Origin of the sequence: Pseudomonas sp. Irchel 3F3, assembly GCF_900187545.1 — a bacterium.
Classification (GTDB): Bacteria; Pseudomonadota; Gammaproteobacteria; order Pseudomonadales; family Pseudomonadaceae; genus Aquipseudomonas; species Aquipseudomonas fortuita.
In genome coordinates, this window is record NZ_FYDS01000001.1 from 224039 (window position 1) to 339381 (window position 115343).

Here is a 115343-nt window from a genome sequence, read left to right on the forward strand (position 1 = left end):
TTGGCGCCGGTTACATCGAGCGCAATGGCGAGCAGTTGCTGATCCGGGCACCGGGCCAGGTGGCCTCGGCCGAAGACATCGCCAACATCGTCATCGCCAGCGTCGATGGCACGCCGATCCGCGTCAGCCATGTTGCCGAGGTTGGCCTGGGCCTAGAACTGCGCTCGGGTGCAGCCACCGAAAACGGCCGGGAAGTGGTGCTGGGTACGGTGTTCATGCTGATTGGAGAGAACAGCCGCACGGTATCCCAGGCCGTTGCCGCCAAACTGGTCGAGATCAACCGCAACCTGCCCAAGGGTGTGGTGGCAGTGACCGTGTACGACCGCACAAACCTGGTGGAAAAAGCCATCGCCACGGTGAAGAAGAACCTGGTCGAAGGCGCCATTCTGGTCATCGCTGTGCTGTTCCTGTTCCTGGGCAACATCCGCGCCGCACTGATCACCGCCATGGTCATTCCGCTGTCGATGCTGTTCACCTTCACTGGCATGTTCAGCAACAAGGTCAGCGCCAACCTGATGAGCCTGGGGGCACTGGACTTCGGCATCATCGTCGACGGCGCAGTCGTGATCGTGGAAAACGCCATCCGCCGCCTGGCCCATGCCCAGCAACGCCATGGCCGCATGCTGACGCGCAGCGAGCGCTTCCATGAAGTGTTCGCTGCCGCCCGCGAGGCGCGCCGGCCACTGATCTACGGGCAGTTGATCATCATGGTGGTGTACCTGCCGATCTTTGCCCTGACCGGGGTCGAGGGCAAGATGTTCCACCCCATGGCCTTTACCGTGGTCATGGCCCTGCTCGGCGCCATGATCCTGTCGGTCACGTTCGTGCCGGCAGCCATCGCCCTGTTCGTCACCGGCAAGGTCAAGGAAGAGGAAGGCCTGGTGATGCGCACGGCGCGTCAGCGCTATGCCCCGGTGCTGGCCTGGGTGCTGGGGCGACGCAAGTTGGCGTTTGCCGTCGCGGCCACTCTGGTGGTGCTGTCCGGGGTCATGGCCAGCCGCATGGGCAGCGAGTTCATCCCCAGCCTCAGCGAGGGCGACTTTGCCTTGCAGGCCCTGCGTGTGCCGGGCACCAGCCTGTCGCAGTCGGTAGACATGCAGCAGCGCCTGGAGCAGGCGATCATCGCCCAGGTGCCGGAAGTGGAGCGGGTGTTCGCCCGTACCGGTACCGCCGAGATCGCCTCCGACCCGATGCCACCGAACATCTCCGACGCCTATGTGATGTTGCGCCCGCGCGAGCAGTGGGTAGACCCTGGCAAGCCGCGTGACGAACTGATCGCCGAGGTACAACGTGCTGCCGCCAGCGTACCGGGCAGCAACTACGAGCTGTCGCAGCCGATCCAGTTGCGTTTCAATGAGCTGATTTCCGGGGTGCGCAGCGATGTGGCGGTGAAGTTGTTCGGTGATGACATGGATGTGCTCAACCGCACCGCCACACAGATCGCCAGCAGCCTGCAGGGGGTAGCGGGTGCGTCCGAGGTCAAGGTCGAGCAGACCACCGGCCTGCCGGTGCTGACCATCGACATCGACCGCGACAAGGCGGCCCGCCATGGCCTGAACGTGGGTGACGTGCAGGACGCCATCGCAATTGCTGTGGGTGGCCGCACGGCAGGCACGCTGTATGAAGGCGACCGGCGCTTCGACATGGTGGTGCGCCTGCCCGAAACCTTGCGCACCGATGTGGACGGGCTGTCCAGCCTGCTGATTCCGGTACCGGCCAGTGCCGCTGCGGGCGCTGCGCAAATCGGCTTCATCCCGCTGTCCCAAGTGGCCAGTTTGAACCTGCAACTGGGGCCTAACCAGGTCAGCCGCGAGGATGGCAAGCGGGTGGTGGTGGTCAGTGCCAACGTACGTGGGCGTGACCTGGGCTCGTTTGTGGCGGATGCCGAACAGGCCCTGATCCGGCAGGTGCAGATTCCGCCGGGTTACTGGACGCGCTGGGGGGGCCAGTTCGAACAGTTGCAATCGGCAACCGAGCGCCTGCAGGTGGTGGTGCCGGTGGCTTTGCTACTGGTCATGGCGCTGCTGCTGATGATGTTCAACAACCTCAGGGATGGCTTGCTGGTGTTCACCGGCATTCCGTTTGCCCTGACCGGCGGGGTGCTGGCGCTGTGGTTGCGGGACATCCCGTTGTCCATTTCAGCTGGCGTAGGGTTCATTGCCCTGTCGGGAGTGGCGGTGCTCAACGGGCTGGTGATGATCGCCTTTATCCGTGCCCTGCGCGAAGAGGGGCGGCCATTGCGGGCGGCGGTTGAAGAGGGCGCGTTGACGCGGTTGCGCCCGGTGCTGATGACCGCGCTGGTGGCTTCGCTGGGGTTCATTCCGATGGCCCTGGCTACGGGGACCGGGGCTGAGGTGCAGCGGCCGTTGGCGACGGTGGTGATTGGCGGGATCCTGTCTTCTACTGCACTGACATTGCTGGTGCTGCCGGCTTTGTATCAGTGGGCGTATCGGCGCGAAGAGCAGCAGGAGGGTTGAGATTCTGGGGCCGCAAAGCGGCCCCAATAATCTCAGACGGTACGACGGACTCCAGGCCGTACAGCATCCGATCCCACCTCATCATGCAACGAAATCCGCGAAGTCTCCGGCAACGCCAACCCCCCCACCAACGCTACCAGCGCAATCACCACCAGGTAAAACGCCGGTGCCAGGCTGCTGCCGGTCTGCCCGATCAGCCAGGTCGCCACCAGCGGCGCGGTACCGCCAAACAGGGTATAGGCCACGTTGTAGGTAATCGCCGAAGCGGTATAGCGGGTGCGGGTGGGGAAGCTCTCCGACAGCAATGCTGCGGTCACCACACCACTGCACAAGGCCCCCACCGCCAGCAGGATCACCCCCAGCAGCGCACCGGACATCGAGCCCGAACTGGCCAGCCAGTACGCCGGGAACACGCACAGCATCACCCACAGGCAGGTAAAGCCAATGGTCTTGCGCCGCCCCACGCGGTCCGAGAACGCCCCGGCCAGCGGGCAGCCGACGGCGGCGAACAGCAGCGCCACGGTGGTCACCAGCAGTGACTGCGCGCGGGTCAGGTTGCCCACCAGTTGCAGGTACGTGGCGAAGTAGGTGGTGAACATATAGAACGACAGGGCAGTCAGCGAGATGAAGGCCCCCAGGTTGCGAATGACCCGGCCATGGTGACGCAGGGTGTCTTTGAGCGGTGAATGCTCATGTTCCTTGCCCTGGGCGACGGCTTCGCGGAATGCCGGGGTTTCTTCCATACGCCAGCGCAGGTACAGGCCGACCAGCCCCAGCGGTGCGGCAATCAGGAAGGGAACGCGCCAGCCCCAGGCACCCATCGCCTCGGCCGACAGGCTGGCTTCCAGCCCATAGGCGATCACGGCGGCGCAGGCGAAGGCGGAAAAAGTCGAGACCGGCACGAAGCTGCCGTAGAAGGCACGCCTGTCATTGGGTGCATGCTCCATCAAGTAGGCGCAGGCCCCCGCGTATTCGCCACCGGCAGAAAAACCCTGCAGGCAGCGCGCCAGGGTAAGCAGCACTGGGGCTGCCAGACCGATGCTGGCGTAGGTCGGCAGCAGGCCGATCAGGGTGGTGGAGCCTGCCATCAAGAGGATGGTCAGCGACAGGATGCGCTTGCGTCCCAGGCGGTCGCCCAGCGCGCCAAACACGATCCCGCCCAGCGGGCGAAGGGCAAAGGCCACGGCAAACACCGCGAACGTCTTGAGCAACGCCGCGCTGGGGTCTTCACTGGCAAAGAACTGGCTGGCGATCAGGGTGGCGAGAAAGCCATACACGGCGAAGTCGAACCATTCGACGAAATTGCCGATGGCCGAGGCGGCGATCACCCTGCGCAGGGTGGCGGGGGATACCTCATGAGGTGCGGACATGCGGGTGCTCTCCGGTTCCATTGGCAGCCATGATGAAAAGTGGCGCGGTCGGGCCGCGCCATCATTATTGTGCTTGCCAGTAGATAACCGGGCGCTGGACGATGCTTTGTCGAGTGCGACCTCGGGATACCTGATTTAACCGCCATTGCGGTTAACAGCCAACCTGCCAGAGCAATGAATACGGCAACCTGGCTTGCGTCAGAAGCGCATGTCCAGCGCCAGCTCGAAGGTGCGTGGCGGCCCCATGTAGTACTGGCTGTTATAGGCCTGCTTGGCATACACCTCATCGGTGAGGTTGCGCACCCGCCCGGTCAGCGTGGTGTGTTCATCCAGCCGGTAGCGGGCGAAAGCGCCGAACAGGGTGTAGGCCGGGGCCTTCAGGCTGTTGGCGTTGTCGGCATACACCGAGCCCACGTAGCGCCCATCGGCGCCCACCGACCATGCCGGCGACAGGCTGTAGGTCAGCCACAGGTTGGCGACATTGGCCGGCACGTTGGTCGGCGCATTGCCCTTGCGTGAAACCGATTTGCCGCTGACTGCCTCGTTGAACTCATCGTACCGCGCATCGACATAGGCATAGTTGGCCTCGGCCTGCAGTTTCGGCGTTACCTGCAGGCGCCCGGACAGTTCGACACCACGTGAGGTCTGCTGCCCGGCCTGGACCGTGAGGTTTGCGTCGTTCGAATCGCGCACGGCAAAGTCCTTGCGCACGATCTGGTACAGCGCCAGCGTGGCCGCACCGCGACCATCGAGGAAGTCGAACTTGCTGCCCACTTCCCACTGCTCGCCCTTGGACAGGTCGAACAGCCCGACGTTGGAATAGGTCGCTGCCGCCAGCGAGCCGGCGGGCAGGTCGGCGGAGGTGCTGTACTGCGCATACAGGCTGGCCGAAGGCGTCAGCGCATAGGTCAGGCCGATGCGCCCGGACAGCGGTTCCCAGCGGCGTTCGAAATAGGCCGGCGAGGTGGGAGAGACTGCGCCGTAGTTGGTGACCTCCATGTCCAGGTAGTCGTAGCGCAGGGCGGTCAGCAGGGCCAGGCGCTCGGTCAGCTGCAAGCGGTTTTCGGCAAACACGGCGCGGTTGATGACCTCGTGGTGACGTTGCTTGGTCAGGCCGGCATTCACCCCGGGGATGTCATCGAAGCTGCCGGGGTTGAAGTGGTCGGCATCGACCACGTCACTCCAGCTGCCGGAGGTGGGGTAGAGGGTCTGGCGCATGCGCGAGTACTCCAGCCCCAGCGACCACTGGCTGGTCAGGCCCAGCAGCTGGTTGTCATGGCGCAGTTCGATGCGGTCGCCCAGCAGGTTCTGGTCGTGGCGCTGCAGGTAGGGGCTGCTGCGCTGCACCTTGCCATCGCGGGTGTAGGCGTAGCGTTCGAGGTTGCGGTAATCGCGCTGGGCATTGTAGTGGTACAGCGTGTTCTGCACGCTGGTGCTGTCGCTGATCTGGTAGTCGAGGATCGAACGCAGCCAGCGCACCCGCTGCTCATAGCGGCCGTCAGCGACGTTGTAGTTTTCGAAGCGGCGGCTGTTGTCGATCTTCATCGTGCTGCGCCCGGGCAGAATCGGTGAGCCCCAGTAGGGGCTTTGTTCGCGGTCTTCCTGGTACTCGACCGCCAGGGTGTGCGTGAGGTTGGGGGCCAGGTCGCTGAGCAGCGAAAAGGCCAGGCTGTCGGTATCCCGTTCGTTGCGGTCGACGTAGCCGTTGCCATGCCCGCGGCTGAAGTCCAGGCGCATGAAATGGCGGGCATCGGCGGGGTTGCTGGCCAGCGCCTGGTTGATACCGAACGCCACCTCGCTGTCGTCGAAACTGCCATAGCGGATACGCCCATCGATTGTCTGTTGGTCGCGGCTGGCGAGCTTGGTGATGTAGTTGATCGAGCCGCCCACCGCACCCGCGCCGTGCAGGAACGAAGACGGCCCACCAATCAGCTCGACACGGTCGAGAACCCAGGCGTCCACTGGGCGGGTGGCGCTGCTGTAGCCCAGGTTGATGCCGTTGTACAACTGGGTGACCTGGTTCTGGGTAAAGCCGCGGTAGGCAACGAAGCCGCCAAAGCCGGGGTTGGCCGAGGCGTTGACGCCGGTCATGGCGTTGACCACGTCCTGGCTGTCCTTGGCGTCGCGTTCTTCGATCAGGCGACGGTCCGAGACGCTGACCGAGGCGGGTGTTTCCCGCGCGGTCAGGCCTAGGCGCGAACCGGTACGGATCGGCTCGTCCAGTTGCACGCCGCTGGCGGCGTCGCGTTCGCCGTCAATGGTGGTGGCGCCGAGTTCCACAGGGGCTGTTTCAGCGCAGGCAAAGCTGCAGGTGCCCATGAGGAGCACCAGGGAGGTCTTGCGAAGCATGTTGGTATGTCTTCCACGCAAAGGTCATGGCTGACGGCGAGCGCACACGCAGGCGCGCCCGGCTGATGTCAGGCGAAATGAAGTACGGCTGCGGGGAAGGCGGCGGGGGAGGCACGTGGGTTGAGGGCGGGGCGTTGGTAGCGTGGCGGCGGTTGTGCCCAGCTGCGCACGACGATGGGCGAGGTGGCCACGGCTTGCGCCGGGGTGAATGACCAGCCGCCGCTGCTGAGCGGTACGGCCAGGCCAAACGAGGAGCACACCGGGCAGTCGAGCTGGGCCATGTGCTGGTCACCGCCGGCACCGTCCAGGTCAATGGCCACGCCGTGTTCGCTGTTGACCGAGCAGAAGCCGCCTTCCAGCCCGGCCAGGCGCAGGCCACCCATCTGGCCATGGTGCAGGCCGCACAGCAACAGGCTGAACAGGACGCTGGCATAGAGCGTCCAGGCAGTCAGCGTGCGAGTGTGCCGGGTGATTTTCATGGCGGCGAATCTACCATCCGGATGAACGGTCGGGTAGTGCTTTTACTGCAAGTTTTTGGGGCTGCGTTGCAGCCCTATCGCGACACAAGGCCGCTCCCACAGGCAACCTCGATCTCCTGTGGGAGCGGCCTTGTGTCGCGATAGGGGCGCAGAGCGCCCCCAGGGTCTATCAGGCCGCCCGCTCCAGCACATCCAGCAAGTCTACAAACTCCAGCGCCAGCTTGTGCCGTGGCGCCAGGTGCACCAACGGCACTGACGCCTGGTGCGATTCACGCATCTTGATCGAACTGCTCAGGTACACCGGCAGCACGGGCATGCCTTCGCTGCGCAACTGGTCGACCAGGGTCCGGTGCAGGGCGGTGCGCCCGGCGAACTGGTTGACCACCACACCTTCTACCTGCAACGCCGGGTTGTGGTCCTGGCGCAGTTCCTCGACCTCGGCCATGACACTGTGCAGGGCCTGGCGCGAGAAGCTGTCGCAGTCGAACGGGATCAGCAGGCGCTCTGCTGCCACCAGTGCACTGAAGGTGTAGAAATTGAGCGCTGGCGGGGTGTCGATGTAGATCCGCTCGTAGTCCTCGCTCAGTTCCACCAGCAGCTTGCGCAGCTTGTTGATCTTGAACTTGCTCTCCAGCTTGCTTTGCAGGTCGCTGAGATCGGGGCTTGCGGTGACCAGGTGCAGGTTGCTGTAACGGGTTTCGGTGATCGCCACCCGGTGCTTCTTGCCGGCGGCAGTGGCCGCTGACAGGGTCTGGCGAAAGAAGTCGGCGATGCCGGCAGGTATGGCGTCATTGACCAGGCCGGTGAGGTAATAGGTGGCATTGGCTTGCGGGTCGAGGTCGACCAGCAACGTTCGGTAACCCTCGGCAGCACTGGCAGCGGCGAGGTTGCAGGCGATGCTGGACTTGCCGACGCCACCTTTCTGATTGAAGACCACACGACGCATGAGACGCTCATCCATGAAGTGAAAATGTCAGGTTGGGGTCAATCCTATGACTGTAACGCGACAGTTTTATGACAAAGATTGTTACAGCTGCTGGTTTCAACTTCTCCTGTGCCGGGCTCTTCGCGGGTAAAGGTGCAACAGGAGGCTCAGGCCACACACATCCGATTGCGCCCGCTCTGCTTTGCCAGGTAGAGCGCCCGATCAGCCTTGCTCAATGCTTCCACAGGCTCGCTGCCCGCCTCGCCATCCCAGCGTGCCACCCCCAGCGAAACCGTCACCGCGCCCACCGGCGGCACGGGCGTATCCTGCACCGTCACCCGCAGCCGCTCGGCCACCACTGTCGCCACGTCCAGGCTGGCCCCCGGCAGCAGCATCAGGAATTCCTCGCCCCCGGTGCGGCACAGCAGGTCGCCCTCGCGGCAGCAGCGGCGCATCAACTCTGCCAGTCGGCGCAGCACCTGGTCGCCGACCTCATGCCCATGCTTGTCATTGACCTGTTTGAAATGGTCGATGTCCAGCACAATGGCGGCAAAGGCCCGGCCTTCGGCTTCCAGCAATGACAGGCTGAACTCCAGGCTGCGGCGGTTGCCCAGGCCGGTCAGCGGATCGGTCTGGGCGTCGCGGTTGAGCCGGCCGATGCGCTCCTGCAGCAGGTTCAGCCCGATCAACAGGGCACGCTTGAGCTCGGCCGCCTCGAAGTACCAGGCCCGCACGCGGTGCAAGCGCTCGGCGGTGCCTGCACGGTCCATCGAGCGGGCACCGGCAGCCAGTTGCCACAGCGGCCGGGCGATGGTCATGGCCAGCCACCACAGCAACAGGCAGCCCACCAGCGCCAGAGGCGCAGAAGTGCCCACCACGTTGAGGATCAGGTGGTTCAGTGGCGTCACCGTCTGCGCCAGCGGTTGCTGCGCCACTACCCCCCAGCCGGCGCTGGGTACGGTGGCGAACCCGGCGAGCATTTCCACGCCCAGGCTGTTGGTGATTTGCCGAGTACCGTTGTCCAGCGTCGCCAACTGGTCGATCAGGGCGTTGCCCTCTACCACCGTGCCTACCCGTTCGTGATTGGGGTGGTACAGCAGGCGACGGTTGCGGTCGACCACATACAGGTACGAACCGTCCTTGTAGAAGTGTTCGCCCAGCAGGCTGTTGAGGATGTTGCGTTCACGCAGGTACAGGCTGCCGCCGACATAGCCCAGGTAGCGACCGTCGCTGTCGAACATGGGGTGTGAAAGCGCCACCACCAGGTTATCGGCCGCCGAAAGGTAGGGTGTGGAAACCAGCGGGCGGCGTTCGTGCAGTGCTTCCTGAGCGCCGGGCGACTGGACAAGGGTGCCAATCAGATGCCGCAGCGGGGCGGGGGATACGGCCCGCAGCACGCCGTTGGCATCGATGACGAAAGTGGAGTTGAAGGCCATGCTCTGGCCCAGTACACGGTCGGTTTCCCCCAGCAGCGCCGCGGCATCGCTTAGCTGCCGGCCTTGTACGCCGGCGCTGAACCTCAGCTGCTGCTGGGCGTTGCCGATGAATGTCTCGGTGATGCTGGCCAGCTTCATCGCATACACCCGGTTGGCTTCCAGGGCGTGGTCGATCAGCAGTTGGCGCTGCACCCGGTAGCTGGCGAAATAGCTGGCGCACAGCATGACCAGGGCGGTAAGGGCGCAGAGCACCAGAATGAGTGTGCGTAGATCCAGGCGCAATCCGTGCTTGGCGTGTGGCAATCCTGACCTCGATTGATTGAAAGTAGCGACGACCTTTCGCGCTAGGGGAAGTGGGGAACCGCGTTCAGGAACCAGCCCTGTCCAGCGCATTCAGCTCGTCTTCTACCTGCTGCATGCGTCGCTCGACCAGTGCCTGCACCTTGACGTCGCGGGCGGTCTCACGCATCAGGGCGGTGAGTTTTTCGCTCAGGCGCTTGCCCGCTTCGGTGTCTTCCAGCGCTCTGGCCTTGGCCGGGTCCTGGGTGGCAGCAACGATGGTGGCAAATTCGGCGTCGCTGAAGTTCTTTTCGCTGTACAGCCGGAACAGGTCCTGGCGCTGGTCCTCGACGGTCAGGTACTTGCGCAGTACACCCTGGATGGTGGCTTGCGACAGCTGCGGGTGAGTGCGGCCGAGCAGCGCGGCCATGCGCTCGATGTTATGGGTATAGGCCTCTTGCAGCGGCAACTGAGCGAGGATCTGGTCTTCACGAGAGGGTTTCTGGTCGCAGGCGGTGAGGGCGGCAGTCAGCAGCAGGGGCAACAGCAACGTCTGGAAGCGAGGCATGGCGTGGCCTGGTCGGGCAGTGAAGACGGCCGATTATACCGATGTCCGCCCGGCCACGACGAGCTTTGTGATTTGCCTTGAACGGCACACTGGGGTAGAACCTTGCCCTCCCACCACTGCCAACAGCCCCATGCCGAACTGGACCCTGCAACCTGTGGCGCGCGTCGCCATTGCCGAAGTCGTGGCGTTTGTCGATAGCGCACGCCGCGAGTTGTTCCCGATGCTTGCAAAAGCGCCATTGCCGCACGACCTTGCGCATTTTGCCGAGACTTACCTGGACGGTGCGGGGTGCTTCCTTGAGGCGCGTGATGCCGGGCGGCTGGTTGCGGTGATCGGCTACTTGCCCTATGACCACCGCTTCCCTCAGCTTGATTATCACGCTGAGCGGGTGGTCGAGGTGGTGCGCCTGTTCGTGTTGCCGGCCTACCGCAGGCATGGCCTGGCTGCCGCGTTGTTCGGCGCGTTGCGCGAGCGGGCGGAGCAGGCAGGTATCGACTGCCTGTACCTGCATACGCATCCGTTTCTGCCGGGTGCGATTGCGTTCTGGGAGCGGCAAGGGTTTGCCGTGGTGAATGTGGAGCAAGACCCGGTCTGGCAGACCACGCACATGCACTTGCGATTGCCCTGATCTGTGGGAAATTGCCTACAACGGCGCTTTGGGTGTGATCGACGCGTTCATATCCAGGCCGGTCCTGCTTGCTTACCTTCCCCTGTGCACGGCTTATTCACTGCACACGAGGGAGGCTCACGATGCCACACATGGCCCTGTACAAACTCAAACTGCTTGACGAATTCGAAGACCGCACTGGCCTGTGGACCTTCGGTGATTTCGAGAACAGGTTGATGGAACTGTGGCGTGGGGCGACGCGCCATGATGCCAAAGGTATTATCAACGCGGCGCACAACGAGCGGCGCTGGCCCAGGACGGTGAAGCGCTACTTGCTTACCCATTACCGGGCGTTTGGCAATGTCAGTTCGGAGCTGCAGCGCACGTTTGCCGAGGTGCTGGCCGCGATGAGTGAGCAGGAGCAAGCGCAGTGGGGGTTGCTGCCTGCGGGTAGCGCTGTTGCCTGATGGATCCTGGGGCCGCAAACCGCCGCCAGTCCAGGCAACCCGGTCTATCAGCCCCCCCCAGACAACGGCCACTCCACCGCCAAGCGTATCTGGTCGCCGTCCAGCTCCGCCTGCGCCGTGTTCCCCCGGTGCACGTTATGCCTCACCGAGAACGTCGTCCCCTTGGCCTTGCCACTTTGCACCACATACCTCGCCTCGAGGTCGCGTTCCCAATGCTTGCCACCCTTGCCATACCCCAGGTATGCATACCCGCCATTGGGGTCGACATGCGTGCCGTCGATATCGAACCCCCGCACATACAACGCCGTCAGGTTCAACCCCGGCACCCCATAGGCCCCCATGTTCAGGTCATAGCGTGCCTGCCACGACTTCTCGTTCGGGGCGTTGAAGTCCGACATCTGCACGGCGTTGGCAATGAAGATTGCCCCTCGCGTCACGTAGTCGAACGGGGTGTTGCCGTCGACCTGTTGCCAGCCAAGGCTGAAGCCGTGCGGCCCCTGGTTGTAGCGTGAGACCAGGCTCCAGGTGGTGTTGTCGATGCGCCCGGACAGCGCCTTGCCGGTGTCTGTGGTGCGGTACAGGTTGAGGTCCAGGCTGATGCTGCGTCGGTCATCCAGCGCGTGGCTGAGGGTGCTACCCAGGTAGTGCTGGTTCCAGCTGTCCTCGTAGCGCGAGGTGTACAGGCTGCCGGTGAAGGCTGCACCGGGGTTCCAGACCACGCCCGCCAAGTCAAAACTGTTGCCCTGCTTGCCGTTGGAGTAATTCACCACGAAGCCCTGGTCGTGGCTGGAGGCATTGCGGTCGGCGCTTTCGTTGAAGTGCCCGGCCACCAGCGTTAGCGTGTCGAAATCGTTGCTGGTGAGGAAGAACCCTGTGGCGGTTTCGGGCAGCAGGCGGCTGTCGGAAGAGCTGAACACCGGGGTTTTGACGCGTTGTTCGCCATAGGACAGTACAGTATTGGATACCCGCAACTTCAGCGCCGCGCCTGCGCGGCTGTATTCGTTTTTTGGATGCCCGTCGTTATCCATCCCCAGCAGGCGTGCTTTGCCCGCGCGCCCGCCGCCACTGTCGAGTTGTACGCCCAGATAGGCATGGGCATCGACGCCGACACCGATCAGGCCCTGAGTGAAGCCGGACTGAAATGTCCCCATCAAACCGTAGGCCCATTCCTCAGCCTTGCCATCACGTTCGCTGCGCGGTTTGTAGGCATTGCGCGCGGCACTGTTACGCCCGCCGTGCCGGTAGTTGCGTTGGTCGAATACGCTGCGGTTGAGGATGCTCCAGCTGCTGTCTTCGACAAAACCGTTGCTTTGCGACTGAGCGGAGTCGGCCAGGGCAAAGGGCGACAACCCCAACAGTGGCAGCGCCAACAACAGCCGGTTCATCGCGCTGCCTCAAGCTTCTGCAACTGGGCTGCGAAGCGGGCTTGCGCCCGCGCAGGCAAGCTGGCTGGCAACTCGGTAGCCGGCGCGTCACCGACCTGAATCACCATCACCATGCCCATCGCCAGGTGCGGAATGCATTGGATGCCGTATACCCCCGGCACGCTGAAGGTCTGCTCGAACGGCTGGTTCAACTTGCTCTTGAAGGCCTCGGACCCCGCCGGTAGCAGGCCGGTCACGCTGGCCGCATTGTGCCCGTTCTGGGTGGGCAGAAAGCGCACCGTGTCGCCGGGGGCAATGCGCAGGTGGTCCGGCTCGTACACCATGGCGCCCTCGCTGCCGCGGTTGAGCATTTTCACTTCATGCACCTCGGCCAGTGCGGCCGGGGCAAGCAGGGCGCTGGCAAGCAGCAGGGCGACAGGGCGCAACAGCATCAGTGGAACTTCCTGGTTCAGGGGGCGCGAAAACGCAGGATGCGCGCGCCATCGAAGGGATCGGTGAGGTAGCGGGCATGCACGCCAAAGGTGCACAGCAGGCGCTCGGGGGTGAGGACTTCGAACGGTTTGCCAAGGGCGACCAGGCGGCCCTTGTCCAGTACCGCGACGCGGTCGCAGGTGAGTGCCTGGTTGAGATCGTGCAAGGCCACCAGCGTGGTCACGGGCAGGGCTTGAACCTGTTGCAGCAGGCTTAGCTGGTGCTGAATGTCCAGGTGGTTGGTCGGCTCGTCCAGCAACAGTACCTGTGGCCGTTGTGCCAGGGCGCGGGCGATGTGCACGCGCTGGCGCTCGCCACCCGACAGCGACCCCCACAGGCGTGCGCGCAGGTGCAGGGCGTCGAGGTCAGCCAGGGCCTGTTCGACGATGGCACGGTCCTCTCGAGAGAAGGGTGCCAATGCCGACAGCCAAGGTGTGCGGCCCAAGGCAACGGCGTCGAACACACGGATTGCGTCGAGGGTGTCGGCCTGTTGCTCGACCAGTGCCAGGGCCTGCGCAACCCGGCGGCGTGGCAGTTGTGCCAGCGGTTCGCCCAGCAGTTGCACGTTGCCACTGGCCGGCTTGCGCAGCCCGGCCAGCAACTTGAGCAGTGAGGACTTGCCGGAGCCGTTGGGGCCTACGATGCCCAGGGTTTCACCTGCTACAACGCTCAGCTCGATATCGCGCAGCACGACAGTGCCGGCCAGTTGCAGCCCTAGGCCCTGGCAACTCAGCGGCGCAAGCTGTACAGCTGTCATGACCGTCATGAGTGCCCTCGGCGGCTGACCAGAATAAGCGCGAAGACGGGCGCCCCGATCAGTGCGGTGACCACGCCCACGGGAATCACCTGGCCCGTGATCAAGGTGCGTGAGAGGACGTCGGCGGCAATCAGGAACAGTGCACCGCCCAGTGCGCTGGCGGGCAACAGGCGGCTGTGGCCTGGGCCGAGCAGCAGGCGCAGGGCATGCGGAATCACCAGCCCGACAAAACCGATGGCGCCGACGATCGACACCATCACGGCCGTCACCAGCGCTGTGCAACTGATCAGCAGTAGCTGGGTGCGCCGCACCGGGATGCCCAGCGATGCAGCCGAATCGGCGCCGAAGGTGAAGGCATCCAGTGCGCGGCGGTGCCACAGGCACACTACCAGGCCAAACAGCGCCACCGGTACGGCCAGCCACACCGATGGCCAGCGCACGCCGCTGAGATTGCCCAACAGCCAGAACAGGATGCCGCGTGCCTGTTCGGCGGTGGCCGACTTGGTGATGAGAAAAGCGGTGAGAGCGGTGAACAGTTGCGAGCCGGCGATACCGGCGAGGATCACCTGCGCGTTGTTGCTGCCAGGGCCGGCCGCGCGGGCCAGTACCAGCACCAGGGCGAACGCAGCCAGCGCCCCCAGGAAGGCGCCCCCGGACATGCTCAGCGTCAGGCTACCCAGGCCCAGCAGGCCGACCAGCACTGCACCGGTCGAGGCGCCGGCCGACAGCCCCAGCAGGTACGGCTCGGCCAGCGGGTTGCGCAACAGCGCCTGCAGAACCACACCGCAGGTGGCCAGGCCGGCACCGCAGGCTGCCGCGACCAGGGTGCGGGTCAGGCGGTAGTTCCAGACGATGCCGGCGTCGATCGGGTCAACCGGGTAGCCGGCCTGCCACAGCTGGTTGGCCAGCACCTGGCCGACCATGCTTGGCGACAGGTTGGTCTCACCAATGGCGGTGCCGGCCAGCAAGGCGGTCAGCAGTGCCGCCAGGGCAACGGCGATACAAGGTAGCAGGCGGCTCATCACTGGGGTGCTTTACCGCTGGCAAAGGCGGCGGACAGCGTCTGCAGGCCACGGAACAGGCGGATGCCGGCCTGCATGGCGTCGGCGTCGAGGACGATGATGCGGTCGTGTTTCACCGCGTCCATGTTGCGGGTTACCGGGTCGTTGCGCAGAAACTCCAGCTTCTTCTGGTAGTCGTCGGCGGGGAAGCGGCGGCGGTCCATGCGGGCGATGATCAGCCAGGTGGGGTTGGCCTTGGCCAGGGTTTCCCAGCCTACGGTCGGCCACTCCTCGGTGGATTCGACCACGTTGCGAACGCCCAACGTGCGTAGCATGAAGTCCGCGACCCCTTGACGGCCCGCCACGTAAGGGTCGATGTCGAGGTCGGCGCTGGAGAACCAGAACAGTGCCGAGGTGGCAGACAGGTCCTTGCCGGCCAGTTGCGCCTTGGCGCTGTCCAGGCGGCCTTTCAGCTCGGCGTTCAACGCAGTGCCGCGGTCCTGCACATCGAAGATCTCGGCCAGCTGGCTGACGCTCTTGTAGATGCTGTTTACCTGAAACGCCTGCAGGCGGGTGCCGTCGGCGCCGACCAGGTTGTCTTTGCCTTCGCAGTCCGACGGCAGCAGGTAGGTGGGGATCTTCAGCTCATCGAACTGCTCGCGGGTGCCGACCACACCCTGGGCGCCGACCATCCATTCGAACTGCACGGTCACCAGCTGCGGGCGCTTGCCGACCACGGCCTCGAAGCTGGGGTCATTGTCGGCCAGGCGCGGCACCTTGTCGTTCTGCGCCTGGTACTCGGGCAGCACGTTGTTGAACCACAGCGAAGTGCCCGCCAGCTTGTCGCCAAGCCCGAGTGCGTAGAGTATCTCGGTGCCGGCCTGGCCGATGGTGACGGCGCGCTGCGGGGCCTGGGCGAAGGTCTGCGGTTTGCCGCAGTTCTCGACCGTGAGCGGGTAGTGGGTGGCGGCGGCCTGGGCCAGGCCAGTGAGGCCGAGGCCGGCGAGCAGGGTGGCGAAACGGGGCAGCATGCTGGGCGATCTCCTATCGGACAGTTCGGGTGAGGAACGCACGGACAGGCATCGCCGAGCCCCCGCCGAGGGCAGGGGCAACACTGATGGCCAATCCCGGACACCCCGCCGGTTGGTAAATGTAGGCCGGCAGGTCTCCTGACTGGTGCGTCATGGCCCGGCTCCGGCCTTCCCGGGTTGTGGCCCAGTGGCATCAATGGAGCAGGCTCGGCACCTACAGTTGCGGGGGCAGTTCCGTTTGGCCCGTATTGGCGGGCCTGGGATTCCCTATTAATTCCGTGGTGGAAACCGGCGGCCCGCATGGTAGACCATCGTGCCGCCGGGTGAAAACGCTTTTCAGAAGTACTTCAGCCAGGTGATGTCGCGGCGGCGCGCTTTCAGGCGAGCGAACCCGCGCACCGGCAGGTACAGCGAAACCGCCAGCACCACTGCACCCAGCCACACCGCCGCGATGCCGTCGAAGCCGAAGTAGTCGCCATGGTTGAGGCCGAACAGCGCCACGCAGGCCAGGTACAACAGCTTCAGCACGTACAGGTGCAACAGGTAGAAAAACATCGGTGCTGCGCCAAACACTGCCAGCGCGCTGATCCAGCGGGCCTGGCCGGCGCGCTCGAAGGCGCGCAGCAAAAGCAGGCCGCAGCCCAGGGTCAAGGCCAGGAACAGCAGTGAAGGCGGGTACTTGGTGATGTTGAAGAAGCTCATCACGGTTTGTGTGAAGGTGGGGTAACCGCTCCACGGCGCCTCGCCATAGCCGTTGAACATGCGCAACGCGACAAATCCCAGCAACGCGATCAAACCCGCCAGCAGCAGGCGCTGCTGGCGTTGGCCAGCCGCACTGCCCCGGGCAAACCAGGGGCCCAGGCCATAACCCAGCGCGATGACGCCGATCCATGGCAGCACCGGGTAAGACGTGCGCAGGCGCAGGTTTTCGGAAAACTCAAGCCAGCCCCGGTCGTGCAGGATTGCCCATGGCACGTGCAGGGCTGACTCCACGCGAAAGTGCAGGCCGTCGAGCAGGTTGTGGCCGGCAACGATGGCTGCGCCCAGGGCGAGCAGGGCAGCACGTGGCAGCCATACCAGCAGCGACAGGGCGATCATGCTGACGCCGATGGCCCAGATGACTTGCAGGTAGATGACGCTTGGGGGCAACTGAAAGGTCCAGGCGAAGTTGACCAGGGTGAATTCCAGCACCACCAGGAACAACCCGCGCTTGAACAGAAACGCCGAGACATCGCCGCGGCCTTGGTGCTTTTCGCCGTACAGCCAGGCCGACAGCCCGGTTAGCAGGACAAACACTGGCGCGCACAGGTGGGCCAGGGTCCGGCTGAAGAACAGCGACGGCTCTGTGGCTTCGATGGTCATCGGGTCGCTGACCTGTCGGTGCAGGAAGAACGTTTCGCGGACGTGGTCCAGAAGCATGAACAGGATCACCAGGCCGCGCAGGGCATCGATGCTTTGCAGGCGCTGGGTGATCAAGGAGGGCGTGGCGCTGGCGCTTGTCATGGAAGGTCGCTGATAGGAATTAATGTCATGTGAAACGTTATCTTATAACTAATCGATGAGAGGTTGGTAGAGGTTTTTGTGTTGCCTGTGCCGGTCTCTTCGCAGCGCAAGGCTGCTCCTACCGGTCGGTGGTGACTGGTAGGAGCAGCCTGGTGCTGCGAAGAGGCCGTTACAGGCAACTCAGGTCAGAAGGTGTAATCAACCGTCGCAAAGTACGATCGTGGCATCCCCATCAACCACTGCTGCCCACTGAACGCCGACTGCACATATTCACGATCAGACAGGTTGTTCAACTGCAACCCCAACTTCACATCCGGCAGCACCTGCCAGGCGATGTTGGCATCGACCACGGCGTAGCCGGGGGCACGTTGGGAATTGGCAGTATCGGCATAACGCTCATCCACGTAGCGCACACCCACGCCGGCCTCTACCTGCTGGCCGAAGCCTTTGCTCAGCCACAGGTTGGCGGTACGCCGTGGCACGTTGGCCGGCCGGTTGCCGGCACGGTCCTTCGCTACACCGCCGACCATCTCGTCGAAATCGTCATACCTGGCGCGTACCAGCGACGCATTGGCCGACACCTGCCACTGATGCGCCAGTGCCAGTTCCAGGGTTGCCTCAAGGCCATCTGACGTCTGCTGCCCAGCCTGTTGTTTCTCGTGGGTGATCGGGTCGTCCACCAGCAGCTTCTTTTTGACGATGTGGTAGGCGGCCAGCGTCCATTCGCCACGGCCGTCCCAGAAGCGCTGCTTGAGGCCAACCTCGGTCTGTTTCGCCTCGGTCAGGTCATAGTGCATCTGGGTGGGGCTGAGGCTGATGAGGTTGTTGACCCCCTCCTGGCTGGTGGAGTACTGCCCGTACAGCGCCAAGTCATCGGTGACTGCGAACACCAGCCCGGCGCGCCAGTTGCCACCTTGCAGGCTGCGGTCGCTGCGGCTGTCGTTGGTCAGGTTGGTGCGGTCGATGTGGTTCTGGTCGCGGCGCACCCCAGTGACCAGCGACAGCCTGTCGCTCAGCTGCAAGCGGTTCTCGGCGAACAGAGCGAAGGTGTGGGTGCTGGACAAGGTTTGCGGGCGCAGTGGCGAGGCGCTGTGGAACCCGCCCGGTTCTGGCTGCCATGGGTCGATGTAGTCACCGCCCACATCGTTGTAGGGCGCATTGCTGTCGACGTTGAAGCGGACCTTGTTGTATTCCGCGCCGACCACGGTCTTGCTGGCCAGGCTGAACAGCCTGTGGTCAAAGGTGAAGGTCTGGCGGTCGCCGAACTGTTCCTGGTTGTGCTTGATCTCCAGGTAGCTGCCGCGCTGCAATTGCTGGCGCTCGGCGTCCCAGCTGTAGTCTTCGGCATTGCGCCAGTGGCGGCGGCTTTTGATGTAGTACAGCTGGTTGCTGGCGCTGACGTGGTCGTTCAGCGTCCAGTCCGTGGTCAGCCGGGTCCACTCATCGACGTAGTGCTGCACGTCGTTCTGCACGTTGTAGTTTTTATTGCGCAGGCTGCTGCGGTAGTGGCCGTCGATCAGCGGGGTGCCGTAGTAGTTGGCAGGCTCTGCATCACCACGGTCGTGGGCAAGGGTGAAACTGAGGTCGTCACTGGCATCGAAACGCAGCGCGGCACTCAGGGCCAGGCTGCGCGATGTGGTGCGGTCGACCCAGCCGTTGCCGGCCTGCTGGTTAAGGGTCAGGCGATAGCTAAGGCGCTCGCTGAGGCTGCCGCCGCTGTCCAGGCCGAGCTGCTGGCGGTCCCACGAGCCGTAGCCCAGGCGCAGGTGGTTGCGCACCTCGCCGGCAAACGGTTTTTTCGGGATCACGTTGATCACCGCGCCGGTGGCGCCTTCGCCATGCAGAACCGAAGCCGGGCCGCGAATGACATCGATACGCTCGACCATCCACGGGTCGACCGGGAACGTCTGGGTGCCGGCACCGGTGTACAGGCGTGCGCCGTCGAACAGGGTCATCACCGAACTGTGACCGGCAAAGCCGCGGGCGGACAGGCCTGTGCCACCGTCGCCGGGGGAGCCGACGAAGGTGATGCCCGGCGACCGCGTCACCGCATCCTGCACGGTGAGGTTGTTGCGCTGCTGAATCTGCTCGGCGCTGATGCTGCTGGTGCTGGCCGGTGTTTCCAGGGCACTGAGGCCGAGGCGCGAGCCTGCCTGGGTCGGCGTGGCCAGGTCGAGGGTGCGGCTGTCGAGGGTGTCGGTGATGGCCGTGGAAGGCAAGGCCAAGGGCTGCTGGTCATGGCCATCGGCCAGGGCCGGGAGGGCGACGGCCAGGCAGGCCGCCAGGGGGTGAAGCTTGAACATACGGGACATGTCGTTCCACTGCTGCAGGAATGAATGGATCCCGGTGGAAAACACGCAAAGGCGAACCATGCAGGCAGGCGCGCGCACGGATTCCGGCCTGCGCCCGCCCACCGCGGGTTGCCAAGTGAAGCTCCAGGCCGGTCTCCGGGCTTGCGAGGGGCATGAAACCTTCACCTTCCCATGCACGTGCACAGTGGTATCTCGAAGGGTTCACTCGCTTACCGTTGCGGGGGCAGCGCCGGACTTGTCATGGGTAACATGACGCACCGGCTTCCCGTTTCACCCTGCGCGCGGCGGCGAAGGGCACCTGAAACTGGCGCGCATCTGACCACTGAAAGGCTAAGGCGTCAAATGTTGGCGTGCCATGAATACGCCGATAAAACACAGGGTTGCGTGTTTTTACTGATTTTTTTTCGAACTTTTCGTGTGGCGTTTGTCTCGAACCGCACGTTCGTCTTTCGTTACCAAGTCATGGAGACTTTACGCATGCCTGCTCGTCATCTGTTGCGCCACACCTGCCTGCTCGCCCTGATCGCCGCACCGCTGGCCGCCACCGCCGCACCCAGCACCGACCCGCTGTTCACCATCGGTCTGCAGGGCGCCTACGACAAGTTCAAGTTCGAAGGTGGCAGTGAAAGCGACAAGGAACACATGGGCCAGGGCGGTGTGTTCGCCACCTTCGGCAACAAGCTGACAGCCGAATCCGGTTTCATCTACCAAATCGGCGCCGAAGCCAAATACGGCAAGAAGAACGACAACAAGCTCAAGGAAGCCCAGGCTGACCTGGACCTTGGCTGGCGTGCGGCGCTGGACGCTCGCAACTTCGTCGATGTGACCGTGGGCGGCGGCTACAGCTGGTCGCGCTTCGAGCCGGAAATCAACGACCTTGATACCAAGCTCACCGTGAAGTCGCCCTTTGCCAAGGCGGCGCTGGGCTACAACCACCAGTTCGACGCCTCGACCCTGCGGGTTGAAGTGGGCGCGCGCCACACCCTGGACGGCCGTGCGCGGCTGAAAGTGGACGACTTTGGCAGCGACACGGTCGACCTCAAAGACCGCACCAACCCGTACGCCGAAGTGACGTTGCTGATGAACCAGCAGGGCGCTTTGCCGGTGCAGGCCGGGGTGTACTACACCCGCACCGAATACAAGCTGGACGAAGATTCGCCAGTGGCAGACAACACCAAGCTCAAGCGTGACGAGTTTGGTGTAAAGGTGGGCTTGGCGTTCTGAAGCTGAGCGTTTAGCAGGCCCGGCCTCTTCGCGGGTGAACCCGCTCCCACAGGGACCGCACAGCCTTTAGGTGCTGCGCAGTACTTGTGGGAGCGGGCAAGCCCGCGAAGGGGCCGAACCTGCGAGAGAAGGTTAGCGCCCGCGACGCCGCGACACCCGTGCCTCGATGTTCTTGCGCCCGATCAGCAGCGGTGGTTTCTCCACCACCGGCTCCTCTGCCAGCCACTTGTACATCACCAGGCAGTCCACCAGCCCCAGGCGGGCATGGCGATAAGCCTTGGGCAAGCGGCCGACCGTTTCAAATCCCAGCCTGTGCCACAGTGCCACCGCAACTTCATTGCTGGCCACTACCGAGTTGAACTGCAGGGCCAGAAAGCCCTCCTGGCGCGCCAGCTTCTGCGAGTGCTCGCACATCAGGCGTGCCACACCTCGGCCGCGTGCCTGTTCGCACACCATATAGCCGCAATTGCCCACGTGCGCGCCAGGCCCGGCGGCATTGGCCTTAAGATAATAAGAACCCAGCAGCTCGCCATCTTCTTCGGCCAGCAGCGTGTGCAATGGCAGCTCCAGCCACAGCTGGCGGGCCTGATCGATGCTCAGCTCGGGGTCAAAGGCGTAGGTTTCACGGGCCTGGACAATGGCCTGGAAGGTGGGCCAGAAGCGCTCGAAGTCTTCGGCTGTCATAGGGCGAACGTGGATCATGCGGGCTCCTGCAAGGGCTGGGCCGCTAAGTCTGTGGGGCGCGGCGCCGTCGCGCAAGGGCGGCGACGCCGTTTGGGCCTAGCCGTTGGCCTTGCCCACCGCATCCATGGCTCGCGCCGAGTACACCAGCGCAGCACCGGCGTTCATCGCCACGGCCACGCCGAGGGCTTCGGCAATTTCCTCGCGGCTGGCCCCGTGCTTGACCGCCTGCTGCGAATGCACGGCGATGCAGCCGTCGCAACGGGTGGTCACGGCCACGGCCAGTGAGATCAACTCACGCGTCTTGGCGTCGAGGTGGTTGGTCTTGGCTCCCGCACCGCTGGCGGTCATGTAACCGGCCACGGTGTCGGGGGAGAGTTGCTTGAGATCGCCGATGCCGGCCATCAACTGCTTACGGTAGGCGTCCCAGTCCATCATGCTCATCGTCTTCACCTTGTGGTGGTTGCGAGTGGAGCTTTCAGGCTAGTCGAAGAGTGACACCTGCGAGGCTTGTACTTTGGTGGGTGTGCAGCAGCACTTGTGGGCGCGTTGAGCCTTCAAATGTAGATGAACACCAGCACCAGCGCTGCAACCACCGCCCACTTTTCCACGTAGTAGCGCAGGCGGTTGCGCTTCTTCAGCGCTTTGCCGCGTTCACGGATCTTGTAGATGCGGGTGAACAACCGGTTGATACCGCCGGTCTTGTCGCCGGCACCGTTGGGCGCGGCGGCGGCGGCCATGACGTTGCGGCTGAACCAGCGGTTGAACGCAGTGGCCCAGCGGTACTTGAGCGGGCGCTCGACGTCACAGAACAGGATGATGCGGTTGTGCTCGGTCGTGTTCGCCGCGTAGTGGATGTAGGTCTCGTCGAAGATCACGCCCTCGCCATCGCGCCATGAGTATTTCTCGCCGTCCACGTCGATGTAGCAACCGTCATCGTTCGGCGTGTCCAGGCCCAGGTGATAGCGGTACGAGCCGGCATATGGGTCACGGTGGCGCACCAGCTTGGCGCCCGGCGGCAGGGTAGCGAACATGGCAGCCTTGACCGTGCCGATGCTTTGCAGCAGTTCGGTGGTGCGTGGGCAGAGGGCCATCGCCGAAGGGTGGCTTTCGCCGTACCACTTCAGGTAGAAGCGCTTCCAGCCAGTCTTGAAAAACGAGTTGAAACCGACGTCATCGTAGTTGTCGGACTTCTTGATTTCGCCCACGTGCAGCAACTGGCGGCCTTCCTCGCGGATTTCCTGCCAGTGGTCTTGCAGCGGCTTCAGTTCGGGGAAGGCTTCGACCGGCAAGTATGGCTTGGCCGGGAGCTTGGAAAACAGGTACAGGAAACTGTTGACCGGGGCGAGGAAGCTGGAGTGGTCGCCCAGCTGGCGAGTCAATTTGTGGCGAACCCGACCGCGCAGGTGCACGTAGGCAATCGAGAGGGCGAAGATAAGTACGAGTGCAATTTTCATGGACGTTTACTTGTCGAAAAATGGCCATGCGTCATGGCATAAGCTCGCCAGCATAAACAATCATGGGGGTAGTTTGTACTTATTGTTACGAAACACCGGGGCGACATTGGTGTAATGCCCTACAGTCTTGCGCAAACGTTTCATGTCAGGGAGTTGGTATGGTTCAGGATATACGCCCCAGCGGTAGCCCGTTCAAACGGCTGTTCTTCGCCTTGCCGGTCAGCGATGCCCAGCGCCATGCCTTGGCTCAGTGGCGCCGGGCGCTGAACCTGCGCAGCGGCAAACCCGTGCCCGCGGCCAACTTCCATGTCACGCTGTTGTTCCTCGGCGATGTGGATACCGCACAGGTGCCGGCGATCTGTGCGGCAGTCGATCAACTGACGTTGCCAACTCTGGCACCGCGGCTGTTGCTTGACCGTTTGCAGGTGTGGCAGCGGGCCGGCGCGTTGGTGCTGGAGGCACAGCAGACACCGCCGGCCCTGTTGCAACTGGTGTACGGCTTGCAGCAGGCACTGCTGCCGTTGGGGGTGGAGGCGGCCAACCGTGAGTATCGGCCGCACTTGACCCTGTCCAGGGATTACCACGGGCAACCACCCGAGGCCAGCAGCGCGCCGGAGTTCTACCTCAGCGCGCGCCACTTCACGCTCTACGAGTCGCGCAAGGGCGCCTACTGGCCCTTGGCGCAGTGGCCGCTGGCAGACTGACCCGGGGTCAGAGTTGCGGGGTGTACTTGACCGTCAGCATGAAATTGCGTGGCTCGCCATAGTTGTTGCTGCCATTGAGCTGGTTGAAGCCTGCAACCCAGTACTTCTTGTCGAACAGGTTGTTGGCGTTCACGGCAAGGTTCACTTCGGAGGTTAGCTGGTAGGCCAGGCGTGCGCTCCAGACGGTATAGCCAGGCACGGTGTAGGTACGCTCGTAGCCGAGGGTGTGGCTCTGGGTGGTGAAGCCCAGGCCGGTGCTCCAGCGCTGGCCGTCCAGTGGCAGGGTGTAATCGGCCCATGCGCGCAGCATGTGCTTGGGTGTCCACTGGCTGAAGGTGCGGCCTTTGTCGTCAGGGTCATCGAGGAACTTGGTGGTGTTGTAGGTGTAGCCTGCGAACAGTTGCAGGCCACTCAGCACTTCGCCGCTGATTTCGGCTTCAACGCCTTGGCTGCGCACCTTGCCCGCTGCGGTGGAGCAGTACCAGTCATCGCAAGCGAAGCCCGAGGCTACGTCGGTGACGGCGCGGTTTTCCTGGTCGTAGCGGAACAGTGCGATCGAGGCATTGACCCGGCCGTCGAGCAGTTCGCCTTTCAAGCCCGTTTCGTAGTTGCTGCCGATCACCGGTTTGAGCGGCGTATTGCCCACAGCGCGTTCGGTTTGCGGTACGAACACGTCGGTGTAGCTGGCGTACCAGGCCCATTCGCGGGTCAGGTCGTAGACAAAGCCGGCATAAGGGGTGACTTGGCCCGTTTCGGTCATGCGACTGGTCGGGTAGCGGGTACCAGGGTCGGTCAGGCTGTCAAAGTCGATCGAATCCCAGCTGTAGTCGAACCAGCTGACACGCGTGCCGAGGATCAATGTCAGATCCTGGGTAGGCTTGATGCGCCAGGCGCCGTACAGGCCTTTCTGGCGGATGTCGTAGCTGGCCCTGTTGGCACGTGCCAGTTCGCCCTCGAAGACGCTGTCGCGGCTGGGTTCCGGGCGGTCATGGTCGATGTCGAAGATGTTGCCGCCTGCGTCGAAGTTGCGCCAGTAGGCATCATCCGAGGTCAGCTTGGAATAGTTGCCACCCACGGTGATCTCATGGGCCAGCGAACCTGTGTCGAAGTGGCCCACCACGTTCATGTCCAGGCCCAGTTTGGTCGAGTGAAAATCGGTGAGCCAGTCGGCGTAGGTGATGCCGCTGCCGTCAGGCGCAACGCCTTGGCGGGTGCTCTGCACGCGCTGGTGGGTGGATGTGTTGGTTTCATCCATGCGCACGGCAGCGGCCTTGAAGGTCCAGTCATCGTTGAAGCGGTGTTCAAGGTCCAGGTAGTACGTGGTGACGTCGGTTTCTGCGCGGCTCCAGCGGGCGCCGGTGTAAGTCGAACGCGGTAGTTCGACCGGTTTACCATTGGCGTAGCGTGGGAGGCCGCGCAGCATCGGCCGGGACTGCTGACGGTTGTAACTTATGCCGCCGCCCACTGTCGTCGCATCGGTCAGGTCGATGTCCAGCGCACCGTACAGCGAATGGTTTTTGCTCCAGACATAGTCGATGAAGCTGTCGCTTTGGTCTTCGTCAGCGACAAGCCGCCCGCGCACACGGCCGTCGGTCGTCAGCGGGCCGCCGGCATCCAGTTGCAGGCCATAGTGGTCCCACGAGCCGGCTTTGCCTGTCAGCGTAACGGTCGGCGCCGCTTGGCCCCGCTTGCGCACCAGGTTGATCGCACCACCTGGGCTGCCTGTACCTTGCAACAGGCCCGAAGCACCACGCAGCACTTCCACGCGGTCGAAGAACACCAGGTCCTGGGTTGCCCAGTTGCCCAGCGAATAGTTGTTTCGCGGAATCGGCACACCGTCGTACTGCCAGTCATCAATCTGAAAGCCACGCGAGGTCACGACCACGCCAGGGCCAATGCCCTGCGCGCCTACAATGCCCGTGGTGTGGTTAAGCGCGTCCTGCAAGTCGGTGATGCCCTGGTCATCCAGTTGCTTGCGCGTGATGACAGTGACAGATTGGGGAATCTCTTTGAGGGTATGCGTGCCTTTGCCCAGGGTCACCGCGCGGGCAGCATACGACCCGGTGCCTTCGCTGGTTGCATCCACATAGTTGTCGGTGATGCTGGTGCTGCCCAGCTCCATGACGTCGCTGCCCAGGTTGCCGGGCGCCACACTGAAATGGCCCTCGGCGGAAACCCGCAACTGCAAGCCGCTGCCGGCCAGCGCAGCTTGCATGGCCTGCTCGGCACTCATCTGGCCGACCACGGCAGGTGCCTGCTTGCCGCGCACCAGTGCTGGCTCCAGCGCGATGATGTGGCCGCTCTGGCTGGCGATGCGGTTGAGCGTGTGAGCCAGGCTGGCGGGTGGCAGGTCGAACACTTGGGTTTGCGCCTGGGCAAGCACGTTGTAGCTGACCAGGGCAGCGACCAGGGGCAGAGCGCGGGGCAAGGGGTTGTACACGGATTACTCCCGAATAAAGTGGCTGTCAGGAGGTATGTGGGATGAGCAAAGAGAACTTGCCACGATTGCGAATGATTTCGATAAATATTTTTATCAAGCGGTTTTCACGTCGATCAACATCAGCCACGGGCCATAGCGCGCCACGCTGATTGGCAGGGCCTCGGCCAACGCTTTGAACGCCTGGTGTGGCTGGTCCAGAGGAAATACGCCCTGTACCCGCAGATCGCGTGCCGCTGGGGCGAGCCGGATGTAGCCGCGCAGGTAGGGGCGCAGCGCGTCAACCACTACATGCAGGGGCTGGTCGAGGACCTCAAGGCGGCCCTCAAGCCATGCAGCCCGTTGCTGTTGCTCGCCCGTCAGCCGTTCTATGGTGTTGCTGCGCAGCAGGGCAGCCTGCCCTTGGTGCAGCTCCGCCCACTGTCCATCGGCCAGACTGGCGCGGACACTGTGCTGCAGCACCACGACCCGGGTGGCGTCTTGTTCCTGGCTGACCAGAAACCGTGTCCCCAAAGCCTGTACTTGCCCTTGTGCGGTACGCACGCGCAAAGGCCGCAATGGATCGCGTGCAACCTGAATCAGCAACTCGCCGTGACGCAGCATCAGAAGACGCTGCCCGGCATCGAACTGTACGTCTACCGCACTGGCGCTGTTCAGGCTCAGGCGGCTGCCGTCTGCCAAGGTGAAGCTGCGCCGCTCGCCACGGCCTGTGTGCAGGTCGGCCAGCCAGCCTTGGGCGGTGTCGCTGCGCCATCCACCCCACAGCGCCGCGCCGAACAGCCCCAGACTGGCCATGGCGCCAAGTACCTCACGCCGTGAGCGAGTAGGCTGCATCAGCAATCGGCGTGCCTCTGCTGCTTGGCCAGGGGCACGTTGATCCAGGGCGAGCAACGCGGCGAATGGATGGCCAAGGCGTTGCTCCAGGCGGTTCCAGGCTTGTTGGTGAGCGGGGTCTTGCTGCAGCCACAGCCTGACTCGTTGCAGCAGCGCCGGGTCAGGCGTAGCGGCCCTGAGCTCGACCATCCAGTCGATGGCTTGCTCGCTGACCCGGTCCAGGGCAGGCCTGCTCATGCCTGCACCTCACACAGGTAACATTGGCGCAACGCCTGTTTCATGTAGCGGCTGACAGAGCGTTCGCTGATCTGCAGCTTTGTCGCGATGTCGGCGTAGTGCATGCCATCGAGCTGGCTAAAGAGGAAGGTGGCTTTGACGAGTGCCGGCAAGCCGTCCAGTGCCTGATCGATGCTCACCAGGGCCTCGATCAGCAGCAGTTGCTCCTCGGCCGATGGCGCTACGGCCTCCGGCAGCCGCGCCAGGTGTTCCAGGTAGGCCTGCTCGAGCTGGCGACGGCGATGGCGGTCGAAGATCAGCCGACGGGCGATGACGGTTAGGTAGGCGCGAGGCTGCTGGATGCTGTCTGGATCGACGCGTGCACCGAGCATCTGGCAGAACGCTTCGGCGGCGGTGTCCTCGGCGTCGGCGTGGTTGCGCAGGCGTTTGTGGATGTGCTGGAGCAACCAGCGATGGTGGTCGCTGAAGAAAAAGCCCAGTTTACGGGTCGATGTGCTGTCCAACGCCTGGCTTCCGGTTGTGAGTGTGAATCGTTCTCAATGGTAGCCGGGTCATCTGATTTCCTGCAATGGGCCGGTGTGCAGAACCGAGCTGCCGCTACTTGAGTAGCGGCACTGCGCACAGTTCAGGCTGCGGCCTGGCAATCTGCAAACAGTTTTTTGCCCAAGGCGTGTGCATGGTGCAAGTGGGGAAGCTGGTCAGGCCCTTCGCTGTCATCCAGCAAGGTGGAACTGAGTACCTCGGCGCCGCAATAGTCGAAGATGCCGTGCTCGATCTGCACGCGCATCGCCTCGCCATAGCCGTGCCGTTCGAAGGTGCCTGTATCGGCACCCGCAACGCCGATCAGGTGAACCTTCATGCCACGCAATTTCTTCACCGTGGCGCCTTCTTCATAGTCGAACGCCCAGCCATTGCTGAATACCCGTTCGACCCAGCCCTTGAGCAGGGCCGGCAGTGACCACCAGTAGACCGGATAGACCAGCACCAGGGCATCGGCGCGCTCGATGCGTGCCTGCTCGTTGAGTACATCAGCCGGCGGTGCTGCCAGCCGGCGGTGCACGGCATGGTCTGCCAGGCTGAAGCGGGGGTCGAAGCCTTCGCTGGCCAGGTCGGCGATTTCGCTGCTGTGGCCGACGCTGGCCAGGCCGTCGGCAACCTGCCGGGCCAGCGCGTGGGTGAGGGATTGCGGGTCATGGTGACCGACGACGATCAGAGCGTGCATGGTGGCTCTCCATTCAACGGTGCAGGGTAGCCTGAAGCGTTATATACTCCAGGTAAGTTACGTTTAGTAAGTTGCTTTTGGTAGGTAATCGATGTCAAGCAACGATCAAGCCCGTTCCCGCAAGCGCCTGAGCCGCGACGACCGACGCAGGCAGTTGCTGGACATGGCCTGGCAATTGGTTCGGGAGGAGGGTACCGATGCCTTGAGCCTGGGCCGCCTGGCTGAACAGGCGGGGGTAACCAAGCCGGTGGTCTATGACCATTTCGAGACCCGCAACGGGCTGCTGGTGGCGCTGTACCAGGAATACGATGCGCGTCAGTCGCAGATGCTGGCGCAAGCCTTGGCCAGCTGTGAAGCCAGCTTGGCCAGCCGCGCCCGGGTGATTGCCGAGGCCTACGTGGACTGCGTGATGAGCCAGGGCCGGGAGATACCCGGGGTGTCGGCAGCGCTGGCCGGGTCGCCGGAACTGGAGGCGCTGAAACGGGCGTACGAGCAGCCGTTCCTGGACAAGTGCCGCGAAGCCTTGGCCGGGTTTTCGCCCAGCGGCAATGTAGGGGTTGCCGGCATGCGCCTGCTGGTCGGGGCAGCGGATGCGCTGTCCCAGGCGGCTGCAGCGGGAGAGCTGGAAGCCGGGCAGGCCAAGGCTGAGCTCAAGGCCGCCATTATCGCCATGGTCGAACGGCAAACATGAAGCGCATGCGACCATTGTGTGTGGGCGCACCCGCGAACACCGGCATAGCCGGTGCCATCCACCGCGTTGTCTGCTTCGCGGGCGCGCCCGCTCCCACAGTGATCGAGCATGCTTGATAACTGGCTTCGCTACACAGGCAAGCTCTGATAGGGCTGTTCATCCCCCGGGCTGCGCTCGAACTGGCGCTTGTACTCGCGGCTGAACTGCGAGGTGCTCTGGTAACCCACCCGGTGCGCTGTTTGCGCCACCCCCAGGCCTTCACCGATCAGCATCTGCTGCGCCTTGAGTAGCCGCAAGCGCTTGAGGTACTGCATCGGTGCCATGTCGGTGCAGCGCTTGAAGTGTTCATGGAAGGTCGAAACGCTCATGTTGGCCCGCGCGGCCAGTGCCTCCACGCTCAGCGGCTCGGCGTAGTGCTCGCGCAGGTGGGCGAGGGCGGCGCCGATGCGGGCAAAATGCCCCTGTTGCTCCACCAGTGCTCGCAACACACCGGCCTGCGGGCCGCGCAGCGCGGTATACAGCACCTCACGTACGCGCGCCGGGCCCAGCACCTTGGCATCAAGCGGGTCCTGCAGGCAGTGCAGCAGCCGTTCCACACTGTCACGCATTGGCGCATCCAGTGCCGCCGAGGTCATCGATTGCGGTGTTTGCGCCTGTACTGCAGCGTCCGGCACCAGGCCCATGCTCTGCACCAGTTCACCCAGCACGCCACGGTCGATGTCCACCGCCACGCCCAGCAATGGCGCGTCAGGGGTGGCGAAAGTTTCGCACATGAACGGCACCGACAACGCCTGCACCAGGTAATGCCCGGCGCCGTACTCCAGGGTGCGCGGCCCCAGGCGCGCCAGCTTGCTGCCCTGGGCCAGGATCATCAGGCTGGGTTCGTAGATCTGCGGGCTGCTGGCCACATAGTGGTCCCAGCTCAGCACCTGTACCTGGGGCAGGTGCGTGGGCACAAAGCCCGGGCGCGTGGCGAGGCTGCGGATCAGCGTACAGAGTGGCGAATTGGCGTCGACGTGGCGGGTCAGTTGCATGTTAAACCAAGGGCAGAGGATCAGACAGCTTAATCATCGCAGATTAAGGGGATGGCGCGAGTTATCAGATGGCATCTTCGGATAATCAGGCATGGATGCCGGAGAATCTGCCGTGGGCGTGACGCGGTTGGACGCGCAAAATGCGTCGCCTGAATCGTTTCACTTCCCTGCGAGGACCTGCATGTATACCGCCATCGGTTACGCCGCCCAAACCCCTTCCAGCCCTCTGGCCCCCATGACCTTCGAGCGCCGCAGCCCGCGCCCGGACGACGTCGCCATCGACATCCTGTACTGCGGCGTATGCCACTCCGACATCCACCAGGCACGCAACGAATGGGGCATTGCCGTGTACCCGCTGATGCCTGGCCACGAGATCATTGGCCGGGTCACGGCGGTGGGCGCCAAGGTCACCGCGCACAAGGTGGGTGACTTGGTTGGCGTCGGCTGCATGGTCGACGCGTGCCGCCATTGCGAAGCCTGCGCCAAGGACCTGGAGCAATACTGCTCGGAAGGCCCGACCATGACCTACGCCACCCCGGACCGGGTCGACGGCAGCAACACCATGGGCGGTTACTCCAGCAGCATCGTGGTCAGCGAGCACTTCGTGCTGCGCATCCCGGCCGGCATGGACCTGCCCAGCGCCGCACCTATCCTGTGCGCCGGCATTACCACCTATTCGCCGCTCAAGCATCACGGCGTCGGTCCGGGCCACAAGGTCGGCATCCTCGGCATGGGCGGGCTGGGCCACATGGGCATCAAGCTGGCCAAGGCTCTGGGTGCGGAAGTGACCCTGTTCACTCGCTCCCAGGCCAAGGCTGAGGAAGCCCGTCGCCAGGGTGCCGACCATGTGATCGTGTCCACCGACCCCGAGCAGATGCAGGCTGCAGCTGGTCGTTTCGATTTCCTGCTCGATACCATTCCGGTGCAACACGACCTCAACCCGTACCTGGAAACGCTGAAGTTCGATGGTGTGCACATCCTGGTTGGCCTGATCGAACCGATCGACCCGCCCGTGCATGCGGCCAACCTGGTGTTGAAGCGCCGGGTGCTGGCGGGGTCGTTGATCGGTGGCATCGCCGAGACCCAGGAAGTGCTGGACTTCTGCGCCGAGCACGACATCCGCTGCGATATCGAGATGCTGGATATCCGTAATATCAACCAGGCGTATGAGCGGATGATCGCCGGTGATGTCAAGTACCGGTTCGTGATCGACATGGCCACGTTGCAAGGCTGATTGATCGGCTGCCTGTCCTGGCCTCTTCGCGGGGAAACCCGCTCCCACAGTTGCACCACGGCATTCACGCTATGTGCGGTCCCGTGGGAGCGGGTTCACCCGCGAAGGGGCCAGTACAGGCTGCAACAAATCCTGGTTCTGTTACCAGACCATCGCCTTGTCCCACCCCCGCCAGAACAACCACCGCCGCACCTCGCCATGTGCCCCGGTGCCGATCTGCCATTCAGGCCGCCCGTTATCCAGCGCAATCACCGACACCACCCCCGCGTGGCTAGCCGCCACCAGCGTTTGCCCGTCGGCGCTGATATCCATCGCACTGATGGTCGAGCCCAGGTAATGCTGCCAGTGTTCCGTAGCGTCCTCGCCAAACGCCCGCAGGTAGCCATAGGCATCGCCCACAATGTACTCGCCATTACGCGCTACGCCGGCGTATACCCGCGCGCCATCCTGCAGCAGTGGGGTACGTGGGTCCTGGCTGTAGTAGTCGGTTTCCAGCCCCGGCAAATCGGCGACGTTTACCCCCAACGTGGCGCCGCTGTAGAAATGACAGGCATTGAGGGCCAGGTGGTCACCCGCGCGGTTGAACAACGCGAAGTGCGGGTACTCGCTGCCAGGGCCGATGTCCGCCAGCAGCCTGAGTTGCGCGTCCAGCACCAGGTGCCGGCTGCCTTGCTCACCCACCACGATCAGCCGGCCATCCGCCGACACCGCGCCATGCTCCATGCTCAGCCCCAGGCTGATGTCGTCCGGGTCGGTGCCGTCGGCCAATTCATCGAGCACGCGTGTCTGCTGTGGCAGCAGGCGAGTCGCACCCTCGGTGGACAGCACGAAGATACCTTCGGCACTCACCAGCAGCACGCGTTGGCCATCCGGGAAGGGGATCAGCGCGGTCGGGGTGGGCGGCAGGTCGAACGGTTCGAACGGGTAACCTGGCGGCAACCCCTCCAGCCCGGTTGGCCAGGCCAGGCGCTGCACGTGTGGGCCGCCCCAGCCATCGGTCACACGCACGCCTTCGGCGTTGGCCAGGGCGAAGTAGCGACGGGCCGGGCAGCGGCCAAAGTGTTCGATACCGATGACCGGGGTTACCTCTTGGTGGCCGATACGCACCACATGGCCCTTCTCGTAAGGCATGCCGATGCGTGCCAGCAGGCTGCCATCCTCCAGCAGGAGGACATTGCTGATGCCTTGGCCGTGGTCTTCGAGCAACGGTACCAGGGGGTGGTGCGCAGGTGGCCAGGCTTCGCGGAAGGCTCGACGCTGTTGTTCGTCGGCGCCAGGGTGATTGGCTGCCTGCAGGGCTGTCAGCCAGGCGTCCAGCAGGTGCCCGGTGGCTGGCGCCTGCGGCTCTTCAAGATTGTCCCAGCCTTGCGCACGGCCCTGCGCGACGTAGTCATTGACGGCCTGGGCATAGGCAATGACTGCCTGCTGCCACTGCTGCTGGGGGTGCTGCTTGTCCATGAGCGGATCGGGCTCCTTGTTGCACACGCGTTTCACACAAAGCGCGCATGGTACTCCTTCTGCCTGCCTTGCGGTTGTGAGGCCCCGGGTTGACGCGTACCATGCCGTGCATTCCTATCAATAACAGCGCGTACGTCGGCACCCCTGCAAGCGGGTGGCTGGCGTGCGAACTGTTGCCTTGTCTGCGGAGAAGCGTTTTCCACCCATGAACGGACCCATACCCACCCACATGCCGCCCGCGGCCGGCAGCGGCAGCTGGCTGAGCGTCATCGCCCTGGCCCTGGCGGCCTTCATCTTCAACACCACCGAGTTCGTCCCGGTGGCGTTGCTCAGTGACATTGGCCGCAGCTTCGACATGAGCACCGCCCAGGTCGGGCTGATGCTGACCATCTATGCCTGGGTGGTGGCGCTGGCCTCGCTGCCGATGATGCTGCTGACCCGCAACATCGAACGGCGGCGCCTGCTGTTGTTCGTGTTCCTGGTGTTCATCGTCAGCCACTTGCTGTCGTGGCTGTCGCAGAGCTTTGCCATGCTGCTGGTCAGCCGTATCGGCATCGCCCTGTCGCATGCGGTGTTCTGGGCCATTACCGCCTCGTTGGCAGTACGCGTGGCGCCACCTGGCCAGCAGGCCAAGGCGCTGGGCCTGCTGGCCACCGGTACCACCCTGGCCATGGTTTTGGGCATTCCGTTGGGTCGCGTGGTGGGCGAGGCGCTGGGCTGGCGTGTGACCTTCCTCAGCATTGCCGGGGTCGCGCTGGCCACCATGCTGTGCCTGATGAAGTCGCTGCCGCTGCTGCCCAGCCAGAACTCGGGCTCGTTGCGCAGCCTGCCAATCCTGTTCAAGCGCCCGGCGCTGGTGATTACCTACCTGCTGGTGACGCTGGTGATTACCGCTCAGTTCACCGCCTATAGCTATATCGAACCGTTTGCCCTGCACGTGGCGCAGATTGGCGGTGAGCGCACCACGCTGTTGTTGTTGCTGTTCGGCGGTGCCGGGGTATTCGGTTCATTGCTGTTCAGCCGCTACAGTGACCGTTTCCCCCATGGCTTCCTGGTAGGCTCGATCGGCTTGCTCGCCGCATGCCTGCTGCTGATGTTGCCGCTGTCGGGCAATTTCTACGCGTTCGCGGCGCTGAGCATGTTCTGGGGTGTGGCGATCCTCAGCTTCAGCCTGTCGCTGCAGTCCAAGACGTTGAAGCTGGCATCCGATGCCACCGATGTGGCCATGGCGCTGTTCTCGGGTATCTACAACATCGGGATTGGGGGCGGTGCTCTGCTGGGCAGTATTGTCAGCAGCCAGATGGATGTGGCGGATATCGGCCTGGTGGGCGGTAGCGTGGCGGTGGTCGGGCTGGTAATGGCTGTTGCCAGCACCCGGCGCTACCGCGAGGCGCTGACGCACTGACCCAATGGCCAGCGGGCTTTTTGTAGGAGCGGCCTTGTGCCGCGATGGGCCGCAAAGCGGCCCCGGCAATGTCTGCGGCGAAGCTGACATTGCCGGGGCCGCTGCGCGCCCCGATCGCGACACAAGGCCGCTCCTGCAGGTGCCCCGTAGACCCGAGGGGGTACCGCTTGATCTTCAAGCCAGTACGGCAGCCCAGGCAGAAATCAACAGCACCCCCGCCAACACCTGGTTGAACAGCTGCAACCGCCGCGGTGCCTGCAACCACCTGGCGCTCCCCACCCCCAGCACCGCCCAGGCTGCCATGCACGGCAGGGCGATCAGCAAAAATACCAGCGCCAGTTGCCACACCGGCAATGACGGCGCTGCAAATACCCCGACCACCGCCACAGCCATCAGCCACACCTTGGGGTTCACCACCTGCAACGATGCGGCGCTGAAAGCACTGAGCCCTTGCGCGGTGGCCGCTTGCAAGGGGGTGGCGGCACTGCGCAGCATCTTCCACGCCAGCCAGCTTAGCCACAACACGCCGGCCCAGCTCATCAGCTGTTGGGCCAAGGGGTGACGCAGGAGCAGCTCACCCAGCCCTAGACCGACCATCAACACGATTGCCGCTGCCGCGCCACAGGCCGCCACGATTGGCACCAGGCTCGCGCGCAAACCCGCGCGCGCGCCATGGGCCAGGATCAGCAGGTTGGTCGGCCCCGGGCTGATGCTGGCCACCAGGGCGAACAGAATGAAAGGCAACAACGACTGCGACATGGTTCATGGCTCCGGAAAATCGAAGCACCATGCTCGCTGCCTTCAGGGGTTCAGTCTGGAAGGTTTGAGCAGCGCCTGCGGTAGTCGGCAGGGGTCAGCCGGTAGGCCCGACGGAACCAGCGCCCCAGGTGGCTCTGGTCGGCGAAGCCCAAGGCCACGGCCACATCGGCAGGCGTCTGGCCCTGGGCGAGCAGGCGCCGTGCCCGGGCCAGGCGCAGCTGGATCAGGTAGGCATGCGGTGCAATGCCGAACGCGGCCTTGAATGCACGGGTCAGGCGAAAACGGTCGATGCCACAGGCCTGGGCCAGGTCTTCCAGGCCGACGTCGCGCTCCAGGTGGGCGTGCAGGTAATCACGCGCGCGCTGCGCGCTCAGCGGCAGGCGCGGGTCGGGGTTGATGCGTCGGCGCCAGTGCATGTGGCGGGTCAGACAGGCCAGCAGGTCGTCCATGGCCGTTTGCCGCACGATGCGCAAGTCCCGGTCGTGCACGGTGCAGAAGGCGAGGGCGGTGGCCCGCGCCAGGCGCTCATCGTGGCACAGGGTATCGGCAAAACTGGGCAGGCTGTCGCCCGGTGTGTGCTCGAACAGCGACCGCAGCTGTTGGTCTAGCCAAGCGGGCTGCAGGTACAGCGTCGAATAGGTGAAGCCTTCTTCGGTGGGCGCCAGCCCATCGTGGATGTCGCCAGGCTCGAGCAAGAATACCTGCCCCGGCGTGCTGCGATGGCGCACCCGACGGCAGTTGAACTGCTGCACGCCCTGCTCGGTCACGCCGACCAGAAAGCTGTCGTGCCAGTGCGGGTCGTAGGCATGTCCGACGAAATGCGCCCGGACCGATTCGATGCCGGTATCGGCGTCTTGCTTGAGGTCGATCCAGTTGCTCATGAACGTGTGCCGTTGGGGTAAATGGCTACCTTAGCGCAACCCCCCCGGCTCAGTCTGGAACGATTGTGCAGCCGTTGGTCAGTGCCCGATCACGCAGGGCCTCGAAGCGCTCGCGCAGCCACAGGTGCAATTGCGAAACTGCCGGTGTGAGCTGCTTGCGATGCGGGCAGACCAAGGTGACCGGGGTAGGTTCGCCGAGCAGTTCGGGCAGGACGATTTCCAGTTCACCGGCCGCAATGTTGGCGCTGACATCCAGCCACGACTTGTAGACGATGCCTTCGCCTTGAATGGCCAGGCGACGGATGACGTCGGCATCGTCACTGACCAGCGGCCCGCGCACCTGCACGGTACGGTTGCCCAGCTGCCACTTGTCGTATACCCGGTTGTGCTGCATGTACAGCAGGCAGGCGTGTTGCTGCAGGGCGTCGGGGCTGAGCGGGCGGCCGTGGCGGGCCAGGTAGTCGGGCGATGCGACCAGCACTCTGCGGTTCCAGTCGGCCAATGGCAGAGCGATGTAGTTGGCATCCTGGTTCAGGCCATAGCGGATGGCCACATCCACCGGGTCGCGGTTGAGGTCGGCAATCTGGTCGGACAGGAAGAAACGCAGTTGCAATGCCGGGTGCTCGCGGCGAAAAGCGCTGAGCCAGGGCAGCAACATGTTGCGGCCCATGTCGGAAGGTGCCGACACCTGCAGGGTGCCGCGCAGGGTATTGGGGTTGCCATGCAGGTCTTCATGGCCCTGGCGCAAGCTCTCCAGCACATTCAGCGCGGTGGGCAGGTAGCGCTCGCCCTCGGCGGTCAGGCGCAGGCTGCGCGTGGTGCGCGCGAACAGGCGTACATCCAGGTCGCGCTCCAGGCGCTTGATTGCTGCGGCCACCTGGCCCGGCAGCAGGCCGGCTTCATGGGCGGCGGCTGTGAAGCTGCCCAGTACGCTGCTGCGGGCAAACAGTTCGAGGTCGGCAATACGCAGCATGTTGCATTTTCACTCCGTGGATGAAAGTGTTGCTGCATTGTGCCGGTTTTTCTTTTGTACTGGAAAGATAAGATACACGCCACATACACCGTTGATTCCCGGAGTTGTTGCATGGATACCGTCTCGCTGGCCAAGCGCCGCTACACCACCAAAGCCTACGATGCCTCGCGCCGTATTCCCCAGGCCACTGTCGATGCCTTGCTTGAACAGCTGCGCCACAGCCCGTCCTCGGTCAACTCACAGCCGTGGCACTTCATCGTTGCTGATACCGCCGAAGGCAAGGCCCGCCTGGCAAAGAGTACCAACGAGGGTTTTGCCTACAACACACCCAAGCTCCTCGATGCGTCGCACGTGATCGTATTCTGCACCCGCACCGAAATGACCGAAGCGCACCTCAATGCGGTGCTTGATCAAGAGGCTGCCGATGGCCGTTTCCGTGACGAGCAAGCCCGCGCCGGGCAAAACCAGAGCCGCCGCCATTACGTCAACCTGCACCGCTATGACCAGAAGGACGTGCAGCACTGGATGGAAAAGCAGACTTACCTGGCCTTGGGTACGGCGCTGCTGGGGGCAGCGGCGCATGGTCTGGATGCAACCCCGATCGAAGGCTTCGACAGCAAGGTGCTCGATGCTGAGCTGGGCTTGCGTGAGCGTGGCTTTACCAGTGTGGTGATCCTCAGCCTGGGTTATCGCAGCGAGTCGGACTTCAACGCCGGGCTGAACAAATCACGCTTGCCGGCTTCGCAAGTGTTCACTTTCTTGTGAGATTACCGGGGCCACAGACGGCCCCGCCCGACAATGAATTTTTGCTTGCCAGTCAATAACTGCCATCGTGCAGTGCCAGGCTCTGGCGCAGCTGTTCGAGCATGGCCACACGCAGCGCCAGCGGGGCCTGGATGCGGATAGAACCTGCTTGGGACAGCAGCCAGCCCATCAGCGCCCGGTTGTCGGCCACGGTAGCGACCAGCACGGCGCCGCCGCTCGCTTGCGGTGTCAGTTGCATGTCTGCTGACAGGGGTGATTGTTCCAGGCGGCGGGCCAGCGCGTCATCGACCCAGGCATGCAGTTCAACGTGGTCCGGGGGGGTAAGCACGTCGGGTTGCAGCTGCTGCGCTTCGCTCAGGCTCAGGCCCGGTTGCCAGTACCAGCCGTAAGGCATGCCTTTACTGTTGCACTGCAACGGGAACAACGCGGCAAGCTCGACCAGGTCGCGTTCGACGGTGCGTTTGCTGGTGGTATGGCCCACGGTTGTCAGGGCGGCCTGCAACTGGGTAGAGCTCATCCCGGGGTGGCGGCCGGGCAGCAACTTGAGCAGCTGCCACTGTCGGGCGATGGTATGGCGGGTTGGGTGGCTGGGCAAAGGCTTCGTCCTTGAAGGCAGGCGTCAAACCTGCCTGGATAGTGGCGTATAGCTATTGCGCAGCATACCCTCTCATAGAATGGGATCCAAGTTTTCCCCGAATGCCGCCAGTTGAATTCAGATAGCGAGGCTGTCGACCACGCCGCCGTCGACCCGCAGGGCCGCGCCGGTGGTGGCGGAGGAATAAGGGGAGGCGAGGTATACCACCAGGTGGGCAACCTCATCGACATCGGCGACGCGCTGGATGATCGAGCTTGGCCGCGCGGTGCGGACGAAGTTGTCCGCCTCTTCACGAATGCTGCGCCCGGAAGCCTTGGCTGCATCGGCCACCATCGCGGTCACGCCATCGGTCAGGGTCGGGCCCGGCAGCACTGCGTTCACGGTAACCCCGGTGCCGGCCAGACGCTTGGCCAAGCCATGGGAAACGGCCAGGTTGGCGGCCTTGGTCACGCCGTAGTTGATCATGTCGGCAGGAATGGCGACACCCGATTCCGAGGAAATGAACAGGATCCGCCCCCAGCCGTTCTCGATCATGCCCGGGGCATAATGGCGGGCCAGGCGCACACCGCTGAGCACGTTGGTTTCGTAGAAGCGCGCCCACTCGCTGTCGTCTACATCGAAGAAGTCGACGTCGTCGTAGATGCCCAGGTTGTTGACCAGGATGTCGGCCCGTGGGTGGGCAGCGAACAGGGTTTCGGCACCGGCGGCGGTACCCAGGTCGGCGACCACGCCTTGCACCTGGCCACGCCCACCTTGCTTGCGCACTTCGGCGAGGGCGGCGTCCAGCGACTTCTGGCTGCGGCCGGCAATGACCACGTCGGCATTGGCGCGGGCCAGGCCACGGGCGATGGCCAGACCAATACCGCCGGTCGAGCCGCTGATGATGGCGGTGCGTCCGCCGAGGTCGATGTTCATGGGATGGCTCCTGTAAGTGAGTTGCAGTGATGCAAGCCATTCTAGTGAAGCACGCAGGTTGGCAAGCGCGAGCGCGCGAGGTCTATGGAGCCGCTCAGAAGCGCTAGGTTATGACACGCTGCAACGCCTCGATAAACACCTCTTCCGCCCGGCTGAACCGCTGTTCCCTGTTCCACAACAGGTGAATATCCACATCGGCAATCCCTTCCTGCGGCGCCAGCTTCCACAGCAACCCCGCTTCGACATCCGGTGCCACCACATGCTCGGGCAGGCAGCCGATGCCAAACCCGGCGATCACCAGCCGGCGGACTTCTTCAAGGCTTGGCGATGAGGCCACGATCCGCCCGGCGAACCCTTGCAGGTCTCGGAAAATGGTCAGCGGCGACAACATGCCGCCAATCTGATCGCTGGTGAAACTGACGAAGTTCTCCCGTTGCAGGTCGCCTTCGGCCTGGCCAAACAGGGCATGGTGCTTGCCACAGAAAAACGCATAGCGTTGGCGCAGGAACAGCCGCTGTTCCAGCCGTGGCTGTGCACGCCGGGTGAGGCTAAGGCCCGCCGTGGCGGTTTTTTCCTGCAGGGCGGCGACGATGTCGGAGCTGCGCATCACGTCGATTTCCAGTTCCACTCGCGGGCGCTGGCGGTGGAAGTCGGCGAGGAAGTTGTCGAAGCGTTCGCTGACGATGCGGCTGATCATCAGCAGGCGCACTTTGCCCACCACTTCGTCCGCCGGTTGCTCCAGCAAGCCGCCGATCTGCGACATTTGCCCATACACCTCGCCGGCCAGCTGGAACAGCTGCTCGCCCATTTCTGTCAGCACGAAGCGCGGCCCACGGCGGGCAATGAGCTGGCGGCCGAGCTGCTCTTCAAGGCGCTTGAGCGCCTGGCTTACCGCCGGTTGGGTGAGGTGCAGGCGGGCGGCGGCGCGGCTGATGGACAGCTCCTGGCCGATGACCCGGAAGGTGCGCAGCAGGTTCCAGTCGAGGCGGTCGTTGAGCAGGCGGTCAGACATGGCGGGGGCTCGATAATAAGCGTGGCTAATAGTTCGAATAATAAATAGAAAATTGACTAATCATAGCCCCGGGCCGATAAATCGCATGCATTGAAGCCTGGTTCGTCGGCGTCGGCTTTTTCGCGGGCTTGCCCCGTCCCACAGGTACTGCACTGTTGCAGACAGGGTGCGACCCCTGTGGGAGCGGGCGAGCCCGCGAACAAGCCAGCACCGAACCAGCAGGCCAAGCGCCACCAGAGCGCCACCGTGTCCCAGCAACTCCTGCCAGAACAACAAGCAAAGGAGCCCCCATGAACCCCACCGCTTCCGCCCAGCCCCGCCGTGCAGCCGCCGCCGCGTTCATCGGTACCATGATCGAGTGGTACGACTTCTACATTTACGCCACCGCCGCCGCCCTGGTGTTCGGTGCCTTGTTCTTCCCCTCTGACGACAGCCTGTTCAGCACCATGGCCGCGTTCGGCACCTTCGCCGTGGGCTTCTTCGCCCGGCCGCTGGGCGGCATCGTCTTCGGCCACGTGGGCGACCGAATCGGCCGCAAGAAGTCGCTGGTCATCACCCTGCTGATGATGGGCATCGTTACCGTGTGCATCGGCCTGCTGCCGACTTACGCGCAGATCGGCGCCACCGCGCCGGTGCTGTTGATCCTGCTACGCATCGTCCAGGGCATTGCCGTGGGCGGCGAGTGGGGCGGGGCGGTATTGATGGCCGGCGAGCATGCGCCCAAAGGTCGGCGCAACTTCTTCGCCTCGTTCGCCCAGCTGGGCAGCCCGGCTGGCCTGATTCTGTCGCTTCTGGCCTTTGGCGCGGTTACCCGCCTGCCTGAAGAGGAACTGATGAGCTGGGGCTGGCGCGTGCCGTTCCTGGCCAGCGCTTTGCTGCTGCTGGTGGGCCTGGCGATTCGCCTGGGGGTGAATGAGTCACCCGAGTTCATCGCCAGCCGCGAGCAGGCGCAAAAGGCTCGGCGCAAGGAGCAGGCGCCAGTGCTTGAAGTGCTGCGCACCGCCTGGCGCCCGCTGTTGCTGTGCATCGGCGCCAACACCCTGGGCATTGCCGGGGTCTACTTCACCAACACTTTCATGATCAGCTACACCACCCAGCAGTTGCACCTGGAGCGCTCGTTGATCCTTGAATGCCTGTTCTTTGTGGCGATCATCCAGTTCTGTGTGCAGCCGCTTGCGGCGTGGCTGTCGGAAAAGGTCGGCGCGACGCGCTTCCTGGCGCTGGTTGCACTGCTGGCGATGGCCTCGCCCTACCCGATGTTCGTGCTGGTCAGCTCGGGCCAGGGCCCGTTGATCGTGCTTGGCATCGCCCTGGCCGCAGCCTGCATGGCTTCCTTCTACGCGGTGATTGCCGGCTATGTCAGCGGCATGTTCGCAACCCGCGTGCGCTACACCGCCATTTCTCTGGCCTATCAGATCTGCGGCGCGATCGCTGGCGGCCTGACCCCGCTGATTGGCACCTGGCTGGCCCATACCTTCAGCGGCCAATGGTGGCCGATGGCAGCCTTCTACACCCTGATCGCCACCATTTCGCTGGTTTGCGTGCTCGCCTTGGCGCGCCAGTACGCCCGTAGCCAGCGCCTGGAACTGGCCTGATCGAACCCCCACTATTCTGGAGTACCCGCATATGTTGAAAAGCAATGGCGAACGCCTGTGGGCGAGCCTGATGGCCATGGCCGAAGTCGGCGCCACCGCCCGCGGCGGCAACTGCCGCCTGGCCCTCAGCGAGGAGGACAAAGCCGGCCGTGAACTGTTCAGCCACTGGTGCCGCGAAGCGGGCCTTAGCCTGTCGGTAGATGCCATCGGCAACCTGTTCGCCCGCCGTGCCGGCAGTGACCCGCATGCCGCCCCGGTCATGATGGGCAGCCACCTCGACACCCAGCCCGAAGGAGGCCGTTTCGATGGCGTCTATGGCGTGCTGGCCGGCCTGGAGGTGGTGCGCCGCCTGAACGACTTGAACATCCAGACCCGCAAGCCACTGGAAATTGCCGTATGGACCAACGAGGAGGGCGCGCGCTTCACCCCAGCCATGTTTGGCTCGGCGGTGTTCACCGGCAGCCTCGCGCTGGCCGAGGCGCTGGCCATTCGCGATGCCGATGGCGTCAGCGTCGCCGATGAACTGCACCGCACCGGGTACGCCGGCCAACGCCCGCTGGGCGGCGAGGTGGATGCCTATTTCGAGGCGCATATCGAACAAGGCCCGATCCTTGAAGACAACGCCAAGGCCATTGGCGTGGTCAGTGGTGGCCAGGCTATCCGCTGGCTGGACGTGACGGTCGAGGGCATGGCGGCACACGCCGGCACCACGCCGATGCTGCTGCGCAAGGATGCGCTGTACGGCACTGCGCGGATGATCCAGGCGGTCGAGCAACTGGCAGCGGACTTTGCCCCCCAAGGCCTGACCACCGTAGGTGAGCTCTCCATTGCCAAGTCTTCGCGCAACACCATTCCCGGCCTGCTGCAGTTCACGGTCGACCTGCGCCATCACCGCGACGAGGCCATCGAAGCCATGGAGCGCGAGCTGACCCTGAAGCTGCAAGCCATCGCCAGCCAGCGCGGCCTGCAAGTGCGTATCGAGCGCCACTGGGTGAGCCCGGCGACCCCGTTCGATGCCGACTGCGTGGCTGCCGTGCAGCAAGCGGTGGATGGCCTTGGGTATGCGCAGCAATCGATTGTCAGCGGGGCGGGTCACGATGCCATTCTGTTGGCGCGGTACTGCCCGACGGCGATGGTGTTCATCCCCTGCGTCGGTGGCCTGAGCCACAACGAGGCTGAGGACGTGCTGCCTGATGATGCCCGACAGGGCGCGGATGTACTGCTGAACGCTGTGCTGGCACGTGCAGGCCGTGTCGACATAACTCATTGAATAGGGGGACCCTGTGGGAGCGGGCTTGCCCCGCGAACACCGGCAAAGCCGGTGCCATGCATCGCCAGGCCCCCTTCGCGGGACAAGCCCGCTCCCACAAGTTCCTGCAAACCTTACCCACGCTGAGGATGTCGTGGCGAACTACATCCCACCCCTTCGCACATGCTTGACGAACACCTTCTCCAGCAACTCCCACATCGCCGGGTCCGTACTGAACGCCACATTGAAGCGCATCCACCCGGTCGCTTTGGCATCGACCATGAACAACTGCCCAGGCCCAAGCATGATGCCTTTCTCCAGCGCATCATCCAGCAATGCGGCACTGTCCGGAATCGCCGGGTGGCGTGTCCAGATGTACATGCCTTCATCCGATTCGGTGAACAGTTCGAAGCCCAGTCGATGCAGATGCCGGCCAACTTCCTGGTGCGCCTCGGCCAGCCGCTGGCGCAGGCGCTTGAGGTGCTTGCGCCAGCGGCCGTCGATGATCGCGGCGTACACCACACGCTCCATCACCTGCGAGGTGGTCAGGCCTGAGCGCATCTTCAGGTGCAGCAGCTTCTGCATCAGTTCGGGGTTGGCCAGCATGTAGCCGACCCGCACATTGGGCGAGATGCTCTTGGAGTAGCTGCCCACGTACACCACCTGCTGCAGGTGGTCGAGGCTGGCCAGGCATGGCTGCGGTTCGGTGACCATGTCGGCGTACAGGTTGTTTTCCACCAGGCGGAAGCCGTGCTGGCTGGCCAGTTGCAGCAGGCGGTGCAACTGCGGCAGCGGTGTGCGTGAGCAGGTCGGGCTGTGCAGGTGCGGCTGGGTGAAGAACGCCGTCGGGCGGTGGTGGGTGAGCAACTGCTCCAGCTGGTTCAGGTCGTAACCGGCCGGGGTGCGTGGCACGCCTACCAGGGTTGCGCCCTGGGTACGGAGGATGCTCATCAGGTTGGGGTAGCCAGGGTCGTCGACCAGCACCACATCGCCTGGGCGCACCAGCGTGCGGGCGGCCAGGTCCAGGGCCTGGCTGGCACCGTGGGTGAGCATCAGCTGTGCCGGGTTGGCGACGATGGAAAGCTCTTGCTGCAAATTCTGCGCTGTCAGCGTACGCAGTTCCATCAGGCCCATGGGGTCGCCGTAACCCGACAGTTCCAGTGGGCTGCCGGCCACCTGGCGCAGCCCGCGACGCAGGCCGTCTTCGTACATCCAGTCGTTGGGCAGCCAGCCGCACCCCGGTTTGTAGGGCAACTGACGGATCTCGAAGATCTGCTGCAGGTACCACTCGGAGTTGAACATTGGTCGACTGGCGTCGGCCTCGGTAGTGTGCCGGTCCAGCATTTCGCCCGCCGCACGGTTGACGAAGAACCCCGCATTGCCACGGCTCACCAGCAGCCCCTGGGCGACCAGGCGGTCGTAGGCCTCGACCACGGTGAAGGTGCTCACCGAATAGCTCGCGGCAAAGGCGCGTATAGACGGGACCTTGGCGCCCGGCTTGAGGGTCTGGTTGTCGATCAACTCACGCAACCCGTCGATGATCTGGTTGACCAGCGGGGTGGGGGAGTCTGGATGTAATTCGAACATTCGGGGCCTTCAGGGTGCGTATCGCCTGGCGTTTGCAGGGTGTACTGCATGGGCGACCTGTACAGTGCAGTGCGAGATTCATGCCACTGTGCATGGCTCTCTGCGTCGGACATTTTTACATTAGGTGTCGGATATCGCCACATAAAGCATGTTCAGTTCGCTTCAGGCAGTCGTCCTGGGGCGCGTCAGCAGGCCGCCATGGAGGGCCTGCGTGTGTTCGCTCACACCATCCTGCCCGCATTAGCACTGATGTACAGGTGAAACCGCCAGCCATCGGGGTTTCACGGTTTTCCTTGGATAAAAAGAAGCACGGGGTACACAACTGATGGACGCAACATCCACAACCACCACCGCGAAAGGCGGGCACGAGAGCAAGCTCAGTGCCTCGCTGAAGTCGCGCCACCTGACGATGATGTCGATCGCCGGGGTTATTGGCGGCGCCTTGTTCGTCGGCTCCGGCAGCGTGATCCACAGCGCCGGCCCAGCCGCTGTCCTGGCCTACCTGGCGGGCGGCATCCTGGTGGTACTGATCATGCGCATGCTGGGTGAAATGGCGACGTCCTCGCCAGACACCGGCTCGTTCTCCACCTACGCCGACCGCGCCATTGGCCGCTGGGCCGGTTTCACCATCGGCTGGCTGTACTGGTGGTACTGGGTCATCCTCATGGCCTGGGAAGCCTATGTGGCGGGCAAGATCCTGCATGGCTTCTTCCCGGATGTCAGCGTCAACGTGTTCGTGCTGGCCACGACCCTGTTGCTGATTACCGTCAACTTCTTCAACGTCAAGCACTACGGTGAGTTCGAGTTCTGGTTCGCCTTGATCAAGGTGATCGCGATCGTCTGCTTCCTGATCGTGTGTACCGCTGCCGTGATGAACGTCTGGCAGTTTGGTGAAGTGCGTGGCATCAGCCACCTCACCGCCGAAGGCTTCATGCCCAATGGCATCACCACCGTGATCGGTGCATTGCTTGGGGTGATGTTCGCCTTCCTGGGCGCCGAAATCGTCACCATCGCCGCTTCCGAAGCCAAGGACCCGGCCGCGCAGATCGTCAAGGCCACCAACTCGGTGGTATGGCGTGTGTGCCTGTTCTACGTCGGTTCGATCTTCCTGATCGTCTGCCTGGTACCGTGGAACGACCCGCACCTGGGTGTTTCCGGCTATGGCGCTTATCGCCGTACCCTGGAACTGCTGGGCGTGCCTTATGCCGAGCTGCTGATGAACTTCGTGGTGCTGACCTCGGTGAGCAGCTGCCTGATCTCGGGCCACTACACCGCTTCGCGCATGCTGTTCTCCCTGGCCCAACGGGGTGATGCGCCGTCGTTCTTCAAGATCACCCGCGCCGGCACCGGTGTACCGGTATACGCGATCATGGGCTCGTGCGCCGTGGCCGTGGTGTGTGCGCTGATCAACTTCAGCGAAACCCTGCGCCCGAAAGACGTGCTGGATACCCTGATGAACACCACCGGCATGATCGCCCTGCTGGTGTACCTGGTCATTGCCTTCTCGCAGCTGCGCATGCGCCGCAAGCTGATTGCCGAAGGCAAGGAAGTGCGCCTGAAGATGTGGCTGTTCCCGTGGCTGACCTACCTGGTGATCGCGTTCATCGTGGCCGCACTGGTCACCATGGCCTTCATGCCTGACTACCAGATCCTGGTGATTTCCACCGGTATTGCGGCGGCAGTCGTGGTGGCAATGGGCGTGGTGCACCAGATCCGCTCTGGCAGCAGCAAGCAGCACTAAGCGTCACTCGTGCCTGGAAACGGCCGGCTCCCTTGGGGACCCGGCCGTTTCGCGTTGTTGGGCCTGGGTTTTTTCTGCGGGCATGTGGAAGCGCTGGTTCATCCACGGCGAGCCGAGCAGGGCGGCGGCGGCGATCAGGGCCAGGATGGCGAGGGCGATGTAGGTCTTCATGGGCAGGCGCATACATGGACTGACTTCACGCATAGGCGGTCAGTTCCGGCGATAGGGCCCTCACAGTCGACAGATGGCATATGCTAGGCACATTGCCCGCCCAAAAGGAGCCCCACATGGCTTGGTCCGCCAACCAGTATTCCCTGTTCGAAGACGAACGCACCCGTGCCGTACGCGACCTGCTCGCCGCCATCCCGCCACGGCCGGTGCGCCACGCCACCGACCTGGGCTGCGGCCCGGGCAACTCCACCGAGGTGCTGCTGCAGCGCTACCCCGATGCCCAGGTGACGGCACTGGACAGCGACCCGGACATGATCGACAAGGCCCGCGAACGCAAACGGCTGTGCATCCCGCGGGTACGCACGGTCATTGCCGACATTGCCGGCTGGTCCGCCCCAGAGCCGCAAGACCTGATCCTGGCCAATGCCTCGCTGCAATGGGTACCTGACCACGCCTCGCTGTACCCGCACCTGGTGCGTCAGTTGAGTGAAGGCGCCAGCCTGGCCGTGCAGACCCCCGACAACCTCGACGAACCAGCCCATCGGCAGTTGCGCGAGATTGCCAGCCAAGGCCCTTGGGCGGCGAAATTCGCCGATTTCCAGTTGCCGCCACGGCACGGTGCGGCGTTCTACTACGACCTGCTCAGCCCGCTGTGTGCGCGGGTGGATGTGTGGCGCACCACCTATCACCACCCTTTGGTGGGTGGCGCCGAAGCGGTGGTGGAGTGGTTCAAGGGTTCGGCCTTGCGGCCTTACCTGGCCAGGCTTGACGAGCAGGAGCAGGGCGACTTTCTGCAGATGTACCTGCAGGCCATGCAGCGCGACTACCCGCCGGCCACCGATGGCAAGGTGCTGCTGCCGTTCCCGCGGTTGTTCTTGATCGCTACCCGCTAGGGCGGTGCCATTGCCAGGCCACGTAGCTGTAGACGCCGAGGTTGAGCAGCAGCACAACGCTGCCCAGTAACAGCTGGATGTGCGGTGTCAGCCCGGCGGGGTAGATCAGTGGCCAGATGTAGTGCTCCACAAAGCCGCCCTGGTAGCCTGCGCCCCCGGCTGCGCTGCGCATGCGGTTTTCCCAGGTGGTGAGCGGGCAGCCCAGGTGCAGGCATTCCACCGCCACGCCCCAGGCCAGGGCCGGCAAGTGGATGAACAGGGCAGGGCGCCACTTGAGTACCAGCAGGCCGCCGAACAGCACCAGCAGGATGAAGGCCAGGTGCAGCAGGACCAGGGTGTCGGCGGCCAGGCGGTAGAGCATGGTTAGTGTGCCCGGGGGTTGAAGTTATCCCAGCATAGTCGGGTGGCCTGCACTGGCCTCTTCGCAGCACAAGGCTGCTCCTACAGGTTATCGCATTCCTCTGTAGGAGCAGCCTTGCGCTGCGAAAGGGCCGGTACAGGCTTACAACCCTTCCTCAACCATCTGCAAAAAGGTCGCCACTACCCGGCGCGTACGCTGTTCGCTCAGGCACACCAGCGTCTCGGTCAAATGCCGCTGACAATCCACAATCGGTAACGCGCACACCCGCGCATCGGCGCCAAACTCGGCCGCCGAGACCACCCCCACGCCTATCCCCACCACCACCGCCTCACGCGCCGCTTCCCGGCCTTCCACCTGGATCGCCGGGCGAATCCGCAAACCCGCTCGTTGCATCTCCTCTTCCAGCGTCTGGCGCGTCACCGAGCCGGGCTCGCGCAGCACCAGGGGTGTGTCGTCGAGGTCGGCGAGGCTGATCGAGCCACGGCTGGACCACGGGTGGTTATGCGAAACAAACGCCACCATCGGGTCGCGGCGCAGTGGCAGGCAATGCAGGCGCTCATCATCGACATCCCGCCCGAGCAGGGCCAGGTCAGCCTGGTAGCTGAACAAGCGGGCCAGCGACTCATCGGTGTTGCCGGTCTCGATTTTCACCTGGATGCCCGGGTAGCGCTGGCAGAAGCGAGCGATCTGCGGCAGCACGTGTACCGGCGCATCCACCGCCAGCACCAGGCTGCCGGTGTGCAGCGCACGCGAATCGTGCAGCAGCTCTTGAGCTTCGACCTCGCAGGCGAACAGGCGCTGGCTGATGCCCAGCAAGCGCTCGCCAAGATCAGTGAGCTGCACCGAACGCTTGTTGCGGTGGAACAGCAAGACGCCGAAGCGCTCCTCCAGTTTGCGCACTTGGTCCGACACCGCTGGCTGGGTAAGGAACAGCTTTTCTGCGGCGCGGGTAAAGCTGCCGTGCACGGCCACCGCATGGAAGGCCTTCAGTTGTGCGTGGGAAAGCGACATGACAGACCTCAGTAACAAGCTGGGCTTATGTGTGTAATACGATAAATCGATTTTATTTATCTTAGCGCAACTGTTTCCATGAATGTCAGCCCGATGCGGGTACCACGAGTACCGCCTGGGCCATGGCACCCACACGGCGCCATCTGACCCGATGACAGCCTCGTCATCGCTGTGCGTAACACAAGAACAAGACAGGCGTTTCTTCACATTCTGCCGGCACACTTGAGCAAGAGGTCAGACTTACATGAATCAGTCCCTAGCCGCGTTGAAACGTTGGCGCATCCAGATTTTCGCCATCACCTGGCTGGCTTACGCCGCCTTCTACTTCACCCGTAAAGCCTTCTCGGTAGCCAAGCTGGGCATTGCCGAAGACCCAGGCTTCATGCTCGACAAGGCCGCCATGGCCAACCTCGACGCCATCTACCTGGCCGCCTACGCTGTGGGCCAGTTCACCTGGGGCATGCTCGCCGACCGCTTCGGCCCGCGTGTGGTGGTGCTTGGCGGGTTGCTGATTTCTGCAGTGGCGGCAGTGGTGATGGGCAGTTACGCCACCTTCCCGATCTTTGCCACCTGCATGCTGGTGCAGGGCCTGGCGCAGTCCACCGGCTGGGCCGGCTTGTGCAAGAACATCGGCAGCTTCTTCCCGGCTTCGCAGCGCGGGCGGGTATTGGGCCTGTGGAGTTCCTGCTATGCCTTCGGCGGCCTGGTGGCCTCACCGTTCGCGGGGTGGTGGGCCTATACCCTGGTGGGCACCTGGCACGCAGCGTTCTTCTCCAGTGCCGCGGTGGTGGCCCTGGTGGCCGTGCTGTTTTTCTTCCTGCAGCGCAACAAGCCTGAAGATGTCGGCCTGCCGGCCGTGGAGCCCGAGCCGCAGAGCATGGCCCCGGCGGACAACCTGTGCAGCGTGTGGGCACCGCTGAGGGAGATCCTGCGCAACCGCACGGTGCTGACCCTGGGGCTTGCGTACTTTCTGCTGAAGCCGGCGCGCTACGCCATCCTGTTGTGGGGGCCGGTGATTGTCTTCGAACAGATGCCATCGGTGGGCAAGGTGGGGGCGGCAATCATCCCGACCGCCTTCGAACTGGCGGGGTTGCTAGGCCCGATCATGATCGGCCTGGCCTCCGACAAACTGTTCGGCGCCCGGCGCATGCCGGCCTGCGTGATCAGCCTGGTGCTGCTGACCATGACCCTGGCGGCGTTCATGGCGGCCATGCATACCGGTAGCGTGATGCTGGTGGTGGCCTTGCTGTTCGTCATGGGCCTGACCCTGTACGGGCCGGACTCAATGATCAGTGGTGCTGCAGCCATCGACTTCGGCACCGCCAAGGCCGGCGCCACCGCCGCAGGTTTCGTCAACGGCTGTGGCTCGGTGGGGGCGGTGCTGGGCGGGCTGCTACCCGGTTACTTCGATGGCGTCACGGTGTTCATCGTGTTCGCTGGCTGCGCGCTGTTCTCGGCGCTGGTGCTGTTACCGCACTGGAACAGCCGCCCGGCCAGCAATGCACAAAGTACCGACGTAGCACCGAATACCAGCATGGCAATCAAGCCACTGCGTACCTGAAAGGAAAGCGAGCAAATGAGACCCTTCTGGCTGCAACAGGCCCTGGATTCCACGCAGGAGGCGGTGTGCCCGCCGCTGCAAGGCGATACCCGTTGCGATGTGTGCATTGTCGGTGGCGGTTATACCGGCCTGTGGACGGCACTGATGCTCAAGGAGGCCGTACCGGCCCTGAAGGTGGTGCTGATCGAAGCCGACATCTGCGGCGCCGGTGCCAGTGGCCGCAATGGTGGTTGCGCGTTGTCCTGGTCGGCCAAGTACTTCACCCTCGAACGCCTGTTCGGCGTGGCCGAGGCGGTGCGCCTGGTGCGCGAGTCGGAGCGCAGCATCGCCGGCATCGGCGAGTTTTGCGCGGCCAATGGCATCGACTGCGACTTTCGGCTGGACGGCACGTTGTACACTGCCACCAACCCGGCCCAGGTAGGCGCCACCGATGCGGTGATCGCCGCGCTGGAGCACAAGGGGATCAACTCGTTCCGCCGCCTGCCACTGGAGCAGGTGCAGCGCCTGGCGGGTTCGGCGCGGCACCTGGAGGGCTGGTTCTCGCCGGCCGCCGCCACGGTGCAGCCGGGCAAGCTGGTGCGCGGCTTGCGTCGGGTGGCCTTGCAACGCGGCGTGCGCATTCATGAAGGCACAGCCATGACTGGCCTGGAGCACGGTGCCCCGGTGCAGGTACGCACCGCTCATGGCACCGTGCGCGCCGACCGCGTGGTGCTGGGCCTCAATGCCTGGATGGCACGCGCCTTCCCGCAGTTCGAGCGCAGTGTGGCGATTGTTTCCAGCGACATGGTGATCACCGAGCCGTGCCCCGAACTGCTCGGCCAGAGTGGCCTGGACAGCGGAATCAGCGTGCTCGACTCGCGTATTTTCGTGCATTACTACCACAACACCTCTGATGGTCGGCTGATGCTCGGCAAGGGCGGCAACACCTTCGCGTATGGCGGGCGCATGCTGCCGGTATTCGACCAGCCTTCGCCGTACCGGCCCTTGCTGCGCGAAACCCTTGGCGAGTTTTTCCCGGCCTTGGCCGAGGTGCCACTGGCGGCCAGCTGGAACGGGCCGTCGGACCGTTCGGTGACCGGCTTGCCGTTCTTTGGTCGCCTGGACGGTCAGGGCAACGTGTTCTACGGCTTTGGTTACTCCGGCAGCGGCGTTGGCCCGTGTCATATGGGCGGGCAGATTCTATCGTCGCTGGCGCTGGGGCTGGATAACCCGTGGACCCGTTCGCCGCTGGTCAAGGGGCCGCTGGGGCTGTTCCCGCCCGAACCGATCCGCTACCTGGGCTCGCTGATGGTGCGCAATGCCATCCGTCGCAAGGAGCGCGCCGAGGATCACGGCTTGCGGCCGCGTCGCCTGGATGTGCGCCTGGCGCGGTTTGCGGCGGCGGCGGGTAAAGCCGATAAAGGCTGATGAGATTTCTTGTCGATCCCATGCTCGAGGGCGTATAAAATGCCCCCACTTTTGGCCGGTCGCTTCCTGAACCGGCCGCTGAAACAAGAGAGTCGACATGGGCGCACAGTGGAAAGCCAAACATAGAGAAACAGCGGCCAATGCCAAAGGCAAGGTCATGGGCAAGCTGTCCAAGGAAATCCAGATCGCTGCCAAATCGGGCGCCGATCCCGACATGAACCCACGCCTGCGCCTGGCCATCGTGCAAGCCAAGAAGGCTTCGATGACCCGTGAAACCCTGGAGCGGGCGATTCGCAAGGGCGCTGGTCTGGACGGTGATGCCGTGCAGTACTCGGCAGTAACCTACGAAGGGTTCGCGCCGCACCAGGTGCCGTTGATCGTCGAGTGCCTGACCGACAACGTCAACCGCACCGTCGCGCAAATCCGTGTGCTGTTCCGCAAGGGCCAGCTGGGTGCCAGCGGCTCGGTGGCCTGGGACTTCAACCACGTCGGCCTGATCGAAGCCACCCCGGAAGGTGACGCCGACCCGGAAATGGCGGCCATCGAAGCCGGCGCTCAGGACTTCGAAGAAGGTGAAGAAGAGGGCTCGACCCTGTTCATTACCGACACCACTGACCTGGATGCCGTGCAGAAGGCCCTGCCGGAGCACGGCTTCACCGTGACCGCGGCGAAAATCGGCTATACCCCGAAGAACCCGGTGAGCGCAGCCAGCCTGAGTGCTGAAGCACTGGCTGAGGTTGAAGCGTTCCTCGAAGCGATCGACGAGAACGATGACGTGCAGAACGTCTACGTCGGCCTCACTGACTAATGTGTGTATCCGGGGCCGCTTTGCGGCCCTTCGCGGGCTTGCCCGCTCCCACAGGTTCACCGCAGCTTCCGGCACAGCAGTGAACCTGTGGGAGCGGGCGAGCCCGCGAATAGGCCCTTGAATGCCACCGCAGGCAGCCTGCATGAACCCCACCTTCGCCTCCCTCAGCCTCGCCCACCTGCGCACCCTCGACCATTTGCTGCAGTTGAAAAACCTCAGCCACGCCGCCGAGCGCCTGGGCGTCAGCCAGTCGGCCCTCAGCCGCCAGTTGGCCCACCTGCGCGAAGCCTTCGACGACCCGTTGCTGGTTCGCCAAGGCCGCGGCTACGTACTCAGCGAATACGCCGAAGCCCTGGTTGAACCGCTACGCCAGGTCCTCGAAGAACTGCACGCCCTGCGCCAGCCCGCCGTATTCGATCCAGCGCGCTGTGAGCGCCGTTTCTGCCTGGCCGCTTCGGACTACGTGGCCGAGCACATGCTGCCGTTACTGGTGGCCGCGCTGGAACGCGAAGCGCCCGGCGTATCGCTGGAGTACCGTACCTGGCAGGCCGGCCAGTATGCGTTGCTGGCCAGCGGCGAAATCGACCTGGCAACCACTTTGTTCGACGAGTCGCCACCCAACCTGCACGGGCGCTTGCTGGGTGAGGACCGCGCGGTGTGCCTGATGCGCCACGATCACCCGCTGGCCGCCCACACCTCGCTCAGCCAGGCCGATTACCTGGCGCACAAGCATGTGCGGATTTCTGGCGGTGGCGACAAGGACAGTTTCATCGACCGTCACCTTCGCGCCCAAGGCCTGCAGCGGCGTGTCAGCCTGGAAGTGCCGTTTTTTTCCGCCACCGTAAAGGTCGTTGCCAACAGCCAGGCCGTGGCCACCGTGCCCGAGCACATCGCCCGGCAACTGTGCCGCTTGCATGACCTGGCCTGGCGGCCGTTGGGCTTTATCGAGCATAGCCAGCGCTACTGGGTGGTGTGGCACCAGCGGCTGCAGGCTTCGGCCGAGCATCGCTGGTTGCGCAACCGGGTGTTCGAGCTGTGGCGTCAGTCGCAGTTTGGCGTGCAGGGCGGGCATGCGGGTTTGCCATAGCAGGTATGCGCAAGGCGGGGTTATTCGCCGGGGGATAGGTGCCTAGACTGGGGGCATAGTGTTGCCTGTTCCGGCCTCTTCGCGGGTAAACCCGCTCCACAAGTACTGCACCGTTCTCGAACTTGGTGCAGTACCTGTGGGAGCGGGTTTACCCGCGAAGAGGCCAGTACAGGCAGTGGATTACCCACAGGAGAGCCCACGTGACCCCCGAACAATTCCGCCAGTACGGCCACCAACTGATCGACCTGATCGCCGACTACCGCCAGACCGTTGGCGAGCGCCCGGTCATGGCCCAGGTCGAGCCCGGCTACCTCAAGGCCGCCTTGCCCGACACCGCTCCCCGGCAAGGTGAACCCTTCGAAGCCATCCTCGACGACGTCAACCGGTTGGTCATGCCCGGCCTGTCCCATTGGCAGCATCCGGACTTCTACGGCTACTTCCCCTCCAACGGTACTCTGTCCTCGGTACTCGGCGACTTCCTCAGCACCGGCCTGGGTGTGCTAGGCCTGTCGTGGCAGTCCAGCCCCGCACTCAGCGAACTGGAGGAAACCACCCTCGACTGGCTGCGCCAGTTGCTCGGCCTGTCGGGCCAATGGAGCGGGGTGATCCAGGACACCGCCTCTACCAGCACCCTGGTGGCGCTGATCAGCGCCCGCGAGCGCGCCAGCGACTACGCACTGGTGCGCGGTGGCCTGCAAGCCCAGGCCAAACCCCTGATCGTCTACGTCAGCGCCCACGCCCACAGCTCGGTGGACAAGGCCGCGTTGCTGGCGGGTTTTGGTCGCGACAATATTCGCCTGATCCCCACCGACGAACGCTACGCCCTGCGCCCGCAGGCGCTGCAGGCAGCCATTGAGCAAGACCTGGCAGCGGGTAACCAGCCATGCGCCGTAGTGGCTACTACCGGTACCACCACCACCACTGCGCTGGACCCGTTGCGCCCGATTGGCGAGATCGCCCAGGCCCATGGCCTGTGGCTGCATGTGGATTCGGCCATGGCCGGTTCGGCGATGATCCTGCCCGAATGCCGCTGGATGTGGGACGGCATCGAGCTGGCCGATTCGGTAGTGGTCAATGCGCACAAGTGGCTGGGTGTGGCCTTTGACTGCTCGATCTACTACGTGCGTGATCCGCAGCACCTGATCCGGGTGATGAGCACCAACCCCAGCTACCTGCAATCGGCGGTGGATGGCGAGGTGAAAAACCTGCGTGACTGGGGCATCCCGCTGGGCCGCCGGTTCCGCGCGTTGAAGCTGTGGTTCATGTTGCGCAGCGAGGGTGTTGAAGCGTTGCAGGCGCGGTTGCGGCGTGACCTGGACAATGCCCGGTGGCTGGCGGAGCAGGTTGGGGCTGCGGCGCACTGGGAAGTGCTGGCACCGGTGCAATTGCAGACCTTGTGCATTCGCCATCGGCCGGCGGGGCTGGAAGGGGAGGCGCTGGATGCGCATACCAAGGGGTGGGCCGAGCGGTTGAATGCCTCCGGGGATGCGTATGTGACGCCGGCGACGCTGGACGGACGATGGATGGTGCGGGTGTCGGTGGGGGCGCTGCCGACTGAGCGGGAGCATGTCGAGACGCTTTGGAAGCGACTGCAAGAAGTGGTTGAAGGCTGAGATTGCCGGGGCCGCGTTGCGGCCCATTCGCGGCACAAGGCCGCTCCCACAGGTATGGCGCATGGCTTGAAGGCGATGCGGTCAATGTGGGAGCGGCCTTGTGCCGCGAATGGGGCGCGAAGCGCCCCGGCGGTCTATCAGTGGCTCACCGCCTGAAAGCTACCCTTGCGGCTCGCCTCATACGCTGCCTTTTCCATCGGCTTGGCGTTCGGGTTACCCAGGTCTTCCATCGCCAGGCGGTGGGTTTCCGGGGCAATGTAAGCGGCCAGGGCGCACACGCAGGTGATGAAGAACGCCAGGCTACCGACCACCAGCGGGATGTTGTCCGAGCCAGGCGGTGCAACCAGGGCGAACAGCGCGGGCAGCATAGCGGTCAGCATGGTGCCGATGTTTTGCGCGATGGCCATGGCCGAAACGCGGTAGCGGGTGTGGAACAGTTCTGGGTAGAAGCTTGGGAACACCGCGTTGTAACCCTGATACACCATGCCCCACATCACGATCGAGGCGGCGAATGCCATTGGCACGTTCTGGATGCTGATCGCATACAGGTAAACGAAGGCCAGCAGGCCAGAGCCCAGGCAGCCGGCGATCATGGTCGGGCGACGGCCGATCTTGTCCGACAGGTTGCCGATAAACGGAATCACCAGTACCGCGACGATGTTGCCGACCACCGGGATCCACAGGTACACGCTCTTGTCGAAGCCGATGCCATAGGCCGGCTGCACCGCGTAGGCTGCGCCGAAGATGGTGGCCACCACCGGAATCACGTTCATCAAGGCCATGAACATCACCAGCACCATGTGCTTCCAGCTGTGACGGAAGGCTTCGCTGATGGGCGACTTGGCAACCTTTTCCTGCTTCTCTTCCTTCACGAATGCCGGGGTTTCATGCACTTCCTTGCGGATGATGAAGCCTGCGATCAGCACGATGGCGCTCATCAGGAACGGAATGCGCCAGCCCCATTCGGTAAAGGCTTCGCTAGGCATGAAGTAAGCCAGTGGCAGGAACACTGCCGCCGCCAGCACCTGGCCGGCCTGTACGCCTTGCAGGGTGAAACTGGCGTAGTAGCCTCTTCGACCGAACGGCGCATGCTCCATGATCATGGAACTGGCCCCGGAGATTTCGCCGGCCACGGCAAAGCCCTGGATCAGGCGCAGCACCACCAGCAAGGCTGGCGCGAGGTAACCGATGTCGTGGTAGGTGGGCAGCAGGCCTACCGCCATGGTCGACAAGCCCATCAGGAACATGCACAGCAGCAGTACGTTCTTGCGCCCGCGGGTGTCACCCCAGTGGCCCAGCACGAAGGCACCGACCGGACGCGCCAGATAGCCCACACCGTAGGTGGCCAGCGAGGCGATGATGGCCATTTTCGGGTCGGTATTGGGGAAGAAGATCTGTGGGAAGATCAGTGCAGCGGCCTGGGCGTAGATGAAGAAGTCGTAGTACTCGAGTGCCGAGCCTATCCATCCACTGGCGGTCGCTTTTTTGGCTTGCGAGCTGGAGTGAGCCATCGTTGTCTCCGTTGTTATTGTTGTTTGCGCAGGTTCCGCCGTTGGTTAGCCAGGGCAGGAGGCAGTGGTCGGTATGCCTGCGTCTGTGGTCCATGTTGACCAGGGGCCAGCGGTCTAGCAATTCGTTAAAACGGGTTTTGTGCGATAATCGAACGCAAAACTAACCATTCCGTACAAAGGGATTGAAGCGACGACTTTACCTGCGAATAATTGATCGTGCCATAAACTGTGACAGTGGTTTTTTTACCCGACTGGCACCGTCATTTTCTAACAACAAGGAACTCCCGCCATGCAGCGTTCGATCGCTACCGTGTCCTTGAGCGGCACCCTGCCGGAAAAGCTCGAAGCCATCGCCGCCGCCGGTTTTGACGGCGTCGAGATCTTCGAAAACGACTTGCTCTATTACGCTGGCAGCCCGCGCCAGGTGCGCCAGATGTGCGCCGATCTGGGCATCGCCATCACCCTGTTCCAGCCGTTCCGCGACTTTGAAGGCTGCCGCCGCGACCGCCTGCAAAAAAACCTCGACCGCGCCGAGCGCAAGTTCGACCTGATGCAAGAGCTGGGTACCGACCTGGTGCTGGTGTGCAGCAACGTTCAGGCCGATGCCCTGGGTGACGAACAGCTGCTGGTCGACGACCTGCGCCTTTTAGCCGAGCATGCCGGCAAACGTGGCCTGCGCATTGGCTATGAAGCCCTGGCCTGGGGCCGCCACGTCAACACTTACCAGCAAGTCTGGAACCTGGTACGCCAGGCGGACCACCCGGCCCTCGGGGTGATCCTCGACAGCTTCCACACCTTGTCGCTCAAGGGCGACCCGAGCGCGATCCGCGACATCCCAGGCGACAAGATCTTCTTCGTGCAAATGGCCGACGCGCCGATCCTGGCCATGGATGTGCTGGAATGGAGCCGTCACTTCCGCTGCTTCCCGGGGCAGGGCGAAATGGACATGGCCGGTTTCCTGGCGCCGATTCTTGCCACTGGCTACCGCGGCCCGCTGTCGCTGGAAATCTTCAACGATGGCTTCCGCGCCGCGCCCACCCGGCAGAATGCCGCCGATGGTCTGCGGTCGCTGTTGTACCTCGAAGAACAGACCCGCTTGCGCCTGGAGCAGGAAAACACGCCGATCGAACCTGGCGTGCTGTTCACTCCACCAGCGGCCAGTACCTATGACGGCGTGGAGTTCCTTGAGTTTGCAGTCGACGAAGCCGTTGGGGCGCGCCTGGGCAGCTGGCTCAAGCGCCTGGGTTTTGCCGAAGCCGGCAAGCACCGTAGCAAGGAAGTGCAACTGCTGCGCCAGGGCGATATCAACATTGTCCTGAACGCCGAACCGTACTCCTTCGGCCACAACTTCTTCGAGGCCCATGGCCCGTCGCTGTGCGCCACCGCGCTGCGGGTCAACGACCAGCAAGCCGCCCTGAAGCGTGCCACGGCCTTCCGCGGGCAGCCGTTCCGCGGCCTGGTCGGCCCCAACGAGTGCGAAGTGCCGGCGGTGCGTGCGCCGGATGGCAGCCTGCTGTACCTGGTAGAGCAGGGCACCGCTGGCCACACCCTGTACGACACCGATTTCAGCCTGGACAAGGATGCAGCGGCCACTGGCGGCCTGCGCCGCATCGACCATATGGCCCTGGCCCTGCCAGCCGAATCGCTGGACAGCTGGGTGCTGTTCTACAAGAGCCTGTTCGGCTTCGCCGCCGACGACGAAGTGGTGCTGCCCGACCCGTATGGCCTGGTCAAGAGCCGCGCCCTGCGCAGCCAGTGCGGCACTTTGCGCCTACCGCTGAACATCTCGGAAAACCGCAATACCGCCATCGCTCATGCATTGTCCAGCTACCGTGGCTCGGGGGTTCATCACATCGCCTTCGATTGTGCAGATATCTTCCGTGAAGTGGCGCGTGCCAAGCTGGCAGGTGTACCGCTGCTGGAAATCCCGCTGAACTACTACGACGACCTGGCGGCGCGCTTCGATTTTGATGACGAGTTCCTCAGCGAACTGGCGTACTACAACGTGTTGTACGACCGCGATGCTCAGGGCGGCGAGCTGTTCCACGTGTACACCGAGCCGTTCGAGGACCGTTTCTTCTTCGAGATCATTCAGCGCAAGGGCGGCTATGCCGGTTACGGTGCGGCCAACGTCCCGGTGCGCCTGGCGGCCATGGCCAAGGCCCGCAGCGGCGCGGCGCGCAAGCCGGTCCTCTGACCCCGACGCGGTCGGTGCAGGAGTGGCGCAAGGCTGCTCCTGCACCGAGCGTGTATGCCTCAGGGGCGCTCAGCCACCATCAACAGCGACTGCGGCACCGCACTTTGCGGGTGCTGTGGTTCCTGCAAACTGACCAGCCGCAAGCCGGCCATGTCCAGTGCATTCAGCCAGCTGGCCAAAGTCCGGAAGTACCACGGCATCGGTTGCCAGTCCCCGGCAAAGCCGGCAAAAGACTCCTCTCGCCAGCCATCCTGATAGTCACCGCCCGCCACGCTCCAGGGGTGCAGGGTCTGGATCACCAGCGCCCCTCCTTGCACAAGCAACTCATTCATCGCCGCCAACAGCGGGATGATGTCCTGGTGCAACAGCGCAAAGTTGGCACAGACCAGGTCATAGCCCTTGCCCACATAAACCTGCGTATCGGCAAGCTGCGCATAGCTGGCCAGGTGCACTTCGGCCGAGCCCGCAGCGCGCGCGGCCTCTACCAGTGCCCGGTCGCCATCGACGCCCACGCTTTCGATACCGCGGTCGTCCAGTGCACGCAGCAGCCAGCCCTCACCACAGCCCAGGTCCAGCACCCGTCCGGGCTGGCGGCCAAGGATGGTCAGCAAAATGGCCTGGTCGGTAACTTGCCGACGGCTCTCGATGGCGCCACTGCGCACGGCGTCGATCCAGGCCCGGGCGTTGTGTTGCCAACTGTCGAGCAGGGTGCTTTCAGGGTCATGCATGGTGGTGCCCCTGTGGGTGAATTTGCGTGTATTCACTGATGGGCAGGCATCGCTGATGAAGACGATCTGGTTGTCCCTGTCGACCACGAACACGGTGTCCAGCCTCAGGTGGATGAGCCTGGGGTACAAGGCTTGAAGGTCTACGCGCATGGGCAGGACGTCCGAGGCATAGGGCCCGATCATAGCCTGAACTTCAAGGACGCAGCTATTGCTTGAGGATACGCTGGTCGACGTGTTTGGTGCGTGTGCGAAGCTCCTTGTTGAGGTCCAGGCACAGTACCGTTCGCGCTCAATGCCCCACCAGCTCGCCCAGTAACCGCTGCTTGTACCCCTGCAACACCTGGCTGTCCCGCTGGCGCGGGTGCGGCAGGTCGATACGCAAATCCTCGCGAATGCGCCCCGGGTGCGCATCCATGACGAGTACCCGGTCACCCAGGTACAGTGCTTCCTCGATGTCATGGGTCACCATGATGACCGTGCAGCGTTCCTGCACCCAGATGCGCTGCAGCTCCTGCTGCAACCGTACCCGGGTCAAGGCATCCAGTGCGCCGAGCGGTTCGTCCAGCAACAGCACCTTGGGCTTGTTCACCAACGCCCGGGCAATTGCCGCGCGCTGGGCCATGCCCCCGGACAGCTGGTGTGGGTAGGCCTGCTCGTAACCACTCAGCCCCACCAGTTCGATGTGCTCGGCTACCAGGCGGTTTTTCTCCTCTGCGGGGAGCGCATGGTTTTTCAAGGCCAGGGCAATGTTCTGCTGCAGGGTCATCCACGGGAACAGGCGGTGGTCCTGGAACACGATACCGCGCTCCAGGCCCGGCCCGCGCACGGGTTGCCGGTCTAGCAGGATCTGCCCTTGGTAGTCCTGGTCGAGGCCGACGATCAGCCGCAGCAGGGTTGATTTGCCACAGCCGCTGGCGCCGACAATGCTGACGAATTCGCCAGGACGGATGTCCAGGTCGATGCCTTCGAGCACCGGTACATGCTTGCCTTTGAGCGGGTACGCCTTGTTCAGGCCGCGAATGGTCAGCGCGCCAGTGCTGGCGGTGGTGGGTAAAGCGTGAGCGATGGCGTTCATGGTCGGGCCTTTCAATGGTTGGTGCGCCAGCGCAGCAGGCGGCGGGTGAGCAGGGTGCACAGCCAGGACATCAGGTAGCCACTCAGGCCGATGCACAGCACACAGACCACAATGATCTCCATGCGCGCCGCAGCTTCGGCGTTCATCATCAGGCTGCCCAGGCCGGCCCCGGCAGACAGGAACAGCTCGCTGCCCACTGAGGTAACCCAGGCGAAGGCCAAGGCTTGCAGCACCCCGGCGGCAATGCCTGGCAGTGCGGCGGGCAACAGGATCAGCCAAAGCTGCTGCCAGCGGCCGAGCATCAGCACCCGTGCCGCTTCGCGGTGCTGGCCTGCAACCTGGCGCAGGCTCTCGAAGGTGTTGAGCACCATCGGGTACAACGCTGCCAGGCTTACGATGAGCAGCTTGGCGCCTTCGCCGTTACCCAGCCACAAGGCGATCAGCGGGATCCAGCCCAGCATCGGCACCTGGCGCAAGGCATGGAACAGCGGCGCGATCAGGCGGTTGGCGGGTGTGGACAGGGCCATCAACGCACCCAGACCGACACCGCCGACCATGCCGATGGCCAGGCCGCTGCAGGTGCGCAACAGGCTGGCCCACAGGTTGACCAGCAATTCGCCGCTGCCCAGCAGTTCGGCCAGTGCCGTACCCACCTGCGCCAGTGGCACGAACGCATAGGCCCCGGCCGCCCCTTGGCGCGAGGCGTACTCCCAGGCGCCGAGCAGCAACAGTGGCAGTACCAGGCCACGCAAATCAGCTCGTTTCATCACAGCCTCCTCAACGGCTTTGCCAGGCGGACAAGTGTCGTTCCACGCGGCGCAGGGTGTAGTCCAGGGTGAAACCGATCAGCCCCGTCAGCACCACGCCAACCATCACTACGTCGATGCGCAGCATCTGCCGGCCCATCTCGATCATCTGCCCCAGGCCACTGTCGGCTGCCAGCAGCTCGCACGCCACCAGCACCACCCAGGCGCGGGTCAGGGCCACGCGTATGCCGGTGACGATCGCCGGCACCGCAGCGGGCAGGGCGATCCGGCCTACCAGCGTGGGCCAGCGCAGGCGGTACACCGCCGCCACTTCGAAATGGCTGCGTGGGATGGCGCGGATACCTTCGCAGGTAGCCAGTGCCACCGGGAAAAACGCAGTCTTGGCGACGATGACCACCTTGAAGGTTTCATCCACGCCAAACAGCAGAACGAACATCGGGATCAGCGCAATGCTGGGCACTTGGCGCAGGGTGTGGAACAGCGGTGCGCAGTAGGCCTCCACGGTCTTCGACAAGGCCAGCGCTGCGCCGAAACCAAGGCCTGCCAGTGCGCCGCCGGTAAAGCCCAGGGCCAGTCGCGACAGGCTGCCAGCCAAGTGCTCTTGCAACTCGCCGGTGGCCAGCAGGTCGGTGAGGCTGTGCCACACCTCCAGCGGCGGGATCAGCAGGTTGGCCGGAAACAGCCCGGCATTGGCCACCACCGCCCAGCAGGTAAGCAGGGCCAAGGGGGAGATGAACCAGGAAAGATGAGGGAGCACGCGCATGGCTGGCCTTGGGAAAGCAGAAGGTACAGGTGTATCGCAAGAGCTGTGCCAGGGGGCGGGAGCCCCGTATTGCGGGGCTGGAGGGCGAGGGTGATGCTTGAGCAGCAGCGAGGTGCTGCTACAGCAGCAGTCAGTCAGCAGCATCGGTGCTGGATTCTTCGCGGGCGAGCCCGCGAAGAAGACAACCTGGTTTCAGCTAGAAGTCGTAACTCACGCTGGTGTAGTAGAACGCTCCCTGCGCCCCTTCCGGGCTGGTGATGGAATACTTGGGCACGCCATACAGCTGCGCACCTTCCAGCTTGTCCGGGTGGCTGTCGAACAGGTTGATCGCGCCCGCCGACAAGGTCAGGCCCAGGTCGAAGCGGTACGACACGTCCAGGTCGGTCACCCACTGCGGGCTGAAGGTCTGGTCCAGCGTGGGGTTGGCAGCGTTGCGGTTCTTCCATTCACCATAACGGCGCTGGGCCACGGTGACGCTCCAGCCGTCATACAGCCAGTTGGCACTGAGGGTCAGCTTGTCCTCGGGCGTGCCATCCTCGATCAGCCCCTGGGTGTTGCGGCCAATGATCTGGTTGCCGGGGATGCTGCCCACATCGTCCAGCCCGGTAATGCGGGTGTTGTTGCGCGCGTAACCGCCGTTGAAATCCACGCGCCCCCAGCGGCCCGCATCCAGCTGGTAATGGCCTGCCAGCTCGAAACCGTCGGTGCGGGTGTCGGCAATGTTGGTATAGAACGCCGCGCTCTGGATGTTGGCGTAGGGCGTACCGGCGAAGATCGGGCCTACCACCGATGCAGGCAACTGGTCGGACAGGGTGATGCGGTTGTCGATGTCAATACGGTAGGCGTCGAGTGTGACCGAGGCGTTAGGCAATGGCCGCCAGACCAGGCCCACGGAGAAGTTGGTCGACTCTTCCGGTTTCAGCGCCTTGCCTCCGAGCAAGGCTGCCTCTGGGCTGTCGGCGCGCAGGGTGCGTTGCTGCACCTCGACCCAGTTGCCACTGCCCGGTGGCTGTTCCACAACCTGCACACTGAACGACGACAGCCCGCTCTGCACCAGCGAAGGCGCACGGTAGCCGGTGCTGGCGCTGGCGCGTGCGGCGATCTGCGGGGTGAAGTCGTAGCGCAGCGACAGCTTGCCGTTGGTGGTATCGCCAAAGTCCGAATAATGCTCGCTGCGCACGGCCACGCCGGCCTGGAATTTTTCGGTCAGCTGGGCTTCGACATCGAAGTAGGCACCGATCACGCGGCGGTCCAGTGACACGGCATCGACCTGGGTGATGCCCGAGTAGTAGCCAGGGATGCGTCGGCCGGTGATGGGGTCGATCGTATTGAACAGCGGCCCGTTGGACCAACCGGCGGCGTCGCCTTCGCTGAGGTCGTAGTGTTCCTGGCGCCAGGCCAGCCCGGCGGAAACGGTCAACGGCTTGAACAGCCAGTCGTTGGCGAAGTCACGGGTCCAGTCCAGGGTGAGGTTGGTCTGGTCGGCTTCGCGGCGGCCGGTGTAGATGGTCGAGGGGCTTGCGCTGCCCCAGCTGGGGTTGATGGCGTCGCGGTCGGTGGAGTCGACCCGGTTGTCGCCGTAGTTGAGCGCCAGGTCGAATTTGCCCAGGGCCTGGTCCTCGAAGCGCAAGCCCCCGGTGACGGCAACGTCTTCCAGGCCGTAGCGGGTGACCGGCAGGCGGCCGTCCGGGTAGCGCGCCAGGGCTACGCTGCCGTAGTTGTTGCGCAGTGTGGTGGGCGGGTCGAAGAAGTTCTCTGCATCGGTATTCTTGTGCGCATAGGTGGCGAAACCGTAGGCGCTCAGCCCCTCGCTCAAACCCATTTCGGCGTTGGCAGTGAAGTTGTACTGGTCCGAGACATTGCCCGAACCCCAGCGCCAGTTGCGGTGGCGGTTGTTCTGCTCGCGCGGGGTATCGATGCGGGTGGAACCGGGGTAGAACAGGCGGTTGTCGTCGCGGGTGTCGCTGGCAGGGTCTTGGCTGCCGGCGTCGAAGGCCAGGGTCAGGAAGCCGTCGTTGGGCAAGGCAAAGCCCTTCCAGCCGCTGAGCTTGCGCTGCAGGCCGTCGCCTTTTTTGTAGCCGCCGAAGCGGTAGCCGGCGTTACCGCCTTCGTCGCGCTCCTTGAGGACAATGTTGATCACCCCGGCAATAGCGTCCGAGCCGTACTGGGCGGCCGCACCATCGCGCAGGATTTCTACCCGTTCGATGGCCGACAGCGGGATCAGGCTGAGGTCCACGGCTGCCGCGCCACGGGCGTTGACCAGGCCCTGACGGGTGACGTTGGCACTGGTGTGGCGGCGCTTGCCGTTGACCAGCACCAGCACCTGATCCGAAGCCAGGCCGCGCAGCGAGGCGCCCTGCGCGATGGAACCGGCAAAGGCGCCCTGGGGCGACTGCGGGAAGCTGAACGAGGGCGAAAGCGCGGTGAGTGCTGCGGACAGGTCGCTGGCGCCGGTTTCCTGGAGTTTTTCACCGCTCAGCACATCGACCGGGGCGGCGCTTTGCAGGGCGGTGACGTCGCTGCGATGGGTGCCGACCACGACCACGGTGTCGAGGCGGTCGGCGGGTTCGGCGGCGAATGCGGGCACGGCGAGGCCGGCGATGGCCAGGGCGATGGCGCTGGCCAAGGGGTTGTGGTGGGGCATGGGGTGTTCCTGCTGAATGATGTATTGGCAGTGCTGGCCTTATCGCCGGCAAGCCAGCTCCCACAGGTCCCCACACATTTCAGGCCCTGTGCTGTACCTGTGGGCGCTGGCTTGCCGGCGCTAAGGCCGGAAAGGGCAACCTAGAACCGGCTGGTAACGCTGAGCCCGACGGTGCGCGGGTCGCCGTAGGTGATCACGTACTGCCCGGCAGTGCCGTTGGGCCGGCCGTGCACCTGGTAGCGGCGGTCGGTGAGGTTGTTGACGAAACCGGTCACGCTCAGCTTGTCGTCGTGGCTGAACCAGCTCAGGCGGGCGTTGGCCAACGTGTAGTGCGGCTGGCTGAGGGTTTCGTCGGCGCTGCTCTGGCGGTCGGCCAGGAAGTACTCCTTGTCACGGAAGCTCACGTCGCCCCCTGCCACCAGTTTGCCGCCCACTTCCAATGGAATGGTGTAGTCGGCGCCAAGCGACACCACGTTGCGCGGCGAACGCACGAAGCTGTTGCCGCTGTAGTCGCCGGTGACCGCGCCAGTGGTGGGGTTGGTGTTCTTGAAGTCGGTGTATTCGGTGTCGAGGAACGACACCGCCGCGCGCAGGTGCAGGCGCTCGGTCGGCTGGCCTTCGATCTCCAGCTCCGCACCCTTGACCTTGCCCTTGGCGCCGTTGGTCAGCGCGGTGGTGAGCACGCCGTTGTTCACCGTCAGCAGGTTCACCTGGATGTCGGAGTAGTCGTAGTAGAAGAGGTTGGCGTTGACGGTCAGGCGGCGGTCGAACCACTCCGACTTCAGCCCCAGCTCGTAGGCATCCAGCTCTTCCGGGTCGACCGTGGTCAGCTGCGCCAGGCTGGTCGACAGCCCGGTGTTGAAGCCGCCCGACCGGAAGCCGTGGGCGTAGCGGAAGAACACCCGCAGGTTGTCATTGATGCGGTACTCGGGCGTCAGGTCGTAGGTCCAGGCTTCCCAGGTCTTGTCTTCCTGGCGATTGCCGTTGGTGCCCACGCCCGCCAGCGGGATCAGCGGGCCGTTGGCGGTGGCGCGGGTCAGCTGCACCAGGTCCAGGTCGATGTCCTTTTTCTCCTGGGTCCAGCGCAGGCCGCCCGTGACGCTGAAGTCATCGGTGAAGTCGTAGGTCAGGTTGCCGAACAGCGCGTAGCTGTCGGTGCGGTGATCGAAGCCCATATCGCGCAACGCCGTGGTGCCCACCTGGTTCGAGCCGGTACCGTTTGGCGTCGGCCCGGGGGTTACCACCCGCTGTGCCGCGCTGTCGAGGTCTTCGTGGAAGTAGTGCGCACCCAGCAGCCAGTGCAGCGGGCGGTCTTCCGGCGAGGCCAGGCGCAGCTCCTGCGACCATTGGCGATAGCTGTTGTCGGTAATCGACGCGCCGTTGACCTCGTAGGGGGTGTAGTCGGCGTCGCTGGTGGAGCGGTTGCGGATGTAGTCGTAGGCGCTGATCGAGGTCAGCGTGTAGTCGCCCAGGTAGTAGTTGAACGTCAGCGAGGCGCCATCGTGGTCCAGGCGGTAGTCTTCGTTGACGTTCAGCGAGATGTCGCGGCCATGCGGGCGTTCGTAGCCGACGTTGTAGTAGCGGCCCACGGGCAGCGAACCATTGCTGCCGTCGCCCTTGAACTGGCGGCTGTGCACCTTGAGCAGGGCGTCCAGGTCGGGGTTGAGCTGGGCCAGGAACTGCAGGCGGATGGCTTTCTTGTTCACATCGCCATAGGTGTTGCCGTCGAAGTCGTTGTTCTGGAAGCCGTCACGCTCCTCGGAATACAGCGCCACTCGCCCGGCCAGTTTTTCGTCCACCAACGCGCCGCCGATGGCACCGGTAACGATGCGTTCGTTCTTGCTGCCAAAGCCTACGGTGCCGTAACCGTCGGTGTCGAAGGTGGGTTTCCTGGAAATCACATTCACTGCACCGGCAGTGGTGTTCTTGCCATACAGGGTGCCTTGTGGCCCACGCAGGATTTCGATGCGCTCCAGGTCAAACAGCGGCCCGCCGCCAGCGATGGGGGCGTTGAGGTAGACGTCATCGGCGTAGATGCCCACCGGGAAGACCGTTGCCGCGCCGGTGTCGCCGGTGCCCAGGCCGCGGATATACCAACGTGGTCGGCCGTCGCCGTCGGGGTTCTTGGCCGAGGCGTTGGGCACGAAGGTGGTGATGTCGCCCATCGAGCGCACCCCATCGGCGGTAATGCTGGTGCCTTTGATGGCTGATACGGCCACCGGTACTTCCTGCAAGGTCTGTTCGCGGTGCTGGGCGGTGACGGTGACGGTTTCCAGGGCCGGTTCGTTTTTAGTGTCTTCGTTGGCGGCGATGGCCTGGCTGCCGGTGCCGGCCAGCAGCAGCGCCAGGCTGATCTGGCGGGCCAGTGGATTGAGCTGGTGCATGGTGGATCTCCCCGTATGTAAAGCGTTGTTGGGGAGAGCTAGAGCAGGGACTGTGCCATATTGTTAAGCTATTGAAATATAAGGTTTTTATTTGGTTTCTGAGCGGGTGTTGCAGGTGGGGCAGCAGTGGGGTGCTGGCCGGGTGCTGCTGGGGCAGCAGTGGCGGGGCTGAGATTGTTGGGGCCGCAAAGCGGCCCCAACAATCTCAAACCGCCAACCGCGAAGTCGACCCGATCACACTCTCCAGCACACGAAAATCAATCCACTCGCGCACATCGAAACGCCGCGGTATGAACCCCCACCGGAACAGGAACTCGGTAAAGTCCTGCAGCGCCTCGATCGAGCGGCTGTCCAGGGTAGTACGCAGGCGCCGATGCGCATCATCGCCATAGGCCGCCGCCACCCAGTACTCGCTGGTGTTCAGCTCGCGCGCCAGAAAGCGCCGGGTCTCTTCCGGGTTAGCCCAGGCCCATTGCTCGGTGCGCAGCACCGTGTCGACCAGCGTACGGCTGGCATCGAAGTGGTTTTCCAGCAAGTGCCTGTCCACGGTCAGTGTGCGCGGGGTGCCGTTGTTGCTGCGGATCAGCGGGTCCGGATGGCTGCCGGTGTCGACCACCACGCGCAGGCCGAACTCGTGGGCCAGGTGCACCGCATGCGCACCTTTGAGGAAGATCGCGTCGATGTCGCCGCGCAGCAGGCCGATCAGCTCATTGTTGCGGCGGCTGAAGCGGCTGGTGTCCAGGCTCACTTCAGCACCGTACAGGTGCTGCTTGGCATCGTCGCTGTAGGTGCCGCCGTAGGGGTAGTCGACCAGTTCCACATCGGCCACCGCCAGGCCTTCGAGCTTCAGGGCGTTTTCCAGCCCGCGCAGGGCCTGGGCGCGGGTGAAGTCGATCTGTACGTTGGCCCACTTGGGTATGCCGAAACGGCGGTTCTTCAGGTCGCGAATGCTGCGTACGCCGCTTTCTTCGGTGGTGAGGATCAACTGCACCTCATCACTCCACGACAGCCCCAGCACGCGGGTCTCGACGCCGCTGGCGTAGGCCCAGATCGCCGGGATGTTACCGCCGTGGCGCACCGAGTTCTGCAGATGATGGTCGTAGTGGGCTTCGCGCACCTCGCGTTCGCTGGACTCGCGCAGCGACTGGATATTGGTGCCAAACGGCGTGAAGGCCTCGGCCAGCCGCCCCGATTGTACGGCGATGCCGAGGCCGGTGGGCACGGGGCTGTGGGTGTACCAGAGCGTTTCCAGGGGCTTGGTCATGGGGTAACGGGTTTCCTGTCCATGTGGAGGGGGGCCAGCAGTTGGTCCAGTGGTTGGCGAGTGATCCAGTCGCGCACCTCGAAGCGCGCCGGGATGAAGCGCCAGCGTTTGAGGAACTCGACAAAGTCCTGCAAGGCATTAATGGCCTGTTCGTCCAGGCGCGTGCTCAGGCGCAGGTGGGCGTCGGTGCCGTAAGCCACTTGCACCCAGTACTCGCTGCTGTTGGTTTCCCGCGCCAGATAGCGGCGGGTTTCGTCGGGGTGCTGGTGGGCCCAGCGTTCGGCGCGCAGCACCGAACCGAGCAGGGTGCGCACCACCTGCGGGTGCTGCGCCAGCAGGTGGCTGTCCACCGCCAGGGTGCGTGGCGTGCCGTTGTTGCTGCGGATCAGCGGGTCGGGGTGGCTGCCGGTGTCGATCACCGTGTGCAGGGCGAAGGCATGGGCCAGTTGTACGGCGCTGGCGCCCTTGAGGAAAATCGCGTCGACCTCGCCGCGCAGCAGGCCGGTCAGCTCCAGGTTGCGGCCTTCGCTCTGGGTGCTGGACACCGGCGTGCCGGCCACGCTGCGCACCGGGCGGTCGCTGAAGGTACCGTCGTAGCGGTAGTTGACCAAGTCCACGTCGCCCACTTGCAAGCCTGCGAGCTTGAGGGCGTTTTCCAGCCCGCGCAGGGCCTGGGCACGGGTGAAGTCGATCTGTGCGGCGGCCCAGTCGGGCAGGCCGAAGCGGCGGCCTTTGAGGTCTTTTACGGTGTGGATGCCGCTGTCTGGGCGGGTCAGGATCAACTGCGCCTCATCGGCCCACGACAGGCCGATGACCCGGGTGTCGCGGCCCTGGGCGCGGGCCCAGATAGCCGGGATGCTGCCGCCGTGGCGTACCGAATTGAGCAGGCTGTGGTCAAAGTGCGATTCGCGCACCGCCTGCTGGTCGGCTTCACGCAGGGACTGCACCCGGGTGCCGAGGCCGGCCAGGTCTTCCTGCAGCCAGCCTTGCTGCACGGCAATGCCCAGGCCGGTGGGCACCGGACAGCGGGTGTACCACAAGGTATCGAGGGGTTGGCTCATGTTCAGCTCCGGTTGGGGTTCAGGCACTGGCCTGCAACGGTGTGGTGGCAGCCTGCTGCACCAGCGGCAACACTTCCTGGCCGATGCGCAAGGCCTCTTCCAGGTGCGGGTTGGCGGCGAGGATGAAGGTGCTGAAACCGGCATCGCGGTATTCAGCCAGGCGTTCGGCGATGTTCTGATGGCTGCCCACCAGGCCCACGGTGGGGCCGGGCTTGGCCTTGGCGAAGCCGGCCCACAGGTTGCGCGCCAGGATCAGTTCATCGAAGCCCTGCAAGCCTTGGTGATAGGCGGCCTGGCGTGCACCGCCTACAGAGTCCGAGCCGGTCACGAAGCCCTTGGCGCTGGCGCTGGCCTTGCCTTCCAGGCGCTCGAACTGCTGGCGCAGCTCGCGCCAGGCTTGTTCTTCGGTCTCGCGGGCGAACAGGTCGACACGCAGGCCGAAACGCACCGTGCGGCCCTGTTTATCGGCCAGTTCACGCACGCGTTCGATATGCGGCTTGAGCTTGTCGATGGGCTCGGCCCAGTTCAGGTACACATCGGCATGGCGCGCGGCCACGTCCAGTGCGGCATCGGAAAAGCCGGAGAAGTACACGCCCGGTTTGCGTTCGTGTTGCAGGCCCGGCGGCAGGCTGCCGTTTTCCAGGCGGTAGATATCGCCTTCGTAGGAGAACTTTTCCTGTGTCCATAGGCCCTGGATCACGTCGAGGAATTCGCCGGTGCGCTTGTAGCGCAGGTCATGCTCCAGGAAGTCGCCATTGGCCCTTTGGCTGGCCGGGTTGCCGCCGGTGATGATGTTCCAGTCCAGCCGGCCCCCGCTAAGGTTTTGCAGAATTGCCGCCTGCTGGGCGGCATAGGCGGGCAGGGTCCAGGTGGCCTGAAAGGCGATGAGGAAGCGGATGCGCCGGGTTTCGCGGGCCAGCGCGGCGGCGGCTATCCACGGCTCCGGGCCGGTGGGTAGCAAGGCGCCTTCGAACCCGGCCAGCTCGGCGGCCTTGGCCACCTGGGCGATGTAGTCGATGTAGCTGAAACCGTCAGCCTGGCCATCGGGCAGGCGACCGGGGGCGATATTGCCGGGGCGGTGCGCGGGGTTGCCGCGGTTGTGGCGGTCGGTGGACAGCTGCGGGCCATCGGTGCCCAAGGGCAGGCGCCAGAAGAATTCGGTGGTCATGGGGGCTCCTGAAGGGGGCGGTTGTGCGGATGAGGAGGGTGGTGCAACGGCTGTGCCATGCGCGGCGCATGGCCTGTGGGGCGGGGGTTTGAGGCCTAGAGGGGGGGAGGGGTGCTGCTGTGGCAGCAGTGCGGCAGCAACGGATGCTGGGGTAGCAGCATGAACAGGTCCGGCCTCTTCGCGGGGCAAGCCCGCTCCCACAGGTTCGGCGCTGTCAGTCAGTCCGGCGCCATACCTATGGGAGCGGGCTTGCCCCGCGAAGAGGCGCTCCCACAGGTTCGGCGCTGTCAGTCAGTCCGGCGCCATACCTATGGGAGCGGGCTTGCCCCGCGAAGAGGCGCTCCCACAGGTTCGGCGCTGTCAGTCAGTCCGGCGCCATACCTGTGGGAGCGGGCTTGCCCCGCGAAGAGGCGCTCCCATAGGTTCGGCGCTGTCAGTCAGTCCGGCGCCATACCTGTGGGAGCGGGCTTGCCCCGCGAAGAGGCCGACGAGTCAGACCCCGATTTGCTCGGTTGCAACCTCCCCGGCGCTGCGCAGATACGCTTGGTACAGCGCCGCATACGCGCCACTACGCCCGATCAGATCGGCATGCGCCCCTTGTTCCACCACCCGACCATGCTTCACCACGGCAATCCGGTCGGCATCGCGAATGGTCGCCAGGCGGTGGGCGATGATGATTGCAGTGCGCCCCTGGCACAGCCTGCGCAGCGCGCGCTGGATACGCCGCTCGGTGTGCACGTCCACCGCCGAGGTGGCTTCGTCCAGCACCAGCACCGCCGGGTCGGCCAGGTAAGCCCGCACCAGGCACACCAGCTGCCGCTGGCCATGGCTCAGGTGCGCGCCCAGCGGGCCGACTTCGGTGTGGTAGCGCTGCGGCAGACGTTCCAGCACCTCGTCGGCACCCAGCTCACGGGCGGCGGCCACCAACTGCGCATCGTCTGCGTCGGGCGCGGCCAGGCGCAGGTTGTCGAGGATGCTGCCGCTGAACAGCACGTTGTCCTGCAGCACCACGCCCACGTTGCGCCGCAAGTCATGCTGGGCCAGCGCACGCAGGTCGATGCCGTCCAGCTTCACGGCGCCGTGCTGCACTTCGTAGAAACGCGTCAGCAACTGCACCAGGGTGCTCTTGCCATGCCCGGAGGGGCCGACGATGGCCAGCACTTCACCGGCGCGGATGTGCAGGTCGAGCCCGTCGATCACCGGGCGCGAGCTGTTAGGGGTATAGGCAAAGCCGACCGCGTCGAAGTCCACTTGGCCGCGCGCCCGGGTCAGGGCGTGTGGCGCGGGCGGGTCGAGCACTTGCGGGCGGGTGTCGAGCAGCAGGAAGATGCGCTGGGCTGAAGCGCTGCCGGTGGCGTAGCGCTCGAACAGGTCTGACAGCTCTTGCAGCGGGCCAAGGAACAGGAACACGTAGAACAGGCTCTCGGCCACCTGCCCCACGCTGACCTTGCCCTCGGCCAGGCCATGGGCACCGACCAGCAACAGCACGGCCATGCCGGCGGTGCTGAGCAACGCGGTAAACGGCGCGAACCAGCCGGCGCGCAGGCTGCCGCGGATCAGCGCCTGGTTGAAGTCCTCCAGCAGGCGCCGGTAGCGTGCCTGGTTGGTCTGCGCTTGCCCGCATTGCTGGATCAGCCGCACCCCGCTCACACTTTCCACCAAGTGCGCGGTGAAGCGGCTGCGCTGCTCGGCCACCTTGGCCCAGTTGCGTTGCGACACGCGCTTGAAGCGCCAAGTGGCCACGGCCAGCAACGGCACTGTGGCCGCCAGGCTGTAAAAGAAGCTGGGCTCGATACGCCACAGCATTACCGCTGCCAGGCCGCAACGCAGCAGGGCGCCGAGTAGCTCGGGCGGGCCTTGCACGAGCAACGGCTCCAGCGCATCCACGTCCCGGTCGGCACGGGAAATGATGCGCCCGGCACGGGTCTGGTCGAAGTAGCTCACCGACAGCGCCTGCACATGGGCGAACACTTTCACCCGCAGGGCATTGAGCACGCCGATCGCCGCGCGCCCGGCGATGAACTGCGACACCCCGGCCAGCAGAAAGCGCCCCAGCCAGCTGGCTGCCAACCCCAGGCCCAGCCACAGCACCAGGCGCTCGTCGAGCAGCCAGTGGTCGGCGCTGGGCACCAGGCCCTTGTCCAGCAGTTCCCGCACGAACCACGGGCGCAGGAACACGGTGAACACCAGCAGCAGCTCGATGCCGATCACGGCAAGGATCTGCCCGCGAATGGGCTGCAACAGCGGCAGCAAGCGGTGGAACATGCCGCGGTCCAGCGCCTGGCGGGCCAAGCGCTGCTCAATGTCGATATCGCTGGCGGGGGTGTGCTGCGCATCAGTCATGGTCGATCCCCAGCAAGTCGCGATAATGGGCGTTGTTCGTGCACAGTTCGGCATGGCTGCCATTGGCAGTGATGCGGCCGTTTTCCAGCATCAGCACGCGGTCGGCCAGCAGCAGGGTGGAGAGGCGACTGGTGATCAGCAGCAAGGTCGGGCCTTGGCCGCTGGCGCTGTGCAGGCGGCGGATGTTGTGCAGCACCTGGCGTTCGCCCAGGGCATCCAGGGCGCTGGTGGCGTCGTCCAGGCAGAGGATGTCGGGTGCACCGAGCAGCGCCCGGGCCAGGCACAGGCGCTGGCGCTGGCCGCCGGACAGGGTCACACCGCGGTCGCCTAGCGGGGTGTCGAGGCCGTGGGGCAGGCGCTCCAGCACGTCCTCGGCGGCGGCCAGGCGCAAGGCTTCACGCAACCGGGCGTCGCTGGCCTGTGGTGCGGCCATGCGCAGGTTGGCGGCCAGGCTGTCGGAGAACAGAAAGCTTTCCTGCGCCAGCACGTGCACGCGGCGGCGCAGGTCGGCCAGGTCGAGGTCGCGTACGTTGTACCAACCGGCAGTGTCGCTACCGACCTGCACGCTGCCGTGCTGTGCATCGGCCAAACGTGGCAGCAGGCTGGCCAGCAGGCTTTTGCCGGTGCCGGTGGCGCCGACCAACGCCACCACTTCACCGGGCAGCAGGGTTAGCGAGCAGCCCTGCAGAACAGGCCGGCCAGCCTCTGCCGCACTGACCTGCACCTGGTCAAGCTTCAGCCCCAACGGCCCCGCCGGCAGGGTGGCATGGCCGCCGACAATGGCCGGGCGTTCGTCCAGCAGTTGCCAGATGCGTTCGGCGCTGGCGCGGGCATCGGCGAAGGTCTGCATTACTCGGCCTATGCCTTCGATGCGGAACACCAGCGTGGTGGCCACCAGCAGCGAAGTGACCAGCTCGCCGATGCCCAGCGCGCCAGCCGCCACGCGATGGGCGCCGTATACCAGGATCCACACATGCCCCAGCGCCACCACCGCCTGCGGTAGCGGAATGCGTGAACTGGCGTAGGCCAGGGCGGCGCGGGCATGGTCGGTGAACACCTCGACCTGCCGGGCGAAGCGGGCAATGCGCTGCTGCTCCAGGCCAAAGGCCTTGATCACCCGCACGCCACCGATGCCTTCTGCCAGGTCCTGGCTGACCTGGTCGTAGGCAGCGGCCACGGCGCGGTCGAGCGTGACCAGGCGATCGGTCTGCACCACGAACAGCCATAGCCCGGCGCCGGTCAGCAGCAGTGGCACCAGCCCCAGCAGCGGGTCGTACCAGCTCAACAGGCCCACCGCGACGAGCACCACCAGCGGGGTTTCGATGATCTGCCGCCAGAAGGTGATCAGTGCGTCGCGCACTTTGTCGGCATCGCGGGTGGTGCGGGTGACCAGTTCGCCCATGCCGTGCTGCCAGTGGTAGCCCAGGTGCAGGCGCTGCACCTGGCTGAGGATGCGTTCACGCAGGCGCGTGAGCAGGGCCTGGCTGAGCACCAGCGACAGCACGGCGGCGGCGTATTGCAGCAGGCCGCGGCCCAGGGCGATGGCCAGCAGCAGCCACAACCAGTGCCAGGCCACGCTGGCGTCCAGGCTGCCGTCGGCCAGGCGCAGCACGGCGCGGCCGGCGCTGACATCATCGACCGCGTGGCCGATCAGCCACTGCTGCCAGGCCAGGCCGAGGTTGCCGGCGATGTACAAGGCAGTGACCAGAGCAAAGCGCCAAGGCATTTCGCGGTAGATGGCCAATGCCCGAAGAAGCGGGTGGTTCATGTAGATGCTCGATCAGAATGCGACACCGCCCTTGCAGGAGCGGCCTTGTGCCGCGAATGGGGCGCGACGCGCCCCCCCGGCTCCAGCTGGGTTCAACGGCGGGTAGCGCCCTGGCTCTCCTTGGCATTAAGCACCGCCGTGTACTCCCCCGGGTCTGCCCCGTTCAGGTAGTAGTTGCCCACGTTGTGTAGCCGCCAGCGGATCGGGTCGTGGGTGGTGTGCACCCGGGCATTGCGCCAGAAGCGGTCGAGGTTCCACTTGCTCAGCGAAGCGCTGGCCCCCAGCAACGAGAACAAGTCGCTGGAAATCTTCAGCGATGCAGCATCGGAATGCGCACGGGCGGTAGCGACCGACAGGATCAGCTCATCCTGCAACGCCTTGTTCTCCGGGTCGCGCTCGTGTTCGTCGAACACCCGCGCCGCCTCGCGCAGCACCGACTCAGCGCCGCGCAGCGCCACGGCGTACTCACCGACCTGGCGAATGACATGCGGCTCGTCACTGGCGCGCTCCACGCCGCTCTCCACCCAGGCCCGGGCATGCTCGCGCAGGTACTCGACAGCCGCCTGCAAGGCGCCAGCGGCGATGCCGGTGTCGATGGCGGCGTGGAGGATCTGCGGGAAGGTCAGGCCAGTGCGTTTCATCGGCCCGTTGCGGCGGGTCAGGTAGCGCTCATCGAGCACGATGTTGTCGAAATTCACCGTACCGCTCACCGAGTTCTGCTGGCCAAAGGCTTGCCAGTCATCGATCAGGGTCAGCCCCGGAGTGTCGCGGTGCAGCAGCACGCCGACGCCGCCGTCTTCGCTGGCGGCGGTCAGCGAGATCCACTCGGCCAGGTAGGAGCCTGTCGAGTAGAACTTGCTGCCGTTGAGCACCCACTGGCCATCGGCGCGGCGCTCGACGCGGGTCTTGAGGGCGAACTTGTTCTTGCCGCCGACTTCGGCCAGGGCGTTGCCAAAGCGCTTGCCAGCGAGTACGTCGGCAATCAGCCGGTCGCGTATTTCGTCGGGGTAGCCGGTAAAGATGCCGCGCAGCATCACATTGTGAATTTGCAGCAGCTGGCCGACACCGCCGTCGGCGGTGGAGACCAGGCGCACGGTTTCCACCACAGTCTGCACCGAGGCACCGAGGCCGCCGAACTGGGCGGGCACCGCGATGGCGGTCAGGCCGCTGCTGGACAACAGCTCGGCCTGGCGGTGGGGGAGCTGGCCGTTGTTGCGCGGGTCGGCGGCCAGTTCGGCGATGTGCGCGGCGACCTGGCGGGCGGTTTCGATGGCTTCCGTTTCGCTGGTGAGGCGGCGGGCAGGGGAAGGTTCTATGGCACTCATGGTGGGGTCTCGAATTGTCAGAAGGGCCAGTGCGCCTGTTTCGCGGGCTTGCCCGCTCCCACAGAGGCAGCACTGCCCTTGGGGGTTGTGCTGGCCCTTGTGAGAGCGGGCATGCCCGCGAATGGCCACACCGCGGTACCAAGCCCTAGAGCAATATCTTTGCCACCCCTCCTCAGGCCACATCCTGTGTGGCTTCCAGCGGCCTTTGCTGCCTCAGCAGCAGTCATGTTGCTGATCTGGCAGCACCCCGCCCGCAATCCTGCTCCCAGCCAAGCACCCAGCCCTCCGACACAACAGCCAATCCTACGGAAATCAAGGCCTCCAGCGGTTGGCACGCACGCTGCAATGGTGCTTGCACGACGCCCAAGGAGCCACCCCATGACCCTCGCAACCCCCACAGCAAAACGCCTGGCAGACGACCCATCCGCCCTGGAACGCATCTGGTTCACCCGCTGCCCTGTGCCCACCGCCTCAGGCCTGGCCTACAAACTCGGCTGGCTGGAGCAAGAGTTCGCCGCCGATGGCTTGCCTGTCTCGACCTTGCAGGAGGCCCGCCAGCTAGGCCATCACCACTACGATCACCAACTGCCCGGGTTGTTTCGCGAAGGCGGCAACGTGCCGGCGCTGGCGGCACGTGCGGCCGGCTCCCCCAGTCGGTTGATCGGCCTGACCTGGATCGAGGAATGGCAAACCATCCTGGTCCGCCCGGACTCCGGCATCCGCAGCGCCGCCGACTTGCGCGGCAAACGCCTGGCGCTGCCGGCCTGGGGCGACAGCCGGCCTGGCAGCATTGCCCGGGCCATGAGCCTTCACGGTTACAAAGGCGCCCTGGCCTCGGCGGGCCTGCACCTGGATGACGTGCAACTGGTGGAAGTGGCCCTGCTCGACCAGGCCAGTGCCGCCACCCCGGCGTTGGGCTTGCAGCGGCTGTGGTCGGGGTTGGAATACCTGGCGCGCGGTGAAGTCGATGCCGTGTACGTGAAGGGCGCGGCAGCAGCCGATGCCGCACGCCGGTTGGGCCTGGTGGTGGGCGTCGACCTCGACCTGCTGCCCGACCCGCGCCACCGCATCAACAACGGCACGCCACGGCCGATCACCGTGCATCAACGCCTGCTCGACAACCATTTCGACCTGGTGGTGCGCTTCCTTGCCCAGACCTTGCGTGCCGCCGAGTGGGCAGCCGGCAACCGCGACGCGCTCAACCGCATTCTCGAAGAAGAAACCCGCGCGGGCAGCCAGGGTGTGGCCGAGGCCTACCGCGGTGACTTCCACACCACGCTGGCGCCGGACCTGTCCGCACAGCGCCTGGCCTTCCTCGGCACTCAAAAGGACTTTCTGTACCTGCACGGTTTCCTCGAAGCCGATTTCGCCATTGCCGACTGGGTCGACCCGCGGCCTCTGCAAGCTGCCCATGAACTGCTGGCCCAACGCCGCGCCTGACCTGACTGGAGATTGAACATGACCGTACTGATCAACGAACGCCCTGTCACTGCCGAACTGCAAGCCTTTATCGACCAGGTAGTGGCCGACGCTGAAGCGGCCTTCAGCGTCTTTCGCGAAACCAACACCATTACCGCCAATGGCACGGTTGGCTTCATCGAACGTGTGCCGGGTGAAGAGCTGCTGGTGTCGGTGAATTACGGCGGGCCGTGGAACCATCGCAAGCCGCTGCAGGCCACCGTCACCGATTTTGCGGGCAACGTCATCGTCGGCAAAGGTAAAGGCGGTTTGGGGCGTTACACCAAGCTGTTCCAGACCCACGCCGACGTCACCACCGTGTCGCACGTGCACAGCCCGTACCTCGGTGCCTGGGCGCAAACCCACCGCACCTTGCCGTTCCACTACGTGCCGGTGCAACGCTATCAGCTGGCCCGCGAGCTGCCGGTGTACATCGACCGGCGCCAGGCCGAGGTGGACTTCATCCTCGACAAGATTGCCGAGAACCCGTTCAACCTGGCCATCCTGGAAGCCAACGGCGGCTCCACGGTGTGGGGCAAGCAGGGGCTGCGGGCCACGGCGGAGTTCATCCTGTTGCTGGAGGAGGGGGCGCAGATCCAGTTGCTGGCCGATGCCCTGGGCGGGTCGCGGCCTTACGGGCCAGGGGTGCTGACCCAGCAGTGGAAGATGAGCGGGTTGTACGACCGTGCTACCGAATTGGGCCTGGTGCCTGGCATCGATCGGCGCAACTGATGCGATCGCTGGGGGCGCTTTGCGCCCCTATCGCGACACAAGGCCGCTCCCACAAGGCCCGCGTACGCCGACCAATGTGGGAGCGGCCTTGCGTCGCGATAGGGCTGCGCAGCAGCCCCAGAGGCCTGCCCTCAAACACCTCATCTGAAAAGGACCCAGCCCCATGGCAGTCAAAATCCTTTGGTACCTCACCACCCCCGACGGCCCCTATCCCTGGGAGCCCGAAGGCCGCTGGCACACCGATTTCGAACACCTCAAGCAACTGGCCATCGCCGCTGACCGTCTGGGCTTCTACGGCTCGCTGCTCGGCTCAAGCCCCAACGAAAGCCTGGCCGTGTCGGCAGCACTGATCGACGCCACCACGCGCCTGCGCTTTCTGGTCGCCCAGCACCCGGGGGAGTTGTCGCCAGCGGTGCTGGCTAAATGGGCGCTCACCTTCGACCAGTTTTCCAACGGCCGCCTGCTGTTCAACGTGGTCAACGGCAACGATGCCGGCCTGGCTACCTTGGGCGTGCACTACCCGCACGATGAACGCTACGACTTCAGCCTGGAATACTGGCGCGCCTTCCAGAGTTTCTACGCCGGTGAAACGGCGGGTTACGACGGCCGCTACGTCAAGCTTTCACCCCGTTCGCCGGCCGCCGCCCATCACCCGCTGGGCGGTTGGCACCCACCGAAGCAAAAGCCCGGCATTCCGTTGTGGGGCGCCGGCACGTCGGCACCGGGCGTGGCCCATTCGGTGCAGTTGCTGGACGTGTACCTGAGCTTCGCCGACACCCCGCAAAAGCTCGGCGACAAGTTCCGCCGGGTAGCGGCCGAGGCGGCGAAGATTGGCCGTGAGCTGACCTACGGCACCCGCCTGCAAGTGATCGTGCGCGAAACCGAGGAAGAGGCCTGGGCCCATGCCGAGCGCCTGTTGCAGCGCACCTCGCTGGCCACCGCGCGCGCGGCCATCGAACGCCAGTTGCCGCCGGGGCAAACCTTCGACAGCTACGTCAGCGACGACCCGCGCATCCAGCGCAACCTCGACAGCCTCCGCGCCGGGCGGCTGCCCACCGCCCGCGAGCTGGAGATCTACCCCAACGTCTGGCTGGGCCCCAGCCTGTTCGGCTTCAACATCCTCGGCCCGGCAGCCGGCACGTACCTGGTGGGTAGCGCCGAACAGGTCGCCGAACGCATCCGTGAATACGAGGCCCAGGGCACGTCGGCATTCATCCTGTCAGGCTTCCCGCTGATCGATGAGGCGCACCGGGTGGCAGACCTGCTGTTCCCGCTGCTTGACCTGGACCATGGCTTCGAGGTGCCGCGCCTGGGCGCAGTCAGCAAGCCCGGCGTGGCGCAACCGGCGTAAGGAGAAGGTAATGAGCGAGCTGTTTTCGCGCCGGGTGTTTCTCGGCAACAGCCTGGCCGTTGGCGGCAGCTTGCTGCTGGGGGGGCTGCTCAGTGGCTGCGACAGCGGCGCGTCTTCAGCCGCCAGTGCGGCGCTGCCGGGCACGCCGGTGCACGGTGGGCGCTTGCGGGTGGGCATTATTGATGGCGACCAGGCCGGCAACCTTGATGCGCACAAGCCGGTGGGCGGCGGCATCATCCGGGGCTGGGCGCTGTACGCCAAGTGCTGGGAATGGAACGCCGACGTCAGCACGCGCCTGGCACTGGCCGAGTTCGCCGAGCCGAATGCCGACGCCAGCGCCTGGACCATCCGCCTCAAGCCTGGGCTGGAGTTTCACCACGGCAAAAGCATCACCGCCGACGACATGCTGTTCTCGATCCTGCGCCTGACCGACCCGCAGCTGGCCTCGCCCTTCGCCGGGCTGGTCGGCGCTATTGATCGGCAGGCACTGCGCAAACTGGACGAGCGCACAATTGAAATACGTTTCAAGCAGGGGCAAAGCTTCTACCCGCTCGATGAAACGTTGATCAGCTTCGGCGGCATCGTGCCCACCGACTACCACCCGGTGACCAACCCGGTGGGCGCCGGGCCATACCGGCTGAAAAGCTTCATACCTGGCCAGCGCTCGCTCTACACCCGTTTTGAAAACTACTACAAGCCCAATCGCCCCTACGCGGACGAGCTGGAAATCATCGAATTCAAGGACCAGGTGTCGCGGGCCGCAGCGCTGCGCGCCGGGCAGATCGATGTGGCCAGTGGTGTGCAGGCTGAGCACAGTGCACTGCTCAAGGCCGACCCACGGCTGCGGCTGTACGCCTCGCCGAGCACCTCGTTCACCGGCTTCAACCTGAACCTGGCCAAGGCGCCGTTCCAGGATGTACGGGTGCGCCAGGCATTCCGCCTGTTGGCCGACCGCCAGGAGCTGGTGGCGCGTGGGCTCAATGGCTTTGGCCGGGTGGCCAACGACTTGTATTCGCCTCACGACCCCACCTTCAACCACGCCATTGCCCAGCGCCCTTACGCGCTGGACCAGGCCCGTTCGCTGCTGCGCCAGGCGGGGCAGGACGATTTGCGTGTGGCACTGACCACCACGCCAGGGCCTGGCGTCAACGCCGCGCTGGTGTTTGCCCAGCAGGCCCTTAAGGCCGGGGTGCAGGTGAAGGTCAACCAGGTGGACGGGTCCGTTTTCAACGGCCCGCAACGTGAGCAATGGCAGCTGTCGCCCGGGTCGACCCCGGCGCGCGGCTTTCTCGCCTCGGCGCTGCACAACGATGCGCCGCAGGCCATCTACAACCGCAGCAACTTCCACGACCCGCGCTTTACCGAACTGTTCCAGCAAGCCCTGGCCCAGCCCGACCTGGCGCGGCGCAGGGCCTTGGTGCATGAAGCCCAGGCCATCCAGCACGAACGTGGCGGGTTGCTGATCTGGGGCTTTTCCGACGTGCTCGATGCGGCGGCGTCCAGGGTTGGCGGGCTTGCCCCGGAACAGACCACCTTCGCCTCCTGGCGCTTTGACGAACTCTGGTTGAACCCCAATGCCTGATCCTCGACACACGCCCCGCACGCCGGCCTGGCTGGCCTGGTTCATCGGCCGCCTCGGTTACGGGTTGCTCACGGCCTGGGTGATCAGCCTGGTGGTGTTCATCGCCACCCAGGCACTGCCTTCTGACCCTGCGCGGGTGATTCTCGGCCCAGATGCGCCGCTGGAAAGCATCCTCACCCTGCAACGGCAACTGGGCCTCGACCAGCCGATTCTGGTGCAGTACCTGCGCTGGCTAGGCGCAGCATTACGCGGGGACCTGGGCATTTCACTGGACTCACAGGTGCCGGTGGCGCAGCTGCTGTTCGGCCGGTTGGGCCACACCCTTGCCCTGCTGGCCGGGGTGTTGGCACTGGTGGTACCGGTGGCCTTGCTGTTGGGGGTGAGCCTGGCCCTGCGCCGCGACAGCCGGCTGGACCGCTGGGGCCTGTCGGCGTTGATTCTGCTCAAGGCCACGCCGGGCTTTCTGCTGGCCATCGGCATGGTGTTGCTTTTTTCAATGCCGGGCATGGGCTGGCTGCCGGCGGTGTCGATCCTCGACCCGCAGTTGCCGTTGTGGCGGCAGTGGCCGTCACTGGTGCTACCGGTGCTGGCCCTGAGCCTGACGGCCCTGCCGTACCTCACGCGCATGGTGCGGGCCTCGATGATCGAGGCGCTGGAGTCCGAGTATGTGATCGCCGCGCGCCTGCGGGGTGTCCCCGAGCGGCGCATCGTCTGGCGGCACACCTTGCCCAATGCCCTGACCCCGGCGATCCAGGGCGTGGCACTGACCCTGCGCACGCTTGTCGGCGGTGCATTGCTGGCCGAGGTGATTTTCAGCTACCCCGGTATTGGCACTGCGTTGAATGCGGCGATCCAGATGCGCGACCTGCCGATGATCCAGGGCGTGGTGCTGGTCATCACCGTGGCGGTGGTGCTGATCAACCTGCTGGCCGACCTGCTGACCGTATTGCTCACCCCCAAGCTGCGCACGGCGCGCCGGGTGCGGATGATCCGCCGTATCCGGCGCGGCATTCGGCCTTGGTGGCGACGCGCGCGCAGCACCCCTGCCCAGGAGGCGACCCATGATTGAATCCCGTTGGCTGGCCGACCCACAGGTGCGGCGTGGCGCTGTAATCACCTTGATGGTGGCGCTGCTGGCCGCTTTTGGCCCCTGGCTGGCACCTCATGCGCCCACGGCGATGGTCGGGCCGGTGTACGGCCCCCCGGCTGCCGGGGCACCGCTGGGGCACGATTTTCTGGGCCACGACCTGCTCTCGCGGTTGCTAAGCGGCGGCCTGTCGGTGCTGTGGATGTCGGTGGCAGCAGCCACCCTCGCATTGCTGGTTGGCGGCAGCCTGGGCCTGTTGGCCGGCTTCTCGCGCAGGCGCCTGGACCAGGCGATCAGCTGGGCGGCGGACGTATCGCTGGCGTTCCCGGACCTGATCCTGGTGCTGCTGATCGTGTCCATGCTCGGCCGTGCACCTTGGCTGATCGTGCTGACCGTGGCCATCGCCTTTACCCCGGGGGTTGTCCGCCTGGCCCGCGGCAGTGCCGTGGCGGTCGCCGGGCAGGAGTACGTGGAGGCGGCGCAGATGATGGGTTACCCGCGTTGGCGCATCCTCTTTCATGAAATCCTGCCGAACATCCTCACGCCGCTATTGGTGCACTTCGGCAACATGCTGACCTGGGCGGTGGGCATGCTGTCCGGCTTGAGTTTTCTGGGCTACGGGGTGGCACCGCCGGCGGCCGACTGGGGTTTGATGATCAACGAAAACCAGGCCGGCCTGCTGGTGCAGCCCTGGGCCGTACTGGCACCTGCATTGCTGATCGGGGTGTTTGCCTATGGCACCAACATCCTGGCCGAAGGGGTTGGCCGGGCCAGTGCCCGGATTGGGGAGAAGCAGCCATGAGCGCGCTGTTGAATGTGGCCAGTGAAGTGTTGCAGGTCAGCGACCTGCGGGTAGAGCTGGCCGGGCAGGTTGATGTGCTGGCCGAGGTGTCCTTCAGCGTTGCAGCGGGCGAGATTGTTGGCCTGGTGGGTGAGTCCGGCTCGGGCAAGACCACCTTGGCCACGGCGTTGCTGCGCCATGCCCGGCAGGGTGCGCGTATCGTTGGCGGGCAAGTGGTGGTGGCCGGGCAGTCGCTGCTCGAGCTCGAAGGTGAGGCCTTGCGCCTGGCCCGTGGCGGGCTGGTCGGCTACGTCGCCCAGGACCCGGCCACGGCGCTGAACCCTGCGCTGCGCCTGGGGGCTTTGCTGCGTGAAACCCTCTTGGCGCACCAGCCTGCGCTGTCGCGTGAAGCGGTGCGCCAGCGCATCGGCGAAACCCTGCTGGATGTGGGCTTGCCCGATGACGACGGCTTCCTGCGGCGTTTTGCGCATCAACTGTCTGGCGGGCAGCAACAGCGGGTGATGCTGGCGCTGGCGTTCGTCTTGCGGCCAAAGCTGATCGTACTCGACGAACCCACCACCGCACTGGACGTTACCACCCAGGCCCATGTGCTGCAGACCCTCAAGCGCCTGTGCCGTGACCAAGGTGTGGCGGCGCTGTACGTCACCCATGACCTGGCGGTGGTGCGTGACCTGGTCGACCGGGTGATGGTGATGTACGCCGGGCGGCTGGTGGAAGTGGCGGGGCGTGAGGCGTTGTTCCGCGCGCCGTCGCATCCCTACACTCGCGCTTTGCTCGCGGCCATACCTGACATTGCCCGGCGCCAGCCCTTGCAGGCGATTGCCGGGCATGCACCGGCACCGGGGCAGCGCCCGGATGGCTGTGCGTTTGCGCCGCGCTGCGGCAGGCGTCGTGCAGAGTGTTCAGTGATCGAGCCGTCGTTGCTGGCGCATGACGGCGTGCATCGAGTGGCCTGCCTGGTGCCGCACCGAGAGCCGCTGCCCCTCGGTGAAGCGGCTGTCGAGGCGGCTGCTGCGCCGGGCGCAGCGGTGTTGCTGGAGGTGCAGGGGCTGGACGTAGCTTACGATCGCCAGGTGTTGTTCGATGTGTCTCTGCGGGTGAGGCAAGGGGAGTGCCTGGCGCTGGTGGGCGAGTCGGGTTCGGGCAAGACCAGCCTGGCCAGGGCCATTGCCGGGCTGGGCGAAAACGTTCAGGGGCAACTCAGTTACGCCGGCGCGCCTTTGGCGTTTGCCGCGCGCGAACGTGATGCGCGGCTGCGTCACCAGATCCAGTATGTGTTCCAGAACCCCTATAGGGCCTTGAACCCGAGGCAGACCATCGGGCAAACGCTCAGCGCGCCGTTGGCGCACTTTTTCGGGGTGCGCGGTGGTAAAGCGCGCGAGCGGGTCGAGGCCGTGCTGGAGCGGGTGTCGCTACCGGCGCGTGTGGCCGACTTGTATCCGCATAGCTTGTCTGGGGGTGAACGCCAGCGGGTGGCGATAGCCAGGGCGTTGATCTGCGAGCCGAAGTTGCTGGTATGTGACGAGATCACCTCGGCGCTGGATGTGTCGGTGCAGGCATCGATACTGGCCTTGTTGCAGCGCTTGCAGGGGGAGGGGTTGACCTTGCTGTTCGTCACCCATGACCTTGGGGTGGTGCGGGCGATTGCCGACCGCGTGCTGGTGTTGCGCCAGGGGCGGGTGGTGGAGCAGGGCATTGCCGATCAGGTGCTGGGGCGGCCGGTTGATGCTTATACCCGCACGCTGGTGGAGCATTCGCCCAGGTTGCGTGTTGGCCTCTAGGTGCTTGCCTTGGGGTATGCAGCGCCTGTGAGACCGAGCGCCGCCCGCGCGGCGCATCGCGACGCAAGGCCGCTCCCACATCTGTTTCGGGCCAGTCATACCTGTACCAATGCGCGCGACCGCCTTGTTGGCCCGTCTCGATATTGAGGTGGGCGCCAAGGGGACGCGCGCCCATGTCACAGGAGTAATTGGCCCGAAACAGATGTGGGAGCGGCCTTGCGTCGCGATGCGCCGCGCGGGCGGCGCTCGATCTCACAGGCGCCAAACAACCCAAGGCATGCACCCGGCAAACCAGATGCACCCCACAGCCATACCCCCCCACCTTCACCCCACAAACCGGGCCTGGCGCCGTCGAACTTCCTCGCGCACCGCCGGTATCACCCAGCGCCCGTAATCCACCGTGTCATACAGCGGGTCATAGCCCCGGTTGAGAAAGGTGGTCACCCCAAGGTCGACATAATCGAGCAACGCCTGGGCCACGGTCTCCGGCGTGCCCACCAGTGCGGTGGTATCGCCATAGGCACCCACCGCCGTCGCCGTCGGCATCCACAACGCCCGGTCATGCCGGTCGGCACGGGCGGCGGCTGCCAGCAGGCGTTCGGAGCCGGTGCCCTTGATGCGTTTCTGCCAAGGGCTGTTAGCCGCAAATTGCGGGTTGGCCTTGATCTGCGCGAGGATCTGTTCGGCACGCTGCCAGGCCTGTTCCTCGGTGGCACCCAGGATCAGCCGCACCGATAAGCTGACCCTAGGCGCTGCCACCCCTGCGGCGTTCGCGGCAGCCTTGAGTTTGCCGATCTGCTCGGCGACGCCGCTCAGCGGTTCCCCCCACAGCGCATACAGATCCGCATGCTTGACGGCGATCTGGTAGGCGATGTCGGACGAGCCTCCGAAGGAAATCGGGATATGCGGCTGCTGCAGCGGCTTCACCGGTGAAAAGGCACCCTTGATATTGAAGTAGCGGCCCTCGAAGTCGAACGGCGCCTCGGCCGTCCAGGTGCGGCGGACAATCTCCAGGTATTCGTCGGCACGCCGGTAGCGCTCGGTCTTGTCCAGCAGCGTGTCCCCCTCTTGCGGCTCGGCGGTGATACCGGTGATTGCATGCAGGCGGATGCGCCCGCCGCCGGTGGTGTGGTCGAGCGTGGCGAATGCCCGTGCGGCCACCGTCGGCGCGGTCAGCGCCGGGCGGTGGGCAATCATGAAACCCAGGCGTTCGGTGTGCGCGGCAGCATAGGCGGCAATCTGCAGGCTGTCGGCGCTGCCAGGGCCGCTGGCGATCAGCACCCGGTCGAACCCGGCATGCTCATGGGCGCGGGCGTGATGACGGATGAATGGCAGGTCGAAGTCGGGTGTGCGTACGCCACGGGTCTCGGACCACTGGCGGGGGAAGATCATGCCGACAAATTCAATGGACATGGCTAAGGCCTTTCAGGTTGAGGAGGAATCAGAACTGGTAATCGACTTGGGCCAGCAGCGTGCGGCCCGGCATCGGTTGCAGAAAGGTATTGGTGGACCCGGCCAGGCCACTGACGAAATTCAGCTCGTCGGTGACGTTGAGCATGCGCACCGTCACGCCCCACTGCGGCTGGCGGTAGTACACGGCAAGATCGAGGTTGTATTCGTCCGGCACTTTCACCGTCTTGCTCAGGTTCAGGTACCAGCTGCTGGTCCACCAGCCGGAAAGCTCAACGCCAAACCCTGAGTCGAAGCGGTAGTCGACATACCCGCCAGCGTTGTATTCGGGGATCTGCACCGCATCGAACTTGCCGGCCGGGCGCTGGTTGAGGCTGTTGTTGTCGCCAAACACAGTGCCGTTGTCGGGGATGAAGCCGGCCGAGGCAAACCCGGCCTGGCTGGTGAACTCGTTGTAGGCGCTGATGCGGCTGAGGTTGAGGCCGCCGCGCAGGTGCTGGTCCTGGTAGCGCAGGGTGGCTTCCCAGCCTTTGACGATCAGCCGGGCAATGTTGTTGTTGCTGTCCGGCGACTGGTCACGGGCCTGCTTGTAGGCAGCCAGGGTGAAGAACAGCTGGTCGGGCACAGCCTCCACCTTCAAACCGACCTCATGCAACACGCTCAGGCTCTCGAAGGCCAGTGGGTTGAGCTGGTTGGCCCTCGTGCCGCTGCCCCAGCCCAGGCCGTTGGTGAAGAAGCCGGTATTCACTGCGAGGGAACGGTCGAACGTGTAGTACAGCGTGCTGTTTTCCGTGGGTTTGAAATAGGGACTGACCTGCACCGAGAACAGCCGGTAATTATCCGAGTCCTTGCGCGGGTTGCCGCCGGTCAGCACGAACGGGTTTTCGATGCGGGCGTCGATCCAGCTGCGGCTGGCGCCCACGTTCAGGCCCACACGTTCACCCAGGCGCAGGTTGTGCTGGCTGAACAGCGTCTGGGTGGTCCAGGTGCTGTCGGCGGTGTAGGGCGCCACCGATTCTGCATACAGACCGTGCCCGGCCGGGTACATGGCGGGCAGGTTGAGCCAGCCGTAGTAGCTGGAAAGCTGCGGCACACCGGGTTGGCCGATCCAGGCGGCGTTGCCACCGGCGGGGTTGCGGCCGCTCAGGCCGAGCAGGTCGCCGGGGTTCTTCAAGGTGGGGTCGAGGGTCAGGTCATAAGCGTTGATGGTGCTGCCGAAGCTGTTGTTGGCGGCGATCGACTCATTGCGCTCGCGGCGGTAGATCAGCCCGGTGTTGCTGTCGTCGACCAGGGTCAGGTCGCCCAGTTGCCACTGGCCACGTGCGCGGAATTCGAAGCGGTTGTCGAAGATGTCGTCCTTGCCCTGCACCTGGAACGCCCCGACGGCATCGGTGGTGTCGGTGGAGTGCTGGTAGAAGGTGCTGTTGGCCAAGGTGATCGACGGGGTCAGGTCGCCTTCGATGCGCAGTTGCGTGGTAAAGCGCCGCGAACGGTTTTCGTCCTGCGCGCGCTGGCCGGTTTGTGACGACAAGGAGGTCAGGCCGTTGCCCGCCAGCGACGGGTCATAGACCCAGCCCCGCAGGCTGCCGGGGTTGGCCTGCGTATTGGGTGACGCGCCCTGGAAGCTGCCGTTGACCACCTGGTACTGGCCCTGGGCATTGCGCTGGCGTTGCACCCAGCCCAGCACCTGGGCGTCGGAGGCACCGGAGGACAGCACTGGCGACCACAGTGTATTGCCGTTCTGGATGACCGGTGTGGCGCGGCCGGCGTAGTACTTGCCGTGGTCGACCAGGTCCTGGGTGGCGCGGTTCCAGCCGTGGGTGATGTTGTAGTCGAAGTAGTCGTCGTAGGCGGCGTTCCAGTCCACCCGCAGGTTGTCGTTGCGCCAGGCCAGCGCGCCGTAGAAGGCGTCGAAGTTGTTCTCGACATTGTCGTAGAAGTCTTCCTGGCGCTGGCGGGTGATGCTCACCCGGTAAGCCAGGTTGTCCGTCAGCGGGCCGGTGTTGTCGATGCTGAACTTGGTGGCATCGCGTGATTCGCCATCGGGGATCCAGCTGCCGATTTCGCCGCTGAGCTTGGTGCGGAAACGGTTGAAGTCAGGCTTCTTGCTCAGGTAGTTGACGTAGCCGCCACTGCCGCTGACCGAGCCGTAGGTCACCGACGACGGCCCGGCGACGATGTCGGCGCCTTCGTAGGCGTTGAAGTTGGCCGGGTGGCGCACGCCGTAGGCGCGCTGGCCATCCTGGAACACCTCGGTATTCTGCCCGCGCATCTGCGGGGCGATGCCGGCGTTCTGGCCACCGCCGCGGGTGATGCCGGGGGCGTACTTGACCAGGTCGTCGGAGCTGCGGATCGGGTCGTTGGCCAGTTGCTCGGCGTTGATCTGGGTGACTGAGCGCGGGGTGTCCAGCACCTTGGCTTCCAGGCCGCCATAGATCGAGGCGGGCGGTCGGGTGGGCAGGGCATCGTCGTCAGTCTGTTCGGCCTGCACCGTGACGGTTTGCAGTTGGGTGTCTTGGGCGTGGGCCAGCGGCGCGCTGGCGGCCAGCATGGCCAGCGCCAGGGCGCTGGGCGGGAATTTGGGGTGCAGCAAGGTCACGCGGGGCATTGGCTGGGCCTCGTTCAATAGCAGGAATGTGGGAGAAGCGAGGGCGCAGCCGCGCCTGCGGTTGGGTGGGTATCTCTCAAGCCTGTCAGGAGGTTCTGTGGGAGCGGGCTTGTCCCGCGAACCAGGGCGAAGCCCTGGCCATGCACCTCTGGTGTCCAGGCGGGCCTATTCGCGGGACAAGCCCGCTCCCACAGGGGAATAGGCTGTCTTGGGGCGGATCAGGTTTTCAGCCACAGGCTCTCGAACCGCCAGGTACTGAACAGCGACTGCTCGGCCTGCGCGCCACCCACGCGGGTGCTGACGCTGTCGAGCAGGTCGGCAAAGCCCCATATCAGCATGCCGCCGCGCTCGTACTGAATGCGTTGCGCCCGGTGTACCAGCGCTTTGCGTTGCTCCAGGTCCGGCTGGGCCATGGCGGCGAGGAAGGCCTCACTGAATTCCCGGTCGTGGAAGTGGGTCTTGTTGGCTACAGCAAACGGCGCGTCGGTGTGGATGGCACTGGCCAGGAACGGCGCACCGATGCTGCCGCCGGTACTCAAGGTCCAGTCGTCGCGCTGCGGGCCCTGGAAGGTGGCCAGGTCGACCTGGCGCACGTTCAGGGTCACGCCGATACGTCGGGCCTGCTCGGCCAATACCAGGGCCGAAGCCAGCCCCGGCCCTGGTGTGGTCACCAGATCCACCTGCAACTGTTCATGGCCGGCCTGGCGCAGCAACTGCGCCGCACGCTGCGGGTCATGAGGGCGCGGGCCAAGGCTGTGGTCGAAGGTGGGGTCGAAGGGTGCATACAGGTCGTTCGCCACCCGGCCCTGGCCATTCAGCGCACGGCGCACCAATTCGTCACGGTCGGCCAGCAGGCGGAATGCTTCCCGTACGCGCGGGTCGTTGAAGGGCGCCTTGGCGGTGTTCATGTCGAACGACAGCCAGTTGCCGCTCACCGATTTCAGCAGCCGCAGCCGAGGGTCGGCCTGCAGTACCTGCAAGTGCTCGGTGGACATGACGTTGGCCATGTCGATTTGCCCCGCACGCAACGCTGCCAGGCGGCCGGTCTGGTCCTTGAAGTCGATGATCTCCAGTTCATCGGCGTAGGGCTTGCCGGGCTTGTAGTAGTTGTCGAAGCGGGTGAACAGCGAGCGCTGGCCTGGGGTGAAGCTTTTCAATTTGTACGGCCCGGCACCGACCGGGTTGGTGACCGGGTGGTAGTCCACCGGTACGATGCCGCCGAAGTTGACCCAGGTTTCTGCCAGCGGCAGGTAGCTGCGCCCCTCGCGAAAGCCCAGGCGTACGGTGCGGTCGTCCAGCTTGACCAGGTTGTTGCGGTCTACCCAGTGCAGCAGCGCCGCATAGGGCGAGGCCAGCTGCGGGTCGGTGAGGCGGCGGATGGAAAAGATCAGGTCGTCGGCGTCGATGGTCTTGCCGTGGTGGAATTCCAGCCCCGGTTTCAGCCGCAAGGTCCAGCTGCTGGCATCGGCATTGGGCTCGGCGAACTCGGCCAGGGCCAGGCGCGGCTGCATCTGCTCGTCCCATTCCCACAGTTTGCTGTACAGGGCAAAGCCACGCACGATGCCGCTGCCGATGGGCTTGTGGGCGTCGAGGTTGCCGCTCTGGTTGCCGTCGATGATGCCCAGGCGCAAGCGCCCGCCGTGGCGCGGCTGGTCGGCTGCAGCGTGGGTGGGGCTGTCGGCGGGGCCGCAGCCGGCCAGCAGCCCGCCCGCCAGCACGCCAGCGTGGCCGAGGAAGCCGCGCCGGCTCAGTGGGTAACCGTCCCTGGCCATGGCGTCAGGCCCCGTTGCTGGCGTGCAGTTGCACGGGTTCGGCTGCCGGGCGGGCAAGGGCTGCGCGCTGCGCACGGAAGTGCGGCAGGATGTGTTCGCCGATGCGGTAGGCCTCTTCCAGGTGCGGGTAGCCGGCGAGGAAGAACAGATCGACACCGATGCCGTGATACTCGCGGATACGCGCCACCACGTCGGTGTAGCTGCCCACCAGTGCGCAGCCCGGCGGGATGCCGATGTAGCCGAAACCGGTCCACACATTGGGGTGGATGAAGAAGTCGTCAAAGGCCTGCTGCTGGTCCTGGTCGCTGTAGCCGTGCTCGTAGCTCAGCTTGCGCGCCGTGCGCAGGCCGGCGTGGGCGGCGCGGGCCTTGACCGTGCCTTTGGCCACGCCTTCGTCGAAGAAGCGCTTGGCCTCGGCCAGCGCGGCTGCTTCGGTCTCGCGTGCGATCACGTCGATGGACAGGCCAAAGCGGATGTCGGTACGGCCCCACTTCAGCGCCCGGGCGCGGATGTCGGCGATCAGCGCGGCGATCTCGTCCGGGTGCTCGGCGCGCATCAGGTAGAAATCGGCGTGCTTGGCGGCGAACTCGCGCGCTGCCACCGACGAGCCTGCGGTGCAGATCAGCGGCAGCTCGGCCTTTTTCAGCGGGCCGCGCAGGCCACCGCCCTCGGCGCGGTAGTAGGTGCCTTCGTAGTGGAACTGCTCGTTGTGCCAATAGCCGCGGACCACGTCCATGAATTCGGTGGCACGGGCGTAGCGCTGGTCATGGTCTTCAAAGTCGCCCACTTGGCGCTGGATGGCATCGGAACCGCCGTTGATGATGTTCCACACCAGCCGGTTGCCGGTGGCGCGCTGGTAGGTCGCGGCCTGTTGCACGGCCACCCACGGGGTGTAGTGATAGGGCTGGAACGCGGTGACGAATTTCAGCGTGCGGGTTTCCCGGGCCAGCAGCGAGCACACCGTCCATGGCTCTTCGCCGGTGGGGGCGTTGACCATCAGTGCGCCGCCAAAGCCGTTTATTTCAGCGGCGCGGGTGATTTGACCGAGGTAGTCGATATAGGTGAAGTGATCACCCACCGCAAACCCCGACACCGCACCGGTGCTGGGCCCGCCCGCATGCCAGTCGCCGCGGTTGCGCGGGTCGCCGGGGAGGAACTGGGTTTCGCCATGCAAGGGCAGGCGGGTGAAGAATTCGATGCTCATGGGTTGGCCTCCTTACTGGACGCTTGGGCTGCAATTGGGGGTGACCGGCTGGCCGCTGATGACCTGGCGGGCGAAGGGGATCGAGTCCTTCAGCGAGGCATTCACCGTTTCGCTGTGGCCCAGGCCCTTGTAAAGGTGGCCCTGCACCACCGAGCCGGCCTTGCAGGCGTCCTGCATCAGCGCCACCTGTGTAGCGGCGGCGGGGGTCTTGTCCTCGGCGCCGGTGCCGATGAAGATCGGCTGGGCCAGTTTCAGGGTCGGGTACGACACCTGCGCCAGCCATGGCTTGAGCTGGTCGCCCTTGTAGTCTTTCTTGGCGTTGGCCGGGGTCAGGCCTGTGCCGACCACGTCGCTGACCAAGGCTGACAGGCAGCTGGTGCGCGCCTGCTCGAACAGCGGCAAGGCCTTGTCGGTGTAGAAGTCGCGCGGGTCGATGCTTGGGTCGTACTGCTGCGCAGCCAGCAGGGTGTAGAAGCCATAGGCCAGGGCCGGGTCGACCTTGTCCTGGTCTTGTTCACCGACATTCTTCGAGCCCACGGTGTAGATCACCCCCGTACCGATACTGCCCTTGACGCCCAGCTTGGGCGCATAGGTCGCCGCATAGGCACCGGCGGCAAAGGCCCCGGCGCCGCCTTGCGACTGGCCAATGATCAGCACCTTGTCTGCCAGCCCTGGCACGCCGGCGACCACCGCCTTGGCCGCATCGAGAATGCCGTAGGCGGCCATGCGGTTGTTCAGCAGCGGGTGGCCACCCGGTACACCGAGGCCTTGGTAGTCGGTGGCGACGATGGCGTAGCCCTCATCGAGCCAGCGGTTGAGGTATTGCACATCGCGGTAGCTGCGGCCAGCCCAGGACGGTGCGCAGATATCTGCCACGCCGACGGTGCCGTGGCCCCAGCTGGCGACCGGCCAGCCGCCTGCCGGTGCCTGGCCTTTGGGAATGAACAGTGCGCCGGACACCACGATCGGGGTCTTGCCGTCGATACCATCCAGCGAGGTGTAGAGAATGCGTTGCGCGCTGGCTGCGTTGGGCAGGCTGAGTGCCTGGTCCAGCGGTTCGCTGCGCAGCAGTTTACCGGGCGTGCCGGGGATGGCCTTGCTCCAGGTGTAGAAGGCCGACACACGGCCATCGCCCTGCTGCGGATCAGGTTTGGGTGCGTAGGTTCCGGCGGCCATGGCACCGATGGACAGGGCCAGGGCGCTGAGGCCGAAGACGAGCGAAGCAGGCAGTTTCATGGGTAAGGCTCTCAAGGTTGTTGGCTGATCTGGGCGTCGAGGGACGGCCAGTAGTGGGTCAGTTGCAGGTCGATCAGCGCCTGGCGGGTAAAGCCTGTGGCCAGGTCGCTGGTAATGTCGTAGGGCGTGCGGATCAGCCGGTTGGCCAGGGCGTACTGGCCCAGGGCGTCGTAGTGGGCCTTGAGCTGGGCATCGCTTTTCGGTGCCCAGCGCGCCTTCCACACGACCGGGTCGTCCTGGTCGTCCCGGCGCAGCACGCTTTCGCTCACACCGGCGCGCGAAGACAACCCGTAGTAGGCGTCGCGGTTCTGCTCCTGAGAAATCCACCAGGCGGCGCGCACCCAGGCGGTGGCCACCAGCTGCGTCAGGTCGGCGTGCTGCTGCACGAAGCGGTCAGTGCCCCACAGGTCCGACACCAGCCGCCAGTCGTTGGCGCCTTGCTTGGTCGACCAGAGGATGCGCGCCACGCCTTTGTCTTCCAGGGCATAGGCTTCGTTGAGCAGCACGGCAGCGTCGACCTTGCCGGCGGACACCGCAGCCGCGCCTACTTGCGGGTTGAGGTTGGCGATCTTGAAATCACTGAGTGCCAGGCCCTGGCTTTGCAGGAAATTGCTGAAGGCGAACTCCCATGGGCGGCCGCGGTGCAAAGCCAGGCGCTTGCCTTTGAGGTCCTGAATGCTGCGCACCGTCGAGTTGCTCGGTACTACCAGGTAGATGTTGTTGCCGCTGCCACCCGGTACCACCAGCTTGCCCGGCACCTGGCCGGCGCCGGCGATGACCGAGGGCAGGTCGCCGCGTACGGCAAAGTCCAGGCTGTCGTTGCTGAAGCCTTCGTTGATCTGCGGCCCGGCGCCGGCATGCGGCAGGGCGGTCCATTGCAGTTTCACGCCGCGGGCGGCCAGTTGCTGTTCCAGCCAGCCTTCTTCAATCACCCGCCCCGGGATGCCGCCGAACACCGGGGCGCCACCCTGGGTGAAGGCAACAATGGCGATGCGCACCGCCGCCGGTGGCTCGGCGGCCAGCGCAGTCAGGCTAAGGAACAGGCCGCCCAGCAGGGCGAGGGCATTACGCCAGGGATTGTTCATGTGCAGCTCCAGGCAAAGGTTCTACAGGCCAGGAGCGAAATGCATGCCAGCATGCCTTGAAGTGGCGCAAGCCCCCTATTTACAGGGCCTCCAGCCATGAGCACGTAGGTGTGCAAGGCAAGGTCTGCTGATCGGCGGGCAGGGGAGTGCTGACGGGTTGCTGCTGTGGCAGCAATCAGCTGCTGAAAATTTGAATATTCTTAATTCGAATATCTAAATATTAATTAATAATTTTTTGATCTAATTTGTTTCATGCACTATGGGCCTGCGCGTCAACTGCCAGGAATGCCCCTATGTCGCTGATCACCCACCCCAATGCCCGCGAGCTGACCAAGTCGGTACGTGCCACCGTGCTCGTGTTCAAGGACCCGCGCTCCCAGGAACTGCTCAGCCGCATCGAGCGCCTGGCGCCCAGCGAGGCCAACACTCTGATCATCGGCGAAACCGGCACCGGCAAGGAGCTGGTCGCCCGTCATATCCACCACCTTAGCCGCCGTGGGCGTGAGCCATTCGTGGCAGTCAACTGCGGTGCCTTTGCCGAAACCTTGGTGGAGAGCGAGCTGTTTGGCCACGAAAAAGGCGCGTTTACGGGCGCCACCAGTAACAAGGCTGGCTGGTTCGAGGCGGCTAATGGCGGCACGTTGTTCCTGGATGAAATCGGTGACCTGCCGCTGAACATGCAGGTGAAGTTGCTGCGGGTGCTGCAGGAGCGTGAAGTGGTGCGCCTGGGTTCACGAACGCCGATTCCGATCAATGTCCGGCTGGTGGCGGCGACCAACGTCAACCTGGCCGATGCGGTGGTGGCGGGGCACTTTCGTGAAGACCTGTTCTACCGCCTGCATGTGGCGACGATTCGCTTGCCGCCGTTGCGCGAGCGGCCGGGGGACATCCTGCCGCTGGCGGAATTCTTCATCGAGGAACATTGCCGACGCCTGGGTTACGAGCGTGCTTCGTTGAGCCCGGATGCCGAACGCAAATTGCTGGCGCATAGCTGGCCGGGCAACATCCGCGAGCTGGAAAACGCCATTCACCATGCGTTGCTGGTGTGCCGGTATCAGGTGGTGGCGCCGGCGGACCTGCACCTGGTCGATATGCGGCCACAGGTGGCGGCGCCTGCGGCCCATGCGTATTTGCCGGCAGCGAGCGCGGCACCGCCTGACCTGGAAAGCGCGTTGCTGGCGTTGTTCGAGCAGAACGTGCCGAATTTGTATGAGCATATTGAGGAGACGGTGTTCAGGGCGGCGTATCGGTATTGCCACGGCAACCAGTTGCAGACAGGGCGGTTGCTGAACATCAGCCGCAACATCGTGCGGGCGCGGCTGGAGAAGATTGGCGAACTGTCGAAGGCTTGATTTGCTTGTCTTGGGGCCGCACAGCGGCCCGAAAGTGGCTTGGTTATTTGATGAAGCGCACCTGGCTGATGATCTTCTCGATCACTGCCCCTTTACGTTCGTTGAAGCGGGCCTTGTTCTGCTCGAACAGGTTGTTGCCCTTGGTATCGATGGAGATGATCAGCGGCCCGAACTCGCGAACACGGTTCACCCAAAGGGTCTCCGGCATGCCCAGGTCCTGCCACTCCGCACGCTCTACTATCGATGTGGCCATTCGCTTTGGTGAGCTGCCTGATTCGCGCCTGATCGCGCGCAAGATCGCTGCCAACCGCCGCCGGTTGTGCGCGGCGCCCGCTTACCTGGAGGCCCACGGCACCCCTGAAGCACCAAAAGACCTGGCCAGCCACAACTGCATCGTGTTGCGCCAGAACGATGCCGCGTTCGGCATCTGGCGGCTCAGCCGCGGCAAGCAGAGCGAGTCGGTGAAAGTGCGCGGCAGCCTGAGCACAAACGATGGCGAGGTCGCCCTGAACTGGGCCCTCGATGGGCAAGGCATCCTGATGCGGGCCGAGTGGAACCTGGCTGACCACCTGCGATGGCGCATCGTCAGCTCAGCGTTCTTGGGCCTGGCCGAAGACCTTGGTTTCCCATGACCGCTGCGCAAAGCAATTGCGAAATCCGGTCAGACTCAGGTTAAATGAGAGTCATTATTAAAGACGCTCTCATCGGTTCTACCATGTCCTGTGCTGACCCTTCCCTGCAAAAAGCCGTGCACACGCTTTACGAGGACCACCATGCCTGGTTGTGCGGGTGGCTGCGCCGCAAGCTCGGGTGTGTGGAGCATGCGGCCGACCTGGCCCAGGACACGTTCATGCGGGTACTGACCCTGCGCAAGGCGGCCGAGCTGCAACAGCCACGGGCTTATCTGAGCAGTATTGCCCGCAGCCTGATGATCGACATGTTTCGGCGGCGTGCCGTGGAGCAGGCCTACCTGGAAACCCTCGCGGCACGGCCTGAGCCTGTAGAAGTTTCGCCGGAGGCGCGCCTGCTGATCATCGAGACCCTGCTGGAAATTGATCGGCTACTCGACGGGCTGGGCTCGCGTACCCGCGAGATCTTCCTCATGGCCCAGCTCGATGGCTTGAGCTATGTGGAAATTGCGCGGCGCCTGGATGTTTCGCTCACTACTGTCAAAAAGCATGCAGTGCGGGCGCTGACCCATTGCCTGATGCTGGCCGAGGCCTGAACCATGGCGGCCGAACCATTGGACCGCGATACACTGGAGGCTGCCGCACGCTGGTATGTCGAGCTGCGCTGCGGGGCGGATGACACCCTGCGAGCGGCGCACCAGCGCTGGTTGTCGAGTAACCCGCAACACTTGCTGGCCTGGGAGCGCCTGGCACGCTTGCAGGGCAAGCTGGCGCAGGTGACGCCCGGCATTGCACGGCCGACGTTAACCAGTGCCAGGGCCAAGCGGCGTGAGGTCCTCAAGGTGCTTTCAGTGCTGCTGGTCGGGAGCGCGACAGGGGGGGTGGTGTTGCAGGATGGCATCGTTGCACGGTTGACAGCCGATGTGCGCACAGGCGTTGGCCAGCAGCGTTCGTTGCGGCTGGACGATGGGACCCAGTTGCGCCTGAACACCGACACTGCTGTTGATATTCGCTACAACGGCGAGTGGCGGGCCCTTGAGTTGCTCAAAGGAGAGATTCTGGTGCAAACCGCCTCGGATGCATTGTCTCGGCCTTTCGTCGTGCATACCGGGCAGGGTAGCGTCCGCGCACTCGGTACGCGCTTCATCGTGCGCTGCGACAACGACCTTGTGCGGGTCTGTGTATTGCAGCATGCCGTGGAGGTGCGCAGTGCACTTGCCATGGCGTCTGTGCGGGTAGAGGCCGGGCAACAGCTGGAATTCAGCGCGGGGAAAACCGGCAACGTGACACCGCTAGCGGCGATGGCAGACGCCTGGTCCCGCGAGATGTTGATCGTGGATGACTGGCGCCTCGCCGATGTTGTCAGCGAACTGCAGCGGTATCGGCCCGGGTACCTGGGCTGTGATGAGGCCGTGGGTGGGTTGCGACTGTCCGGGGCGTTTCACTTGGGCGACATCGATATCGTCCTGGAAAACCTCACGACCACGCTGCCTGTGCGCATTCGTCGCTTCAGCCGCTACTGGACGCGCGTCGAGGCTGCCTGAAGCCTGATGCCGGTAGTTGAGCATTTTAGGGCCGCAACGCGGCCCCAGGATGCTTGATTGAGTGTCATGGCCTGAAGGCTGGCGATTTTTTTGCCTGGGGGGGTTATCGATTGTCGTTCTCGTTCGACTTGTAGGTAGACGCGCACCAAGCGCAATGAAAACACTGCCGCAGGGCGAAAGGAAACCGCATGCTCGCTGTCAACGATTGCAACCGCATCCTCTTGATCAACTCGACCAAAACCAGACTGGCGCGTGCCGTGAATCGCGCAATGTTCAGTGTGGTGCTGGCGACGCCATTGGCAACGCTGATGGTGACCAGCCCTGCCATTGCCCAAAGCCAGGCTGAAACTTCGTTCGATATTGCCGCCGGCCCCCTGGCCACGGCGCTTACGCAATTTGCTTCGGCTGCGGGAGTGACGGTGTCCTTCGAGCCGTCATCGGTGCAGGCACTGAAGTCGCCCGGCCTGCATGGCCGCTACAGCTCCGATGCCGGCCTGCGCCAGTTGCTGGCGGGTAACCGGTTGCAGGTGTTGAAGCAGGCCAATGGCAGCTACTCGCTGCTGCCCATGGTCGGTGACGATTCGACCCTGCAGCTTGATACCACCAGCATCACCGGTGCGGCTGCGGAGTCCGCCTATGGGCCCGTGAATGGCTACGTTGCCAGCCGCAGTGCCACCGGGACCAAGACTGACACGCCCATCCTGGAGATCCCTCAGGCCATCAACGTGATCACCGCCGACCAGGTACAAGCCCAGGGCGCGCGCAACCTGACCCAGGCGCTGCGCTACACCCCGGGCCTGGCCACCGGCGGCTTTACCGATCGCAACAGCATTGCTGACGAAATCACCAGCCGCGGGTTTGCTCCGACCCCGCTGTACCTGGACGGCGCATACCTGCCGTACGCCGGTAGCCTCGGGGGTGCACCCCAGATCGACCCCTACACGCTGGAGCGTATCGAAGTACTCAAAGGCCCATCTTCGGTGCTGTACGGGCAGAACCAGCCGGGTGGGTTGATCAACATGGTTTCCAAGCGCCCCACCCGCGAGCCGCGTAGCCAGGTGAAGCTTGGCGCTGGCAGCTACAACCGGGTCAACGGCGCCTTCGATACCAGCGGCCCGCTGGACGAGCAGAAGGTCTTTACCTATCGCCTGGTCGGGGTTGCCGACAAAGGCAACGAAATGGTCGCTCACTCGCACAGCGAGCGCTTGTTGCTGGCGCCGAGCCTGACCTGGGCGCCAAACGAAGACACGTCCCTGACGCTGCTCGCCCAAGTGCAGCGTGATGATGGCCTGCCCGATTATCAGACGTTGCCGATGATCGGCTCGCTCAAGCGTGGCCCGACAGGCCAGCATATCGACCGCGACTTCTTTTCGGGGGACTCGCGGTACAACGATTACAAGCGCAACCAGTACATCTTCGGCTATGACTTCAGCCACCGTTTCAATGACGAGCTGGCATTCAGATCTACCGCGCGCTACACCGACGTACGAGACCGCTACAAAGGCTTTTACCTGCGCAGCTTCGTGACAGAAGGTGATGTGGTCGACTACACCCGCGCCAACCGGGTCAAGCTTGACTGGCGTCAGCACAACATCGCCTACACCCTCGATAACAACCTGGAGTACACCTTTGACACGGGCGCACTGCGGCACACCTTGCTGGCCGGCGCGGACTACCGTCACTTCTCGCGCAAGTACGATGGTTACAACGCCTACAACGTGTTGCCGGTCGACCTGTATGGCAAGAACAACTACCCCACCAGCAACGTAACGCCGGTGCTGGATACCCGTTGGGACAATACACTGCGCCAGACCGGGGTCTACGTGCAGGACCAGATCAAGCTGGATAACTGGATCCTGACGGTAGGCGGGCGCCAGGACTGGGCGGAAGTGGACAACAAGGATCTGCTGGCGCACAGCATTGCCTCCCAGCGCGACAGCAAGTTCACCGGGCGCATCGGCCTTACCTATGTCACCGAGTTTGGCCTGGCGCCGTATGTCAGCTATTCGCAGTCGTTCTTGCCAACCGTGGGCACGGCAGCGCCCGAGCGCGGTGGCAAGGCGTTCGAGCCAAGCGAAGGCGAGCAATACGAGGTGGGGCTGAAGTATCAGCCTGTCGACGGGACCTTGTTCACGGCGTCGGTGTTCCAGGTAAAACAGAAGAACATGCTGACCGGCGATACCGAGTACCCGCAGTACCAGACGCAAAATGGCGAGGTGCGCTCCCGTGGTGTGGAGCTGGAGCTCAAATCCAGCATCGAGAATGTCGATGTACTGGCCGCGGCCACCTACATCGACTCGTTCTATACCAAAAGCACCTATGGCGACCAGGGCAACCGCAATGAGGCGCAGGCCCCGGTGTCTGCCACATTGTGGGTGGATTACCACTTCACCCAGGCCACCCTCAATGGCCTGACCTTTGGCGCCGGGGCACGTTATACCGGCCGCAAAAAGGGTAACTCGGCCAATACCTTCGAAGTACCGGCCTACGCCGTGTATGACGCCACCGTCAGCTACGACCTGGCCAAGCTCGACCCAAGCCTGCGTGGCCTGCAGGCCAGCGTGAATGTTCAGAATATTTTCGATCGCGAGTACGTTTCTGACTGCAACTACGCGTTTGGCTGCTATTACGGACAGGAGCGGGTTGCGTCGGTAGAGCTGACCTACGACTGGTGATCAAGCCCCCGCGCCACGCGGTATACTCCGCGCCATTTTGCCAATGGCGGGAGAACGCTATGCGCCAGGTTTTGCTCATCGTCGATGTCCAGTCCACCTTCAGCCCGCCCGAGTGGCTGGTCGATGGCTTGCGACGGTTGTCAGCGAACATCCCTACCGTTGCCTCGGTCGAGTTGCACGACGAACAGGTCACGCCGTTCGAACGGCAGCTCGGCTGGCACCCGGCTGCCGAGGACGAAAGCCTGGTCGAAGCCGACCAGGTGTTCGTCAAGCATGGCTACGGGCAAAGCGCCGAAGCCATCGAGTACCTCAGGCAGCTGGGTGTGGAGCGCGTGCTGGTGTGTGGGCTGCAGACCGAAACCTGTGTGCTGGCCGCCGGCTTTGCCCTGTTCGATGCGGGGCTGACGCCCACCCTGGTGACGGACATGACGGTTGGGTCTTCACTGGACCGGTCGGCCAAGCTGGGGATCCAGCTGTGGCAGCATCACTTCCGCCACGTCACGACCTCGGCTGAAGTGCTGGCCGAACTGGCGGGACAACGCTAAGACCTGCAGCGCCAGATCATCGTGCAGGCAGGCTAGTCTGTCAGTCCTGTGGGAGCGGGCTTGCCCCGCGAACACCGGCAAAGCCGGTGCCATGCAGCGCACGGTCCCCCTCGCGGGACAAGCCCGCTCCCACAATGGCTGGGCGCTGGTTCACCGCCCTGTCAGAAGTCCCAGCGGGTCGTGACCATCAGGTTGCGTGGTTCGCCGTAGTACGTGGTATCGAAGTTTCCAAGCCCGGTCAGGTAAACCTTGTCGAACACGTTGTTGGCATTGACCGTAAAGCTCAAATGCTCGCTGTACTGATAGCGGGCCATCAGGTCCACCAGTGTGTAGCCGCCTTGCTTGATGCGGGTATAGTCGTTGGCGATCGGGCTGTAGATATTCCCGTAGAAGCCGCTCTGCCAGCGCAGCCCACCGCCCACGGTCAGCTGGTCGAATGCGCCAGGCAGGCGGTAAGTATTGAACAGCCTTACCACGTGCTCGGGCTTGGTGGTTGCCAGTGGGAAGCCGAAAATCCGTTGGTCGTCGGCATCGCGGGTACGGGCGTAGGTGTAGCCGGCGGTGACGTTCCAGCCGGGTGCCAGTTCGCCGGCCAGCTCCAGTTCGACGCCCTTGGTGGTGGCGCCGTCGATGGCTTTGTAGATGCCTTCGTTGGTCACCGGATTGGTGCCGATATTGGAAGCGACGTTGTCTTGCTCGATGCGGAAGAACGCCAGGGTGCCGTTCAGCCTGCCGTCGTACCAGGCAGCCTTCAGCCCGGCTTCATACCCGTCGCCTTCGACGGGTGCGAGGGTGGCGCCGTTGATGTCCTTGTAAACCTGTGGCTGATAGATCGACGTGTAGCTGGCATACACCGAGTAGGTGTCGTCCAGGTCATAGACCACGCCCGCATAGGGGGTGACCACACCGTGTTCCTTGTAGCTTGCGTGGGTGTCGCTCAACGAAGACGTTGGGTGATAGTCCTGATCATCGTTGTACTTGAAGGTGCTGACCCGGGTGCCGAGAATGACCGAGAGCTTGTCGGTCGGCCTCAGGCGGGTGGCCACATAGGCGCCATTCTGGCTTTGCGTGGTGGTGTAGTCGCCGTTTTTCGGGAAGTTCTGCTCCGGCAGTTTGCCGTTCCAGTCGAAGATGGAGCCGGGCACCATGGCGAACGCGCTGGCGTCGTAGGTATCGCCGGTCTGCTTCGAATGCGAGGTCATGAAGCCTGCCACCAGGTCGTTCTCACGGCCGAACAGGGTGAACGGGCCGGATATATTCACGTCTGCGGTGTTTTGCACGCGGTGACCTTCCCAACGCCCCCAGTACAGGAACATGCCCTCGCCGGTTGCCGGGTTTGGGTTGCCGCCGCTGGCAGACGCCAGGCGCGTGTCATGGTCGCTGATCATGTGGTTGAGGCTGAGCTTGACCTTCCAGTCGTTGGCCAGGGCTTGCTCCAGCGAGGTGAAGTACGTGGTTGACTCGAAGTCGCGACGGCTCCAGTCTGCCGCCGGGTTGTGCGAACGCGAGAAATCGGTGCGGCTGCCGTCGGAAAAGTAAGTCGGGTTACCGGTCCACGACGACCCACGCGGAGTCGTGGTCTGGTTGTCGATGCCGAAGGTGAGCAGGGTGTCGGGTGTCAGGTCGGCTTCAAGAATGCCGTAGTAAACATCCTTTTTCTGCTTGTAGTGGTCCAGGTACGACTTGCGGTCCTGGTAGGCCCCCACCAGGCGGCCACGTACGCTACCGCTGTCGTTGAGCGAACCCGAAATATCACCTTCGGTACGGTAGTTGTCCCAGGACCCCGCGCTGGCGGTGATCGACGCCTTGAAGTCTTGAGTGGGCTTCTTGCGCACCAGGTTGACCGTCGCCGAGGGGTCGCCAGAGCCGGTCATCAGGCCGGTGGCACCCTTGATCACTTCGATGCGGTCGTAGGGCGCCATGTCGACGTGGGTCACGCCCTCATCGTAAACGCCGTCGTAAATGGTATTGATGCCATCGTACTGGTAGTTGGTAATGGCAAACCCGCGTGCGGAGTACTCCATGCGTTCGCTGTCGTACGCCTGGACCGAAACCCCGGGCGTGTTGCGCAGCACGTCGCCGATGTCTTGCGAGCCGTGGTCGTCGATAACCTGGCGGGTGATCACGCTGACCGACTGCGGCGTTTCGCGCAGGGTCAGTGGCAGTTTGGTTGCGCTGGTAGAACCGCCGGTGGTGTAGGCGCCGGTACCCTCGGTGACGTTACCCAGCCCCAGCGCATCGACGCGGCTGGGGGCCAACTCAAGCACATCCCCCTGTTGGGTGCTCAACAGCAGCGAGTAGCGCCCGTCGCTTTCCCGGGTGGCCTGCAACCCGGTGCCACTGAGCAGGATCTGCAAGGCTTGGTCGACGTCATAGCGCCCCTCAAGCGCAGGCGAACGTTTACCGCGCGTCCAGTGGGTGTCGAACGACAGCACGATGCCAGACTCGGCAGCGAACTGGGTCAGCGTTTCGCCAAGGTCGCCCTGTGGCAGGTGGTAGTCATGGGCTTGCGCAGCGCTGGCAGCGCCAGGCCCCGCGAGCAGTGCAGTCAGTAGCAGGCAGGTGCGCAGGCCTGGCGCAGTGAAAGGCCTGGGTTTGAAGCGGCAGGTCATCGTCGCGTTTCTCTGATAGGTAAAAGTCGGGATACCTATGAGTCGGATAAGCCCTGGCAAAGTGATCAGGCGCCCAGCATTTTTTTACGCCGCCGTGATGGTGACCCAGAAACGCGTACGCACCTGTACCTGCACCGGCAGCGACGTGGTCAGCGCGCGCAGGATCTGGTCGGTATCGTCGAGCCGGTAGGTGCCGCTGATACGCAGCCCTGCCACGGCTGGCGCGCAGCGCAGCCAGCCCGGGCGGTAGCGTGAAAGGTTGCTGATGAAGGCGTCGAGGCGCTGATCATTGGCAATCAGCAACCCGCGGCCCCAGGCATCTGCGGCCAGGGGGACGGGTTCCAGCGCGGCGAAGCCTTGCTCATTGAAGCGACAACGCTCGCCACTGTTTACCAGCAGGGTCTGGCCCGAGCTCAGGGTTACACGGGCCTGCCGGGCAAATACCTCCAGGCTGCTGCCGTCATCGAACAGCCGCAGGGCAAAGCGGCTTTCGCCGGCTTCGACCGTGCCGTTTCGGGTGCTGACCCTGCAGTGCTGGCGCGCCGGCACAGTGACCATGACTTCACCTTGGCGCAGGCGCAAGCGCGCAGGGTCGAGCGCGTCATCCACATCGACCGCAGAGGCGGTATTGAGCATCAGCGCGGTGCCATTGTTCAGCATCAGCGAGCGCTGTTCGCCCACCCCGGTGCGCAGGTCTGCCAACACTGCAGACTGCTTGACCTCGCGGTACCCCCCCAGGCCCAGCGCGCCGCCGCCCAGCAGCAGCAAGCCTGCCTTGACCACCCGCCGACGGCTGGCGTTGCGGTCATGCGCTGCCAGCGCCAACACCCGTGCCGATGCCGGGTTTTCGCTTGCTGCCATGCGCGTTTGCAGGCGCTCGGCCTGCTGCCAGGCCCAGGCATTGACGGGCGCTGCATTCAGCCACAGTTGCCAGGCCGAGTAATCACTGGCCTGCACCTCACCGCTGTTGAGCTGGCTGAACCAGTGCGCGGCCTGGCGTAGCGAGGCCAGTTGCTCGGCGTTCAGGTTCATGCTCACTGGCCATGGCCAAGGCTGTAGATCATGCAGTGCTCGGCGGCCTTGGCAATGTAGCGGCGCACGCTGACTTCGGAAACACCCAGCTGGATGGCGATGTGCTTGTAGGGCATGCCGTCGATCTGCGAAAGCAGAAATGCTTCACGTACCTTGGGCCCGAGCGAAGCCAGCATGGCGTCGAGTTCGAACAAGGTTTGCAGCAAGGCCAAACGTTGCTCTGGTGAGATGTCCAGTGCTTCGGGTTGCTCGGCGAGCACCTGAAGCCAGGCCCTTTCCAGGTGCACCCGGCGCAGGTGATCGATCATCAGGCGGCGAGCGATGGTCGCCAGGTAGCCTTTAGGTTCGCGTACGGCGGCGAGCTTGACGGCGGCGTCGGCGGCAGACATGACACGCACGAACACATCCTGGACCAGGTCTGCTGCCAGGTGGCTGCAGTTCACCCGCGGTTTCAGCCAGTTATGCAACCATTTGCTCTGGGCCCGGTACAGCTGGCTGACTTGAGAAGTGAACGCTACATCCGGGATGCTCATCCGTGCCGCCTGAAAATGCTTGCAAATGTTAATTGTTCGCATTTTAGGCAGAGTGTTTCAGGGTTTGCAATCACAGATCCCGTGCCGGCAATTCAGCTCAGGCAGAGGTAGCACGCCTGGCCGAATCAGCCTCACGCGCCTGGTTCTGCTTGTGCCTGCGCGTAAACAGCAGACGCAACAGGGTGTTCCAGCAGTAACCCACCAGCACCCCTCCGGCGAGTGCCAGGGCTACCTCGAACAACGGGTGCCTTAAAACATGGTCTGCCAGCGACTGGAACTGGAAATGCGTCAGGTAGATAAACAAGGTTGACGATGCGATGACCGCACCTGCCCGTGCGACCAGGGCAGGCACTGGCACCGAGCGGAACCAGATAAGGGCCAGGATTGCTGGCAGGGCGATATCGACATAGCGCGAGAAAGCCTCCCAGCCAACGCCGGCAACCGCCATCAAATCCAGCTCGGCGACCACCAGCACGGCCACCGCGCTGGCTACCCACTTGCGCGCTGTGGTGTCGGCATGGTGCACGGCCATGCCCAGCACCATGACCGCCAGGAAGTGCTGCGGTACCCGGTTGAGCAGCGCACTGGCGTCGAACACGAAGCGGTTGAGCAGCACATCCAGCGCCACCAGCGCACAGGTTGCAATGATCAGGCAGCGGAACGGGTCGGCGAGGACGACCCGACGTACGCGCCTGATCGACAGCACGATACCGATGATCACGATCATCTGTACCAGCACTTCGATGTACCAGTAATTGAACAGGCTCACCTCATTGGCCGGGAACCAGTTGGACACCAGCAGCAGTGATTGCCAGTGCAACCGGTCGAACACCAACTGGATCAGCGCGGTGTACAACAGCGTCGGCACCACAATGGCCGCCAGCGACCTGAGCAGCGTGCGGGCATCGCCGCGTTCGTCGATTGCCTTGAGCTGGAACCGCGCCAGGCTGATGCCGGACACCAGGAACAGCACAGACGTTTCGCCGACGATCAGCCAGTGGTCGAACTCGCTCAGGTGGCCGACCACGATCAGGATGATGGCGAGCATGCGCACGAACACCGGCATTTCCATCGACCGCAACGCGCCTTTGGGGGGCGCACTCAGCTCGGCCAGCTGGCACACCGGCAGCGTTTCCCAGCGCTGCGGCAGGTGGCCGATCAGCTCCTCCAGCACCCGCGAGGCCTGCACGAATGACAACGAGTCGCCCCCCAGTTCGACAAAGCTCAACCTGGCGTCCAGGCGTGGCACCTGCAGAATGCGAGCCCAGGCCGAGCTCAGTTTTTCGGCCAGAGGGGACAAAGGTGGGTGGGCACTGTCGTCAAATGGCGCAGGCAGGGCGCGTTTGTCCACCTTGCCGTTAGGGGTGAGCGGCAGGGCGTCGAGGAACACGAATAGCGCTGGCACCATGTAGTCCGGCAACTGGCGTGTGAGCGCCTGGCGCAGGTCATCGGCGGGTATGGGTTTTTGCCCAACGCAATAGGCAACCAGCCGGGGCGACGCACTGTCGCGGTTGGCCACCACCACGCATTGGCCGATGAGCGGGTGACGGGTAATGGCGTTCTCGATTTCCGCCAGCTCGATGCGATGGCCACGGATTTTGACCTGGTTGTCAGCGCGCCCCAGGAAACTGGCGCTGCCATCGGCCAGGTAGGTGCCCAGGTCACCGGTGCGATAACAGCGGTCGCCTGCGGCGCCGGTGAACGGGTTGGCGATGAACGTGGCCTCGGTCAGCGCCGGGTCGCCCCAGTATCCCTGCGACAGGTAGGGGCTGCGGATCAGGATTTCACCGGTTTCGCCCACGCTGACCAGCTGATTGGTCGAGTCGACCACCAGCAGCTGCGCATTGGCGATGCCTTTGCCCAAGGGCACCCGGGTACTGTCCGAATCAGGGTCGAGGGTATGGAAGGCCATGGCTTGTGGCGTTTCCGTGGTGCCATAGAAGTTCACGTTGACAGCATTGGGCGCGATGGCGCGGATGTGCTGGTACAGCGCCGGGCTGAGCGCATCGCCACCCCAGAACAGGTAGCGCAGTTGTTCGAGTAGCTGGCCATTCAAGTGTGCGCCGGTTTCGATCAGCTTGCCCAGCGGCGGGGTGAGGTGGATCACGCTCACGCCGTGCTGGTGAATCCAGCCTGCCAGCCGTGCCGGGTCGGTCAGGGTCGACTGGGCGGGGCAGGCGAGGGTTGCGCCAATTGACAGGGGCGTGAACACGTCGCGGTACACCGGGTCATGGCCCAGACCGGAAAGCAGAGAGAAGGTGTCGGCCTGGGTGAAGCCATGCTGGCGCACATGCCAGTCGATGAAATGCACCAGGGGCGCGTGATGGGTAACGATACCCTTGGGTTCACCGGTGCTGCCCGAGGTGAAGGTGATGTAAGCCGGTTGCTCGGGGCTCACACTGGGCAGCGCGACGCAGTGGCAAGGGAAGGCTTGCAGTGCCTCGGCGGTGGTTTCCGGCACCGTGATGACAAGGGGGCCGTCGGTGTCGACGGATGCCTCGCCACAGCGCAAGACCACAGCCGGCGTCAGTGTGCGGATGATCTGCCCGATGCGCGCGGGCGGGTAGGCGGCGTCGGCCACGGTGAAGGCCAGGCCGGCGCGCAGGCAGCCGAGCATGGCGTACACCAGACCCGCGCCCCGGCTGGCGACGATAACCACACGATCGGCGCCACTGGCAGATTGTTCCAGCAGACAGGCGGCAATGCCCTGGCTGATCTGCGCCAGTTGGGCATAGCTGCAGGTGGTGTGCCGGGCCAGGATGGCGGTGGCATCCGGGCAGCGGCCGACCTGCGCGAGGAAGGCGCAATGAATCGGCTGGTCGGCACGGTACTCCAGGCACAGCGTCGGGTTCGGGCGCAGGTCCGGCATGATGGGTGAGGGCTCCGCATGAACGTTGGGGCTGGCTGGTAGCACAACGCTAGTGCAGGGTGGCCGATGGCGCCAATGTTCAGCGGGATTGGGCGAGGCTTGTCGACAGTCGGGTGCGCTGTGCGCCCCAATCGCGCCACAAGCCCGCTCTCCTAGAACAAACCATGACTCATTGATCTGGCAGGGACTCTGTGGGAGCCCTGTCCGCTGCGATTTCAGGCCACATCCACCAGCACGATCTCGCTATCCTCGACGGCGGTGACCCGCAGCACTTCTTCCTGCTCGATCGCCACACCATCGCGCGCCTTGGCCCGCAGCCCATTGATTTCCACCAGCCCCTTGGCCGGCACCAGGTAACCCCGGCGTGCGGCCTCAAAGCGATACTCGGCGGTTTCACCTGCACGCAAGGTGGCAGCTACCAGTCGGGCATCGGTACGAATCTGCAGGCTGTCTTCATCACCGGCACGGCCGCTGGCCAGGGTGACGAAGCCTTCGCCACGCTCGCCTTTGGGGAACGGCCGGCTACCCCACTGCGGTGCTTCACCCGTGCGCTCAGGCACAATCCAGATCTGGAAAATACGCGTGTCGACGTCTTCCAGGTTGTACTCGCTGTGCACGATACCGCTACCGGCACTCATCACCTGCACGTCACCGGCCTCGGTGCGGCCTTTGTTACCCAGGCTGTCCTGATGGCTGATCGCGCCTTCACGCACATAGGTGATGATTTCCATGTCGCGGTGCGGGTGCGGCGGGAAGCCACTGCCAGCCGCGATCAGGTCGTCGTTCCATACACGCAGGTTGCCCCAGTGCATGCGCTGCGCGTCGTGGTACTCGGCGAACGAGAAATGGTGATGGGCATCGAGCCAGCCGTGGTTGGCGTGGCCAAGGCCTTCGAAGGGTCGCAGTTGCAGCATGATCGTGCTCCTTGAATCAGTGGAATGACGCCATGATGCGCTAAAGAAACATCGAAAATAAGCGTAAATATCGGCTCAAAACAATCATATTGGTCGATATTGTTTTTGCAATGTTTGACTCGCTTCATCGCCTAATCCACTGATCTGCAAGCATTCGCTGGCGATTTTCCGTCGATGCGGCGAACATGCCGGCTGTTTTTGTTTTTCAACGGAGTGACCGTGGCCCACGAGCAACCCCAGGCCCCCGCCGACCTTACGCCGCCTGCACAACTGCCCTGGTTTCGCCGCCTGGCCGCCCGCCTGCTGGGGCGTGGCCTGACCCGCCTGCAAGCCCAGCATCGTGACTCCTGGTTCCTGGGCCACGCCACGGGCCAGCGCACTGGGCATGCCGACGGTGTGCGTGAGGGGTTCGAGCGCGGTCGGCTGGAGGGCTATGAGGCTGGGCGCCAGGTACTGGTGATTCGCGATTCGCGCCCTGACACCGCTGCGGTACCCGGCCGGGACGACAACCTGTTCGACGACTGGCGCCTGCCGCTGACGGCCGAGCTGAAGAAACGCTTCAAGGCCGATGTCGCCCAGCGCCTGCCCGCCGAGGCGCAGCCCAGCGCCGCGCAGTGGAAGCTGATCTTCAGTGACACCCCGTCTACCTGTGTAGTGGCCGGCGCCGGGGCAGGCAAGTCCACGTCGCTGGTGTTACGCATTCTGCTGCTGCGCCATTATCTGGGTTACGAACTGGACGCGATGACCGTGGTCACGTTCACCCGCGAGTCGCGCAAGGACTTCATCAAGCGCCTGCTGCAGGTGTTCGCCCTGTGGCAGATCAACCTGCAGCCGGCACAGGCGCGCGAGCTGGTGCGTACCTTCCATTCACGCATCCTGCCGCTGGTGCGCAGCCTGCCGGGTTTCGGCCAGGGACGCGCATTCGAAACCTTGGGCAACGAGATGCCTGCCGGGCGCGAAGCCGAGGCTGACAGTAACCCGTTCGACCTGCGCCTTAACGATGCCCAGCGCCAGCAACTTAACCAGTGCTACAGCGGCTTGCTGGGCGAGAGCCCGCGTTTTGCCGAGCTGGTAGGCCTGTTGCGCAGCGAAGCCTTGCAGCTGAAACCACTGGACCCGAACAACCCCGACGTACAGAAGCGTGCACAGGTGACCCAATTGGCGGCCCAGCGCGACGAAGAACTGTGCGACGTGATCGAAGACCTGTGGTTCGCCGCCGGCGCCTGGCCGATCAAGGGCATAGAGCCTTGCCGCGAAACCGTGGATATCCGGGGCAGCCGCTTCCATGTGCATGGCCGCCTGGCTGGCCAAGGGCCTCTGGTCGTGCTGGGCTTCGACCCTGCCGAGAGCGCGCAGTACCAGCGCCCCGGGGCCAAGCTGGCAGTGCGTGCCGAGTGGGCGGTCAAGCGCACGCTGTTGCAGGCCTTTTGTGATCGGCCGCTGATCTGGCTCGACAACTACGCCATGGCCCGGCGCCTGGCGGCTTCGCTGGCTGGCGATGCTGTGGCCGGCCCCGGGTTCGAGTACAAGGTCAAGGGTGAACTGGCCCCGGCGCCGTTGCTGGATGCCTTTGTCGGTGCGGCCAACTTCATCGAGAACCTTGGCCTGGACGTGAACAACGCGGTGGCGGCAATGAGCTTTCCTTCCGGCGACAGCGATGCCTTGTTCTTCGAGGCCCTGGCGCTGTACTGGAAGGCACTGGAGGCACACCTGCTGGACCAGTCGCCGCCGGTGATGAGCTACAACCGCATGTTCGCCCTGTTCGGCGAGAACAACCCGGAAAACCTTCAACTGCTGCCCGACCCGTTGTTGCGGCCTTTGGCTCACCTGATGATCGATGAGTTCCAGGACGTGTCGCCGCAGATCGTCAGCTGGTTGCGTGCCAGCCTTGCAGAAATCCGCCGGCGTGGCCCCGCCATGCACACCGGGCGCCATGCACAGCACTCGTCACTGCTTTGTGTGGGTGACGACTGGCAGTCGATCTATGGCTGGCGTGGCAGTTCGCCCAAGTATTTCATGGAGTTCAGCAAAGCCTTCCCGTCACCGGCCAGCACGCGGGTGATGCTGGTCGACAACTACCGCTGCCAGCAGCAGGTGATCGACGCGGCTGAGCACCTGGTCAAAGGGACCCCGGCAATTGCCGGCAAGAAAGCCCGCGCCAGCGGCCCGGCAGCCGGCTTGCCCTGCTCGCCGGTCAAGGTGTTCGACCGTGACGAGGCTGCCCTGGGCGAGACGCTGATCGAGCACTACCAACGGGGCGAGACGGTCATGATGCTGTACCGCAAGGGCAGTGACAGGGCCTTGATGAGCGAGCACCTGCAAAGCGTGCTGCACGCCGAGGCAGCATTGCCGGCCGAGCAGCGCCGGCTGCGACAGCTGACCTACCACAGTGCCAAGGGCTTGCAGGCCGATGCGGTGTTCATGTTGGGCGACTGCCAGTACCTGACCAGCTCGCCTTACAAGAACCAGGTGTATCGCCAGGCCGGTCTGGGCAAGGCCGGTGACGCCCAGCCGTTCGATACGGCGCAGAAGGACGAAGTGCAACGCCTGGCCTACGTGGCGGTGACGCGCGCAGTGCAGCACTGCTATTGGCATGTCGAGGCCGCCAATGGTGATGCGGCCGCTGCCCCGCGGGCGTCCAGCCAGGTGGATGGCAGGCAGGCCTTTTTCGAAGACCTGCGTGGGCAGTAGGCCAAAGCCTAAGCACTCCTGGGCCTGCTTTGCAGCCCCTCGCGGGCACGCCCGGTCCCACAGCTTCCCAAATGTGCAGTCCCTGTGGGAGCGGGCGTGCCCGCGAAGGGCCGCAAAGCGGCCCCAAATGGCGTGACTGAGAGGCTTCAGGTGAACCTGTTCAAATGAGAGGCTCAGCGGTTCGGGTCTTGCGCGTGGGTCAGCGTTTCGAACAATGCCTCGCGCTGCTGGTCACGCCCGGCATTCAGGCGCCGACTGGCCAGGTCGTAAGCCTGGCTACCCAAGTCCATCCTGTGCAATTGACCGTTTACATCCAGCGGTGGCGCGGGCAGTACCTCGGTGAGGGTTTGCAGCACCGCGCCATCCAATAAGGTGACGGCTTCGCTTTCGCCATCCAGGCAATAATCCAGGTACTGCATGCCGTGGTACCAACGCTCATCCAGCGCGGCGAAGCGGCTGGCGAAGCGCTGGGCAAGGTAGCGTTGCCAGCTGGGCTGCCGGGCAACCCAGGCCCTGCGTTCGGCAACAGTATCGTCGAGCTGCAGGACAGCGCGTTCGACATTGCTGGCCACACGTGCCGAGATCATCGCTTCTTGGCGATACAGCATGCCTTGGCTGGTTTCCGGGAAATTGAGCGGCTCTGCCAGTGACTGGCGCAAGGCCAGGCGTATTTCGATCAGGTCAGTGCCGCCGGTGAGCAGGGCGTCGTCACTCAGTTCGTCCAGGGGGTCCAGTTCAGGTACGTCAAGCCTTGCGGGCTGAGCCTGGGCGGGCAGCCGTTCCAGCTCCAGCAGGCGCGCCTGGCGGGCCAGGCGGGCAAGCTGAATCCGTTCGGCCAGCGCGTTGACCATTTCGCGGCGATAGAGGTTTCTGAAAAAGGTGAACAGGTAGGCAGGGCGCTCCGCTTCCTCGGCCACTTGCCTGAACACCTGGGCTTCGAGCTCCAGGGCACTGAATGCATCGGTGCCGGCGTCGCCACAGGTAGGTGGGTAATCTTGCGCGACATTGTCCAGATGGGTGCGCAACGCCTCGTCACGTCCGGCCTGTTCAAGCAGCTGCCAAACCTGCTGGGTCAGCGCTCGCAGGTTGCGCTCGGCTTGCTGCGAGCGTGCCACGCGTTCGACCACTTCGCGCAAATGGCGGTTTGCATCACCCTCGAACAGCGCGTCCCAGAGCTGCGCCTGTTCCGGGCTGGCATCCACCAGCCAGAAGTCCTCGCTGATATCCGACAGCTGATCGGCGCCGTGCACTTCGACCCCTGCCGTGCGCAGCCGGCGGTTGCTGGCGGCATCCAGGTTGTTTTCATTGAAGTCCCAGAAGCTATCGCGTCCAGGCGTACGCAAGGCTTCGGCAAAGGGGCTGGCCAGTACCTGATCGAGGTCCGGCACCTCGCCGATCGGGTTGTAGCTCAGGCTGAGGTGACGCAATTGCGGGGCGGTCGGCGTCATCAGCGAGGTGAGGCCACGTGGCCATTCACGCAGGCCGCAGTTGCGCAGTTGCAGGTTGGCCAGGAATGTCAGGCCGGTCACGTCAGGCGCCTGCCCCAGCGGGTTGTTGGTCAGGCGCAGATGGCGCAGGCTGCGCAGGTCGGCGAAACGCGCTGCCAGGGCTTCACTCAACGCAATGTGGTTGTTCTCCAGGTCAAGGTATTCGAGGGGTAACCGTGCAAGGGTCTGCAGGTCGGCTTCGGCAAGCTGCAACCTGTTCAAACGCAAGCTCAGCCGGCGCAGGCGGGTAAGGCCACCCAGCCGGTGACGCATTACCTCAGTCAGGCTGTTCAACTGGTTGTTGCCCAGATCCAGTACTTCGAGTTGCGGGGTGGCCGCCAGTGCCTGGAACAGCCCTTCGAAGTCGAGTTCTGGGTTTTGCGTCAGGCGCAGGACGCGCAGCGAGGGGAAGCTCTGGAAAAAGTCTGACGGTATCTGGCGGATGCCAATGGCGCGGATGTTCAAGGTGGTGATGTGATCGAAGCGCGCTGGCAGTGATGGCAGGGTGTCGAGTTCCAGGTCTTGCAGTGTCAGGCTGTACGGGTCGTCACGGCGCCAGGCGGCATTGAACAGTTCACGCACCACGGTGCGCGCGTTGCGCTGGCTTTCACTGCCTTGGTTCGCCCAGTCACGCAGCGAGTCGTCAAGGGTGTCGCGCTCGATTTCCAGTGCCCTGAGCTGTGCCGAGACGCTACCGCGCTGGCGTAGCTGGCCCCGCAATGTATTGCGTGCGCTTGCGTTCAGGCCAGGGTAGAGCGCACGCAAACGTCGATCTGCAGTATTGGGCCAAGGCAGCCTCCCGCTGAGTGGGTAGCCAACGCGCCCATCGGCCAGGCGCATTGGCGAACGGTAACCAGGCCTGATGGGCTGTTGCCCGATCAGGCTGGCCGCATGCCCCCGGTCGGCGATGGCCACGTGATACCGTTGGCGCGCATCGAGATCAGGGTGTTCTGCTTGCAGCGCAAGGTCCAGTACCTCACTGTCGGCGGTGGCCAGATCAGTGCGATACAGCCCCAGCAAGGCCCTGCTCAGGCGGGTGTGTGCCTGCAGGGCCCGGGCCTCTTCGGCAACGCGCAAGGGCACCCTGCCTTGGGCCATCAGCAGGCGTTCACGGGCACAGGTCCTGGCCATGATCTGCTCGATGGCATGCTGCGGCAGGCCTGGGAATTGCCTGCCCAGCGGCCCGGCCTCTTCGGGTAGCCTGGGCGGGTTTGGCGCTTTCAACCGCTCGAGTGCGTCGGCCAGCAAGGTGGGCGGATACTGTGCGGCCACCTGGGTGTGGCGCAGTTCATCACCTTGCACCCCTGAGCACTCCAGCGCGGCCTGCAACTCGCTGTCAGTCAGGCCCTCACTGATCGGCCCCAAACGCCGCAAGAGCTGCAGGTCATCCCACTCCAGAGGCACTTCGTGTGCCGCGCGCCACGCGCCTGCGCCATTGTCCCGAATCACTGGCCGATAGGCCTGCGGGTCTTGCGGGTGGGGGATCCGCCATTGGCCGCGTTCCTGCAACTGTTCGTACACAACACCCTCGATACGTATGTAGTGACGCCCGTCAACCGTGTAACGGCCCTGCACATCGGGTTCAAGGTCTTCGCCAATCGACACGGGGCTTGCATGGTCCTTCAACGTGGCGTTCCACAGGTAGTCCTTGCCATCCTTGACGATGCTCTGCATGGCGTCGACAAAGCCGGAAGCCTTCAGCGCCACGGCACCGCCACCTACGGCAGCGACCGTGACAATGTTCAGCAGCACCGACCCAAGCTGGGCTGCAGCCTCTTCATTGTCACCTTCCTCCCAGGCCGAGATGCCCTCGAATACACTGCCCATGATTTGCGCGGCGCCGAGGGTCAACATGATCGGGTTCAGGCATGGCACGACCATCGCTGCGACATTCAGCACGGTCATACCCAGGTCCAGCCAGTATTCGATGTTCTGCAAGCGTACCCTGGCGTCAACATCTTCGGTGGGAACCGCGACCCTGCGAGCATCCGCTCTCAGGCGCGCAAGGTGGCTGGACTCCAGTAGGCCCCAAGGGGCATCGGGCAAGCTTCTGTCGATGGATTCCAGGTGTACCGACTTGCGGGGTTTCAGCTGCGCCCCTTCTTCCTGGTCGGCGTTGCTGTAGAGGGCGCGCTCGAGCCGCTTGCTCAAGGTAGCCTGCTGTGACTGCAATGCCAGGGCGACGAAGCGCTTGCGGTAGTCGTCCTGCATCAGCTGTTGGCGCAAATACTTGCGTGCTTCGCCCAGCGAGGCGAACTCCCTGAGCGCATCGACATCCATCGGGTTGTAGAGAAATACCGGGTCGTGCTTGCGGTTTTGCAGGGGGGCAATGAAC

Annotated in this window: 89 protein-coding genes, 2 pseudogenes and 2 riboswitches (2 of these 93 running past the window's edge); of the genes and pseudogenes, 33 read left to right on the forward strand and 58 right to left on the reverse strand. The window is 64.3% G+C overall.

The features are described from left to right. Positions 1–2477: the 3' portion of an efflux RND transporter permease subunit gene (locus tag CKW35_RS01130; RefSeq protein WP_016485979.1), read on the forward strand. It extends 670 nt beyond the left edge of the window; 2477 of the gene's 3147 nt are visible here — the last part of the coding sequence; the start codon falls outside the window, past its left edge; the stop codon is at positions 2475–2477. Between the two features lie 32 nt (positions 2478–2509). On the opposite strand, the gene CKW35_RS01135 is transcribed toward CKW35_RS01130, so the two are convergent. From CKW35_RS01135 to CKW35_RS01160, 6 genes are all read right to left on the reverse strand, one after another. Next, positions 2510–3847: an MFS transporter gene (locus CKW35_RS01135; protein WP_095114828.1), complete on the reverse strand. Its 1338-nt coding sequence runs from the start codon at positions 3845–3847 to the stop codon at positions 2510–2512. 198 nt (positions 3848–4045) lie between these two features. Further along, entirely contained in the window at positions 4046–6196 is a 2151-nt protein-coding gene (locus tag CKW35_RS01140) for a TonB-dependent siderophore receptor (RefSeq protein WP_095114829.1), read from the reverse strand. 68 nt (positions 6197–6264) lie between these two features. Further along, positions 6265–6675, reverse strand: coding sequence for a DUF2946 family protein (locus tag CKW35_RS01145; RefSeq protein WP_016485982.1), 411 nt, complete (start codon positions 6673–6675; stop codon positions 6265–6267). A 169-nt stretch (positions 6676–6844) separates the two neighbouring features. Beyond that, positions 6845–7621, reverse strand: a complete 777-nt coding sequence (locus CKW35_RS01150; RefSeq protein ID WP_095114830.1) for a ParA family protein — start codon at positions 7619–7621, stop codon at positions 6845–6847. A 146-nt stretch (positions 7622–7767) separates the two neighbouring features. Continuing rightward, positions 7768–9339: a sensor domain-containing diguanylate cyclase gene (locus tag CKW35_RS01155; protein ID WP_016485984.1), complete on the reverse strand. Its 1572-nt coding sequence runs from the start codon at positions 9337–9339 to the stop codon at positions 7768–7770. Positions 9340–9403: 64 nt separating this feature from the next. Continuing rightward, complete coding sequence (locus tag CKW35_RS01160) at positions 9404–9883, reverse strand: hypothetical protein (protein WP_016485985.1); 480 nt, start codon at positions 9881–9883, stop codon at positions 9404–9406. Between the two features lie 130 nt (positions 9884–10013). On the opposite strand from CKW35_RS01160, the gene CKW35_RS01165 reads away from it, so the two are divergent. Together CKW35_RS01165 and CKW35_RS01170 are read left to right on the forward strand one after the other, a co-directional pair. Further along, positions 10014–10511 carry a GNAT family N-acetyltransferase gene (locus tag CKW35_RS01165; protein WP_095115097.1) on the forward strand — a complete coding sequence of 166 codons (498 nt, stop codon included), beginning with the start codon at positions 10014–10016 and terminating at the stop codon, positions 10509–10511. A 122-nt stretch (positions 10512–10633) separates the two neighbouring features. Next, the gene (locus CKW35_RS01170) at positions 10634–10957 is read left to right on the forward strand and encodes a hypothetical protein (protein ID WP_016485987.1); all 324 of its coding nucleotides are present in this window, start codon (positions 10634–10636) and stop codon (positions 10955–10957) included. 47 nt (positions 10958–11004) lie between these two features. On the opposite strand, the gene CKW35_RS01175 is transcribed toward CKW35_RS01170, so the two are convergent. The 7 genes from CKW35_RS01175 to CKW35_RS01205 all read right to left on the reverse strand — a co-directional run bounded on the left by CKW35_RS01175 (position 11005) and on the right by CKW35_RS01205 (position 19417). Further along, complete coding sequence (locus tag CKW35_RS01175; protein WP_095114831.1) at positions 11005–12342, reverse strand: OprD family porin; 1338 nt, start codon at positions 12340–12342, stop codon at positions 11005–11007. Continuing rightward, entirely contained in the window at positions 12339–12773 is a 435-nt protein-coding gene (locus CKW35_RS01180) for a pseudoazurin (RefSeq protein ID WP_060518794.1), read from the reverse strand. Before CKW35_RS01180 ends, CKW35_RS01175 begins: the two co-directional genes overlap by 4 nt. Before the next feature lie 17 nt (positions 12774–12790). Continuing rightward, positions 12791–13579: an ABC transporter ATP-binding protein gene (locus tag CKW35_RS01185; RefSeq protein WP_060518792.1), complete on the reverse strand. Its 789-nt coding sequence runs from the start codon at positions 13577–13579 to the stop codon at positions 12791–12793. Continuing rightward, complete coding sequence (locus CKW35_RS01190) at positions 13576–14592, reverse strand: iron ABC transporter permease (RefSeq protein WP_060518790.1); 1017 nt, start codon at positions 14590–14592, stop codon at positions 13576–13578. The genes CKW35_RS01185 and CKW35_RS01190 overlap by 4 nt, the downstream gene beginning before the upstream one ends. After that, positions 14592–15602: an ABC transporter substrate-binding protein gene (locus CKW35_RS01195; RefSeq protein WP_023048893.1), complete on the reverse strand. Its 1011-nt coding sequence runs from the start codon at positions 15600–15602 to the stop codon at positions 14592–14594. The genes CKW35_RS01190 and CKW35_RS01195 overlap by 1 nt, the downstream gene beginning before the upstream one ends. A 110-nt stretch (positions 15603–15712) precedes the next feature. Continuing rightward, a riboswitch (cobalamin riboswitch) is annotated at positions 15713–15910 on the reverse strand. 28 nt (positions 15911–15938) lie between these two features. Beyond that, a complete protein-coding gene (locus CKW35_RS01200; RefSeq protein WP_060518788.1) occupies positions 15939–17105 on the reverse strand; it encodes a DUF1624 domain-containing protein in 1167 nt (388 codons plus the stop codon). Between the two features lie 185 nt (positions 17106–17290). Beyond that, a complete protein-coding gene (locus CKW35_RS01205; protein ID WP_060518800.1) occupies positions 17291–19417 on the reverse strand; it encodes a TonB-dependent siderophore receptor in 2127 nt (708 codons plus the stop codon). 108 nt (positions 19418–19525) lie between these two features. Continuing rightward, positions 19526–19734: riboswitch (cobalamin riboswitch) on the reverse strand. Between the two features lie 160 nt (positions 19735–19894). Between CKW35_RS01205 and CKW35_RS01210 the strand changes: the two genes are divergently transcribed. Continuing rightward, complete coding sequence (locus tag CKW35_RS01210) at positions 19895–20641, forward strand: outer membrane beta-barrel protein (protein ID WP_016485995.1); 747 nt, start codon at positions 19895–19897, stop codon at positions 20639–20641. Between the two features lie 132 nt (positions 20642–20773). Here CKW35_RS01210 and CKW35_RS01220 read toward each other — a convergent pair whose 3' ends face one another. The 3 genes from CKW35_RS01220 to lpxO form a co-directional block, all read right to left on the reverse strand. After that, positions 20774–21343 carry a GNAT family N-acetyltransferase gene (locus CKW35_RS01220; RefSeq protein WP_060518786.1) on the reverse strand — a complete coding sequence of 190 codons (570 nt, stop codon included), beginning with the start codon at positions 21341–21343 and terminating at the stop codon, positions 20774–20776. A gap of 78 nt (positions 21344–21421) precedes the next feature. Beyond that, the gene (locus CKW35_RS01225; protein WP_013973174.1) at positions 21422–21766 is read right to left on the reverse strand and encodes a carboxymuconolactone decarboxylase family protein; all 345 of its coding nucleotides are present in this window, start codon (positions 21764–21766) and stop codon (positions 21422–21424) included. A 113-nt stretch (positions 21767–21879) separates the two neighbouring features. After that, positions 21880–22779 carry a lipid A hydroxylase LpxO gene (gene lpxO / locus CKW35_RS01230; RefSeq protein ID WP_060518784.1) on the reverse strand — a complete coding sequence of 300 codons (900 nt, stop codon included), beginning with the start codon at positions 22777–22779 and terminating at the stop codon, positions 21880–21882. Positions 22780–22937: 158 nt separating this feature from the next. Between lpxO and thpR the strand changes: the two genes are divergently transcribed. Next, the gene (gene thpR / locus CKW35_RS01235; protein WP_095114832.1) at positions 22938–23483 is read left to right on the forward strand and encodes an RNA 2',3'-cyclic phosphodiesterase; all 546 of its coding nucleotides are present in this window, start codon (positions 22938–22940) and stop codon (positions 23481–23483) included. A gap of 7 nt (positions 23484–23490) precedes the next feature. On the opposite strand, the gene CKW35_RS01240 is transcribed toward thpR, so the two are convergent. From CKW35_RS01240 to CKW35_RS01255, 4 genes are all read right to left on the reverse strand, one after another. After that, positions 23491–25923, reverse strand: coding sequence for a TonB-dependent receptor (locus CKW35_RS01240; RefSeq protein ID WP_095114833.1), 2433 nt, complete (start codon positions 25921–25923; stop codon positions 23491–23493). A gap of 93 nt (positions 25924–26016) precedes the next feature. Beyond that, a complete protein-coding gene (locus CKW35_RS01245) occupies positions 26017–26991 on the reverse strand; it encodes a FecR domain-containing protein (protein ID WP_095114834.1) in 975 nt (324 codons plus the stop codon). Beyond that, positions 26988–27494 carry a sigma-70 family RNA polymerase sigma factor gene (locus tag CKW35_RS01250; protein ID WP_060518778.1) on the reverse strand — a complete coding sequence of 169 codons (507 nt, stop codon included), beginning with the start codon at positions 27492–27494 and terminating at the stop codon, positions 26988–26990. Before CKW35_RS01250 ends, CKW35_RS01245 begins: the two co-directional genes overlap by 4 nt. A 122-nt stretch (positions 27495–27616) precedes the next feature. Further along, complete coding sequence (locus CKW35_RS01255) at positions 27617–28213, reverse strand: NAD(P)H-dependent oxidoreductase (RefSeq protein ID WP_016486002.1); 597 nt, start codon at positions 28211–28213, stop codon at positions 27617–27619. A gap of 91 nt (positions 28214–28304) precedes the next feature. Between CKW35_RS01255 and CKW35_RS01260 the strand changes: the two genes are divergently transcribed. After that, positions 28305–28904: a TetR/AcrR family transcriptional regulator gene (locus CKW35_RS01260; RefSeq protein WP_095114835.1), complete on the forward strand. Its 600-nt coding sequence runs from the start codon at positions 28305–28307 to the stop codon at positions 28902–28904. A gap of 128 nt (positions 28905–29032) precedes the next feature. Here the strand turns inward: CKW35_RS01260 and CKW35_RS01265 are convergent, their stop codons facing one another. After that, positions 29033–29938 (reverse strand): AraC family transcriptional regulator, encoded by a 906-nt coding sequence (locus tag CKW35_RS01265; RefSeq protein ID WP_060518777.1) that lies wholly within the window; start codon positions 29936–29938, stop codon positions 29033–29035. A gap of 181 nt (positions 29939–30119) precedes the next feature. Between CKW35_RS01265 and calA the strand changes: the two genes are divergently transcribed. Beyond that, positions 30120–31172, forward strand: coding sequence for a vanillin reductase (gene calA, locus CKW35_RS01270; RefSeq protein ID WP_070086464.1), 1053 nt, complete (start codon positions 30120–30122; stop codon positions 31170–31172). Positions 31173–31313: 141 nt separating this feature from the next. On the opposite strand, the gene CKW35_RS01275 is transcribed toward calA, so the two are convergent. Beyond that, positions 31314–32630 (reverse strand): hypothetical protein, encoded by a 1317-nt coding sequence (locus CKW35_RS01275; RefSeq protein WP_095114836.1) that lies wholly within the window; start codon positions 32628–32630, stop codon positions 31314–31316. Positions 32631–32835: 205 nt separating this feature from the next. Here CKW35_RS01275 and CKW35_RS01280 point away from each other — a divergent pair, with 205 nt between their 5' ends. After that, on the forward strand, positions 32836–34035 hold the full coding sequence (locus CKW35_RS01280; protein WP_023048834.1) for a sugar transporter: 1200 nt from the start codon (positions 32836–32838) through the stop codon (positions 34033–34035). A 174-nt stretch (positions 34036–34209) separates the two neighbouring features. Here the strand turns inward: CKW35_RS01280 and CKW35_RS01285 are convergent, their stop codons facing one another. The 3 genes from CKW35_RS01285 to CKW35_RS01295 are packed head-to-tail and all read right to left on the reverse strand — an operon-like array spanning position 34210 to position 36648. Further along, positions 34210–34794: a LysE family translocator gene (locus CKW35_RS01285; RefSeq protein ID WP_016486008.1), complete on the reverse strand. Its 585-nt coding sequence runs from the start codon at positions 34792–34794 to the stop codon at positions 34210–34212. Positions 34795–34844: 50 nt separating this feature from the next. Next, a complete protein-coding gene (locus CKW35_RS01290; RefSeq protein ID WP_016486009.1) occupies positions 34845–35675 on the reverse strand; it encodes an AraC family transcriptional regulator in 831 nt (276 codons plus the stop codon). 49 nt (positions 35676–35724) lie between these two features. Continuing rightward, positions 35725–36648, reverse strand: coding sequence for a LysR family transcriptional regulator (locus tag CKW35_RS01295; protein WP_016486010.1), 924 nt, complete (start codon positions 36646–36648; stop codon positions 35725–35727). Between the two features lie 111 nt (positions 36649–36759). Between CKW35_RS01295 and nfsB the strand changes: the two genes are divergently transcribed. Then, on the forward strand, positions 36760–37413 hold the full coding sequence (gene nfsB / locus CKW35_RS01300) for an oxygen-insensitive NAD(P)H nitroreductase (protein ID WP_095114837.1): 654 nt from the start codon (positions 36760–36762) through the stop codon (positions 37411–37413). Positions 37414–37465: 52 nt separating this feature from the next. On the opposite strand, the gene CKW35_RS01305 is transcribed toward nfsB, so the two are convergent. The 3 genes from CKW35_RS01305 to CKW35_RS01315 all read right to left on the reverse strand — a co-directional run bounded on the left by CKW35_RS01305 (position 37466) and on the right by CKW35_RS01315 (position 39935). Next, complete coding sequence (locus tag CKW35_RS01305) at positions 37466–38008, reverse strand: WYL domain-containing protein (protein ID WP_023048832.1); 543 nt, start codon at positions 38006–38008, stop codon at positions 37466–37468. A 117-nt stretch (positions 38009–38125) separates the two neighbouring features. Next, the gene (locus CKW35_RS01310) at positions 38126–38923 is read right to left on the reverse strand and encodes an SDR family NAD(P)-dependent oxidoreductase (RefSeq protein ID WP_095114838.1); all 798 of its coding nucleotides are present in this window, start codon (positions 38921–38923) and stop codon (positions 38126–38128) included. A gap of 103 nt (positions 38924–39026) precedes the next feature. Beyond that, on the reverse strand, positions 39027–39935 hold the full coding sequence (locus CKW35_RS01315; protein ID WP_070086463.1) for a LysR family transcriptional regulator: 909 nt from the start codon (positions 39933–39935) through the stop codon (positions 39027–39029). A 290-nt stretch (positions 39936–40225) separates the two neighbouring features. Here CKW35_RS01315 and CKW35_RS01320 point away from each other — a divergent pair, with 290 nt between their 5' ends. Beyond that, complete coding sequence (locus CKW35_RS01320) at positions 40226–41530, forward strand: MFS transporter (RefSeq protein WP_095114839.1); 1305 nt, start codon at positions 40226–40228, stop codon at positions 41528–41530. A gap of 31 nt (positions 41531–41561) precedes the next feature. Further along, positions 41562–42800, forward strand: coding sequence for a Zn-dependent hydrolase (locus CKW35_RS01325; RefSeq protein ID WP_095114840.1), 1239 nt, complete (start codon positions 41562–41564; stop codon positions 42798–42800). 141 nt (positions 42801–42941) lie between these two features. Here CKW35_RS01325 and CKW35_RS01330 read toward each other — a convergent pair whose 3' ends face one another. Beyond that, entirely contained in the window at positions 42942–44366 is a 1425-nt protein-coding gene (locus tag CKW35_RS01330; RefSeq protein WP_016486017.1) for a PLP-dependent aminotransferase family protein, read from the reverse strand. A 325-nt stretch (positions 44367–44691) separates the two neighbouring features. Here CKW35_RS01330 and CKW35_RS01335 point away from each other — a divergent pair, with 325 nt between their 5' ends. Continuing rightward, the gene (locus CKW35_RS01335; RefSeq protein ID WP_016486018.1) at positions 44692–46107 is read left to right on the forward strand and encodes an amino acid permease; all 1416 of its coding nucleotides are present in this window, start codon (positions 44692–44694) and stop codon (positions 46105–46107) included. 3 nt (positions 46108–46110) lie between these two features. On the opposite strand, the gene CKW35_RS01340 is transcribed toward CKW35_RS01335, so the two are convergent. Then, the gene (locus CKW35_RS01340; protein ID WP_016486019.1) at positions 46111–46290 is read right to left on the reverse strand and encodes a hypothetical protein; all 180 of its coding nucleotides are present in this window, start codon (positions 46288–46290) and stop codon (positions 46111–46113) included. A gap of 104 nt (positions 46291–46394) precedes the next feature. Between CKW35_RS01340 and tam the strand changes: the two genes are divergently transcribed. Next, on the forward strand, positions 46395–47171 hold the full coding sequence (tam, locus tag CKW35_RS01345) for a trans-aconitate 2-methyltransferase (RefSeq protein ID WP_095114841.1): 777 nt from the start codon (positions 46395–46397) through the stop codon (positions 47169–47171). On the opposite strand, the gene CKW35_RS01350 is transcribed toward tam, so the two are convergent. Both CKW35_RS01350 and CKW35_RS01355 read right to left on the reverse strand, forming a co-directional pair. Then, positions 47161–47532 carry a DUF2784 domain-containing protein gene (locus tag CKW35_RS01350; protein ID WP_016486021.1) on the reverse strand — a complete coding sequence of 124 codons (372 nt, stop codon included), beginning with the start codon at positions 47530–47532 and terminating at the stop codon, positions 47161–47163. The two genes, tam and CKW35_RS01350, sit on opposite strands and share 11 nt — an antisense overlap. A 141-nt stretch (positions 47533–47673) precedes the next feature. Then, a complete protein-coding gene (locus tag CKW35_RS01355) occupies positions 47674–48543 on the reverse strand; it encodes a LysR substrate-binding domain-containing protein (protein ID WP_023048826.1) in 870 nt (289 codons plus the stop codon). A gap of 244 nt (positions 48544–48787) precedes the next feature. Between CKW35_RS01355 and CKW35_RS01360 the strand changes: the two genes are divergently transcribed. The 5 genes from CKW35_RS01360 to CKW35_RS01380 all read left to right on the forward strand — a co-directional run bounded on the left by CKW35_RS01360 (position 48788) and on the right by CKW35_RS01380 (position 55019). Next, complete coding sequence (locus CKW35_RS01360; RefSeq protein ID WP_023048825.1) at positions 48788–50104, forward strand: MFS transporter; 1317 nt, start codon at positions 48788–48790, stop codon at positions 50102–50104. Between the two features lie 15 nt (positions 50105–50119). Next, complete coding sequence (locus tag CKW35_RS01365) at positions 50120–51511, forward strand: FAD-dependent oxidoreductase (protein ID WP_095114842.1); 1392 nt, start codon at positions 50120–50122, stop codon at positions 51509–51511. A gap of 97 nt (positions 51512–51608) precedes the next feature. Then, complete coding sequence (locus CKW35_RS01370; RefSeq protein WP_016486024.1) at positions 51609–52319, forward strand: YebC/PmpR family DNA-binding transcriptional regulator; 711 nt, start codon at positions 51609–51611, stop codon at positions 52317–52319. A gap of 142 nt (positions 52320–52461) precedes the next feature. Next, the gene (locus CKW35_RS01375) at positions 52462–53406 is read left to right on the forward strand and encodes a LysR family transcriptional regulator (RefSeq protein ID WP_095114843.1); all 945 of its coding nucleotides are present in this window, start codon (positions 52462–52464) and stop codon (positions 53404–53406) included. 200 nt (positions 53407–53606) lie between these two features. Next, entirely contained in the window at positions 53607–55019 is a 1413-nt protein-coding gene (locus CKW35_RS01380; protein ID WP_016486026.1) for a DOPA decarboxylase, read from the forward strand. Positions 55020–55156: 137 nt separating this feature from the next. Here the strand turns inward: CKW35_RS01380 and CKW35_RS01385 are convergent, their stop codons facing one another. Further along, entirely contained in the window at positions 55157–56530 is a 1374-nt protein-coding gene (locus tag CKW35_RS01385) for an MFS transporter (RefSeq protein ID WP_016486027.1), read from the reverse strand. 289 nt (positions 56531–56819) lie between these two features. Between CKW35_RS01385 and quiC the strand changes: the two genes are divergently transcribed. Then, complete coding sequence (gene quiC, locus CKW35_RS01390; RefSeq protein ID WP_060518764.1) at positions 56820–58727, forward strand: 3-dehydroshikimate dehydratase QuiC; 1908 nt, start codon at positions 56820–56822, stop codon at positions 58725–58727. Positions 58728–58786: 59 nt separating this feature from the next. On the opposite strand, the gene CKW35_RS01395 is transcribed toward quiC, so the two are convergent. The 12 genes from CKW35_RS01395 to CKW35_RS01450 all read right to left on the reverse strand — a co-directional run bounded on the left by CKW35_RS01395 (position 58787) and on the right by CKW35_RS01450 (position 76017). Beyond that, positions 58787–59455, reverse strand: a complete 669-nt coding sequence (locus CKW35_RS01395; RefSeq protein ID WP_024717695.1) for a bifunctional 2-polyprenyl-6-hydroxyphenol methylase/3-demethylubiquinol 3-O-methyltransferase UbiG — start codon at positions 59453–59455, stop codon at positions 58787–58789. Positions 59456–59744: 289 nt separating this feature from the next. Then, entirely contained in the window at positions 59745–60530 is a 786-nt protein-coding gene (locus tag CKW35_RS01400; protein WP_016486030.1) for an ABC transporter ATP-binding protein, read from the reverse strand. 11 nt (positions 60531–60541) lie between these two features. Next, positions 60542–61297: an ABC transporter permease gene (locus tag CKW35_RS01405; protein WP_016486031.1), complete on the reverse strand. Its 756-nt coding sequence runs from the start codon at positions 61295–61297 to the stop codon at positions 60542–60544. Positions 61298–61307: 10 nt separating this feature from the next. Beyond that, positions 61308–62060 (reverse strand): ABC transporter permease, encoded by a 753-nt coding sequence (locus CKW35_RS01410; protein ID WP_060518762.1) that lies wholly within the window; start codon positions 62058–62060, stop codon positions 61308–61310. 196 nt (positions 62061–62256) lie between these two features. Then, a complete protein-coding gene (locus CKW35_RS01415; RefSeq protein ID WP_095114844.1) occupies positions 62257–64704 on the reverse strand; it encodes a TonB-dependent siderophore receptor in 2448 nt (815 codons plus the stop codon). A 140-nt stretch (positions 64705–64844) separates the two neighbouring features. Continuing rightward, positions 64845–67088, reverse strand: coding sequence for a TonB-dependent receptor (locus CKW35_RS01420; RefSeq protein WP_016486034.1), 2244 nt, complete (start codon positions 67086–67088; stop codon positions 64845–64847). Positions 67089–67293: 205 nt separating this feature from the next. Further along, a complete protein-coding gene (locus CKW35_RS01425; protein ID WP_016486035.1) occupies positions 67294–68352 on the reverse strand; it encodes an ABC transporter substrate-binding protein in 1059 nt (352 codons plus the stop codon). Further along, positions 68349–69413: an ABC transporter substrate-binding protein gene (locus tag CKW35_RS01430; RefSeq protein WP_095114845.1), complete on the reverse strand. Its 1065-nt coding sequence runs from the start codon at positions 69411–69413 to the stop codon at positions 68349–68351. Before CKW35_RS01430 ends, CKW35_RS01425 begins: the two co-directional genes overlap by 4 nt. A 19-nt stretch (positions 69414–69432) precedes the next feature. Next, positions 69433–70581 carry an LLM class flavin-dependent oxidoreductase gene (locus CKW35_RS01435; protein WP_016486037.1) on the reverse strand — a complete coding sequence of 383 codons (1149 nt, stop codon included), beginning with the start codon at positions 70579–70581 and terminating at the stop codon, positions 69433–69435. A gap of 492 nt (positions 70582–71073) precedes the next feature. Further along, a complete protein-coding gene (locus tag CKW35_RS01440; protein ID WP_024717693.1) occupies positions 71074–72924 on the reverse strand; it encodes an ABC transporter ATP-binding protein in 1851 nt (616 codons plus the stop codon). Then, a complete protein-coding gene (locus CKW35_RS01445) occupies positions 72917–74692 on the reverse strand; it encodes an ABC transporter ATP-binding protein (protein WP_016486039.1) in 1776 nt (591 codons plus the stop codon). The genes CKW35_RS01440 and CKW35_RS01445 overlap by 8 nt, the downstream gene beginning before the upstream one ends. A gap of 92 nt (positions 74693–74784) precedes the next feature. Further along, a complete protein-coding gene (locus tag CKW35_RS01450) occupies positions 74785–76017 on the reverse strand; it encodes an acyl-CoA dehydrogenase family protein (protein WP_016486040.1) in 1233 nt (410 codons plus the stop codon). A 378-nt stretch (positions 76018–76395) separates the two neighbouring features. Between CKW35_RS01450 and CKW35_RS01455 the strand changes: the two genes are divergently transcribed. The 7 genes from CKW35_RS01455 (at position 76396) to CKW35_RS01485 (ending at position 84810) form a co-directional block, all read left to right on the forward strand. Beyond that, positions 76396–77457: an ABC transporter substrate-binding protein gene (locus CKW35_RS01455; protein WP_016486041.1), complete on the forward strand. Its 1062-nt coding sequence runs from the start codon at positions 76396–76398 to the stop codon at positions 77455–77457. Between the two features lie 18 nt (positions 77458–77475). After that, positions 77476–78207, forward strand: coding sequence for a class II aldolase/adducin family protein (locus CKW35_RS01460; RefSeq protein ID WP_016486042.1), 732 nt, complete (start codon positions 77476–77478; stop codon positions 78205–78207). 163 nt (positions 78208–78370) lie between these two features. After that, on the forward strand, positions 78371–79558 hold the full coding sequence (locus CKW35_RS01465; protein WP_016486043.1) for an LLM class flavin-dependent oxidoreductase: 1188 nt from the start codon (positions 78371–78373) through the stop codon (positions 79556–79558). A 10-nt stretch (positions 79559–79568) separates the two neighbouring features. After that, on the forward strand, positions 79569–81140 hold the full coding sequence (locus tag CKW35_RS01470) for an ABC transporter substrate-binding protein (protein WP_095114847.1): 1572 nt from the start codon (positions 79569–79571) through the stop codon (positions 81138–81140). Further along, a complete protein-coding gene (locus CKW35_RS01475) occupies positions 81133–82209 on the forward strand; it encodes an ABC transporter permease (RefSeq protein ID WP_095114848.1) in 1077 nt (358 codons plus the stop codon). The genes CKW35_RS01470 and CKW35_RS01475 overlap by 8 nt, the downstream gene beginning before the upstream one ends. Further along, positions 82202–83029 carry an ABC transporter permease gene (locus CKW35_RS01480; RefSeq protein ID WP_070086545.1) on the forward strand — a complete coding sequence of 276 codons (828 nt, stop codon included), beginning with the start codon at positions 82202–82204 and terminating at the stop codon, positions 83027–83029. The genes CKW35_RS01475 and CKW35_RS01480 overlap by 8 nt, the downstream gene beginning before the upstream one ends. Continuing rightward, positions 83026–84810, forward strand: coding sequence for an ABC transporter ATP-binding protein (locus tag CKW35_RS01485; protein WP_095114849.1), 1785 nt, complete (start codon positions 83026–83028; stop codon positions 84808–84810). The genes CKW35_RS01480 and CKW35_RS01485 overlap by 4 nt, the downstream gene beginning before the upstream one ends. A 324-nt stretch (positions 84811–85134) precedes the next feature. Here the strand turns inward: CKW35_RS01485 and CKW35_RS01490 are convergent, their stop codons facing one another. The 6 genes from CKW35_RS01490 to CKW35_RS01515 all read right to left on the reverse strand — a co-directional run bounded on the left by CKW35_RS01490 (position 85135) and on the right by CKW35_RS01515 (position 94125). After that, the gene (locus CKW35_RS01490) at positions 85135–86223 is read right to left on the reverse strand and encodes an LLM class flavin-dependent oxidoreductase (RefSeq protein ID WP_095114850.1); all 1089 of its coding nucleotides are present in this window, start codon (positions 86221–86223) and stop codon (positions 85135–85137) included. A 28-nt stretch (positions 86224–86251) separates the two neighbouring features. Then, entirely contained in the window at positions 86252–88828 is a 2577-nt protein-coding gene (locus CKW35_RS01495) for a TonB-dependent siderophore receptor (protein ID WP_095114851.1), read from the reverse strand. Between the two features lie 218 nt (positions 88829–89046). After that, entirely contained in the window at positions 89047–90600 is a 1554-nt protein-coding gene (locus tag CKW35_RS01500) for an ABC transporter substrate-binding protein (RefSeq protein WP_070086548.1), read from the reverse strand. A gap of 4 nt (positions 90601–90604) precedes the next feature. Then, on the reverse strand, positions 90605–91804 hold the full coding sequence (locus tag CKW35_RS01505; RefSeq protein WP_095114852.1) for an LLM class flavin-dependent oxidoreductase: 1200 nt from the start codon (positions 91802–91804) through the stop codon (positions 90605–90607). A gap of 12 nt (positions 91805–91816) precedes the next feature. Continuing rightward, positions 91817–93040 (reverse strand): lipase family protein, encoded by a 1224-nt coding sequence (locus CKW35_RS01510; protein ID WP_095114853.1) that lies wholly within the window; start codon positions 93038–93040, stop codon positions 91817–91819. An 11-nt stretch (positions 93041–93051) separates the two neighbouring features. Then, positions 93052–94125 carry an ABC transporter substrate-binding protein gene (locus tag CKW35_RS01515; RefSeq protein ID WP_095114854.1) on the reverse strand — a complete coding sequence of 358 codons (1074 nt, stop codon included), beginning with the start codon at positions 94123–94125 and terminating at the stop codon, positions 93052–93054. A gap of 293 nt (positions 94126–94418) precedes the next feature. Here CKW35_RS01515 and CKW35_RS01520 point away from each other — a divergent pair, with 293 nt between their 5' ends. Next, positions 94419–95477: a sigma-54-dependent Fis family transcriptional regulator gene (locus tag CKW35_RS01520; RefSeq protein ID WP_016486053.1), complete on the forward strand. Its 1059-nt coding sequence runs from the start codon at positions 94419–94421 to the stop codon at positions 95475–95477. A 43-nt stretch (positions 95478–95520) separates the two neighbouring features. Here the strand turns inward: CKW35_RS01520 and CKW35_RS01525 are convergent. Further along, positions 95521–95715: pseudogene (locus CKW35_RS01525) on the reverse strand (L(+)-tartrate dehydratase subunit beta); the annotation flags it as partial. Between the two features lies 1 nt (position 95716). Between CKW35_RS01525 and CKW35_RS01530 the strand changes: the two are divergent. The 5 genes and pseudogenes from CKW35_RS01530 to CKW35_RS01550 form a co-directional block, all read left to right on the forward strand. Then, a pseudogene (locus CKW35_RS01530) lies at positions 95717–96052 on the forward strand (LysR substrate-binding domain-containing protein); the annotation flags it as partial. 140 nt (positions 96053–96192) lie between these two features. After that, on the forward strand, positions 96193–96702 hold the full coding sequence (locus tag CKW35_RS01535) for a sigma-70 family RNA polymerase sigma factor (RefSeq protein WP_016486056.1): 510 nt from the start codon (positions 96193–96195) through the stop codon (positions 96700–96702). Between the two features lie 3 nt (positions 96703–96705). Continuing rightward, positions 96706–97650 carry a FecR domain-containing protein gene (locus tag CKW35_RS01540; protein WP_016486057.1) on the forward strand — a complete coding sequence of 315 codons (945 nt, stop codon included), beginning with the start codon at positions 96706–96708 and terminating at the stop codon, positions 97648–97650. A 188-nt stretch (positions 97651–97838) separates the two neighbouring features. Further along, positions 97839–100325 (forward strand): TonB-dependent siderophore receptor, encoded by a 2487-nt coding sequence (locus CKW35_RS01545; protein ID WP_095114855.1) that lies wholly within the window; start codon positions 97839–97841, stop codon positions 100323–100325. Between the two features lie 59 nt (positions 100326–100384). Next, positions 100385–100870: an isochorismatase family cysteine hydrolase gene (locus CKW35_RS01550; RefSeq protein ID WP_095114856.1), complete on the forward strand. Its 486-nt coding sequence runs from the start codon at positions 100385–100387 to the stop codon at positions 100868–100870. A 161-nt stretch (positions 100871–101031) separates the two neighbouring features. Here the strand turns inward: CKW35_RS01550 and CKW35_RS01555 are convergent, their stop codons facing one another. From CKW35_RS01555 to CKW35_RS01575, 5 genes are all read right to left on the reverse strand, one after another. Continuing rightward, on the reverse strand, positions 101032–103482 hold the full coding sequence (locus CKW35_RS01555) for a TonB-dependent receptor (RefSeq protein ID WP_095114857.1): 2451 nt from the start codon (positions 103480–103482) through the stop codon (positions 101032–101034). A gap of 84 nt (positions 103483–103566) precedes the next feature. Further along, positions 103567–104514 carry a FecR domain-containing protein gene (locus CKW35_RS01560; protein ID WP_095114858.1) on the reverse strand — a complete coding sequence of 316 codons (948 nt, stop codon included), beginning with the start codon at positions 104512–104514 and terminating at the stop codon, positions 103567–103569. A 2-nt stretch (positions 104515–104516) separates the two neighbouring features. Beyond that, the gene (locus CKW35_RS01565) at positions 104517–105047 is read right to left on the reverse strand and encodes a sigma-70 family RNA polymerase sigma factor (RefSeq protein WP_023047927.1); all 531 of its coding nucleotides are present in this window, start codon (positions 105045–105047) and stop codon (positions 104517–104519) included. A 97-nt stretch (positions 105048–105144) separates the two neighbouring features. Beyond that, positions 105145–107916, reverse strand: a complete 2772-nt coding sequence (locus tag CKW35_RS01570; protein ID WP_095114859.1) for an amino acid adenylation domain-containing protein — start codon at positions 107914–107916, stop codon at positions 105145–105147. A gap of 215 nt (positions 107917–108131) precedes the next feature. After that, positions 108132–108830: a pirin family protein gene (locus CKW35_RS01575; protein ID WP_016486065.1), complete on the reverse strand. Its 699-nt coding sequence runs from the start codon at positions 108828–108830 to the stop codon at positions 108132–108134. A gap of 174 nt (positions 108831–109004) precedes the next feature. Here CKW35_RS01575 and CKW35_RS01580 point away from each other — a divergent pair, with 174 nt between their 5' ends. Further along, positions 109005–111521 (forward strand): UvrD-helicase domain-containing protein, encoded by a 2517-nt coding sequence (locus CKW35_RS01580; RefSeq protein ID WP_095114860.1) that lies wholly within the window; start codon positions 109005–109007, stop codon positions 111519–111521. A 173-nt stretch (positions 111522–111694) separates the two neighbouring features. On the opposite strand, the gene CKW35_RS01585 is transcribed toward CKW35_RS01580, so the two are convergent. Next, a protein-coding gene (locus CKW35_RS01585; RefSeq protein ID WP_095114861.1) for a dermonecrotic toxin domain-containing protein crosses the window boundary here: on the reverse strand, positions 111695–115343 show its 3' portion. 830 nt of this gene lie beyond the right edge of the window; 3649 of the gene's 4479 nt are visible here — the last part of the coding sequence; the start codon falls outside the window, past its right edge; it ends in the stop codon at positions 111695–111697.

Excerpts from the sequence above, each read along its gene's own strand:
- CKW35_RS01135 (WP_095114828.1), bottom strand. The coding sequence starts at position 3,847 with ATGTCCGCACCTCATGAGGTATCCCCCGCCACCCTGCGCAGGGTGATC.
- CKW35_RS01140 (WP_095114829.1), bottom strand. The coding sequence starts at position 6,196 with ATGCTTCGCAAGACCTCCCTGGTGCTCCTCATGGGCACCTGCAGCTTT.
- CKW35_RS01145 (WP_016485982.1), bottom strand. The coding sequence starts at position 6,675 with ATGAAAATCACCCGGCACACTCGCACGCTGACTGCCTGGACGCTCTAT.
- CKW35_RS01150 (WP_095114830.1), bottom strand. The coding sequence starts at position 7,621 with ATGCGTCGTGTGGTCTTCAATCAGAAAGGTGGCGTCGGCAAGTCCAGC.
- CKW35_RS01160 (WP_016485985.1), bottom strand. The coding sequence starts at position 9,883 with ATGCCTCGCTTCCAGACGTTGCTGTTGCCCCTGCTGCTGACTGCCGCC.
- CKW35_RS01165 (WP_095115097.1), top strand. The coding sequence starts at position 10,014 with ATGCCGAACTGGACCCTGCAACCTGTGGCGCGCGTCGCCATTGCCGAA.
- CKW35_RS01170 (WP_016485987.1), top strand. The coding sequence starts at position 10,634 with ATGCCACACATGGCCCTGTACAAACTCAAACTGCTTGACGAATTCGAA.
- CKW35_RS01175 (WP_095114831.1), bottom strand. The coding sequence starts at position 12,342 with ATGAACCGGCTGTTGTTGGCGCTGCCACTGTTGGGGTTGTCGCCCTTT.
- CKW35_RS01180 (WP_060518794.1), bottom strand. The coding sequence starts at position 12,773 with ATGCTGTTGCGCCCTGTCGCCCTGCTGCTTGCCAGCGCCCTGCTTGCC.
- CKW35_RS01185 (WP_060518792.1), bottom strand. The coding sequence starts at position 13,579 with ATGACGGTCATGACAGCTGTACAGCTTGCGCCGCTGAGTTGCCAGGGC.
- CKW35_RS01190 (WP_060518790.1), bottom strand. The coding sequence starts at position 14,592 with ATGAGCCGCCTGCTACCTTGTATCGCCGTTGCCCTGGCGGCACTGCTG.
- CKW35_RS01195 (WP_023048893.1), bottom strand. The coding sequence starts at position 15,602 with ATGCTGCCCCGTTTCGCCACCCTGCTCGCCGGCCTCGGCCTCACTGGC.
- CKW35_RS01200 (WP_060518788.1), bottom strand. The coding sequence starts at position 17,105 with ATGACAAGCGCCAGCGCCACGCCCTCCTTGATCACCCAGCGCCTGCAA.
- CKW35_RS01205 (WP_060518800.1), bottom strand. The coding sequence starts at position 19,417 with ATGTCCCGTATGTTCAAGCTTCACCCCCTGGCGGCCTGCCTGGCCGTC.
- CKW35_RS01210 (WP_016485995.1), top strand. The coding sequence starts at position 19,895 with ATGCCTGCTCGTCATCTGTTGCGCCACACCTGCCTGCTCGCCCTGATC.
- CKW35_RS01220 (WP_060518786.1), bottom strand. The coding sequence starts at position 21,343 with ATGATCCACGTTCGCCCTATGACAGCCGAAGACTTCGAGCGCTTCTGG.
- CKW35_RS01225 (WP_013973174.1), bottom strand. The coding sequence starts at position 21,766 with ATGAGCATGATGGACTGGGACGCCTACCGTAAGCAGTTGATGGCCGGC.
- lpxO (WP_060518784.1), bottom strand. The coding sequence starts at position 22,779 with ATGAAAATTGCACTCGTACTTATCTTCGCCCTCTCGATTGCCTACGTG.
- thpR (WP_095114832.1), top strand. The coding sequence starts at position 22,938 with ATGGTTCAGGATATACGCCCCAGCGGTAGCCCGTTCAAACGGCTGTTC.
- CKW35_RS01245 (WP_095114834.1), bottom strand. The coding sequence starts at position 26,991 with ATGAGCAGGCCTGCCCTGGACCGGGTCAGCGAGCAAGCCATCGACTGG.
- CKW35_RS01255 (WP_016486002.1), bottom strand. The coding sequence starts at position 28,213 with ATGCACGCTCTGATCGTCGTCGGTCACCATGACCCGCAATCCCTCACC.
- CKW35_RS01260 (WP_095114835.1), top strand. The coding sequence starts at position 28,305 with ATGTCAAGCAACGATCAAGCCCGTTCCCGCAAGCGCCTGAGCCGCGAC.
- CKW35_RS01265 (WP_060518777.1), bottom strand. The coding sequence starts at position 29,938 with ATGCAACTGACCCGCCACGTCGACGCCAATTCGCCACTCTGTACGCTG.
- calA (WP_070086464.1), top strand. The coding sequence starts at position 30,120 with ATGTATACCGCCATCGGTTACGCCGCCCAAACCCCTTCCAGCCCTCTG.
- CKW35_RS01275 (WP_095114836.1), bottom strand. The coding sequence starts at position 32,630 with ATGGACAAGCAGCACCCCCAGCAGCAGTGGCAGCAGGCAGTCATTGCC.
- CKW35_RS01280 (WP_023048834.1), top strand. The coding sequence starts at position 32,836 with ATGAACGGACCCATACCCACCCACATGCCGCCCGCGGCCGGCAGCGGC.
- CKW35_RS01285 (WP_016486008.1), bottom strand. The coding sequence starts at position 34,794 with ATGTCGCAGTCGTTGTTGCCTTTCATTCTGTTCGCCCTGGTGGCCAGC.
- CKW35_RS01290 (WP_016486009.1), bottom strand. The coding sequence starts at position 35,675 with ATGAGCAACTGGATCGACCTCAAGCAAGACGCCGATACCGGCATCGAA.
- CKW35_RS01295 (WP_016486010.1), bottom strand. The coding sequence starts at position 36,648 with ATGCTGCGTATTGCCGACCTCGAACTGTTTGCCCGCAGCAGCGTACTG.
- nfsB (WP_095114837.1), top strand. The coding sequence starts at position 36,760 with ATGGATACCGTCTCGCTGGCCAAGCGCCGCTACACCACCAAAGCCTAC.
- CKW35_RS01310 (WP_095114838.1), bottom strand. The coding sequence starts at position 38,923 with ATGAACATCGACCTCGGCGGACGCACCGCCATCATCAGCGGCTCGACC.
- CKW35_RS01315 (WP_070086463.1), bottom strand. The coding sequence starts at position 39,935 with ATGTCTGACCGCCTGCTCAACGACCGCCTCGACTGGAACCTGCTGCGC.
- CKW35_RS01320 (WP_095114839.1), top strand. The coding sequence starts at position 40,226 with ATGAACCCCACCGCTTCCGCCCAGCCCCGCCGTGCAGCCGCCGCCGCG.
- CKW35_RS01325 (WP_095114840.1), top strand. The coding sequence starts at position 41,562 with ATGTTGAAAAGCAATGGCGAACGCCTGTGGGCGAGCCTGATGGCCATG.
- CKW35_RS01330 (WP_016486017.1), bottom strand. The coding sequence starts at position 44,366 with ATGTTCGAATTACATCCAGACTCCCCCACCCCGCTGGTCAACCAGATC.
- CKW35_RS01335 (WP_016486018.1), top strand. The coding sequence starts at position 44,692 with ATGGACGCAACATCCACAACCACCACCGCGAAAGGCGGGCACGAGAGC.
- CKW35_RS01340 (WP_016486019.1), bottom strand. The coding sequence starts at position 46,290 with ATGCGCCTGCCCATGAAGACCTACATCGCCCTCGCCATCCTGGCCCTG.
- tam (WP_095114841.1), top strand. The coding sequence starts at position 46,395 with ATGGCTTGGTCCGCCAACCAGTATTCCCTGTTCGAAGACGAACGCACC.
- CKW35_RS01350 (WP_016486021.1), bottom strand. The coding sequence starts at position 47,532 with ATGCTCTACCGCCTGGCCGCCGACACCCTGGTCCTGCTGCACCTGGCC.
- CKW35_RS01355 (WP_023048826.1), bottom strand. The coding sequence starts at position 48,543 with ATGTCGCTTTCCCACGCACAACTGAAGGCCTTCCATGCGGTGGCCGTG.
- CKW35_RS01360 (WP_023048825.1), top strand. The coding sequence starts at position 48,788 with ATGAATCAGTCCCTAGCCGCGTTGAAACGTTGGCGCATCCAGATTTTC.
- CKW35_RS01365 (WP_095114842.1), top strand. The coding sequence starts at position 50,120 with ATGAGACCCTTCTGGCTGCAACAGGCCCTGGATTCCACGCAGGAGGCG.
- CKW35_RS01370 (WP_016486024.1), top strand. The coding sequence starts at position 51,609 with ATGGGCGCACAGTGGAAAGCCAAACATAGAGAAACAGCGGCCAATGCC.
- CKW35_RS01375 (WP_095114843.1), top strand. The coding sequence starts at position 52,462 with ATGAACCCCACCTTCGCCTCCCTCAGCCTCGCCCACCTGCGCACCCTC.
- CKW35_RS01385 (WP_016486027.1), bottom strand. The coding sequence starts at position 56,530 with ATGGCTCACTCCAGCTCGCAAGCCAAAAAAGCGACCGCCAGTGGATGG.
- quiC (WP_060518764.1), top strand. The coding sequence starts at position 56,820 with ATGCAGCGTTCGATCGCTACCGTGTCCTTGAGCGGCACCCTGCCGGAA.
- CKW35_RS01395 (WP_024717695.1), bottom strand. The coding sequence starts at position 59,455 with ATGCATGACCCTGAAAGCACCCTGCTCGACAGTTGGCAACACAACGCC.
- CKW35_RS01400 (WP_016486030.1), bottom strand. The coding sequence starts at position 60,530 with ATGAACGCCATCGCTCACGCTTTACCCACCACCGCCAGCACTGGCGCG.
- CKW35_RS01405 (WP_016486031.1), bottom strand. The coding sequence starts at position 61,297 with ATGAAACGAGCTGATTTGCGTGGCCTGGTACTGCCACTGTTGCTGCTC.
- CKW35_RS01410 (WP_060518762.1), bottom strand. The coding sequence starts at position 62,060 with ATGCGCGTGCTCCCTCATCTTTCCTGGTTCATCTCCCCCTTGGCCCTG.
- CKW35_RS01415 (WP_095114844.1), bottom strand. The coding sequence starts at position 64,704 with ATGCCCCACCACAACCCCTTGGCCAGCGCCATCGCCCTGGCCATCGCC.
- CKW35_RS01420 (WP_016486034.1), bottom strand. The coding sequence starts at position 67,088 with ATGCACCAGCTCAATCCACTGGCCCGCCAGATCAGCCTGGCGCTGCTG.
- CKW35_RS01425 (WP_016486035.1), bottom strand. The coding sequence starts at position 68,352 with ATGACCAAGCCCCTGGAAACGCTCTGGTACACCCACAGCCCCGTGCCC.
- CKW35_RS01430 (WP_095114845.1), bottom strand. The coding sequence starts at position 69,413 with ATGAGCCAACCCCTCGATACCTTGTGGTACACCCGCTGTCCGGTGCCC.
- CKW35_RS01435 (WP_016486037.1), bottom strand. The coding sequence starts at position 70,581 with ATGACCACCGAATTCTTCTGGCGCCTGCCCTTGGGCACCGATGGCCCG.
- CKW35_RS01440 (WP_024717693.1), bottom strand. The coding sequence starts at position 72,924 with ATGACTGATGCGCAGCACACCCCCGCCAGCGATATCGACATTGAGCAG.
- CKW35_RS01445 (WP_016486039.1), bottom strand. The coding sequence starts at position 74,692 with ATGAACCACCCGCTTCTTCGGGCATTGGCCATCTACCGCGAAATGCCT.
- CKW35_RS01450 (WP_016486040.1), bottom strand. The coding sequence starts at position 76,017 with ATGAGTGCCATAGAACCTTCCCCTGCCCGCCGCCTCACCAGCGAAACG.
- CKW35_RS01455 (WP_016486041.1), top strand. The coding sequence starts at position 76,396 with ATGACCCTCGCAACCCCCACAGCAAAACGCCTGGCAGACGACCCATCC.
- CKW35_RS01460 (WP_016486042.1), top strand. The coding sequence starts at position 77,476 with ATGACCGTACTGATCAACGAACGCCCTGTCACTGCCGAACTGCAAGCC.
- CKW35_RS01465 (WP_016486043.1), top strand. The coding sequence starts at position 78,371 with ATGGCAGTCAAAATCCTTTGGTACCTCACCACCCCCGACGGCCCCTAT.
- CKW35_RS01470 (WP_095114847.1), top strand. The coding sequence starts at position 79,569 with ATGAGCGAGCTGTTTTCGCGCCGGGTGTTTCTCGGCAACAGCCTGGCC.
- CKW35_RS01475 (WP_095114848.1), top strand. The coding sequence starts at position 81,133 with ATGCCTGATCCTCGACACACGCCCCGCACGCCGGCCTGGCTGGCCTGG.
- CKW35_RS01480 (WP_070086545.1), top strand. The coding sequence starts at position 82,202 with ATGATTGAATCCCGTTGGCTGGCCGACCCACAGGTGCGGCGTGGCGCT.
- CKW35_RS01485 (WP_095114849.1), top strand. The coding sequence starts at position 83,026 with ATGAGCGCGCTGTTGAATGTGGCCAGTGAAGTGTTGCAGGTCAGCGAC.
- CKW35_RS01490 (WP_095114850.1), bottom strand. The coding sequence starts at position 86,223 with ATGTCCATTGAATTTGTCGGCATGATCTTCCCCCGCCAGTGGTCCGAG.
- CKW35_RS01495 (WP_095114851.1), bottom strand. The coding sequence starts at position 88,828 with ATGCCCCGCGTGACCTTGCTGCACCCCAAATTCCCGCCCAGCGCCCTG.
- CKW35_RS01500 (WP_070086548.1), bottom strand. The coding sequence starts at position 90,600 with ATGGCCAGGGACGGTTACCCACTGAGCCGGCGCGGCTTCCTCGGCCAC.
- CKW35_RS01505 (WP_095114852.1), bottom strand. The coding sequence starts at position 91,804 with ATGAGCATCGAATTCTTCACCCGCCTGCCCTTGCATGGCGAAACCCAG.
- CKW35_RS01510 (WP_095114853.1), bottom strand. The coding sequence starts at position 93,040 with ATGAAACTGCCTGCTTCGCTCGTCTTCGGCCTCAGCGCCCTGGCCCTG.
- CKW35_RS01515 (WP_095114854.1), bottom strand. The coding sequence starts at position 94,125 with ATGAACAATCCCTGGCGTAATGCCCTCGCCCTGCTGGGCGGCCTGTTC.
- CKW35_RS01520 (WP_016486053.1), top strand. The coding sequence starts at position 94,419 with ATGTCGCTGATCACCCACCCCAATGCCCGCGAGCTGACCAAGTCGGTA.
- CKW35_RS01535 (WP_016486056.1), top strand. The coding sequence starts at position 96,193 with ATGTCCTGTGCTGACCCTTCCCTGCAAAAAGCCGTGCACACGCTTTAC.
- CKW35_RS01540 (WP_016486057.1), top strand. The coding sequence starts at position 96,706 with ATGGCGGCCGAACCATTGGACCGCGATACACTGGAGGCTGCCGCACGC.
- CKW35_RS01545 (WP_095114855.1), top strand. The coding sequence starts at position 97,839 with ATGCTCGCTGTCAACGATTGCAACCGCATCCTCTTGATCAACTCGACC.
- CKW35_RS01550 (WP_095114856.1), top strand. The coding sequence starts at position 100,385 with ATGCGCCAGGTTTTGCTCATCGTCGATGTCCAGTCCACCTTCAGCCCG.
- CKW35_RS01555 (WP_095114857.1), bottom strand. The coding sequence starts at position 103,482 with ATGACCTGCCGCTTCAAACCCAGGCCTTTCACTGCGCCAGGCCTGCGC.
- CKW35_RS01560 (WP_095114858.1), bottom strand. The coding sequence starts at position 104,514 with ATGAACCTGAACGCCGAGCAACTGGCCTCGCTACGCCAGGCCGCGCAC.
- CKW35_RS01565 (WP_023047927.1), bottom strand. The coding sequence starts at position 105,047 with ATGAGCATCCCGGATGTAGCGTTCACTTCTCAAGTCAGCCAGCTGTAC.
- CKW35_RS01570 (WP_095114859.1), bottom strand. The coding sequence starts at position 107,916 with ATGCCGGACCTGCGCCCGAACCCGACGCTGTGCCTGGAGTACCGTGCC.
- CKW35_RS01575 (WP_016486065.1), bottom strand. The coding sequence starts at position 108,830 with ATGCTGCAACTGCGACCCTTCGAAGGCCTTGGCCACGCCAACCACGGC.
- CKW35_RS01580 (WP_095114860.1), top strand. The coding sequence starts at position 109,005 with ATGCGGCGAACATGCCGGCTGTTTTTGTTTTTCAACGGAGTGACCGTG.